We start from the raw sequence: 113,792 nt of genomic DNA, 5'->3' as shown, positions 1-113,792 counted from the left end.
AAGGGTATCGGCGCAGTGCGGGCGGGTTGTATGGGTTCTTGCGGGGGCAGCTTGGGGTGAGGTGAAGCATCGCTGGCTCGCATCTTTCGATCATGTGGTGATTGGAAGGCGCTTGTCATAAAGCCGGGCAATGGCTATCAGGTGCATGTCGTAAGCTTTCCAGCGTCCTTCAGATCGAGCGCCGCCCGGGCGGCGCATCGCGAGCAAGCTCGCTCCTACAGTGGTTTGCAACGTACCTATGTCTGTCAGGCCATGGTTGGCGCCTTGTTTGTACGGCGCGGTATCGAGTCGACCTCAACAGCTTCCCAGCGATTCTTCGCCAGGCGCCAAGGGCTGGCAACCCAACTCTCAAAAGCCATGGCACGTTGCAACCGATGTAGGAGCGAGCTCGTCGGGGCGCCGAACCGTCGCGATGCGCCGCCCGCGCGGCGCTCGATCCCAAGCACGCTGAAAAACTGTCGGCTAGCACCTGGTAGCCGCTACCCGATCTTCGGACTGGCGCCTCATGGCCGTCATGCAGCCATGAGGCCCTGTCTCAGTTCTTCGCCGTTTTAACCCCAGGCTCCAGCTTCACCGTCTCTTCCAGGGTGAACCGCCCCAACGGGTTCTGCAGGAAGTTCTGGATATTGCTGCGTGAGATGTTGATGTACGGGCTGTAGTACAGGTCGATCCAGTGCACGTCCTGTTTCGCCAGTTTCTGCAGTTCCTGATACATCTGCCCACGCTTGACCGGATCAGTCTCGACCCGCGCCGCAGCGACCAGGTCCTTGACCTTCTCGTTCTTGTAGCGGGTCATGTAGTTCTGGTTGGTGTCATCACCCAGTACGAAGGTGCTCTTCTGGTCCGGGTCGAGCACGTCGTTGGTCCAGTACATCACCGACAGGTCGTAGTCGCCGTCCACCAGCATCTGCCAGCTCGCGGTCGGGTCGACCTTCTGCAGGGTGGCGGTGATGCCGACGTCCGCCAGTTGCTTCTGCACCAGCACGGCGATCTGCTCGTCGGCCTCGTTGCCGGCGTTGACCACGTAGTTGACCTTCAGCCCTTCGGCGCCGGCCTTTTTCAGCAGCTCGCGCGCCTTGGCCGGGTCGTACGGGCGTTGCAGGTTGTTGGCGTTGTGGTACAGCGCGCCCTTCGGAATGTAGGAATACGCCACTTCGCCATGGCCGAAGGTCACGGTGCTGACCAGGGCTTTCTTGTCGATCGCCAGGTCGATCGCTTCGCGCACTTCGGTTTTGCCCAGCAGGCCTTTCGAGTGGTTGATCAGCAGGTGATCTTCACGGGTCGACGGGTCGACGTGGATGTTCAGGTTCGGGTCTTTCTGCAACGCGTCGACGCGGGAGAACGGCACGAAGATCGCCGTGTCCAGCTCACCGGCCTGCACCTTGAGCATGCGGGTGTTGTCGTCGGGGATGGAAATCCACTCCACGCCATCCAGGCTGACCTTGTCGGCTTCCCAGTAGTTGGGGTTCTTTTCCAGGATCACCCGGTCGCCACGCAGCCATTCCTTGACCTTGAACGCACCGGAGGTCACCGGGTCCTGGGCGTAGGCTTCCTCGCCGATCTTGTCCATGGCTTTCTTCGACAGGATCGAGACGTTGGCGGTGCCCAGTTGCGCGAGGAACGGCACCGACTTGTTCTTCAGGGTCACGACCAGGGTGCGGTCATCCGGCGTTTCGGCTTTGTCGATGATTTTGTAGGAGTCGGCCCACAGCGAAGCGGGGTTGTCGCGGATGCGCAGCAGTGAGAAGGCGGCATCGCTGGCGGTGAGGGGCGAGCCGTCGGAGAACTTGGCATCGCGGATCTTGAAGGTGTAGGTCAGGCCGTCATCGGAGACCTTCCAGCTTTCCGCCAGCCCCGGGATCAGCTTGGTGCCGCTGTTGTCCACCCGGATCAGCACGTCGTAGACGTTGGCGAAGACCCAACTGTCGCGGTTCTGCGCGCTTCGGATCGGATCGAAGGTGGTGCTTTCCTCACGGCAGCCGATGGTCAATACCCCCGCCGCGTGGGCCAGGCCACTGGTCAGGGCGCTGGCGGCCAGCAATGCTGCGGTGAGTAACTTCAGTGCTCCGGGTTTCATGCTCAAGCTCCTTTTGATGATGAGGTGTATTTCTTCAGTACAACGGCTCCGGGTGGACGCAGGTGTAGCGCCGTGCGCCCAGCGAATGGGTGGGTGGAGAGGTTTCGCGGCATACCGGCAGGGCGTGTCGGCAACGCGGATGGAACGCGCAGCCCGACGGCAGGTGCAGCGGGCTCGGCGGTTCGCCCGGCAGTGGTTGCTCGGGCAGGCGGCGCGCCGGGTCGATATCAGCGATCGACTGCATCAGCGCGGCGGTATACGGGTGACGCGGCGCTTCGAAGACGTCGCGGACCGGACCTTCCTCGACGATGCGCCCGAGGTACATCACCGCCACCCGGTCGCACAGCCGGCGCACCACGGTCAGGTCGTGGGTGATGAACAGCAGCGCGAGGTCCATGCGTTCGCGCAGCTCCAGCAGCAGGTTGATGATCTGGCCCTGGATCGACACGTCCAGCGCGGCGACGCATTCGTCGGCGACGATCAGCCGCGGCTCGATGGCCAGCGCCCGGGCGATACCGACCCGCTGGCACTGGCCGCCACTGAGCGAGCGCGGCTTGCGATCGGCCAGTTCCGGGCGCAGGCCGACCAGATTCAGCAGTTCGGCCACTCGCGCCTCGACCTGCTGCGCCGGCACTTTGCGCTGCACCCGCAGCACTTCGGCGAGAATCTGGCCGATGCTCTGGCGCGGGTTCAGGGCGGTGTACGGGTCCTGGAAAATCATCGCGGTTTCATGGCGCAGGCGTGCGATGTCGGCCTTGCTGCCGTGGGCCATGTCGATGCCGTCGAAGAGAATCTGCCCGCCGGCCGTCTGGTTCAGGTGCAGGATGGCGCGGGCCAGGGTGCTTTTGCCGCAGCCGGACTCGCCGACCAGTCCGAGGGTTTCGCCGGCCCTCAGCTCCAGCGAAGCGCCGTTGACCGCGCTGACCTTGCGCGGGCGCAAGCCGAACAGGCCACTGCCCGCAGCGGGAAACTGCACCTGCAGGTCCTTGACCTGCAACAGCGTGGTCATGACACATCTCCGGCAAACAGCGGCGTGTGGCAGGCGAGGCGGTGGCCGGGCGTGGTTTCCCGCAGCTCCGGCAACTGCTCGCGGCAGGTAGGCGCGGCGTGTGCGCAACGCGGGCCGAAACGACAGCCCTGGGGCATGGCGTCGAGCAAGGGCGGTTGCCCGGGAATGGTGTTCATCAGCCGATGAGTGCTCTGCGCCGCCGGGTGGCAGGCGAGCAGGCCGGCGCTGTACGGATGTTGCGGGTTTGCCAGGAGGTCTTGCTTGCTGCCGAGTTCGCAGAGGCGGCCGGCGTACATCACGGCGATGCTGTCGCAGGTCTGCGCCACCACGCCGAGGTCGTGGCTGATGAGGATGATCGACAAGCCGCGGCTGTCGCGCAGTTCCAGCAGCAGGCGGAGGATCTGCGCCTGCACCGTTACGTCCAGCGCAGTGGTCGGCTCGTCGGCGATCAGCACTTTCGGGTTGCAGCCCAAGGCCACGGCGATCATCGCCCGCTGGCGCATGCCGCCGGAGAATTCGTGCGGGTAGTTATCGACCCGCGACTGCGGATCGGGAATGCCGACCTGGCGCAGCACGTCGATGGCCTGCGCTCGCGCTTCGCTGCGCGAGGCGCCCTGGTGCAGGCGGATGCCTTCGGCGATCTGCTCGCCGATGCGCATCAGCGGGTCGAGGTGGCTGCTGGGGTTCTGGAAAATCATCCCCAACTCGCGCCCGCGCATGCGGCGCATGCCGGCCTCGTCCAGGTGCAGCAGGTTGTTTCCGGCCAGGTGCACGGCCTTGCCTTCGACCCGCAGCTTCGGCGACGGCAGCAGGCGCATCAGGCCGCGGCAGGCCATGGTCTTGCCCGAGCCGCTTTCGCCCACCAGACCAAGAATCTCGCCTTCGCCGAGGCTGAACGACAGCCGATCGACCACCGCGACATCGCGCCCCTCAAGGCGGGCGATCACGCTGAGGTCTTCGACCTGAAGCAGCGGTGTGCTCATGAACGGTCTCCCAGACGTTCGGCGACCCCGTCGGCCAACAGGCTGAAGCCCATGGCCAGGGTCACCACGGCCAGGCCCGGGAAGGTGCAGATCCACCAGGCGCTGGTGATGAAGCTCTGTCCTTCCGCAACCATCGTGCCCCATTCGGCGGTGGGCGGTTGCACGCCGAGGCCGAGGTAGCTGACCGCCGCGCCATTGAGCAGCACCAGCACGGCGTCGGACATGCAGAACACCACCGAGCTGAACAGGGCGTTGGGCATCAGGTGGCCGAACAGGATGCGCCGGTGGCTGAAACCCAGGCTCTTGGCCGCCAGGGCAAAGTCACTTTCCTTGAGCACGAGGATCTGCGAGCGGATCAGTCGCGCGTAGGACACCCAGCCGACCAGCGCCATGGCGATATAAAAGCTGCTCAGCCCCGGGCCGAGAATGGCCATGATCGCCAGCATCAGCACCAGAAAAGGGAAGGCCAGAACGATATCGATCAGGCGCATGCACAGCGCGTCCAGGCGCCCGCCGACATAACCGGAGATGGCGCCGATGCAGGTGCCGAGCAGGAACGGGAAGATCACCCCGATCAACGCCATCTGCAGGTCGATGCGTGCGCCCCAGATCACCCGGGAAAGGATGTCGCGGCCGAAGTTGTCGGTGCCAAAGGGGTACGCCAGGCTCGGCGCGGCAAGGCGCATGTCGCCGTTCTGCAGCAACGGGTCGTAGGGCGCGACCCAGGGCGCGAACAGCGCCAGCAGGATCCAGCCGAGCACGATGGCGAGGCCGAAATACAAGGTCAGGCGGCCATTGCCGAGCTGCCAGCGCAGGCGCCAGCGAGCGGGGACGGCGACGCTCGGGCTGCCGCTCATTGGATCGTCACCCGCGGGTCGATGGCGGTGGTCACCACGTCGGCGATGAAGTTGACCGCCACCGTGGCGCAGGCCAGCACCATCGCCACGCCCTGAACCACCATGTAGTCGCGGGTGAAGATCCCGCGGACCAGCAACTGGCCGATGCCGGGCAGGGAAAACAGGCTTTCGATCACCACCGTGCCGCTGATCAGCCAGCCGATGTTGACCGCCAGCAGGTTGACCGTGGGCACCATGGAATTGGGCAGGACGTGGCGGCGAAACACCGCGTTTTCCGAGAGGCCGCGGGCGCGGGCGGCGGTGACGTGATCAGCCTGCATTTCCAGCAGCATGCTGGCGCGCAGGTTGCGCACCAGCACGGCGGACAGCGCCAAAGCGATGGTCAGGCAGGGCAGCACCAGGTGGTGCAGTTTGTCGTCCCAGGTGCGGCCATAGCCGGACACCGGAAACAGCCCCCAGTGCACGCTGAACAGCAGAATCAGCATCAGCCCCAGCCAGAACGCCGGCAGGCCGAGGCCTGCGGTGGTGAACAGGCGAATCAGGTTGTCGGCCCAGCCGCCCTTGTTGCGTGCGGCGATGGTGGCCAGCGGCACGGCGATGATCAGCGCCAGCAGCACGCTGCCGAACACCAGCATCAGGGTCGGCTCGATGCGCGTGGTGATCAGCTTCAGCGCGTCGATCTTGTACAGCAGGGACTGGCCGAGGTCGCCGTTGAGCAGGTTTTTCAGGAAGTACAGGTATTGCGTCCAGATCGGCTCGTCCAGCGCGTACTGGGCGCGGATCTTCTGGATCGCGTCCGGCGTGCTGCGGGCGCCGAGCAGCGCCCGCGCCGGGTCGCCGGGAATCGAGCGGACCAGCACGAAGGTGATGAGGCTGATACCGAGCAGCACGGGCAGCAGTTGCAACGGACGGGTCAGGACAAACCGGTAGCGCGCCAGATTCATCGATCAGCCCCGGTGACGTTGCAGGAAATCCAGCAACACCGGGAAATAGGCCTGGGGTTCTTCGTAGAACGGCATGTGGCTGCTGTTGGGGAACACGTGCAGCTCGGCCGCGTTGTTGAGGGCGAGTTTCATGCGCAGGGCGCAGGCGGGGGTGAGTTCGTCGTGCTGGCCGGTGGTGATCAGCACCGGCATGCGGAAGTCGGCCATTTCCTTCAGGCGATTCCAGTCCTTGAGGTTGCCGGTATAGAGGAACTCGTTGGGCCCCTGCATGGCGACATACGGCCCCATGTTCCAGTCGCCCAGCGACCGCTGGACCGGCGCCGGCCATTCTTCCAGACGGCAGACATGGCGGTAGTTGAGCAGGGTGATGGCGGCCTGGTACTGGGGATGATCGAGGTTACCGATGGCTTCGTAGCGCTGCATCATCGCCACGGTTTCGCTGCCGAGGGCGTTGCGCAGGCGGTCCAGCTCGCTGGACAGGTGCGGGATGTCGCCGACGGTGTTTTCCAGAATCAGGGATTTCAGCGCCTGCGGGTGATGGATGGCGTATTCGATCGCCAGCCAGCCGCCCCAGGAATGGCCGAGCATGTGCACGCGGCCCAGGCCGAGGCTTTCGCGCACTGTTTCGACTTCGGCGACGTAGCGGGTGATGTCCCACAGGGAAGGATCGTCGGGCCGGTCGGAGGCGCCGGTGCCCAGTTGGTCGAACGCCACGACCCGCAGGCCTTTGTCCTTGAGCCAGGAATGGGCATCGCGAAGATAGTCGCAGGGCAGGCCGGGCCCGCCGTTGAGGCACAGCAGCACCTCTTCGCCTTCGCCATAGCTGTACACCACGAGATTGTGGCCATCGACCGATAGGTTGAACTGCTGGTCCGGTTGCATCTCACGCCACATCGCTACTCTCCTGTTGGCAATGGCTTACAGCTATACCCTGCGCAGGAGAATGCGCCGCCTACAAGCTAGTATTTCTTATAGGTTTCATCTGGCAGTCCCGCGCCGAGCCGTGGCATTCTACTTGCCGGACTTCAAGATGGAAATCCAACAGGGGTATACAAACAGGGAGTGCAAGGAATGCAGGCCAAGCTGGCTGACCTCAATACCCGTCTGTTGTCTGGCAGGAGCCTGGACGAACAGATAGACAGCGTTGCCGACATGGCGACGCAGCTCGGCTTCGATACGCTGGTGTATGACTACAGTGCGGTTCCGCTGGATCATGTCGGCGAACTGATCACCCCCGCCGTCGTGCGCGTACGTCATACACCGAAAGACTGGGAAGACCTCTGGGTTTCAGGCTTCTACCAGATCGATCCGGTCCAGCACCTTGCCCTTTCCGCCATCGCGCCGTTCGTCTGGTCCTATGAGGCGAAGCGAAAGACGGTCCTGCAGCAGCACATCGACCGGCGCCACGCCCCGGTGGCCAGTTACCTGAGAGATGCCCAACTCACCTGCGGCGTTACCGTGCCCATCCACATGCCGCGTGGCGGGCTGGCGACCATGACTGCGCTGCGTTCCGAGGTCCGCGACAGCGACCTGGAGGAAGCGCGCCACAGCCTTGCCGAGTTTGGCCTGATCGCCCATGCCTTTCAGGAGGCGGCGTATCCCTTGCTGGGCAAAGAAGCTGCGGTGCAGACCGTTCGCCTGACCCGGCGTGAGCGTGAATGCCTGCGTTGGGCCGCCGACGGCCTGACCGCCGCGCAGATCGCCGAGCAATTGAACCGCTCACTGGCCACGATTTCCCTGCATTTGACCTCGGCGATGCACAAGCTGGGTGCAAAAAATCGGGTCCAGGCGGTGGCCCGTGCCGTGCATTACCGGCTATTGGAGGGTTAGCTGCCGGAAAAATCCCGAAAACCTAGAGAATTCTCTAGTTATGCGCTGACGCGGCAGCCGCTATGGTGAGTGCCACAATTCGCACGGAGCCGGATGAAATGGAACTCATCAAATCGCGTGAAGGTTTTGCCCCGTTTGGCAGCCACCAGACCTGGTACCGCATTACCGGTGACCTCGAAAACGGTCGCACTCCTTTGGTCATCCTCCACGGCGGGCCAGGCTGCACCTATGACTACGTCGACGCTTACAAGGATGTCGCTGCCGGCGGGTATCCGGTCATCCACTATGACCAATTGGGCAACGGCCATTCGACGCACCTGCCCGATATGCCGCCGTCGTTCTGGACGGTGAGCCTGTTTCTCGAAGAGCTCGACAACCTGCTGGAGCACCTCGGCATCAGCGAGCGCTACGCGCTGCTCGGCCAATCCTGGGGCGGTATGCTCGGCAGTGTTCATGCGGCGAGAAGGCCGGCCGGCCTGCGCTGCCTGATAATCGCCAACTCGCCGGTCGACATGGGCACCTGGATGGAAGAAGCCAATCGCCTGCGTGGAGAATTGCCCGAGGACGTTCAGGCTACCTTGCTCAAGCATGAGGCGACGGGTGATTACCTCGCCGCTGATTACCTGGCGGCGACCCGCTTCTTCTACAACAAGCACGTATGCCGCCTCAGCCCATGGCCGGAAGAGGTCGAGCGCACCTTTGCCCAGGTCGACGCGGATCCGACCGTGTACCACGCGATGACCGGCCCGAATGAGTTCACCATCACCGGCAGCACCAAAGACTGGACCATCGCCAACTACCTGCCTGAGATCAACGCGCCCTGCCTGCTGATTTCGGGTCGCTATGACGAGGCCACGCCACGGGTGATCCAGCCATTCCTCGATCTGATTCCGGGTATCCAGAGTGCAATTTTCGAGAACTCCAGCCACATGCCCCATGTGGAGGAGCGAGTGGCGTGCATGGGCACCGTGGTGAACTTCCTCGACGAGAATCTCTGATCCCGCGTTGACCTGGGGCCGCGCTGCGGCCCTTTACGGGCCTGTGCTTATCGGAAGAGGGTCAGGTGTCCGTGGGAAGAAACTGACAGCGCTTGATGTTTTTTTCACGTTTTTGCCACTATAGTGGCCGCCCTTGTTGGGGAGTAGCCTGCTCCTGACCCCGGTCAGTGAGCGTTCACGTCAACATTCTCGGCAGCAGCCGTGGCGTGAACACCTTTCTGGTTGGCGAGACCAACGATGCATCCATGCCTGAAGTCGGGCGTGTGGTTGTGTCGTTGACTCATAGCCCGACTGGACTGTAACCGTGAATCCCATTTCCCTCTTCTTCCTCGCGCTCGCCATGTCGACCGATGCCTTTGCGGCAGCGATAGGCAAAGGCTCCAGCCTGCATAAACCGCGTTTCACCGAGGCTCTGCGCACCGGTCTGATCTTCGGCGTGATCGAAGCCATTACGCCGATCGTCGGCTGGGGCATCGGCCAGGTTGCCGTCCAGTTCGTCGAGAGCTGGGATCACTGGATTGCTTTCGGCTTGTTGCTGGTACTGGGTCTGCACATGATCTGGAACGGCCTCAAGGACGAAGACGAAGCCGAAGAAAAAACCAGCCAGCATTCCTTCTTCATCCTCGCCGTGACCGCATTCGCCACCAGCATCGATGCGATGGCGGTCGGCGTAGGCCTGGCGTTCGTCAACGTCAACATCCTGGTTGCCGCCGCATGCATCGGCCTGGCCACCTGCGTCATGGTCACCCTCGGTGTGATGCTCGGCCGTGTGCTCGGTTCGGTGGTGGGCAAACGTGCGGAGATTGTTGGCGGTGTCGTATTGATGCTGGTGGGTGCGACGATTCTCTACGAGCACCTGACTGCCGTCTGAAATGGGCCCCAGCAGCCCTTCTCAGCGAAGGGCTGCGCGACCTCCCGGTGCGAGACCGCTGAGCAACAGCCGTGCGGCGTTGCTGACTGCGATGTCGTAGTCCATTGCTTCGCTACGCAGGCCGGGAAGTTGCCAGCCACGGCTGACGCAGGATTGCGCGATGGCCCAGATGGTCAGCAGCGCGTGTTCCGGATCGATGGGCGCCAGCAGGCCGCGATCGACCCACTGGCGAATACCGGCAAGGCTTTGCTGGGTCTGCGCCGTCCAGCGGGCGAAAAACTCACGGGGCAGGCGGCGGGCACCTTCACGCAGTTCAGCCATGAACACTTTCGAAGCGCAGGGCTGGCGCTCGAACAGACGGATCATGCGGATCAGCGTCTGGGTCAGCGCTTCGATCGGCGTCTCATTGTCGTCCAGGGACGGCATGCAGGCGCTCAGGTACGAGGGCGCGATGTCCTCCAGCACTTTGGCGTAGATGTTTTCCTTGGACTTGAAGTAGTAGTGCACGTTGGATTTGGGCAACCCGGCCCGTTGCGCGATGGTCGCAACGGTCGTGGCGGCGTAGCCCTTCTCGGCAAAGGCTTCGCTCGCCGCGTCGAGAATGGTCCGGCACACCGAATCTGGTGCGTCGTCGGTGCGGGGCCGAGGTTTTCTGGCGCCCCGCGGCGTATCGAGGCGGGGGTCGAACGGCATGATGTACATCGCGAATTCCTTGTTGTGCCCAAGTCCGGCGAGAGGCCCGCGTTGGAGTCGGGATTCGGAATATACAAAAATATACAGCGCCGGCGCGAGTACGCTGTATTGAATTCTATATAACGAAGGGCGTACCTTTTGCCGGCGGTGGCCACCGCAGTCTGATCGAGCAGCAGGATCTCCCCGATGCAGCAACGCACATACCCTTACGTCGCCTGGCGACTGACTCGCACATTTCAGGTCGTGAAGGTCGAACTGGTGGCTGGCGGTATCTACGGCAGCGCCTACGACCGCACGGAAACCGGGCACAACTACCCGATCAGCGAGCTCTATCCGTCAAAGGATGAGGCCATCGCCGAAGGCGAACGACGACTGGCGATTCTGGCGGCGGATATTGCCAAGCGGCAGGCGAATTTGGAGCGGCGGCGGCGGGAGTTGTTGGGGCAGGGCGGGGGGAATTAAAAAGCCGGCTTGTGGTTAGCTTTTAATTGATCTATGTTTTTGAAAAAAAATGATTTAGGTGTTCTAAAAAGCGCTCTGGTCCCCCATTTGTTCCCCCACTTTTTTGTGGTTTTTGCACGGCATTTTACCGGCTTTTTTTGTGGTTCAGCCTACGGTTTTTTGTGGGACTGAACTCCGAATAGTGACATCCAACCCGCGGGGGCATCAGTCCTTGCTGTACCCGGCAAGTCGGCTCTCAAAGTATTGCGCGGTCTCCTGATCGGTACAGTACAGGTAGCAGCCTTTCATCCCACGGGTCATCAGTGTTCGATACGTGTTTTTGATGATCAGGTCTGTCTCCTGCTGTGCCAGAGCAGGTTGCTCCTTCATCAACTTTTTCCAGCCACGAATCGATTTGTCGTGTTTGTCTCGCTCAAGCGGCGACGTCATCACCTGCCCGTCACGCACGATCAAATCCGGTCCGATTATCACACCAATATAATCCACTTCCAGCCCTTGGCAGGTGTGGATACAGCCGACCTGCTCAATGGAGTTTTCCGCGATGATCCACAAACTGCCATCCTGATCCAGGTTCCATTGGCGTGCGTAGTCATCGCCGATAACGATGTCAGCGGCCTTGGAGTCTTTCTTGCTGAGCCAAGGCCAGCAGTAACCCGCGACAACGCGAGCCTTGTTTCCGTGGTTTTTCTGCTCAATAGCCGCGTGCATCACCTGGGGGGAGTCGAACACCTTGAACTCATACTCGCTGGTATTGAGGAGCGGGTTGGCTGTCGCGTGAATCCCCAATACGTCATCCAACCACGCCAGGTAACCATCAGAACCACTGCAACGGAACTGGGAAGAAAGTATGTATTCCTCCACGGTTGCGCCTTTGGCTTTGGCAAAGGCGCGGATAGCCTGCTTGCTACCAATGTCGTTCAAGGTCACGCGCTGGTCTTCGTCGATGAAGAAAATCGAGCATTTTGCTGACTCGATCAGCTCCTTGATTTGGTTTTCTCCCAGGTTTCCATAAAGCCCGCTTTTCTCATTGAGCCTGTGGGCTTCGTCAACGATAAGTGCGTCATACGTATTGGACTCGGTTTCGATAAACGCCCCCGATCCGGAAAAGAAATTGGAGAAGTGGCTACGTTTGACAGTACCAACCAATTTGCTCTCGTATACCTTGCGTGGCGCAGCATTTTTCGAGACGTATTTGCTCAACAGCTTCAAGGCGGTGAGTCTTACCAGTAAGTTGATTGCCAATACGGTTTTTCCGGTTCCCGGACCGCCCTCGATGATTAGCACCTTTGGCACTTCGATAGAGGCCTCACTTGCCGCTGCGAGCGCCGACTCGAAGATTGCCTTTTGATCATCAATCAATACGAACTCAGGCTTGCCTTTCATTAGTCCGCTCAGCGCATCAGCCAGCGCTTTGGACGGGCGAATCTTCCCGTTGGCGAGTTCGTAAAGCACCTCCTTGTTATCGCCATGAATGATGTGCTTCTTGAGGAAACTTCGCAGCTTTGCAAGCTCTTCGGGGCCTTTGAGGAACAAGGGGGCTTTGCTGGTATAGGCTTCGTAGTGTGCTGAGTTGATGATGCCGTCGCTGACATAGTTATGGAGGTAGGCACAGGGGCGTACTTCTATGCTTTTGTCGTAGACGGCTTCGTTGAAGCCCTCCAGCAGCGCGGCATACGACCAGACTTGGTAGGACGGATGAATGGTCTCAACAAGGCCACCACCCAGCGCCGTTTCGACAATAGCGTCCTTGGTGGTTGCGCTTGCCTTGCTCCATTGCTTCAGCTCGATCAGTACCGCGTTTTTGGCCTGATTCTCATCGCGACCTGTCAGCAAAAAGTCGATTCGTTTCGATGATTGTGGGATGTGCAACTCGATGGCCAGGCCGGCATCGTTGGGCAGGCCGTCGTCTCGAAGTACCTTGGCCATATAAGTCAGTGAACCCTGCCAGGATCTGATCTCCGATGCGCCTACCTTCTTACCGGTGGCTTCTTTGAAGTGCCTGAGGATCACATCTTCAATATCGTCGTTATCGCTGTCTTTGAGGAATTGCTGTTTGGTCGCAGCGTAAACGATCACGAGTGGTCCTTAGAGCCCAATGGGTCAGAGTTGGTCGTACTTTTTGCTGGTGCTTTTAGCTTTGTCGACAGGGTATTTCTGCCCATTCAGGGCGAGTTTGCTTGTCACCGCTTCGTTGAGATCGACGCCCAGCACACTTGCCAAGCGGACCAAGTACATGAGCACGTCAGCCAGTTCGTCCTTCACGGCTTGAGCGGTTTCGGGACGCTTGGCTGCACCCGTTGAATCGGCCTCGCTCATCCATTGGAAAATTTCGCAGAGTTCGCCTACCTCACCTGTGAGTGCCATGAGGAGGTTCTTGGGTGAGTGAAACTGCTGCCAGTCGCGATCATCCGCAAAGCGTTGCAGCGATGTTTCAAGATTTTTCACGTCGACCAACTGCTCGGGTGTTCCATCTACCTTGCTCACAGACTCGCCTCTTGGTGCCAGCAGTTAAGGTGGCCGAACAGCTGGTTCAGAAATCCAGATCGAGATTGTAAGAGCTTTCCTTTTTTGTGGCAGATTTTTCGCTGATTTTCCTCGACTCGTTCGTTTGCTACGAGGATTTTGCTTGAAATGACTAACGGCGACAGGCCGCAATCGACCGGTGCGGTTGGTAAGACCCGAGCAGTCTGGCTCTCGCCACAGTGAGTTTGAAGAGCGCCCGTGTTCAACACTGCTAAGTGAAATTTGAGCCAGTTTTTCTCTACGTCAAGATCAAGTGAAAATTTAAAATTCAGACGGGTATTTTTTTGCCGCCGAAACTATCAACGACTGTTTTCAAAAGAGCTCACGCCACTCAGAGCAGAGCACGAATAAGATGCGCAGTTTACAAGTGGCCGCTCTCATCGAGGGTGGCATTATGCTATCCTTGGCATGCTTAGAAAATTAATTTCATAAAAGCAGAAATCTGCCTTTGTAAAATATAAGTTTTAACGTACAGGGAGGTATATGTGAGCATTAAAATTTGTGGCTTTCCACTGAATGCGGAATTGTGGAGCGAATTGAGGGAATGTCAAAAGCGAAGTGTAGAGACAGCTCTCACCTATATTAAGAGACCGGTGGAGACGCTAGGCTCAAAATCTTGCCTAATCAGCTTGCCAACCGGAGCCGGAAAGTCTGGTGTAATAGCTGTAGTGGCACATACATCACCGCAACCTAGAGTATTGGTTTTATGTCATCGCAGAGCTGTATGCGACCAGTTGATAAAAGAAATTAGTGGGGGTTTTTTTGAGGCGCTAGTTCCGGGTTATGAAGGGGCTAAGAAAGAGGTTTACGAAGATGTCAATGATACAAGCGCTCCTGGAGTTTACGTATCAACTTTTCAAAAGCTCGTAAGTTTTACGCCCGAGCAGCTTGCCAGGATTAAGAAAGAAATTGACTTGATTATAGTGGATGAAGGTCACTCCGAACCCTCTCCAATCTGGAAAGGTCTAGTTCGTGACGCTGGAGCACATAAGATTGTAATTACAGCTACTCCGTATCGGAATGATTTGTTCCAGTTTGACGTTGATGATAGCTCCAGTTACATCTATACATTTGAAGAGGCGCTGGAACAAAAAATATTGATGGAGCCCGTCTTCTGCTTGGCAGAAGGTGACGAGTTAATTAAAAGCATAACGATGTTCTTACAAGACTATCCTAGCGCGAAATGTATAGTGAAGTGTAAAGAATTCGGAGATATCGAATACTATTATGAACTTTTGAATGAAAAGTTCTCCATTCTAGCGGTGCATGAGCAGTATGTTCGCGACCCAAGGCAGAATGTAAAGGTTGATGTGCCTGCAAATCTTCGCGACTCTGAATATCAAGTAATAATACATCAGCGTAAACTCGATGAAGGGGTTGATATTCCTCAGGCAAAGCTGCTGATTCTCACCTATGCAGTAAATTCAGGACGTGAACTAGTACAAACAGTTGGGCGAATCGTAAGGCTTTATCAGGATATTAATCCGATAGTGATTGAATGTAATGTAAACGCTAACGAAAGGATGTGGGGTAACTATAGGTACTTTGATAAGTCACTAAGCACACCCGCAGCGGCACGTAAATTTATATCATCTTTAGATGTAAATAAGCTGATCGAGATATATCTTAATTCGTTTCCTGATGCTAGTTATTACGGTAATAGGTTTCTAAAAAAATTTGATATAAATTCTTTCAATCCTGAAAGCTCATTGATAATACCAACCGCATCTATCTGCTTTCTTAATACTCTCGATAATTTTGATATTCAAGCTGCGACCGATCTTCTGTACTGGCGAAGCAACCAAGCGGGGGAGTTAGCTAAGCACTTTGAGGTTGCAGGTGGTATAAATATAGTTGTTTCAATAGCCTTTAATAGATCTAGGTTTTTAAAAGATGAGTTTTTCTTTGAGCCGTCATTAGAGGTTACTCTCCTGAAGAAACTTCAACCAAACGTCGTTGCTATCTATGACAGTAGAGGACGCAGATTTAACTATGATGCGGAAATGTGCATAGGAAGCCCCATCGGACAAGATAAACTATTAAATGTAATGGCTCTAGGGGCTTCGGCCGTAACTAAGGAAGCAAGTAGTAGGTCAGTTGGAACGACCACTAAACGGCCAGAAAGTGTTTCGATGAAAGGCCGCAATCTTGAAAATATAGCTGATCTTCAGCGGAATTCCTCCTATCGTGTCGCGACTTTGAAGTGTGACAATCTTGATCATTTAGGCGCAAAACAGAGCAGCTACTATATAGGTATCGATTCTGGAAGAATATCCGATCAAAAAGATGGTCAATATATGTTGGATGAGCTAGATCAATGGCTGCAAAATATGGAAGCGACCATTTCTGTCGATAAGATTATAAGTAGTAATCTCTTGCATTCATTTGCGAAGCCTATTCCCGTTGATCTTAACCTGAAAATTGAAAGTGTAATATTTGATTTTAGCGATTTGCCTCAGCCCGTACAAATCCTCATTGATGGGCACAAAGCTGCTATAGATAATAGTTTTGTGTACCTAGAGAATAGCGGTGGAGTGATTTTAGATCCAAATTCTCCAAAGCTAAAAATAAATATTTCACTTTGTGATCAAAGTCCATTCGTGATCTTTGAATCAGAAAGCAATTTTTTGTGCGATGTATACGGAGACGGCGAGCAATATGTAGACCTTTTCCCATTTCTCTTTGAGCACTTACATAAAATTCTTCTAGAGGATGGGGTTAGTTATTCCCAAGGGAAGTTCTACGAGCTAAAACTTCCAGTTGAAGGTGATTTTCGAATTGCGAGCTCAAGTCTTGAAAATATAGTCATTGGGTTGCCGGAGTTACTCAGTCCATTGCTTGATGAGAAAGGTTATGTGGAGCTCAATAAGGATGAGAAAAAAGTTATTCAAGTAGTCAATGAAGAGTTTAATGAGGGTTCTTTGTTTCATTTGCTTGATAAGCTAAAATACAATTCACAACCCAATCCAACTCGATCCCAGCTTGGCCCTTTTCATAAGTATATTCCGGATGTCGATCTTGTTTTTTGTACGGATATGGATACCGAGCCAGCAGATTTTATACTTTCATCGGTAAGTAAACTTATTTACGTTCACGTTAAGTGCGGCAGCGCCAAAGTAAAGCCTCACTCCTCAGCCGGTGCATTAGCAGAGGTGGGAGGGCAGGCTATCAAGAACATTGAAATGCTGATAACTCGTAACAAAAACCTCAAAGCTGCTAACTGGAATATTTTGGCATCAAGTTGGCCGACGCGAAATGCTCCACAACAAATGACGGAACGGATCAGGCTTCTACGTGGTGTGCGCTTTTCAGCTCCTAATCAAGAAGCTCGTGAGCGAGCAGTTGAGCAGGCTTGGGAAATTGTGGCTCAACGGCGCAGATCAAGTCGTGTGCAAAAAGAAGTTTGGATAGTTTCCGCAAATAGCTTTTCGGCTACCCATTTTGAGAACCAGTTGAATAAAGGTCACAATGGTAGTCAGGAATCGCTCCAAGCCTATCAGCTAATCCAGAGTTGGATATCCACAGCAAATAGTAATGATGTTGATTTAAAGGTTTTTGTTTCTGTATAGTTATTTGCGAAAAGCGATATTGAGTTAATTAAGTGTTGTGGGTGTTTTAGAGCCTGATCAGTGGGTGAGAGAGTTACGCAGTAAGAGGGACTTCAGTGAGTGTTTTTTTGCTGATGAAAATTTTCTTAGAAAATAAAGTTTTAAACTTGTCTTTGGAGTCAGAAATGTCATATCCCGCAAAAGTTTACAGAGTGTTGATTGGTTCTCCATCCGATGTTGCTGAAGAGCGTAAAGCCATTCCATTGGCACTAAATGAGTGGAATGTTAAAAACTCATTTGATAAGAAAACAGTGTTTTTACCTACCAAGTGGGAGACGGATACTGTCCCAATTATGGGAGGGCGTCCTCAGGAGCTTATAAATAAACAAATAGTCATAGGGTCAGATATCCTTATCGCGATATTTGGCTTAAGGCTAGGTAGCCCGACTGGAGAGGCCAAGAGTGGTACGGTCGAAGAAATTCAGACTTTTATGCAAATGGGCAAACCTGTCATTGTTTATTTTTCAAACAAGCCTATGACTCCGAATGAATACAAAAAAAATGCAAAGCAGTTCGAGGAGCTTTGCGAGTTCAAAGAGGAGTGTATGAGAAACGGACTGATTGGTGATTATGCATCCGTTGATGAACTTAATGCGAAAATTAAAGATCACTTGTCTCTCATTATTGGGCAATTTGAGGAGAGCGATATTCCACCGCCGCGTACTAATGCAGGTTCAAATGTTGTCGAGCTACCTAAGGTAACACCGACTTCGGTCGGCGATTTCACCGTTGCTCCAGTAATTATCGATTACAGTGAAAAAGCAATTTTGGTAAAAGGAAATACAACCTCTTATAAGGACAAGTTTGTCGAGCTTGGTGGTAAATGGAATGGTTCGTTAAAGGGCTGGATATTTCCAAAGAAGCGAATAGATAGTGTCAAGGCTGTCCTTGGGATGACTAAATAATTTTTAGTGTAATGTTAAGTATTTGTGCTGTGGCGGTGTGACCAGTCAGCTGCTCGTAACGCTCGCAGGCGTAGGCCGCCCACAGTTCATGAAAGCCCTTCAGTCCTTGGTCATGCAGTATTCCTCGGGCGGGGAGCACGGTCTGTTGCAGGACCGCAGCGTAGCTTTCGTCTCGGCCCAGCAAGTAGCGGCCGGCGGTCGGCGACGCATTACGAACAAACATCAGTGCCCCTTCACCTCTTCATTTGCCACGACCCATCGCGGCGCTGAAGCCCCTGAGCGGCCGCCTTTGGTGCCGTCTTGTATGTTGATGATGCCTAAGTGTTCGGCTTCGCGTAGTAATCGTGGCAGGTCAGCCAGGATCGCTACGCGCAGGCGAATTCTGGTTGCTCGGGTCAACAGGACAATCGCGGTCACCCAGTCGTTTGTTGTTTGACAAGTCCCTCCACCACTCGCCGCACCAGTTGGCGGTCTTGGCCATCCAGCGCGCGGGTGCGCACCGTCGAGTGCTGCAGTCCTAACGCCTGCCTCGGACTAGCGATCCTGACGTACTGATCATCACGCAGCACAGCAAGGGTGCGGTTGACGCTGCTCAGGCGTTCTGCGCAGAGGCGATGGCCAGCTCACCTTGTTCAATTTGTTGGCGCAGATGTCCGGCGTAGTCCAACAAGGTCTGCTGATCAATTTGTCGCGCATCGTTAAACCCTGCTCCATCCTCCGACCGACACCAGCGCACAAACGCCTGCTGGCGATCACTGTGCGCTTTGACCGTGCCGTAATGGCCGCCGCCAAACATGTCCCGCAACGCTTGTGGTGGGAATAACCAAGTTGCCTGCCGTAGCCAAAGTTCCGCCCATCCCGTTTACCTACCAGTGCCATGATCGAACTGCACTCGAAACCAAACCCTTGAAGCTTTCCTCACGTCATCCCGCCCAGAATGTTGAGTGTTATCAGGGATCAAGGCCCCTGCGGCCTGTGAGGGTTGTCCACTAACGCGGGACTGACGGCTCTTTACGACCGGGAGCTTGGGCATCTCATGATCTGGCCTCCTGAGCACTTCCGAGGAAGTGGGCGGCTGAAGGCTGCATTGGCTGACGAGACCAACGCCGCGAGATCCTGAGTCGGGTGAAGGCAATGAAGCATTGACCGGGGCATGCCCGACTGTCAGTCAGGTGCAGTCCATCCCGTGGGCTGCGGCACCATCATCTGCATCGCTGTTGCTGGTGACTTCGGTGTTTGTCACGCCGATTGTCACGAGGGGGAATGTCGCAAAGCCTTGTACGAGTTGGGCTGCAGCAGCGGTACGAGCGCCCGTCTCTTTCCGGAAGAAAGAGACGGGCGCAGGTTGGCGCATGAAATGGTCAAGCGGATAGGTTGCTGCAGGGCAGCTATGAAAGGGGATGAGTTGCCGCAGTGGGCACACTGATAAAAGTCGGCATCCATCACATCGCTGTGAGCGTGCGAGCCGCCGGACGCTAATCGCACTTTGGGAGAACCACCACGGTGTGGCGTAGCCTTAAAGGTTCTGGCTACCTGGGTTGCTGTCAACGACAGCACTTTGCCAGATCTTTTCTACGCCTGTGGATAATTCGGGTCAAGGCTCGAATTTTCGGGAGTTCTGCGGCGGTGGATGAAATTATCCACCGGTGGAAATCAGTGATTTTCCACAGACAGTTGCGTGGGCTTTAGATTTTTTAAGTGAGGTCCCTTTAAGCAGGGAGGCTACGCATCCCTGCTTAAAGGGACCTGGCTTTTTAAAGTCGATAACCATAGATCTCGTGGTCCTACACCGATGTTGATTTCGCCGCAGTTGCGGGATTGTCTCCTTGATAGATGCGCCCCAAAGTCCGATGCATTCAGCGGTCGCAGCCTCATCATTCCCCCGATGTATCGCGTAGGGCCTCATCCGCGTGTTCAGGTGTGGATGTAGCGTAGATGGCCCACGCGTGCATCAGCTCCCGTCGCTTATCAAAAAAGTCTGATCGAGAGTATGCGCTTTCGGTTTCCCCGCGCTCGTCGTGGGCCAGCGCGAGCTCGCAGATATCTCTCGGGAAATGAGTCTTTTCACCTGCCCAATCTCGAAAGGTTGAGCGGAAACCATGACGAGTGATGTGCTCATAACCCAGTGCATGTAGCAGATTGCGAATTCCATTAGCGTGCATCACGCCGCTTCGGCCGTGGCCAGGGAAAACGTAGGGACTTCTCGCGTTGATTTTCGGAAGGCCCTTCAGAAGTGAGACCACCTCTGGGGCCAAGGGGATCGCGAACGCTTGCCGGGTTTTCATGCGCTCATCAGGCAAGGACCATCGACCCGACTTCAAGTCAAACTCATCCCAGCGTGCGAATCGGACCATATGCGAGCGAGCGCCGGTTAGAATCAGTAACTGGGCCGCGACAGACACGTGGTTGGAGTCCTTGCGTAAGGCTTCCATGAGCTTCGGCAGGTCCTGCCATTTCAGCGCTGGATGATGCTGGCGTTTGCGAGCTTTCTTCTTCTCTTGCCGGCTGAGCAGGTTTTCCAGATGGCCGCGCCAACGAGCAGGATTCTCTCCGGTTCTGAGACCTCGGGCTCCGGCGGCGTCTAGGATTTGTTCGATTTGCCCACGTACTTCGTCGGCCGTCCGCGTTTTGGTTGACCATAGTGGCTGCAGGGCCTTGATCAGATGTTTGGTCTCGATCTGGTCAGCTGACAGCTTCCCTATTGTAGGGAAGGCATAGAGCTCTAGTTTCCGCAGCCAGCCCTTACGCCATTTCTCCGACCAGCTCGAACCATGGACATCTCGATAGTCGGTGGCCAATTTCTCAAAGGTAATCAGCTGCGCCTGTTCTCGGCGTTCAGCTTCCCGTTGAGCGGCTTGTTCAGCCTGTCGTTTTGCGAGTGGGTCAGTGCCTTTGAAGATCTGGGCTTTGTTTTCATAAGCGGCCGCGCGGGCCATTTTTAAATCGAGCTGGGGGTAGCCACCCAATCCCATCTCCCGTCGTTTGCCGTGTAGCTGAAACCGCAGCACCCAGTTTTTTCGCCCTGTAGCTTTGACGATAAGGCGCAGCCCTTCACCGTCTTCGTAGGTGCCTGGCTCGGTCACGTTTTCGACATACTTTGCGGTCAGCTTGCCCATCTTTTCGGCCCTCTGGTCCCCCACTTGATCCCCCACTTGGCTGTGGAAGACGATGGATGAAAACGGAAGTCACGGGAATAAAAGTAGGCTTAAACCCTTGATCTAGCAAGGCTCTCGCGATTTTCAGTAGATGAGGGTGGCTTTCAAAAAGACATTAAAAAGCCGGCTTGTGGCCGGCTTCTCGGGGACAGTCTTGGCTGACTTTTGGTAAGCCGCAACCGCCTTCAAATCGTTGGTCGACACGAGGTGTCGATAGGCGAGGGCTGTGTGAGGCCTCGCCCGCCCATGGCATGCAAGCGGCAGCCAGGGTGGAGGTGGGCCGTAGCATACTGGGAATGGGTCGCAATGCCCAGCAGAAAATGCACGCTTTTGTGCTTCAGTCCGGCCTTTCGCTGCGGTATTGGGCCCACCAGAACACCCAGCCAAGAATCTCCAGTTGCTGGCTGCGGGCCTGGCTGACGCTGTAGCTTTCGCAGGGAAACCCTTCGCTGTCGTGGCTGTGCAAGCGCAGGGCGCCGTTGGTGCGTTTGCTCAGACCATGGATACGCAAGCGTCCGTTGTGCAGGACCGCGTACAACTCCCCTTCAACCACTCGGGTCAGGCTGCAGTCGATGGCCAGCGGGGCGCCAAAGGGGATCAGCGGCATCATGTTGTAGTCCGGCATGCTCAGGCATAGCGCTTGGGCCGGGTCTACGCCAAGACGGTCGAGGGCCTGGCGCGGCAGGCGCAGGTAGCGGCCATCGATGGGTTCAAGCTGACGGTTGCGCAGGTTGTGAAAGGGCAAGCGCGCATCGCTGTCGCCATGGGTGGTGAGCGCACTGTGGTCCGGCGCCTCGTTTCTGGGCTGAGTACGAGGGCGGTGTATTCGCGGTAATGGGCTGATGTGCTTGGGGCCTTCGCCCGTGCGCAGCCATTTGCTGCGTACACACAGCAGTTCGGCGATTTCATCGAGCCGAGCCTGGGGCACACCGCGATGGAACCAGTTGTTCACGTGTTGAGGGGTCACCTTGCGCTGGGCTGCGAAGTCCGAAGCGCTCAGGTTGCACTCGTTCAGCAGTGCCTTCAGTCGATCACCGGATGTATTCATGGGGACTGATTCTAGAGCGCAGGGACAAGGCTTCCTATAAACATTGGGTTGAGATATTTCGGCATGTTGATGGTCGGAATTACAGTAATTGCCTATGTCTACGTAGGAATTGTCGCTAGCTCTCCGCGGCTCACTTTCCACACACCCATGAAAAAGCCCCGCAAGTGCGGGGCTTTTTCGTCAAGCGAGGTGCTTAGCCTTTGTAGGCGGCAACTGCTTTGGTGATCTCGGCGCGGGCAGCGTCAGCGTTGCCCCAGCCATCGATCTTGACCCACTTGCCTTTCTCCAGATCTTTGTAGTTCTCGAAGAAGTGCTTGATCTGTTCCAGCAGCAGGGCTGGCAGGTCGGTGTATTCCTTGATGTCGACGTACAGCTGCGACAGCTTGTCGTGCGGTACGGCGATGACTTTGGCGTCGCCGCCGCCGTCGTCGGTCATGTTCAGGATGCCGACCGGACGGGCGCGGATAACCGAACCTGGAGCAACCGGGTAAGGGGTCACGACCAGCACGTCCAGGGGATCACCGTCATCGGCCAGGGTGTTCGGGATGAAACCGTAGTTGGCCGGGTAGAACATCGGGGTGGCCATGAAACGGTCAACGAACAGGCAGTCGCTGTCCTTGTCGATCTCGTATTTGATCGGCGCGTGGTTGGCCGGGATCTCGATGGCGACGTAGATGTCGTTCGGCAGGTCTTTGCCAGCTGGAATCTTGCTGTAGCTCATTGGGCGTTGCCCCCGTGTTTGACCAAAAATTGGCCGCGATTATAGGCACATTCGGAAACGCTTGCCATGCCCGCCCCGATGCTTGACCGATTCACTCCACCGCATCTTTGTACTGCGGGTGGCTGAGCTGGAGTTGCTGAAGGCGCGCCAGGGGATCCTGGCGATAAAAGCCGCGAAGTTGCGCATAAACCGCAGGGTACGCCTGCATCAGCAGATCGGGAGCGCTGAAGAAGTATTCGCTGGTCACGGCGAAGAATTCGGCGGGGTTTTCCGCCGCGTAGGGGTCGATGGCGGTCTCGGCTTCGGGGTTGCGGTCGAGCTGGCGGTTGAGGTCGTCATAGGCGTGTTGCATGGCCTCAGCCCAGTCGCTGACGCGCATGTCGCCGTGCAGCGGCGGCAGGCCGTTGGCGTCGCCGTTGAGCATGTCCAGCTTGTGCGACAGCTCGTGGATGACCAGGTTGTAGCCTTCCCACACGCCGCTGGCCTGCACGCCGGGCCAGGCCATGATCACCGGCCCTTGCTGCCAGGCCTCGCCGCTGTGTTCGGCGTCCCATTCATGCTCGATGCCACTGCTGTCGCGGTGACGCTGGGGGCTGAGGAAGTCATCCGGGTAAAGAATGATTTCGTGAAAGCCCTGGTACCAGTTCAGCGGTCCCAGGTGCAGCAACGGCAACTGTGCCTGAGCGGCGAGGAACAGCCGCTCGCCGTCGTTCAGCTCGACGCCCGGCAGCGTGGTGAGGTGCTTGTCCCGCAGAAACAGGATGCAGGCCTCGCGCAGCCACTGGTCTTCCTCGTCGTTCAGGCCGTCGAGAATCGGCAGGCGCTCGCGCACCTGCTGCCACAGTTGTGGATCAATCGGGTGCCGGGCCAGGGTCCGGCGGCGACGCCAGTCGCTCAGGCTCCACATGTCGGCGGATCAGTGCGCCTTGGCCGGACCGCGGTTCATGCGGCCGCGGACCACTCCGATGATCACTGGCACCAGCGACAGCAGAATGATGGCGACGATCATCAGCGACAGGTTCTGCTTGATGAATGGCACGTTGCCGAAGAAATAGCCGAGGGTCACCAGGCCGCCTACCCAGAGGATGGTGCCGGCGACACTGAAGCCGAAGAAGCGTGGATAAGGCATTTTCGCCAGGCCGGCGACGAACGGTGCGAAAGTCCGCAGGATCGGCAGGAAGCGTGCGAGGGTCACGGTCTTGCCACCGTGGCGCTCATAGAAGTCGTGGGTTTGCTGCAGGTAGTCGCGGCGGAAGATTTTCGAGTTCGGGTTGCTGAACAAGCGTTCCCCGGCTGTTCGCCCGATCACATAGTTGGTGCTGTCGCCGAGGATGGCCGCGATCATCAGCAGGCCGCCAAGCAGTACAGGGTCCATGGCGCCGCCTGCAGCTACGGCGCCGGCGATGAACAGCAGGGAGTCGCCCGGCAGGAACGGCATCACCACCAGGCCGGTTTCGCAGAAGATCACCAGGAAGAGGATGGCGTAGATCCATGGACCATAGTTGTTGACCAGCAAATCGAGGTAAGCGTCGAGATGCAGAATGAGGTCCAGCGGGTTGAAATCCATGTACGACACCTGTGTTCAATACGTTGGCTGGCAGTGCGAGGAGCGCAAAGTTACCCCACAAGGAGGGGTAATAATTCACACAATACGAAGGGCGCCATTATACGGCGACGAGAGATTTCTGCTTACGCAGTTTGTAGCTGAATGTGCTAAGCGGCAAACCACCGTGGGAGTTGGCCGGGCGGCGCTCCCACAGTGGTCGTGTTGTCGTCAGTTGAGCGGCAAAACGTAGTTCTTGAACTCGCTGTCCTCGCGAAAACCGATGGACTCGTAGGTCTGCATCGCCACTTTGTTGTCGCTGCTGGTGGATACCCGCATGCGCACGGCGTTGGTTTCCTTGGCCATGCGTTTGGCTTCGCGCATGAGGTGGTCAGCCACCAGCATGCGCCGGGAGTCTTCGGCGACGTAGATGTCGTTGAGGATCCACACGCGTTTCAGCGACAGCGAGGAAAAACTCGGATAGAGCTGGCAGAAGCCCATCAGCTTGCTGTCGTCATCATCCGGCAGCGCCAGGTAGATGATCGATTCGCCGCGTTCCAGGCGTTTTTCCAGGAAAGCGCGGGACGAGTCCGGGTAGGGCAGTTGCCCATAGAACTCGCGGTACTTCACGAACAGCGGGGCAAGCAGGTCCAGGTGCTCAAGGGTTGCTTGGATGATTCGCATAAGCAGGCCTCGTGTTTCGAAGGGAATGGCGGCGAATCTCGGGCAGCCGTCGCCCCAGATGCTGCCTAAAGCGGAAAAAAATCGCAATCGTCGAAAAAGCGGCCGCCATTCAGGGTTTTCCAAGCAGGAAGTTTCCGTTTTGTTGCACGTCCGTTTCCGAGTCAAGGGTCTGGACCTGCGCTTCGTCCTTGAGGTTCACCCCGGAAAGCTGTCTGCGACAGGCTTCGCGCATCAGGTAGACCAGACGGTGCGCGGCCATGCCGTAACTCAGGCCTTCCAGGCGAACGTTGGAGATGCAGTTGCGGTAGGCATCGGTCAGCCCGACTTTCGGGTTGTAGGTGAAATACAGCCCCAGGCTGTCCGGCGAGCTGAGACCGGGGCGTTCGCCAATCAGGATCACGGTCATGCGCGCCCCCAGCAGTTCACCGATTTCATCGGCGACGGCGACCCGGCCCTGTTCCACCAGCAGCACTGGCGCGGTGGACCAGCCATCGGCGGCGGTCTGTTCTTCAAGGCGATTGAGAAACGGCAGGGTGTGGCGGTGCACGGCCAATGCCGACAGGCCGTCGGCGACGATAATGGCCAGGTCCACGCCGCCAGGATTGCCCAAGGCATGCTCGCGCAACACCTGTGCAGAGTCTTCATGCAGGCGCCGACCGAGGTCCGGGCGCTGCAGGTAGTGATGGCGGTCGTTGGCGGCGCTGCGCAGCAGCAGGCTGTCGCGGCCACGGGCCTGCAGTTGCTCGCGCAGGCCGACATGGTCGAAGGGCAGGTGCACGGCGTCGCGGGCCTGGGCGTGGGCGAACTGGAAGTCCAGTTGCGCCTGGGTCGGCAGGCTGGTGCCGGAACGGCCGAGGGCAATACGCGCCGGTGTCAGGCGGCGCAGTTCCAGCCAGGGGTTGTCGGTGGGCGTCGGTTGCTTGTCCATGAGGTCGCTCGCTTATCCCAGTTGCGCCAGGGCCTGACGGAAGGCCGGTGGCAGGTTGTCGCCGAAGCGCACGCGGCCGTCGGCCTGGGTGAAGATGCCCATGCGCGCCAGCCAGGCCTCGAACTCCGGCGCCGGCTTCAGGCCCAGGGTCTGGCGAGCGTAGAGGGCGTCGTGGAAGGAGGTGGTCTGGTAGTTGAGCATGATGTCGTCGGAGCCGGGGATGCCCATGATGAAGTTGATCCCGGCGACGCCGAGCAGGGTCAGGAGCATGTCCATGTCGTCCTGGTCGGCTTCGGCGTGGTTGGTGTAGCAGATGTCGCAGCCCATGGGCACGCCCAGCAACTTGCCGCAGAAGTGGTCTTCGAGGCCGGCGCGGATGATCTGCTTGCCGTTGTACAGGTACTCGGGACCGATGAAGCCGACCACGGTGTTGACCAGAAATGGCTTGAAGTGCCGGGCCACGGCGTAGGCGCGGGTTTCGCAGGTCTGCTGGTCGACGCCGAAGTGGGCGTTGGCCGACAGCGCGCTGCCTTGCCCGGTCTCGAAATACATCAGGTTCTGCCCGAGGGTGCCGCGGTTCAGGCTCAGGCCGGCCTCGTAGCCTTCCTTCAGCACATTGAGGTTGATGCCGAAACTGGCGTTGGCCGCCTCGGTGCCGGCGATGGACTGGAACACCAGGTCCAGCGGCACGCCTCGGTTGATCGCCTCGATGGAGGTGGTGACGTGGGTCAGCACGCAGGCCTGGGTGGGGATGTCGTAGCGCTGGATGATCGCGTCGAGCATTTCCAGTAGCGCACAGATCGAGGCGATGCTGTCGGTGGCCGGGTTGATGCCGATCATGGCGTCGCCGTTGCCGTAGAGCAGGCCGTCGAGAATGCTTGCGGCGATGCCCGCCGGTTCGTCGGTGGGGTGGTTGGGCTGCAGTCGGGTCGAAAGTCGGCCGCGCAGGCCCATGGTGCCGCGAAAGCGCGTGACCACGCGGATCTTCTGTGCCACCAGCACCAGGTCCTGCACCCGCATGATTTTCGATACCGCCGCCGCCATCTCCGGCGTCAGACCCGGTGCCAGGGCGCGTAGGCTGTTTTCGTCGGCCTGATCGCCGAGCAGCCAGTCGCGCAGGCCACCGACGGTCAGGTGGCTGACCGCCGCGAAGGCCTGTTTGTCATGGGTGTCGATGATCAGCCGGGTGACTTCGTCCTCCTCGTAAGGAATCAGCGCTTCATTGAGGAAATGACTGAGGGGAATATCGGCCAGGGCCATTTGCGCGGCGACCCGTTCGCCGTCGTTGCTGGCGGCGACCCCAGCGAGGAAATCGCCGGAACGGGCCGGGCTGGCTTTGGCCATGACCTCTTTGAGGCTGTCGAAACGGTAGGTCTGGTTGCCTGCCGTGTGTACGAAACTTGCCATTCGGAATCTCCAGAGCGCCGCCGGGCCGGCCGGCGGCGCGGTGAGGCGGTCAGTGCAAGGCTTCTTCGGCCTTCTGGATTGCGGCGAACTCTTCTTCCGGCGTGCCGGCCACCAGGTGATGGCGGCTGTACAGGGCGAAGTACGCAATCAAGATGCCATAGATGATCGCGGCACCGATCACCACCCGCGGATCCACCAGAAAGCCCGCCACCACGGCCAGGCAGGCCAGCACCAGAGCCACGCCGGAGGTGAAGATGCCGCCCGGTGTGCGATACGGACGCTCCATTTTGGGGCGACGAATACGCAGGGTGATGTGCGCCGCCATCATCAACACATAGGACAGCGTAGCGCCGAACACTGCCACCAGGATCAGCAGGTCACCCTGGCCGGTCAGCGACAGGCCAAAGCCGATGATGCCGGGGATGATCAGCGCCAGTACCGGGGCTTTGCTCTTGTTGGTCTGCGACAGCACGCGCGGCAGGTAGCCGGCGCGTGAGAGCGCAAAGATCTGCCGCGAATAGGCGTAGATGATCGAGAAAAAGCTGGCGATCAGGCCAGCCAGGCCCACCAGGTTGACGAAGCTGCCCATCCAGGTGGAGCCGCCGTAGGCCTTGGCCAGGGCTTCGACCAGCGGGTTGCCGGAGCTTTTCAGCGCTTCGGCGCCAGCAGCGCCCGGGCCGATGATCAGGATCAGCAGGGCGAAGGCGAGCAGCACCAACATGGCGCCGATCAGGCCGCGCGGCAGGTCGCGACGGGGGTTCTTGGTTTCCTCGGCCGCCAGCGGCACGCCTTCGACGGCGAGGAAGAACCAGATCGCGTAGGGAATTGCCGCCCACACCCCGACGTAGCCGAAGGGCAGGAACTCGCTGGCGCCGACCGCCTGGGTCGGGAGAATGTCGAACAGGTTCTTCGTCTCGAAGTGCGGCACCATCGCGATCAGGAACACCGCCAGGGCAATGGCCGCCACCGCAGTGATGACGAACATCAGCTTCAGCGCTTCACCGACTCCGAAGATGTGGATGCCGATGAAGATGATGTAGAACACCAGATAGATGATCCAGCCGCCGATGCCGAACAGCGACTGGCAGTAGGCGCCGATGAACACGGCGATCGCCGCCGGGGCGATGGCGTATTCGATGAGGATCGCGGTGCCGGTGAGAAATCCGCCCCAGGGGCCGAAGGCACTGCGGGCGAAGCCATAGCCACCGCCGGCGGTGGGGATCATCGAGGACAGCTCGGCCAGCGAGAAGCACATGCACAGGTACATCGTGGCCATCAGCAGCGTGGCGAGGAACATCCCGCCCCAGCCGCCTTGGGCCAGGCCGAAGTTCCAGCCGGCGTAGTCGCCGGAAATCACGTAGGCCACACCGAGGCCGACCAGCAGGACCCAGCCGGCGGCGCCTTTTTTCAGTTCACGTTGTTGGAAATAGTCGGAGCCGACCTTTTCGAAGTCGACGGAAGAACCTGCCGGTGTCCCGGCGGAGTGATCGCTTGGCATGAAGTCACCTGTTGTTTTTTTTGAGTGGTGAATGCGGTGCATGAAGCGGGCCAGAGGGGTTGCTCTGGTTTTTGGGGCTGCTTTGCAGCCCATCGCGAGCGAGCTCGCTCCTACGGGGACGGCGCGTTTTTTCTGTAGGAGCGAGCTTGCTCGCGATGGCAGGTTTAGAAGAAGCCCAATGGATTGATGTCGTAGCTCACCAGCAGGTTTTTGGTCTGCTGATAGTGATCGAGCATCATCTTGTGGGTTTCACGGCCAACGCCGGACTTCTTGTAGCCACCGAACGCGGCATGCGCCGGATACAGGTGGTAGCAGTTGGTCCACACGCGGCCGGCCTTGATCCCGCGGCCCATGCGGTAGGCGCGGTTGATGTCGCGGGTCCAGACGCCGGCACCCAGGCCGAACTCGGTGTCGTTGGCGATCGCCAGGGCTTCGGCTTCGTCCTTGAAGGTGGTGACGCTGACCACCGGGCCGAAGATTTCTTCCTGGAACACGCGCATGCGGTTGTTGCCCTTGAGCAGGGTCGGCTGGATGTAATAGCCGGTCGACAGGTCGCCTTCGAGTTTTTCCACCTTGCCGCCGGTGAGCAGTTCGGCACCTTCCTGCTCGGCGATTTCCAGGTACGACAGGATCTTGTCGAACTGCTGCTGCGAGGCCTGGGCGCCGACCATGGTGTCGGTGTCCAGCGGGTCGCCGCGTTTGATCTTCTTCACCTTCTCCATCACCACTTCCATGAACTTCGGATAGATGGATTCCTGCACCAGTGCGCGGGATGGGCAGGTGCAGACTTCGCCCTGGTTGAAGAACGCCAGCACCAGGCCCTCGGCAGCTTTCTCGATGAAGGACGGTTCGGCCTGCATGATGTCTTCGAAGTAGATATTCGGCGACTTGCCGCCCAGCTCGACGGTGGACGGAATGATGTTTTCGGCGGCGCATTTCATGATGTGCGAGCCGACTGGGGTCGAGCCGGTGAAGGCGATCTTGGCGATACGCTTGCTGGTGGCCAGCGCTTCACCAGCTTCGCGGCCGTAGCCTTGCACCACGTTGAGCACGCCTGGCGGCAGCAGGTCAGCGATCAGTTCCACCAGCACGGTGATGCCCAGCGGCGTCTGCTCGGCCGGTTTGAGTACCACGCAGTTGCCGGCGGCCAGCGCCGGGGCGAGTTTCCAGGCGGCCATCAGGATCGGGAAGTTCCACGGGATGATCTGTCCGACCACGCCCAGCGGCTCGTGGATGTGATAGGCCACGGTGCCTTCGTTGATCTCTGCGGCGCCGCCTTCCTGGGCGCGGATGCAGCCAGCGAAGTAGCGGAAGTGATCGACCGCCAGCGGGATGTCGGCATTCAGGGTTTCACGGACGGCCTTGCCGTTGTCCCAGGTTTCGGTGATGGCCAGGACTTCGAGGTTCTGCTCGATGCGGTCGGCGATTTTCAGCAGGACGTTGGAGCGGTCCTGGACCGAGGTGCGGCCCCACGCGTCGGCGGCGGCGTGGGCGGCGTCCAGGGCTTTATCGATGTCTTCGGCAGTGGAGCGGGGGAATTCGGCGATGGGTTGGCCATTCACCGGCGAGGTGTTGGTGAAGTACTCGCCTTTGACCGGAGCCACGAACTCGCCATTGATGAAGTTACCGTAGCGGCTCTTGAACGAAACCTTTGCGCCTTCGGTACCTGGATGTGCGTAACGCATGGTGTCTCTCCTGGCTTATGTGTTTTGTTGGGGAGGATTCCAAGCGTAGAGCAAAGGTCGGGCCAGTGCCCGGAGGCCACGTCGGATCAATGACTTGTCGCAGTTTTGCCGAGGGTTTCGGCGCAGGCTGCGACACCTTCGGTACAGCCTGGGTGACACTTTGTACCGCTGGCGGTACAGCCGGCGACCCGGTGGTCAAGGCGCCATTGCAAAGCACCAGTGCGAGGAGGATGCTGGGTTTCTCTCACCCGCGGAGAACAATAAAAGTGCAGGGCAATCATCTGAGCCGGCACGCCCGGCAAGTGCTTACGGTGACCCAAGGCAAAGGCGGTTTGCAGGGACCGGGCAGCGATCCTTCGATCGCCCGCTCCTGGCTGCGCTGCCTGGAGGATTACCACCTCGATCCGGCCCTCGCCATGGCCCCCACCGTGCTCGAACACGAGCGGGTCATGGAAAGCCGTGATCGCCTGCATCAAGTGCTGCGCATCGCCGACAGCGAGATGAACAGCCTGCACCAGCAGCTTTCCGGCGCCGGCCATGCGGTCCTGCTGACGGATGCCCGCGGGGTGATCCTCAATTGCGTGACCGCACCCACCGAGCGGCGCATTTTCGAGCGCGCCGGGCTGTGGCTGGGGGCCGACTGGAGCGAGGCCCGCGAAGGCACCAATGGCATCGGCACCTGCCTGGTGGAACGCCAGGCGCTGACGATCCATCAGGAAGAACATTTTCGCGGGCGCCACACCGGCCTGACCTGCTCGGCGAGCCCGGTCTTCGACCCGCACGGTGAGCTGCTGGCGGTGCTGGACGTGTCCTCGGCGCGGGCGGAGGTCTCGCGGCAGAGCCAGTTCCACACCATGGCCCTGGTCAATCTCTCGGCGAAGATGATCGAGAGCTGTTATTTCCTGCGCTGTTTCGAAAACCACTGGTTGCTGCGCTTTCACCTGCAGGCTGAATCCGTTGGGCTGTTCAGCGAAGGGCTGCTGGCCTTCGACGGCGAAGGGCGGATCCAGGCGGTCAACCAGAGCGGGCTGAACCTGTTGGGCAATGTCCGTGGCGGCCTGCTGGGCAAGCCGGTGGAGATGTTCTTCGACTGCCGCCTCGACGAGTTGCTGGGTCGCGCCACCGCGATGGCCAGCACCAGTTGGCCGCTGCGTACCCGTGATGGACGGTTGCTGTTCGCCAGCCTGCGCGGACAGGTCCGGGCGCTGGCCCAGCCGATTGCGCCGGTGCGCGTGCCGGCACCGAGCAAACCTGCGGATATCTGTTTGCTCGACCCGGCCCTGCAGAACGATTTTCGTCGGGCGCTGCGGGTATTCGAGCGTGATGTGCCGTTGCTGCTCAACGGCGAGACCGGCTCCGGCAAGGAGGCGTTCGCCAAGGCCGTGCACCAGGCCAGTCAGCGCGCGGGCAAGGCGTTTGTCGCGCTCAACTGTGCGTCGATTCCGGAAAGCCTGATCGAAAGCGAGTTGTTCGGTTATCGCGGCGGCAGCTTTACCGGTGCGCGCAAGGAAGGCATGCGCGGCAAGCTGCAGCAGGCCGATGGCGGCACGTTGCTGCTGGACGAGATCGGCGACATGCCGCTGGCCTTGCAGACCCGCCTGCTGCGGGTGCTCGAAGAGCGCCAGGTGGTGCCCATCGGTGGCGAGCCGCAGGCGGTGGACGTGCGCATCATCAGCGCCACGCACCGCGATCTGCTGAGCCGGGTCGAAGATGGCAGTTTCCGCGAAGACCTTTATTACCGCCTCAACGGCCTGGAAATCGCCCTGCCGGCGTTGCGCGAGCGCAGCGACAAGGGCCAGTTGCTCGACTTCATCCTCGCCGAGGAAGCCGGGCGACAAACCGTGCAACTGGACCCGGCCGCGCGCCGTCTGCTGCTGGATTTCTCCTGGCCGGGCAACGTGCGCCAATTGCGCAACGTGCTGCGGACTCTGGTGGCGCTCTGCGAAGACGGGCGTATCGGCGTGCTCGATCTGCCGCCGCTGGTGCGCAACGCCGCGCCATTGAAAGCCGTGGTCAACGCGCCTGTGGATAACCCCCGGGCGCCGCTGGACGACGCCGAGCGCCAGGCTTTGCTGGCGGCACTGGAGCAGAAGCGCTGGCACATGACCCAGGTGGCGGCGCAGCTCGGGGTCAGTCGTAACACGTTGTATCGGAAACTGCGCAAACACGGTCTTTCCCGGGGTGCCTGAGCGAAACACAGGGTGAGATTTTTCCAACCCTAAGCTACCCTGCCAGCACGTTTTCCGAGGTTGACCATGCACATTCATATTCTTGGTATCTGTGGCACTTTCATGGGCTCGCTGGCGGTTCTGGCCAAGGAGCTCGGCCACCGCGTCACCGGTTCCGACGCCAACGTCTATCCGCCCATGAGTACCCAGCTCGAAGCCCAGGGCATCGAACTGACCCAGGGCTATGACGCCGCGCAACTGGATCCCGCGCCTGACCTGGTGGTGATCGGCAACGCGCTGTCGCGGGGTAACCCGGCGGTGGAATATGTGCTGAACAAGGGCCTGCCTTATGTGTCCGGCCCGCAGTGGCTGGCCGACCATGTCCTGCAGGGGCGCTGGGTCCTGGCGGTCGCCGGCACCCACGGCAAGACCACCACCAGCAGCATGCTGGCCTGGGTGCTGGAACATGCCGGCATGAGCCCGGGCTTCCTGATCGGCGGTGTGCCGCAGAACTTCTCGGTGTCGGCACGCCTGGGCGGCACGCCGTTCTTCGTGGTCGAGGCGGATGAATACGACAGCGCCTTCTTCGACAAGCGTTCGAAATTCGTTCACTACCGCCCGCGCACCGCGATCCTCAACAACCTTGAGTTCGATCACGCGGATATCTTCCCTGATCTCGCGGCAATCGAGCGGCAGTTCCACCATTTGGTGCGCACCATTCCGAGCGAAGGCCTGATCGTCCACCCCACCACCGAGCCCGCGTTGAAGCGGGTGATCGAGACGGGCTGCTGGACCCCGGTGCAGACCACCGGCGTTGGCGGCCAATGGCAGGTGCGCCTGCTCAGCGATGACGGTTCGCGCTTCGAAGTGAGCTTCGACGGCGACGTGCAAGGCGTGGTGGAGTGGGAACTGACCGGGCAGCACAACGTTGCCAACGCCCTGGCGACCCTGGCTGCGGCCCGCCACGTTGGCGTCGTCCCGGCCATGGGCATCGCTGCGCTGAGCGCGTTCAAGAGCGTCAAGCGGCGGATGGAGAAGGTCGCCGAGGTCAACGGCGTCACCATCTACGACGACTTCGCCCACCACCCGACCGCCATCGCCACCACCCTCGACGGCCTGCGCAAGCGTGTTGGCGATGCACCGGTGATCGCGGTGATCGAACCACGCTCCAACTCGATGAAACTCGGTGCCCACCGTGATGGCCTGCCGGAAAGCGTGCGCGATGCCGACCAGGTGATCTGGTACGCCCCGCCGAACCTCGGCTGGGACCTGGCGGCGACCGCCGCTCAGTGCGCGGTGCCGGCCATTGTCGCCGACAGCCTCGAGGCCATCATCGAACGGGTCAAAAGCCAGGCCCGCGCCGGCACCCAGGTGGTGATCATGAGCAACGGCGGCTTCGGCGGCCTGCACGGCAAACTGGCCGAGGCACTGCGGTGAACGGGCCGGAACGCATCACCCTGGCGATGACTGGCGCCTCTGGGGCGCAATATGGCCTGCGCCTGCTGGACTGCCTGGTGCGCGAAGATCGCGAGGTGCACTTCCTGATTTCCAAGGCGGCGCAGTTGGTGATGTCCACCGAAACCGACGTGGTGCTGCCGCCCAAGCCCCAGGCGATGCAGGCGTTCCTGACCGAATACACCGGCGCTGCGGCCGGGCAGATTCGCGTCTATGGCAAGGAAGACTGGATGTCGCCCGTGGCTTCCGGCTCCGGCGCACCGGCGGCGATGGTGGTGGTGCCGTGTTCCACCGGCACCCTGTCGGCGATCGCCACCGGAGCCTGCAACAACCTGATCGAGCGCGCGGCGGACGTTACCCTGAAAGAGCGCCGCCAGTTGATCCTGGTGCCGCGAGAGGCGCCGTTTTCCACCATCCATCTGGAAAACATGCTCAAGCTGTCGCAGATGGGCGCGGTGATCCTGCCGGCGGCACCGGGGTTCTACCACCAGCCGCAAACCATCGATGACCTGGTGGACTTCGTTGTGGCGCGAATTCTCAATCTGCTGAACATTCCCCAGGACATGCTGCCGCGTTGGGGCGAGCATCATTTCGGCGGGGAAGAGTGAAGGGCCTGCTGGCGGGATTGCTGATGGCACTGACCCTCAGTGGCTGCGCCACGGTTCGCACGCTGGATGCTGCAAAACCGGGCGCGCCGGTGGTGTATTCCGGGACGCGACTGGACCTGTATGCGTTGCAGGGTGGTTGTTGCGCCGAGGACCGCTTTGGCGCTGAGGCGCCGAAGTACCCGGGGCTGGATCTGCCGGGGAGTATGGTGCTGGATACGCTGTTCTTGCCGTTGTCGGTGCTGACGGTCCTCGGGGTTGGGTTCCAGGCCAGCGGCGGGTTGTAGCACTTGTGGGAGTGAGCAAGCTCGCTCCCACATTCCTAACCTTATTTCCCCAGCTTCCTCAGCTCATCGGATTCCACCACCCGAATCCCGTCCTGTTCCTCCAGCGCCAGCCGCCACAGCGCCCGCGCCAGCTGGCAAGCCTCGATACCGTGATACTTGCCTGGAATCAGCTTCGACAGCGTGCCGGCAACCTGTTCGGCCAGGCGCGGTTCGATGCGCTCGCCCAGCAGCAGCGACGGTCGGGCGATGGTCAGCTGTGGCCAATCCTGGGCCTTCAGCGCTTCTTCCATCTCGCCTTTGACCCGGTTGTAGAACACCGACGATTTCGCGTCGGCGCCGATCGCGCTGACCACCAGCAAGTGCCGCGCGCCCATTTCCCGGGCACGTTTGCTGAAGGCCACGACCATGTCCAGGTCGACGGCGCGGAACGCCGTTTCCGACCCGGCCTGCTTGATGGTGGTGCCCAGGCAGCAGAACGCGATATCGACACGACCACTCAATTGCGGGAGAAAAACCGCCGGGTCCCCGACCGGGTTTTCAAGATGCGGATGCTCGGCCAGTGGCCGGCGAGTTGGAGCAAGCACGCGGCTGATGGTCGGCTCGTTGAGGAGGCGATCGAGCAGGTGTTCACCGGTAAGGCCGGTAGCCCCGGCAAGCAGGATGTGCTGCGGCGTCAAGTACATGATGTTTCTCCCTTGATACAGTCAGCTTAGTGGCTGGCCGTACTTTTTTCCTCGACCGCAGTGGCACTTTGCAGCGCTTTTCGCGCTTGTTGCTGACGCAGTTTTTGCCAATGTGCCAGGACGCCTTTGGGCGCCCATATCTGCGGTTCGGACGCTTCGAAGCCTTCGGCTTGTTCCCGTTGGTCCACATGGGCGCGGGCAAGTTCGAATGCTTGTTGCAGATCGTCGGTCTGGTTCAGGGCCTGGGCGAACAGCGCGTCACCGAAGTAGGTGAAGTCCGCCTCTTCGGAACAGCCGAAGGACACCCGATCGGCCCGCGAGGCGGTCATGATCAGGGTCCGATCATCCTTGAGCGGTTCGATGTAGCCACCTGAATAGCAGGCGGAGATGACAATGATCTTGTCGCGTTCCTTGAGCGGCGCGAGGGCGGCGGCCAGTTCGTCGGCGGGGAGGTCGGCCAGTTGCAGCCGTGGCTGGTCGAGCACCAGTTCATGCTCGTGGCTGCCGTGGGTGGTGAGGTAGACGAATACCAGGTCTTCCGGGCCGCTGCGCTCGGCCAGGCGCTTGGCGGCGCGGGTGAGGGTCTCGCGGGTGGCCATGGGCCGGTCGGCGAGGTGGTCGCGGTGATTGACCAGGCTGACCTGGCCAACGGCGCCGAAACGGGTCTTGAGCATCTCGCTGACGTAGTCGGCTTCGCGCAGGAACACGCTCTGGTTACCGTCGCCCGCGAGGGTCAGGCTGTAAAGTTCGATATCGCCGGTGGAGGGCGGTATTTGCCCCAGGGCCTGTTCCAGCAGACTGCCCTGGTTGAGCAAGGCTTGTTCGAGCGGGTCGGGCAACAGCCGGCCCTGCTCGTCGCGCACTCGCAGTCCGTTGATCCAGTGACCGGCCTCGACCCGACCGCCAGGCAGGACCAGGCGCCCGCTGCCCTGATAGCTGTCGTTTTCGAAACCACCGCTGTAGACGCTGCCATCGGCCAGTTGCAGGCGGCCCTTGCCGGAGAAACGCCAGTCGCGGAAGCCGCCTTTGTAATGACTGCCGTCAACGGCGAACAATTCGCCCTTGCCGGTGAGCGCGCCGTCCTTGAACTCGCCGATCCACACGTCGCCGTCGGAATTCTCGTAGCGGCCGCGGCCTTCCAGGCGATTGGCCTTGAACTCGCCGATGTACTGATCGCCCTCGGCGCTGTTGAAGGTGCCGGTGCCTTTGAGCAGGCCATCGACGAAGTGGCCGCTGAACTGATTGCCGCTGGCGTCGCTGCGAACGCCTTCGCCATTGGGCTTGCCCTTGGCGAACTGTCCCTGATACTGGCTGCCATCGGCCAGCACCAACTCGCCGGCGCCGCTGTACTGGTCGTCCTTGAACTGGCCGCGGTAATGCTGGCCGCCTTCGCGCAGGGTGCCTTCGCCGTCGCGCCGGCCGAGTTTGAAGCCGCCGCTGTAGCTGCTGGTCGGGGTGGTGAGCTTGCCTTGGCCGTGGAACAGTCCCTGCTGGAACTGGCCGACATAGACCTCGCCGTTGCTGCCGTGCCATTCGCCCTGGCCATGCCACTGGCCGTTGCTGAAGTGCCCGGCGTACCAACTGCCGTTGGGGTAGTCGACGCGACCTTCGCCCTGCAGCAGGCCGTCCACCACCTCGCCCCGGTAACGACCGCCATCGGGCAGACGGGCGTCGGGCGGCGACAGCGGTTCGCCATCGCCACAGGCGGCGAGCAGCAGAATCAGGGCAAGTGGAACGAGTGGGCGCATGGCAGGGTCCGGGCGTTTGAAGCCCCGAGTATGCCGCAGAACCAGGGTTCTGGTGAAACGGCGGCTAGGCCGTTTCACCAGCGGGCGTCAGACGAACGCGAGGGAAAGGGGCTCGGCGATGTAGGCCGGTTTTTCTTCACCTTCGATTTCCAGGGTCGCGGTGGCCTTGAGCAGCCACTGGCCGGGTTTCTTCTCGGTGACCTCGGTGAGGCTCACCGCGAGGCGGACGTTCGAGTCGACCTTGACCGGCTGGATGAAGCGCACGCTGTCCAGGCCGTAGTTGACGACCATCTTCAGGCCCACGGGCAGGACCAGGATGTCTTCCATCAGCTTGGGAATCAGCGAAAGGGTGAGGAAGCCGTGGGCGATGGTGCTGCCAAATGGCGTTTTTGCCGCCTTCGCCGGGTCCACGTGAATGAACTGGAAGTCGCCGGTGGCCTCGGCGAACAGGTTGATGCGCTCTTGATCGATCTTCAGCCATTCGGAACGTCCGAGTTCCTTTCCAACGTACTGCGGCAGCTCTGCAACGGGTACATAGGGCATTGCGACTCTCCTGACTGTCTTTGAATTTCTTATGACTAAGGCAGATACGAATGCTTAAGATCAGCACGCTCCACTGGCCCGGTCAAGTAGGCATGACCCGGGCGAATGTCGGGGTATAGACCGGTCGTTAGCGTGCTTATAATGGCCGCCAGGTTTGAGGGAGATAGGCAATGTTGTTGCGCGGTTTGACGTGGCTCGTGCTGTTCCAGTTGCTCGGTACAGCGATCAATCACCTGTTTGTACCCATTCTTCCTGGGCCGATCATCGGCCTGGTGTTGCTGCTGATCTTCCTGATGGTGCGGGGCGAAGTCGGCGAGCCGCTGAGTGAGGCGGCTTCCAGTCTGCTGCGCTATCTGCCGCTACTGCTGGTGCCGCCAGCCGTGGGGGTGATGGTCTATGCCGCTGACATCGTCGCCGACTTCTGGGCGATTGCCGGCGCGCTGGTGCTGTCGCTGATTCTGGCCATGGCCTTCTGTGGCGTGCTGATGCAAAAAATGATCGCCCGACAGGCCCGTCGCGAGGATCGCCCATGAGTATCGACTGGCAAGGTGCGGTGCAGGCCGTTATCCACCATCCGCTGTTCGGCATCGGTATCACCCTGGGCGCCTACCAACTGGTGATCGCCGCGTATGAAAAGACCCGCTGGCTGTTTCTCCAGCCGGTGCTGGTTTCGATGCTGGTGGTGATCGGGGTGTTGCTCAGTTGCGGCCTGACCTACGCCGAGTACCGCAAGAGCACTGAAATCATGAACATCCTGCTGGGGCCCGCCACGGTCGCCCTGGCCGTGCCGCTCTATCTGAACCTGCGGCGGATCCGCCAACTGTTCTGGCCGACCTTTACTACGCTGATAGTCGGAGGTGTGTTTGCTACCGCTATCTGCCTGTTGCTGGGCTGGTGGTTCGGTGCCGAGCACATGATCCTGATGACCCTCGCGCCGAAGTCGGTGACCTCGCCGATCGCCATGCTGGTGGCCGAGCAGATCGGTGGTGTCGCTGCGCTGGCTGCGGTATTCGTGCTGATCACCGGCGTGATCGGGGCGATTTTCGGCCCGGCACTGTTGTCGCTGCTGGGTGTGAACAGCCCCGAGGCCCGGGGCATGGCGCTGGGCCTGACGGCGCACGCCGTGGGCACCTCGGTGGCGCTGCAGGAAAGTGAAGAGTGCGGGGCGTTCGCAGCCCTGGCCATGAGCTTGATGGGTGTGGCTACCGCGGTGTTCCTGCCGTTGGCGGTCAGCCTGGTAGCCTGAGGACCTGTAATGACGTTGCCCTTGTTTACCCTCAACACCGTGCTGTTTCCCGGTTGCAACCTGGACTTGCAGATTTTCGAGGCGCGTTACCTGGACATGATCGGCCGCTGCATGAAGCAGGGCGGCGGCTTTGGCGTGGTGTGCATCCTTGAGGGCGAGCAGGTCGGCAAGGCGCCGGAGTCGTTCGCCGGCATCGGCTGCCAGGCACTGATCGAGGATTTCCAGCAGCAGGACAACGGCCTGCTGGGCATTCGCGTCAAGGGCGAACGGCGTTTCATGGTCGATGACTTCGAAGTGCGCAAGGACAACCTGCTGGTGGCTGACGTGCGCTGGCTGGATGAGCAGGACGACCCGCCGCTGGACGACGAGGATGACGACCTGCTGGCGCTGCTCATGGCGTTGGCCGAACACCCGATGGTTTCAGGCCTGGATATGGCCAGCCGGGTCACCGGCAAGCAGGCCCTGGCCAATCAACTGGCCTACCTGCTGCCGTTCGATGACGAGGACAAGCTCAAGCTTCTCGCCATCGACTCTCCTACCCAGCGCCTGGTAGCTATCCAGTCGCTGCTCGACCGCATCCAGGGCGAACTCTTCGCCTGACCCTCAGTACTGATAACGCAGCAGAGCGTGCGGTAGCGCGTGCAGGGCGAAAAACGCCAGCACGCCAACGCACGCCGGCAGAATCAGCCACCAGACCCGCAGCGGCATGGCCGTAAGCGGCTGGCGGTACTGGACCAGTGCCAGACTGATGGCGCAAACGCAGCAGGCGAGCAGACCACCGGCGAGAATGTCGGTGGGCCAGTGCACACCGAGATAGACGCGCGACACCGCGATCGACAGCGCTGGCAGGCAGCCCAGCAGAATCCAGGTCAGGCGCATCCGCGGTGGCTGGCTGCGGCCGGCCAGCACGGCGAGGGTCAGGAAGAAGGCGAACGAAGCGGAACTGTGACCGCTCGGCATGCTGTAGGTGGTCAGCGGATCGGTCAGCACTTCCGGACGGGCGCGGGCGAAGAACCACTTGGTGGCGGAGTTGGCGAGGGCCGTGCCCAGCAGGGTGGTGCAGGCGAAGATCGCCGGGCGCCATTGTCGCGCCAGCAGCAACATCACCACCAGTACGCCGGCGACGATGAACTGGGTGCGGAAGTCGCCGAGGCGGGTGATCAGCACGATGCTGCCGTCCAGGACATGGCTGCGGTGCTCCTGGATCAGCGTCATCAGGCCCTGATCGAACTGGCTCAGGTGCGGGAAGCCAATGAACAGCGCCACCAGCATGACCAGACTGACCGCGGCGATCAGCCGTGTGCCGCGAGGCTGCGCGCGCAGGCTGCTGTTGATGCTCACTCCGATCAACACAGCCAAACCCGCAGCGACCACGCCGGCCTGGGTCCAGAAACCCTCGGGCAATGGCAGGCGCATGGCCGCGCCGGTAGCCCAACCCGGCAGCAGATAGGCCACCGCCCAGCCAGCGCCGGCAATCAGGCTGACAGCGATGAAGCGCGGCAACGGCATGTCGAACATGCCGGCGACCATCGGCAACATCGGTCGCAACGGACCAATGAAGCGGCCCACCAGAAGACTGGCGATGCCATAACGCTGGAAGTAGGTTTCGGCGCTGCCAATCCATTCCGGGTGATGGCGCAGCAGCGGCAAGCGCCGGATGTTCTGGTGGAAGCGTCGCCCTAAGGTGTAGGAGATGGCATCACCCAGCAATCCGCCGAGAAAGCCCAGCAGCAGGGTTTCGCTCAGGGATAGTGCGCCGCTGCCGGCCAGCACGGCGACCGCGAACAACAGGACAGTGCCGGGCACGATGATCCCGGCGATGGCCAGGCATTCGATGCAGGCCACCAGAAAAATCGCGACGCCCAGCCATTGCGGGTTCGCGGTCAGCCAGCCGGTCAGGCTGTCGAGCCATGGGCCCATCGTGTCAGTTTCCTTGTGTCAGTAGAGAGAAGTCGCGGCCTTCGACTTGGCCGCGGCGCAGCGGGTTCCGCGTGCAGTGACGAGCGTATTCGGCGTCGACGAAACGAAGCGGCAGATGTTCGTCGCGGCCCTTGGGGATGCCCAGCCGGCTGGCCTGGATAATGTGTTGCACGATGATTCCACAGTCCTCGACAAACAGTCGTTCTGGATCGAAGCGCTTGGCGTCCCAGGTCGGCACTTTCAGGCCAAGGGCTTTGCACAGCAGGGTTTGCCCGTTGCAGAGCCGCTCGATCGGGCGGACCCCGCCGCTGGCGTCCGGGTTGTTGACCTGCATTTGTGCCAGGGCGTTGCTGTCGGAGACGGCATCGACCCACGGGAAGGCGGATTTGATCAGTACGGCGTTTCCCGGCCCTTGGGCGCTGAAGTTGAGCGAATCGCCGCCGCGCGCGTAGTACATGTAGATATGCCCGCCATCGAGGAACAGCGCCTTGCGTTTCTCGGTATAGCCGAGCGAGGCGTGACTGCCTTTTTCGTCGAGGTAATAGGCCTCGGTCTCGATGATCCGCGCCGACAGCCAGTAGGGGCCGTGGCGATGGCGGATCACTTTGCCCAGCAGGTCCTTGGCGAGGACCTGGGCGTCGCGGTCGAAAAAGGCGTCGGGCAAGGCACGGGGCGGGCAGGGCGCTGGCTGGGACATGGTGGTTTTGGGCAGGGGGACGAAGTGCCGATGATAGCAACTTCTTCCTTTATCGAAGCTGAACGGGAGAGACGCTATCAGCCTGTCTGTGGCGGCTGCGCTCCCCCCTTCGCGAGCAAGCTCGCTCCTACGCGGATTTGAGGAAGGGCCATATTCCTGTGACTCACGTCCTACCATCCGCCTGTCACCGCTGGGCGTATAACCCTGTCGCAGTTATACTCGTCCGATTTTCCCCTCCGCCAAGACACTGAGCCCCATGACTGAGTCCGTTCTTGACTACATGACCCGCCTGGGTCGCGCCGCCCGTGAGGCGTCCCGCGTGATCGGCCGTGCCAGCACCGCGCAGAAGAACCGCGCCCTGCACGCTGCCGCCAACGCGCTGGACGCGGCTCGCACCGAACTGTCCGCTGCCAATGAACTCGATCTGGCCGCCGGCCGGGCCAATGGCCTGGAACCGGCCATGCTCGATCGTCTGGCGCTGACCCCGGCACGCATCGACGGCATGATCGTCGGTCTGCGTCAGGTGGCCACTTTGCCGGACCCGGTCGGGGCGATCCGCGACATGAGCTATCGGCCATCGGGCATTCAGGTCGGCAAGATGCGGGTGCCGCTGGGTGTGATCGGGATCATCTACGAGTCGCGGCCGAACGTGACCATCGACGCCGCCAGTCTGTGCCTGAAGTCGGGTAACGCCACCATCCTGCGCGGCGGTTCCGAGGCGATTCACTCCAACCGCGCCATCGCCGCCTGTATCCAGCGCGGCCTGGCCGAGGCTGGCCTGCCGCCGGCAGTGGTCCAGGTGGTGGAAGTCACCGACCGCGAGGCGGTGGGCGCGCTCATTACCATGCCGGAATTCGTCGACGTCATCGTTCCCCGTGGCGGCAAGGGCCTGATCGAGCGCATCAGCCGCGATGCCCGGGTGCCAGTCATCAAGCACCTCGATGGCATTTGCCACGTTTATGTCGGCGAGCATGCCGAACTGGACAAGGCCCGGCGCATCGCCTTCAACGCCAAGACCTACCGCTACGGCATCTGTGGTGCCATGGAAACCCTGCTGGTGGATGCTACCGTCGCAGCCGAGTTCCTGCCGGAAATGGCCCGCCAGTTCCGGGAAAAAGGCGTCGAACTGCGCGGTTGCGAGCGTACCCGGCAGATCATCGAGGCCGTCGCGGCGACCGAGGAAGACTGGCACACCGAGTACCTGGCGGCGATCCTGTCGATCCGCATCGTCGACGGTGTCGAGGCGGCCATCGAACACATCAATCACTATGGTTCTCACCACACTGACTCCATCGTCACCGAACACCAGGGCCAGGCCCGGCGTTTCGTGGCCGAAGTGGATTCGGCGTCGGTGATGATCAACACCCCGACCTGCTTCGCCGATGGCTTCGAATACGGTCTGGGGGCGGAAATCGGCATTTCCACCGACAAGCTGCACGCTCGCGGCCCGGTCGGGCTGGAAGGCCTGACGTGCGAGAAATACGTGGTCGTCGGTGACGGCCAGTTGCGTGGACAGGAGTCCTGCTGAGTTGAGCAAGGCCCAGGCGGTCCGGCGTATCGGCGTGCTTGGCGGCACCTTTGACCCCGTGCACATCGGCCACCTGCGCAGTGCGCTGGAAGTGGTCGAGCTGATGGGGCTCGACGAGGTGCGCCTGCTGCCCAACGCCCGGCCTCCGCACCGCGATACGCCGCATGTGGTGCCGCAGGACCGTCTGGCGATGGTCAGCTGCGCCGTCGAAGGTGTTGACCGGCTGAGCGTGGATGCCCGTGAGCTGGCCCGCGACAAGCCGTCGTACACCATCGACACCCTGGAGTCGATGCGCGCCGAGTTGGGCGCCGACGACCAGTTGTTCCTGCTGCTGGGCTGGGATGCCTTTTGCGGCCTGCCCGGCTGGCATCGCTGGGAAGAATTGTTGCGACATTGTCACATCCTGGTGCTGCAACGCCCGGATGCCGATGTCGAGCCCCCTGACGAGTTGCGCAACCTGCTGGCTGCGCGCTCGGAGAGCGATCCCACCGCCATGTCCGGCCCGGCGGGGAACATTTCGTTCGTTTGGCAGACACCACTTTCGGTGTCCGCCACGCAAATCCGACAGCTGCTGGCCAGCGGCAAGTCGGTGAGGTTCCTGGTGCCGGACGCAGTACTGGCCTATATCGAAACGCACGGCCTTTACCGTGCGTAGAACTGCAGGCGCCCCGCGGGCGCCTCATTCAATGAGTTGAACGAGTTTTTTATGACCAAGCAGAAAATCACCGGCGAAGAGCTGGTCCAGTTGACCAAATCGGCCCTGGAAGACGTCAAGGCCCAGGATATCCAGGTCATCGACGTGCACGACAAGCACAGCCTGACCGACTACATGATCATCGCCACCGGTACCTCCAATCGCCAGATCAACGCGATGGCAGAAAAGGTTCGCGAGTTCGTCAAGACCAAGGGCGTCATGCCGCTGGGCGAAGAAGGCAAGGGTGACAGCGACTGGGTCCTGCTGGACCTGAACGATGTCATCGTCCACATGATGACCGCCGCCGCGCGCCAGTTCTACGATCTGGAGCGTCTGTGGGCTGGCGCCGAGCAAAGCCGCGCTGCCGATGGCAAGCACCACAGTCCGGAAAACGTCCACGACTATTCCGACAAGCTCAAAGACCGGGAATAAGGAAGCGTCATGCGTCTGCGCCTGATCGCGGTCGGCTCGCGCATGCCCAAGTGGGTCGAGGAAGGCTGGCATGAATATGCCAAGCGCCTGCCGTCCGAGCTGTCCCTGGAACTGGTGGAAATTCCGCTGAACACCCGGGGCAAGAATGCCGACGTCGCTCGCCTGATTCGTCAGGAGGGCGAGGCCATGCTCGCCAAGGTCCAGCCAGGGGAACGGATTGTCACCCTGGAGGTCCATGGCAAGCCCTGGAGCACTGAGCAACTGGCGGTCGAGCTCGACCGCTGGCGGTTGGATTCGCGTACCGTCAACCTGATGGTCGGTGGCCCCGAAGGGCTGGCGCCGGAAGTCTGTGCGCGCAGCGAGCAGCGTTGGTCGCTGTCTCCGCTGACCCTGCCACACCCATTGGTACGGATACTGATTGGCGAACAGATTTATCGCGCCTGGACTGTTTTGTCCGGGCACCCTTACCACAAATAAGCCTGTAAGCCTTTTCAATGTCGCAGCCGATTCGCCTCAAGGATCACGAGAAAGACGCCCGTCTGGTGCGTAGCCGCGTCGTGGTCGGTGCAGTGGCGATCCTTCTGCTGATCTGCGTGCTGATCGCCCGCCTGTATTACCTGCAGGTGATCCAGTACGAGTATCACTCCACGCTGTCGGAGAACAATCGGGTGCATGTGCAGCCGATTCCGCCGACCCGCGGGCTGATCTTCGACCGCAATGGCGTGATCATCGCCGACAACCGTCCCAGCTTCAGCCTGAGCATGACCCGGGAGCGTTCCGGCGACTGGCAGGCAGTCCTCGACGTCATCGTCGAGGTGCTGGAGCTGACCCCGGATGACCGCGCGCTGTTCGAGAAGCGCATGAAACAGGGGCGTCGGCCATTCGAACCGGTGCCGATCCTGTTCGAGCTGACCGAGGAGCAGATCGCTCGGGTTGCGGTGAACCAGTTCCGCCTGCCCGGTGTGGAAGTGGTGGCGCAGTTGGTGCGGCATTACCCACAGGGGGCGCATTTCGCCCATTCGGTCGGCTATGTCGGACGGATCAACGAGAAAGAGGCGAAGGTCCTCGATCCGGTCAACTACAGCGGCACCCACCATATCGGCAAGACCGGCATCGAGCGCTTCTACGAGCCCGAGTTGCACGGCCAGGTGGGTTACGAGGAAGTCGAGACCAACGCCCGCGGCCGAGTGTTGCGGGTGCTCAAGCGGACTGACCCGATTCCCGGCAAGGACATCGTCCTGAGCCTCGACATCAAGCTGCAGGAAGCTGCCGAAGCCGCATTGGGCGGACGTCGTGGCGCCATCGTGGCCCTCGACCCGAAAACCGGCGAAGTGCTGGCGATGGTCAGCCAGCCGAGCTTCGACCCGAACCTGTTCGTCACCGGCATCAGTTTCAAGGCCTACGCCGAGCTGCGTGACTCGATCGACCGGCCGTTGTTCAACCGCGTGCTGCGCGGGCTCTATCCTCCGGGCTCGACCATCAAGCCCGCCGTTGCCGTCGCCGGCCTCGATTCCGGGGTGGTCAACGCCTCGACGCGGGTGTTCGACCCGGGCTACTACCAACTGCCCAATTACGATCACAAATACCGCAACTGGAACCGCACCGGTGACGGCTGGGTCGACCTCGACACGGCAATCATGCGGTCCAACGACACCTACTTCTACGACCTCGCGCACAAGATGGGCATCGACAAGCTGTCCAGCTACATGAACCGCTTCGGCATCGGCCAGAAGGTCGCGCTGGACATGTTCGAGGAATCGCCGGGGCTGATGCCGTCCCGCGAGTGGAAACGCGCCACCCGCCGCCAGGCCTGGTTCCCCGGCGAGACGCTGATTCTCGGGATCGGCCAGGGCTACATGCAGGCCACGCCGCTGCAACTGGCTCAGGCCATTTCGCTGATCGCCAGCAAGGGCAAGTGGATCCGCCCGCACCTGGCCAAGACCATCGAAGGCCAGCCGCCGGTCGATCCGAACCCGATGGAAGACATCGTCCTGCGTGACAAGTCCGACTGGGCCAAGGTCACCCACGGCATGGAACAGGTGATGCACGGCGCCCGCGGCACCGCGCGCAAAGCCGCTGTCGGCGCCCAGTACCGGATTGCCGGCAAGAGTGGTACGGCCCAGGTCGTGGCGATCAAGCAGGGCGAGAAATACGACCGCAACAAGGTCCAGGAACGCCATCGCGACCACGCCCTGTTCGTCGGTTTTGCTCCGGCCGAAGATCCGCGCATCGTCATCTCGGTGATGGTCGAGAACGGCGAGTCCGGCTCGGGTGTCGCCGCGCCGGTGCTGCGTCAGGTGATGGACGCCTGGCTGCTGGACGAACATGGCCGTCTCAAACCCGAATACGCTGACCCCTCCGCCACCGTTGCCCAGGAACCGGCCCCGTGAAGAGTAATTTCGATCGCATGCTCTCCAGCGAGGACGTGATGCGTCGTCGCGCCAGCTTCCTGCAGCGCATCCATGTCGACGGCCCTTTGCTGATCCTGCTGCTGACCCTCGCGGCCGGCAGCCTGTTCGTCCTCTATTCGGCCAGCGGCAAGAACTGGGACCTGCTGCTCAAGCAAGCCTCGTCGTTCGGTATCGGCCTGGTCTCGATGTTCGTCATTGCCCAGCTCGAACCGCGCTTCATGGCGCGCTGGGTGCCGTTGGCCTACGTGTTCGGGGTGATCCTGCTGGTGGTGGTGGACGTCATGGGCCACAACGCCATGGGCGCGACGCGCTGGATCAACATCCCCGGGGTGATTCGTTTCCAGCCGTCGGAATTCATGAAGATCATCATGCCGGCGACCATCGCCTGGTACCTGGCCAAGCGCACGCTGCCGCCGCACCTGAAACACGTAATGATCAGCCTGGTGCTGATCGGCCTGCCGTTCATCCTCATCGTTCGCCAGCCGGACCTCGGCACCGCGCTGTTGATCCTCGCGTCCGGTGCGTTCGTGCTGTTCATGGGCGGGCTGCGCTGGCGCTGGATCATCAGCGTGCTGGCGGCGGCCGTGCCAGTGGCTGTGGCGATGTGGTTCTTCGTCATGCATGACTACCAGAAGCAACGGGTACTGACCTTCCTCGACCCGGAAAGCGACCCGCTGGGCACCGGCTGGAACATCATCCAGTCGAAGGCGGCGATCGGTTCCGGTGGCGTATTCGGCAAAGGTTGGCTGCTGGGCACCCAGTCGCACCTGGACTTCCTCCCGGAAAGCCACACCGACTTCATCATCGCCGTGCTCGGCGAAGAGTTCGGCCTGGTGGGCATTTGCGCGCTGTTGCTGATCTATTTGCTGCTGATCGGCCGCGGGCTGGTGATCACCGCCCAGGCCCAGACCCTGTTTGGCAAGTTGCTGGCCGGCAGCCTGACCATGACCTTCTTCGTGTATGTCTTCGTCAATATCGGCATGGTCAGCGGGTTGCTGCCCGTCGTGGGCGTGCCGCTGCCCTTCATTAGTTATGGTGGAACTTCGCTGGTGACGCTGCTGTCAGCGTTTGGCGTTCTCATGTCGATCCATACCCACCGCAAATGGATCGCGCAGGTTTGAGTAAGGTGAATTTCTTGATGCAAGCAATGCGTGGCTGGATGGCCCGTTGTGTACCTCTGGCGGGCCTTATCGGGCTGTTCGGCGGCGTGCAGCAGGCCAGCGCCGGCGACTACGATGGATCCCCCCAGGTCGCCGAATTCGTCGGCGAGATGACCCGTGACTACGGGTTCGCCGGTGAGCAGTTGATGGGCGTGTTCCGCGATGTCCAGCGCAAGCAGGCGATCCTCGACGCGATTTCCCGTCCCGCAGAGCGGGTCAAACCGTGGAAAGAATACCGGCCGATGTTCCTCACTGACGCGCGCATCGCCCGTGGCGTGGACTTCTGGCGCCAGCACGAGGCCGCTCTGGCCCGCGCCGAGCAGGAATATGGCGTACCGGCCCAGGTGATCGTCTCGATCATCGGCGTCGAGACCTTCTTTGGCCGCAATACCGGCAACTACCGGGTCATCGACGCGCTGTCGACCCTGGCCTTCGATTACCCGCAGCGGGCCCCGTTCTTCCGCAAGGAACTGCGTGAATTCCTGCTGCTGGCTCGCGAAGAGCAGATTGATCCGCTGACCCTCAAGGGCTCCTACGCCGGTGCCATGGGGCTGCCGCAGTTCATGCCGAGCAGCTTCCGCGCCTACGCCGTGGACTTCGACGGCGACGGCCACATCAACATCTGGAACAACCCCGACGACGCCATCGGCAGCGTCGCCAGCTACTTCAAGCGTCACGGTTGGGTTGCCGGCGAACCGGTGGTCAGTCGTGCCATGGTCCGTGGCGAACGTGTCGACGAAGGCCTGAGCCCGGGCATCGAGCCAGTCAAGACGGTGGGGGAGTTGCGGGCATTGGGCTGGTCGAGTCATGATGCGCTGCGCGATGATCTGCCGGTCACCGCTTTCCGGCTTGAAGGCGAAAACGGCCCCGAGTACTGGCTTGGCCTGAAGAACTTCTACGCGATCACGCGCTATAACCGCAGCGTGATGTACGCCATGGCGGTACATCAACTTTCAGACCTGCTGGTTCAGGCAAGGGGCGCCCGGTAATGCGCATACTGTTCTCTGCTACATCGCTGAAACTGCTGGGCTGCGCGGCTCTCGGCCTGGTGCTGGTCAGTTGTTCTTCCAGCCGCCCGACCCAGAGCAGCAGCGGCAATGTGGTACGCGCCAAGCCCGGGCTGGACATCAACCGGGCCCACAAGGACGGCGCGCCGTGGTGGGACGTCGATGTCTCGAAGATCCCGGATGCCACGCCAACCGTGCACACCGGTAACTACAAGGCCAACCCTTACACCGTACTGGGCAAGACCTACTTCCCGATCCCCGACTCGCGCAACTATGTCGCCCAGGGCACCGCGTCCTGGTACGGCACCAAGTTCCACGGGCAGAACACCGCCAACGGCGAGGTCTATGACCTCTATGCCATGACTGCGGCGCACAAGACCCTGCCGCTGCCGGCCTACGTCAAGGTGACCAACCTGGACAACAACCGCAGCGTGATCCTGCGGGTAAACGACCGCGGCCCGTTCTATTCCGACCGGATCATCGACCTGTCCTATGCGGCGGCGAAGAAGCTCGGTTACGCCGAAACCGGCACCGCGCGGGTTCGCGTCGAGGGCATTGATCCTCAGCAATGGTGGGCCCAGAAGGGTCGTCCGGCGCCGTTGGTACTCGACCAGCCGCAAGTGGCCCAGGCCAAGCCGATTGCGGCCAGCACCGGCACCGTCGAACAGTGGACGCCACCGCCACAGCAGCACGCGGCAGCAGTCCTGCCGGTGCAGGTCGCCAGCAACAGCGTGCCGGCCAATGGCGGCACGTTCCTGCAGGTTGGCGCATTCGCCAACCCGGACGCCGCCGAGTTGCTACGCTCCAAGTTGAGCGGCATGGTCAGCGCGCCGGTATTCATCAGTTCCATCGTGCGCAACCAGCAGACCCTGCACCGCGTGCGCCTGGGGCCGATCCGCAGTCAGGGCGAGGTCCAGCAGACGCAGGACAGCGTACGCCTGGCCAACCTGGGACAGGCGAAAGTAGTCACGGCGGACTGACCGGGGGGACTGGTCGGTTTGTCATGTAGCCGGGCCGAACAGCCATGTACAATGGCGGTTTTGCTCGCAGGCGCGGCGGTTTGTCGCAGCGCCTTTTGTAACTTTGCCCTTCAGGGCATGAGCCCATAAGCCATTTCGAGAGACGGATGAACATCACCACCTTTGCCAAACGCCTTTGCCTGCTTGTTCCGCTGATGATCACCCCTGCCGCGTTTGCGGCAGAGCAGATGATGCCGTCGCCGCCGCAACTGGCAGCCAAGTCCTACGTGCTCATGGAAGCCTCCAGCGGCAACATCCTGGTCGAGAACAATGGCGACCAGCGTCTGCCTCCGGCGAGCCTGACCAAGTTGATGACCGCCTACATCGCGACCCTGGATATCCGTCGCGGGCAGATCGGCGAGAGCGACCCGGTAACCGTCAGCGAAAACGCCTGGCGCACCGGTGGTTCGCGGATGTTCATCAAGGTCGGCACCCAGGTCACCGTCAGCGATCTGCTGCACGGGATCATCATCCAGTCGGGTAACGATGCCAGCGTGGCGCTGGCCGAGCACATCGCCGGCAGCGAAGACGCCTTCGCCGACATGATGAACAAGACCGCCGGCGACCTCGGCATGAGCAACAGCCACTTCATGAACCCGACTGGCCTGCCGCACCCGGAGCATTACTCCTCGGCGCACGACATGGCCGTGCTGGCTCGCGCGATCATCCACGAAGACCCGGCTCACTACGCGATCTACTCGCAGAAAGAGTTCTTCTGGAACAACATCAAGCAGCCCAACCGCAACCTGCTGCTGTGGCGTGACAAGACCGTCGATGGCCTGAAGACCGGCCACACCGACGAAGCCGGCTACTGCATGGTGTCGTCCGCCGTTCGTGACGGCATGCGCCTGATCGCCGTGGTATTCGGTACCAACAGCGAACAGTCCCGCGCCGCCGAGACCCAGAAGCTGCTGACCTATGGTTTCCGCTTCTTCGAAACCCAGACCTTCTACCAGAAAGGCACCGAGCTGGCTCAGGCCCAGGTCTGGAAGGGCACCAGCAGCCAGATCAAGGCCGGTCTGGCCGAAGATCTGACCATGACGTTGCCTAAAGGCCAATTGAAGAAACTGGCCGCCAGCATGACCATGAACCCGCAACTGGTTGCACCGATCGCCAAAGGTGACGTGATCGGTAAAGTCGAAGTCAAACTGGATGACAACGTTGTTCACAGCGCCGACCTGATCGCGCTGGACGGCGTCGAGGAAGGTGGTTTCTTCCGCCGGGTGTGGGATAGCATTCGTCTGTTCTTCTACGGGTTGTTCAACTGATATCGTGACCTGCCATGCCCCTGCCACCATGCAGGGGCATTGTTGTTGCCACGGCTTACGAGGCCGGTACTGCCATGACTCAAGCTGACGTCAAAGCGCCAAAAATCGAATTCCCCTGCGCGGATTACCCGATCAAGGTAATTGGCGACACCGTGGTCCACTTCAAGGACACCGTGATCGAAGTTCTCAAGAAATACGCCGAGGTCGATATGACCACGCTTGCTGAGCGCCAGAGCAAGGAAGGCAAATACACCACCGTGCAACTGCACATCATCGCTACCGGTGAAGACCAATTGCACGACATCAACAGTGCCCTGCGTGCCACCGGTATCGTAAAAATGGTGCTTTGATGTCCGCCAGCCTCGGCTTTCGCGACCTCGGCCTGCTGCCTTACGAACCGGTGCTGGAAGCCATGCGCCGGTTCACCGACCAGCGTCAGCCGGGTAGCGGCGACGAAGTCTGGCTGGTCGAGCACCCGTCGGTCTTCACCCAGGGCCAGGCCGGCAAGGCCGAGCACTTGCTGGTACCGGGCGATATCCCGGTGGTTCAGACCGATCGCGGTGGCCAGGTGACCTACCACGGCCCAGGTCAACTGGTGGCCTACCTCCTGCTCGACGTGCGTCGTCTGGGCTTTGGTGTTCGCGATCTGGTGACGCGTATCGAGCGCTGCCTGGTCGAGTTGCTCGCCAGCTACGGTGTCGAGGCTGCGGCCAAGCCCGATGCGCCGGGTGTTTATGTCGATGGCGCGAAGATCGCGTCCCTCGGCCTGCGAATCCGCAATGGCTGCTCTTTCCATGGCCTTGCCTTGAATGTGGACATGGACCTTGCGCCATTCCGCCGAATTAATCCCTGCGGGTATGCCGGGCTGGCAATGACCCAGCTACGCGACCAGGCAGGCCCGATCGAACTCTCCGAGGTCAGGGCAAGGCTGCGCGGACAGCTGGTCAAGCACCTCGATTATGCTGAGCAGACGACCCTTGCGGGCGGAATCGACTGAAAATGACTATTGTGCAAGAACTGGTGCAAAGCACCGTGACCCCGGCCCCTCGGCCGAAGGTTGAAGCCGGTGTGAAACTGCGTGGCGCCGAGAAGGTTGCGCGTATCCCGGTAAAGATCATCCCCACTGACGAACTGCCGAAGAAACCCGACTGGATCCGCGTGCGCATCCCGATTTCTCCGGAGATCGATCGCATCAAGCAACTGCTGCGCAAACACAAGCTGCACAGCGTTTGCGAAGAGGCATCCTGCCCGAACCTGGGCGAGTGCTTCTCCGGCGGTACCGCGACCTTCATGATCATGGGTGACATCTGCACCCGTCGCTGCCCGTTCTGCGACGTCGGCCATGGCCGCCCCAAGGCGCTGGACGCCGACGAGCCGAAGAACCTGGCGGTAGCCATCGCCGACCTGCGCCTGAAGTACGTGGTCATCACCTCGGTGGACCGTGACGACCTGCGTGATGGCGGTGCCCAGCACTTCGCCGATTGCATCCGCGAGATTCGCGCACTGTCCCCGGGTGTCCAACTGGAAACCCTCGTTCCGGACTACCGTGGTCGTATGGATGTGGCCCTGGCGATCACCGCCCAGGAGCCGCCGGATGTGTTCAACCACAACCTGGAAACCGTGCCGCGTCTGTACAAGGCCGCGCGTCCGGGCTCGGACTACCAGTGGTCGCTGACCCTGCTGGAGAAGTTCAAGGAACTGGTGCCGCACGTACCGACCAAGTCTGGCCTGATGCTTGGCCTGGGCGAGACCGATGACGAAGTGATCGAAGTCATGCACCGCATGCGCGAGCACAACATCGACATGCTGACCCTCGGCCAGTACCTGCAACCGTCCCGTAGCCACCTGCCGGTGCAGCGCTTCGTCCACCCGGACACCTTCGCCTGGTTCGCCGAGGAAGGTTACAAGATGGGCTTCAAGAACGTCGCTTCCGGTCCGCTGGTACGTTCCTCGTACCACGCCGACCAGCAGGCGCATGAGGCCAAGATCAAGCTCTGATCCCGGCCTGTAAAAAAGCCCCCGCACCTGAGAAGGTGCGGGGGCTTTTTAGTTTCAAGTTACAAGCCTCAAGCTGCAAGAGGATGGGCGTAGTGCCGCGAGCTGCTTCTGCTTGTCGCTTGCAGCTCGAAACTTGCAGCTCGCGCGTGCGTCAGCGCGCGCGCAGGCTATCCAGCAACTTGTGTGTCGGATACCCGTCCGCCGGCCAGCCCAAGGTCTGTTGGGCATTGCGAATCGCTTTGCGGGTATTGGCGCCGATGATGCCGTCCGCCGTGCCGGCCTCATGCCCGGTGGCATTGAGCCGGTCCTGCAGCTCGATGCGCTCGCTGCGGCTCAACGGCAGATCGTCCTTGGGCCAGGCACCGCGGATGTAACCGGCGCCGTCGAAGCGCTCGTTCAGCAGGCTGACGGCCAAGGCGTAAGACGACGAGTTGTTGTACTTGAGGATCGCGCGGAAGTTGTCGAGCACCAGGAACGCCGGACCACGGTAGCCCGCAGGCAATATCAGGGCGGCGGAGAGTTGCTCGCTGCCGGCCGGAACGCGAGCACCGGCTGGCAGTTTCAGACCCAGGCGCAGCCACTCGGCAACGGTTTTGCGTTGGGTGCCGTCAGCCAGCCAATAGTCGAAGCCCGGTGCCAGCTCGACCTCGAAGCCCCAAGGCTCACCACGTTTCCAGCCTGAGCTTTGCAGGTAGTGGGCGGTTGAGGCAAGGGCGTCGGCGGAACTGTTCCAGATGTCGCGGCGGCCATCACCGTCGAAGTCCACGGCATGGGTGTCGTAGGTGGTGGGGATGAACTGTGTCTGGCCCATGGCGCCGGCCCAGGAGCCGCGCATGGCTTCGGGAGCGATATCGCCGTTCTGCAGGATCTTCAGCGCTGCTAGCAGCTGCGCCTGGGCGAACGCCGGGCGACGGCCTTCATAGGCCAGGGTCGCGAGGGAACGGATCACCGATTTGTTGCCCTGGAACTGGCCGAAATTGCTTTCCATGCCCCAGACGGACACCAGCACATTGCGTTCCACACCGTAGCGTTGTTCGATGCGGCTCAGCAGTTCGCTGTTCTGCGTCAGCAATGCCTTGCCGTTGCGCACCCGTAGCGGCGACAGCGCACCATCAAGGTATTCCCATACCGGGCGGCTGAACTCCGGCTGGCTACGGTCGGCCTTGATCACATCCATGTCCGGGGTGATGCCGGCAAAGGCGCGGTCGAACAGGCTTGGCGATACGCCGGCCTGCAGCGCCTGCTGACGGAAACTGACTTGCCACTCGGCGAACGTTTGCTGCGGCTGGACTTCGATATCGGCGGATGGCGTGGGCTGGACAAGAACCGGGGCCGGCTGGACTGGCGCGATGGGCAGGGCATCGGCGGCGGTCGGGTGCTCGGCGCAGGCAACGAGCAGGATGAGGCTGAAAGCAGCGGTCAGATGGCGGAGTTGCCAGCGACGGGAAAGGCGGAAGGGCATGCACAAATCCAGGTAATACGGGTCAGGTGACGACCATATCATGCCTGTGGATTTCCTGCCTTCATGCGGCCTTAAAGCAAGAAGCCTCCCAATCTCTCGATTGGAAGGCTTCGCGGCGGTAGCTGCCTTTGCCCTTTTCCGGTTGTTCCTGGCGGCTGCGGAACAGGGGTTGGGCAATGATGGATTTGGCCTTGTTCGGCCGGGATTTTGCCGGTTTCTTGCTCATGGAGGAGGTCCTGCCTGGGTGGATTCGGCGCGAACTATAGGGCTGTCACGCGTCGGTCGCAAGGCCGTCGGTCACGATCCTGGCAGTTATTCCGCCGGCAGGCTCAGGCGCTGCCCGGCCATCAGCAGCGAAAGGCGGGTCAGGCTGGTCCATGGCGAGCCTTGGGCCTGGCCCTTGATTTGCGCGTCGATGCGCTGGGCGTCAAACAGCAGTTGGCCCCAGCGCTGCGCTGAATGGCGTTGCAGTGCCTTGCTCATCAGTGGCTTGCGCTTGTCCCAGACCGGCGGACGAGCCTGGCTGAAGGCTTTGTCCAGTGGCACGCCCTGGCTGTACTGCTGGGCCAGACCGGTGAGTACCCGCAGTTCCCGGGCCAGGGCCCAGAGAATCACCGGCGGCTCGACGCCTTCGCCGCGCAGGCCTTCGAGCATGCGCAGCGCGTGGGCGGCTTCGCCATTGAGAATGGCGTCGACCAGGCCAAAGACGTCGAAGCGCGCGCTGTCGGCGACCGCACCCTGTACCGTTTCCACGGTGATGGTGTTGCCGTCGGCGAGCAGCTTGAGCTTTTCGATTTCCTGGGCGGCGGCCAGCAAGTTGCCTTCGACCCGTGCGGCAATCAGTTCCACCGCATCACGCTGCGCCGCCAACCCGGCCTGGGCCAGGCGCTGGTTGATCCATTGCGGCAGTTGCTGGGTGTCGACCGGCCAGATCTGGAGGAACTGTACCTGTGGTCCCTCGACCAGCGCCTTGCCCCACTTGGTTTTCTGCGCACTGCCGTCGAGCTTGGGCAGGCTGATCAGCAGAAGGGTGTCTTCGGCGGGGCGTGAGCAATATTCGATCAGCGCCGCAGCGCCCTTGTCGCCGGGTTTGCCGGAGGGCAGGCGCAGTTCCAGCACGCGTTTCTGAGCGAACAGCGAGAGGCTGGCACCTGCCTGGAGCAGGGTGCCCCAGTCGAAGTTGGCATCGGCGCTGAATACCTGACGCTCATCGAAGCCCTGCTGGCGCGCAGCCAGGCGAATGGCGTCGGCGGCTTCCTGGCACAGCAGCGGATCATCGCCGCTGACCACATAAACCGGGGCGAGTGCGCCTTGCAGGTGCTTGTTGAGCTGGGCGGGAGCAAGTTTCATAAAAGAAGTCGGGGCGCCGAAGCGCCCCGTTCAGCCTCAGCGGGCCGGGATTTCCAGCGGCGATTGCTGGGGTTGGGCTGCCTGGGCGCGGCGGGCCGCTTCCAGTGCCTCGGCTTCTGCCCGGGCGCGTTCGTCGGCCTTGGCTTGCAGCTCGTCGAGCTGGGCCGGGGTCAGCAGTTGCAGGCGCAGCACCATGTTCTGTACCAGGTCGCGACGCATTTCCTTGCGGATCTGGCCGGCTTCCTGGCCGGAGCCAGTGATGTTGTTGCCGTCATGCACGTAGATCTTGCGGACTTCCAGCTTGTCGGCAAGCAACTGCGTGTTGTTCTGGCCCTGGATCTCGTAGGACAGTTCGGTGCTCAGCTCGTATTCCACCGAGCGTGCGGAGCCGGCGTAGCTGGCGGCGCGCTGGTTTTCGATTTCGTTGGTCAGTACCAGTTTGAACGGCGCGCCAGCATGAACGTTGACGCCACTGTTCTTCAGCACGTCGCGCAGTTGAGTGACCGTTTCGCCGTAAGCGTTACGGGCGCTCACATCCAGTTCCTTGATGGCCAGCTCGTTGGTCCCGGTACCACGCAGTTGGAAACCGCAGGCGCTGAGCATTACCGCCAGGCCTATTACCAACAAATTGCGTTTGATCATCTTGTTGCTCCCTTGAAACCTTGTGGGCCTTGTCTGTGCGGGCGCCCGCCGGGGCGCCCGGTCCTGTCAGTTGGCGACGATGTTGACCAGCTTGCCGGGCACCACGATGACCTTGCGGATCGTCAGGCCTTCAGTGAAGCGCAGCACGTTTTCGTTGCTGCGTGCGGCGGCTTCGACGTCCTCGCGGCTGGCGGCGGCAGGCATTTCGATCTGCCCGCGCAGCTTGCCGTTGACCTGGATGACCAGTTGGAGGCTGTCCTGCACCAGGGCGCTTTCGTCCACGGCTGGCCAGCCGGCATTGATCGCCGGGCCGCTATGGCCGAGGCTCTGCCACAGGCCATGGCTGATGTGCGGGGTGATCGGCGCGAGAATCAGGGTCACGGCTTCCAGACCTTCCTGGATCAGCGCGCGGTCCAGCTCGCTGTCTTGCGCGGCCTTTTCCAGCACGTTCATCAGGGTCATCACCTGGGCGATGGCCGTGTTGAATTTGTGGTGCTGGCCGACATCGATGCTGGCCTGGCGAATCGCCGAGTGCGTGGCGCGACGCACGGCTTTCTGCGCGTCGCTCAGGCTGCTCAGGTCGGCCTTGGCCGGCAGTCCCTGGGCGACGTGCGCTTGAGCCAGGCGCCAGACACGGCGCAGGAAGCGGCTGGCACCCTCGACGCCGGAGTCGGACCATTCCAGGCTCATGTCAGGCGGCGAGGCGAACATCATGAACAGGCGGCAGGTGTCGGCGCCGTAGGCATCGATCATCGACTGCGGGTCAACGCCGTTGTTCTTGGACTTGGACATCTTCTCGGTGCCGCCGATTTCCACCGGCAGGCCGTCGGTCTTCAGGCGTGCGGCGATGATCTTGGCTTTGGCATCGCGCTCGAGCTCGACGTCGGCCGGGTTGAACCAGTCCTTGCCGCCATTGCTGGCAACGCGGTAGTAGGTCTCGGCGACCACCATGCCCTGGGTCAGCAGGTTCTTGAACGGCTCGCTGGAACTGACCAGACCTTCGTCGCGCATCAGCTTGTGGAAGAAGCGCGCGTAGAGCAGGTGCAGGATCGCGTGTTCGATGCCGCCGATGTACTGGTCGACCGGCAACCAGTGGTTGGCCGCTTTCGGATCGACCAGGCCACCTTCGTAGTTCGGCGACGCGTAGCGGGCGAAGTACCAGGACGACTCGACGAAGGTGTCCATGGTGTCGGTTTCACGCTTGGCCGCAGTGCCGCATTTCGGGCAGGTGCACTCGTAGAACTCGGGCATGCGCGCCAGTGGCGAACCGGCGCCATCCGGCACCACGTTCTCCGGCAGGGTGACCGGCAACTGGTCTTCCGGCACCGGCACATCGCCGCAGGACGGGCAATGGATGATCGGGATCGGGCAGCCCCAGTAGCGCTGGCGGCTGATGCCCCAGTCGCGCAGGCGGAACTGGGTGCGAGACTTGCCCGACTCCTTGCGGATCAGCGCGGCTTCGATGGCGTCGAAGGCGCCGGCGAAGTCCAGGCCGTCGAATTCGCCGGAGTTGATCAGCTGGCCATGCTCGCCGTAGGCGGCCTGCCATTCGCTGCCGACTTCATCACCGGCACTGGTGCGGACCACAGCCTTGATCGGCAGTTGGTACTTGGTGGCGAATTCGAAGTCGCGTTCGTCGTGAGCCGGTACAGCCATGACCGCGCCGTCGCCGTAGTGCATAAGCACGTAGTTGGCGACCCACACCGGCAGTTTTTCGCCGGTCAGTGGATGGCGGACCAACAACGAGGTGGCCACGCCTTTCTTTTCCTGGGTGGCGATGTCGGCTTCGGCGACGCTACCGCTCTTGCATTCGTCGATGAACGCTTGAAGCTCCGGGTTGCCTTGAGCTGCGAGGGTGGCCAGCGGGTGCTCCGCGGCGACGGCGACGTAGGTCGCGCCCATCAGGGTGTCGGGGCGGGTCGTGAAGACTTTCAGCGCGCCGGCTTCGCCGATGCTCGCCTCGTCATAGGGGAACTGCACTTCCATGCCGCGGGACTTGCCGATCCAGTTGCGCTGCATGGTCTTGACCTGCTCAGGCCAGCCCGGCAGATCGTCGAGGCTTTCCAGCAGTTCGTCGGCGTAGTCGGTGATCTTGAAGTAGTACATCGGGATTTCGCGCTTCTCGATCAGCGCGCCCGAACGCCAGCCACGGCCGTCGATGACTTGCTCGTTGGCCAGTACGGTCTGATCGGCCGGGTCCCAGTTCACGGTACCGTTCTTGCGGTAGATCACGCCTTTTTCGAACAGGCGGGTGAACAGCCACTGCTCCCAGCGGTAGTAGTCCGGCTTGCAGGTGGTGACTTCACGCGACCAGTCGATGGCCAGGCCCAGGCTCTTGAGCTGGGTCTTCATGTAGTCGATGTTTTCGTAGGTCCACTTGGCCGGCGCGACGTTGTTTTTCATCGCGGCGTTTTCTGCCGGCATGCCGAAGGCGTCCCAGCCCATCGGCTGCAGGACGTTCTTGCCGAGCATGCGCTGGTAGCGCGCGATCACGTCGCCGATGGTGTAGTTGCGCACGTGCCCCATGTGTAGCTTGCCGCTCGGGTACGGGAACATCGACAGGCAGTAGTAAGTGTCCTTGCCTGGCTGTTCACTGACTTCAAAAGACTTGTGCTCGTCCCAGTAGGACTGGGCGGCGGCTTCGATTTCGCGGGGCTGATAGTGTTCGTGCATGGCTACTTTGCGCTGAGAAATGGGAGACCTTATCCAGGCCGGTTGAAAACCGTTTGTGCCCGGTAATCCGGTGTCAAGAGTGAACGCCGTAGCATACATGACCCCCAACGGTCGTGGGAAACCCTGATTGCATCGCGGGCCGGCGCCAGGGCCGTTGGTCGCGGCGTCCAGCCGCTTTTGCCGGTGACGCTAAGCTCATGTCTGGGGGAGATGAATTTTATCTTCGATGAGGTGAACGGATGGGAGATTCGCAGCTACAAGCATTGAAGCCGGAGCTTTACGAACGACTGATCGACCGTCTGGGACTGGCCCTGGATGTGGCCCGGACCTCGGTTCGATTACGCGATGAAATGCCCGACGAACTGGAACTGCGTGGTTTGAGCAGCGCCGAGTTCGACGTTATCAAAGCCTATCTCGAGTCCGCGCCGGCACGCGGGCAAAAAGTTTCCGGCGTTGTACCCTCAATGGAAGCGCCCCCTTCGGGTCGGGTCATCTGGCTCAAGGACAAGGCACGTTCCACCGCAGCGCTCAAATCCCGAGCGCTGCAACGCAAATAACGTTCGACCTGTCACGGCGCAGTCTGGAGTGCGCCACCGCAACATTCTTTTCTCCGATACGGCGCCTGGTTAATGTTTCCAGGCGCCGATTTCTCTTACGCTCTGCACGAAATGCATCCGAACTCGGCCAGGCTGCGTTGAAAATAGGCTCGTGCGCGAGCCCGGTCGGAATGCTCATTTACAACCAGTCAACGTCGAGCGCGACCCCGGCCGTTCCTCGCCTATTTTCGCCTTGCCTGGCCTTCGCTCGAATACATTTCGTACAAAGCTTATGCTTCGCGCATTTCAGGGAGATGCCCGATGCCGTTTCGTTTCTTCATCAAACAATGGTTGATGCCGCCGGGCATTTTCTTCGTGCTGCTGATCGCCGGCTGGTGGCTGCGCAGGTCGTGGCCGCGCACGGCGCGTTTGTGTTTCGTCGCGGGATTCGGCGGTCTGCTGGCGATGAGCCTTCCGGTGGTGATGCAGCATGTGGCCAGCCAGATCGAAACGGTGCCGGCGCTGCGCATGGATCAGTGGGCAACGCTGGCCGAGCGTGCTGATGCCATCGTTGTCCTCGGCTCAGGGCGCGAGCGCGGCGACCCGGCCTGGGGCTCGCAAGACCAGCCAACGGGCGTGGCCCTCGAACGCATGCGCTACGCCGCACAACTGGCCAAGGCGTCCGGCCTGCCGGTACTGGCCACGGGCGGTCTGCACTACGGATCGCCGCCCAGCGAAGCACGGCTGATGGCCGATTCGATGCAGCGGGATTTCGGAGTGTCGGTGCGCTGGCTTGAAGAAGAGAGCCGCACCACCTGGGAAAATGCCGAGCTGAGCGCCGCGATGCTGTTGCCGCAAGGGGTCAAGCGGGTCGTGGTAGTGACGCAGGCCTGGCACATGCAGCGGTCGGTCTGGAGTTTCCAGCGGGCTGGCTTTGACGTGGTGCCGGCGCCCGTGGGCTTCATGGGCATTGATCACGGCTACCCGTTCGGCGGTTGGCTGCCGCACAGCAAGGTGATGTGGCAAAGCGGCCAACTGTTCAACGAAGCAGTTGGCCTTGTCGGATACCGACTTTTCTACTGAGGCTCAGACCGTCTTGGCGATCCGGCTGGTCAGCAATGCCCAGCCCAGCAACAGCGTGCAGAGGATCACCAGCGGCCACGAGCGCCATTGCAGGTAAGGCGTCAGTTGCTGCATCGGCACCACTTCGCCGTAGAGGATGGCGCGTTCGAACTGCGGAATCTGCGCGGTGATCCGCCCGAACGGGTCAATCAGGCCGGTAACGCCGTTGTTGGTCGAACGGATCATCCAGCGCCCGGCCTCAAGGGCGCGCATCTGCGCCATCTGCAGGTGCTGCAGCGGGCCGATGGACTTGCCGAACCAGGTGTCATTGCTGATGGTCAGGAGGATATCGCTGCGTGCGGCGAGGCTCGCGGCCAGTTCCGGGTAGACCACTTCGTAGCAGATGAACGGCGCAAGTTGGTAACCCTTGGCCTGCAGCAGCGGCTGGTCGGCCGGGCCGCGGGCGAAGTCGGACATGGGCAGGTCGAAGAACTCGATCACCCCGCGCAGCAGGTCTTGCAGCGGTACATATTCGCCGAAGGGCACCAGCTTCTGTTTCAGGTAGGTGCCGTCACCTTCGCCGATCGCGGTGATGCCGTTGTAGTAGCGCCGCTGGTCGTGCTCGATCTGCCGCACCGGAACCCCGGTGATCAGCGCCGAATGCCGATCTCCGGCGAAGCCGCTCATCATGTCCAGATAGCCTTGCACCGAGTCCTTGAACACCGGCACTGCGGTTTCCGGCCAGACGATCAGGTCGACCGGCTTGCTGGCGAAGCTCATGTCGCGGTACAGCTCCAGTTGACTGCGCAACTGGTTGGGTTCCCATTTCAGGCTTTGTTCGATGTTGCCCTGGATGGCCGCGACCTTCAGGGGATCGCCGGACGGCACGGTCCAGGCATGCCCCTTGAGCCCCAGGCCGATGGCCCACGGGCCGACCAGCAAGGCGATGCCGGCCGCGAGGAAGGCTTTGCGCTGGCGCAGAAGACGCAGGTTGCACAGCAGCGCGGCGGTCAATGCCAGCGTGAAGGACACCAGCCACATGCCGCCCACCGGCGCGAGTCCGGCGAGCGGGCCGTCAAGCTGGCTGTAACCGGCGTAGAGCCAGGGGAAACCGGTCAGGAACCAGCCGCGGAAGGCTTCCTGGCCCAGCCACAGGGCGGCAAAGCCCAGGGCGTCGGCCAGTGGCGCTTCGTTTCGCCGCAGCCAGCGCGCCCAGAGCCAGGCGGGCAGGGCGAAGAACCAGGCGATGGAGGCGAAGAACGCGAGCATCAGCCCGCCGGCCAGCAGCGCCGAGGCGCCACCGTAGGTGTGGATACTGACGTAGATCCACCAGGTGCCGGCGGCGAACAGGCCGAAGCCGTAGCACCAGCCGCGACCCAGCGCCTGGCGCGGGCTCAACTCGCGCAGGCCGAGGTAGAAAAGACCCAGCGACAGCAAGGCCAGCGGCCAGATATCAAAGGGCGCGAGCGCCAGCGGAGTCAGGGCGCCGGCCGCCACGGCCAGCAGGTTACCGGGCCAGCCGGGGCGGGTGATCCAACGCATGGTGGTCCTTAACGGGTGACGGGAGTCAGGCGCAGCAGGTGTATCCGGCGGCTGTCAGCGTTGAGGATACGGAAGCGATACGGCCCGATTTCAGTGGTTTCGTTGCGCTTGGGCAGGTGCCCGAACGCGCTCATGACCAGGCCACCGACGGTGTCGAACTCATCGTCGGAGAACTCGCTGTCGAAGAACTCGTTGAAGTTCTCGATCGGGGTCAGCGCCTTGATCAGGAAGTCGCCACTGGGCAGCGGTTTGATGTAACTGTCTTCCTCGACATCGTGCTCGTCCTCGATATCGCCGACGATCTGCTCCAGCACGTCCTCGATGGTCACCAGACCCGCCACGCCGCCGTATTCGTCAATGACGATGGCCATGTGGTTATGGTTGGCGCGGAACTCGCGCAGCAGGACGTTCAGGCGCTTGGACTCGGGCACAAAGGTGGCCGGGCGCAGCAGGTCCTTGATGTTGAAGCTGTCGCCGTTCTCCTTGAGGATCAGCGGCAACAGGTCCTTGGCGAGCAGGACGCCGAGGACATCGTCGTGGCTTTCGCCAACCACCGGATAGCGCGAGTGCGCGGCGTCGATGATCGCCGGGAGGAACTCGCGGGGCGACTGCGACGATTTGATGCTGATCATCTGCGAGCGCGGCACCATGATGTCGCGCACCTGCAGGTCGGCGACCTGAATGGCGCCTTCGACGATGGTCAGCGCTTCGCTGTCGAGCAGCTTGTTCTGGTGGGCTTCGCGCAGCAGCTCAAGGAGCTCCTGGCGGTTTTTCGGCTCATGGGCAAAAGCCTGGGTCAGTTTGCCCAGCCAGGACTTTTGCCCGTTGCTCGATCGATCTTCGCTCATGGCGGTTACTCGTGATCCTTGCAGATATCAGTGTGAGAGGTGTCGTCTTCGTCGTCGGCATAAGGGTCCGGATGACCCAGTTCTGCTAGCAACGTTCGTTCCAGTGCTTCCATTTCCTCGGCCTCATCGTCGTCGATGTGGTCGTAGCCCAGCAGGTGCAGGCACCCATGGATGACTAGGTGCGCCCAGTGGGCTTCAAGGGACTTTCCTTGCTCGGCGGCTTCGCGCTCGACCACCGCCACGCAGATCACCAGATCGCCCAGCAGCGGGATATCGAGCATGTCGTCGGGGACGTCGGCGGGGAAGGACAGGACGTTGGTGGCGTAGTCCTTGTGCCTGTACGTGTGATTCAGTTCGCGGGCTTCAGCTTCGTCCACCAGACGGATGGTCATTTCCGAGTCGGCAGTGCGCTGGCGCAGGGCCAGTTCGCACCAGCGGCGGAACAGGGCGTCATCGGGGGCGGCCGCTTCGGTCGCCCGTTGCAGGTCCAGTTCAAGCATTGCGCGGTTTGCCTTCATCCTTGGCCTGCTGGTCTTCGAAGCGCTCGTAGGCTTCGACGATGCGTTGCACCAGTGGATGGCGCACCACGTCCTTGGGCTGGAAATGGGTGAAGGTGATGCCCGGCACGCCTTTGAGCACCTCGATGACATGGGCCAGGCCCGACTTGGTGCCACGCGGCAGGTCGACCTGGGTGATGTCACCGGTGATCACGGCGGTGGAGCCGAAGCCGATGCGGGTCAGGAACATCTTCATCTGCTCGACGGTGGTGTTCTGGCTCTCGTCGAGAATGATGAAGCTGTTGTTCAGCGTGCGGCCGCGCATGTAGGCCAGCGGGGCGATTTCGATGACCTGGCGCTCGATGAGCTTGGTCACGTGCTCGAAGCCGAACATTTCATACAGGGCGTCGTACAGCGGTCGCAGGTACGGGTCGATCTTCTGGGCCAGGTCGCCGGGCAGGAAGCCGAGTTTTTCACCCGCCTCTACCGCCGGGCGCACCAGCAGGATGCGTCGCACCTGTTCGCGCTCGAGCGCGTCCACGGCGCAGGCTACCGCGAGGTAGGTCTTGCCGGTACCGGCCGGGCCGATGCCGAAGTTGATGTCGTTGCCGAGGATTTCCTTGACGTAGCGTTGCTGGTTCAGCCCGCGCGGACGGATGGTGCCCTTGCGCGTGCGCAGCGAGACGCTGACTTCGTTGATGGCCGGGTTTTCCAGCGTTTCAACGGTGGATTCCTGGAGGTACAGATGGACCATTTCCGGCGACAGTTCAGTGGCCTTGGTCTCGCGGTAGAGACGGCGCAGCAGTTGCTCGGCGGAAGAGGTGACCTTGGGCTCGCCAATCAATTCGAACTGGTTGCCGCGATTGCGGATTTCGATGGCCAGGCGTTGTTCGATCAGGCGCAGGTGCTCGTCGAACTGGCCGCACAGGTTGGCGAAACGGTGAGCTTCGAAGGGCTCGAGGATGAAACGATGGGGTTCGATGGGTGCGTTCAAGGTTGTTTTAAGCCGCCCTTGGGCAAGAAATATGTGGTGAAGGATAACCCCAGCCGCGAGCCTGCGAAAGCGCTGAAACGATCAATGGGTGGCGGGTTTGTCCACGTCCGGCACCGTGGCCATTCACTGTACCCGCAAGCCGCACAGTGAATGAGGACGCGCGTCGTCGCCATGAATGCCGATGAATTGGCCGATCCGCTTTGGATTGTCGCAGCGCAAGTTGACGATACGGTTATTCTCCGCGCGCAGTTGCGACGAGGCGCGATCCTTGGCCCGCTCGCGAATCGTAAAGTACAGGACCGGTGGCGGACTGTTCCTTGGGCCGTGGTCTCAAGGGCCTGTGCTATAGTTCGCGCCCTCTTTGATTCCGATCTTTCCTGCCGAAAATGACCAAGCGTGAAGCCCCCATCTACAAAGTGATCTTTCTCAATCAGGGTCAGGTATTCGAGATGTATGCCAAGCAGATCTACCAGAGTGATCTGTGGGGTTTTCTTGAAATAGAGGAATTCGTGTTCGGCGAGCGCACCCAGGTGGTGGTCGATCCCAGCGAAGAGAAGCTCAAGGCGCAGTTCGAAGGTGTTACCCGCAGCTTCGTGCCGATGCATTCGATCGTGCGGATCGATGAAGTCGAGCGCCTGGGTACGCCGAAGATCAGTGAGGCCAAGGGCGTCAGCAATGTGATGCCGTTCCCGATGCCTATCTCGGATAAGTAAGCCGGAAAAACAAGCCCGGATCAGGGCAGTGGCGAGAAGGGCGTGCGACCGTCGACGGTCTGCAGCTCCAGCAAATACTTGCGGAAGATCTGTCCGAGCACCTGGGTAGCGACTTCCAGTTCATCACGCTGCATCTGCGCCGCCACCTGGTCGGCCAGGTCCAGCGCATCCTCGGCGCCGTTGACCGCCGCCATCTTCAGCACGATATATGCCTGGACGTTGTTGGCAGGGACGCCCTCGCCGCGGAAGAACATCGTGCCCAGTTGCAGTTGCGCATCGGCATGACCTTGCAGCGAGGCCTGCTCGAAGTAATTCAGAGCCTGATTGAGATCACGCGGAGTGTTCTTGCCATCGTGATAGAACTCACCCAGTTCGTATTGCGCCTGGGCATCACCGGATTGCGCGGACTGCTTGCAGCGAGTCACGGCGTCGGCGAGCTCTTCGGGGGACGTGTTGAGGGTGCAGCGGCCCGTGGTGGGGATCAGCAACGAGTTACCGCCTGCCATGGCCAGCAGGGGCTGAAGTAGCAACAGGCAGCCCAGGACGAGGGCGCGGCCGGCGCGGTTCATGGTGATCGACTTACCTCTGCAAAGCTGCGGCCAAAGTGTGTCTGGTGGCACATTATGGGATAAGCAGCGCCAACCTTACAAAGTCTTTACCAGAATTTCTGTTAATGAGACGGAATTAACGGCCACGAGTTTGGTTAATTCTTAATAAACAGGGGCGAAAGTCTTACAAGCTATTGGCTTCAAGACTTTCGCCCTCGTTATGTTTGCCCGCTGTTTATTTCAGGCTGGCGAAGGCCCGCTCGGCGGCATCGAGGGTGATCTTCAGCTCTGTTTCGCCGTGGGCGATCGAGGTGAAGCCCGCTTCGAACGCGCTTGGCGCCAGGTACACGCCGCCTTCCAGCATCAGGTGGAAGAAGCGCTTGAAGCGATCGGTGTCGCTGCCCATCACATCGTCGAAGGTGACGATATCGTCGGCTCCGGTGAAGTACAGGCCGAACATGCCGCCCGCCTGCGTGGTGACGAACGGTACGCCCGCCGCGTCGGCGCGCTGTTGCAGGCCGTCCAGCAGGCGGCTGGTGAAGGCGCTCAGTTCGTCGTGGAAGCCCGGACGGCTGATCAGCTTCAGGGTGGTCAGACCGGCGGCCATGGCCAGCGGGTTACCGGACAGGGTGCCGGCCTGGTAGACCGGGCCCAGCGGGGCGATCTGTTCCATGATGTGGCGCTTGCCACCGAAGCAGCCGACCGGCATGCCGCCGCCGACGATCTTGCCGAAGGTCGACAGGTCCGGGGTCACGCCGTAGTGCGCCTGGGCGCCGCCGAGGGCGACACGGAAACCGGTCATCACTTCGTCGAAGATCAGCACCACGCCGTGCTGGTCGCACAGGCTGCGCAGGCCTTCGAGGAAACCCGGTGCCGGCGGCACGCAGTTCATGTTGCCGGCTACCGGCTCGACGATGATGCACGCCACGTCCTGGCCGACTTCACCGAGCATCTTGGCCACCGCGTCGATGTCGTTGAACGGCAGGGTCAGGGTGTGTTTGGCGAAGTCCGCCGGCACGCCGGCCGAGCTTGGCACGCCCTGGGTCAGCAGGCCGGAGCCGGCTTTCACCAGCAGGCTGTCGGAGTGACCGTGGTAGCAGCCCTCGAACTTGATGATGCTGTCGCGACCGGTGAAACCACGGGCCAGGCGGATAGCACTCATGGTCGCTTCGGTGCCGGAGCTGACCATGCGCACCATTTCCATCGATGGCACCAGCGAGCAGACCAGATCGGCCATCTCGGTTTCCATCGCGGTCGGTGCGCCGTAGGACAGGCCGTGTTCCAGTTGCTTGCGCACCGAAGCCAGCACGTCCGGGTGGCTGTGGCCGAGGATCATCGGGCCCCACGAGCCGACGTAGTCGACATAACGCTTGTCGTCTTCGTCGGTGACGTAGGCGCCTTCGGCGTGTTTGAAGAACAACGGGGTGCCGCCGACGCTGCGGAAGGCACGGACCGGCGAGTTGACGCCGCCGGGGATGTGTTTCTGGGCGTTGGCGAACAGGATTTCGGAACGGGACATGGTGGTCTCTCGCAAATCAGATACGGGTAAAGAGGGCGTTGAAGGCACGGGCGCGGCGGGTGACTTCCTGCGTGCTGTCGGCACCGAACAGACCGTGGATCACCGCCAGCAGGTCGGCACCGTGCTCGACCAGCGGCGCGGCGTTCTCCAGGGTGATGCCGCCGATGACCGCGATCGGCAGTTTGATCCGTGTGCGGGCCTGTTCCAGCAATTCGACGTTGGCGGCCGGCGCGCCGGGCTTGGTCACCGAATTGAAGAAGCGGCCGAAGGCGACATAGCTGGCGCCTTCGCGGGCGGCCTGTTCGGCCAGGTCGAGCTGGGCGTGGCAGGTGGAACCGATGATTGCCTGGCGCCCGAGCAGGGTCCGCGCCGGCGTCAACGGGCCGTCGGTCTGCCCCAGGTGCACGCCGACGCCCAGGCGCGCGGCCAGCTCGGCGTCGTCGTTGATGATCAACTGGGTCTTGTAGCGCTCACAGAGGTCGCGCAGGGCTTCGGCATCGCGCAACCGTTGCGCCTGGTTGTCGCTCTTGTCGCGGTATTGCAGCAGGGTCACCCCGCCTTCCAGCGCGGCTTCGACATAAGGCAGAAACCGGCCGGCCAGCAACTGGCTGTCGGTGATGGCATACAAACCGCGTAGCTTCATTACAGGCGCCTCACAGCAATTCAGTGTTTCAGGAGCAGAAATCCAGCGGCAGGCGGCGGGGCACGAACTGGCCCTTGCCCAGTTGTTCGGCGTCGCGCAGGGTCCGCCAGGTGTAATCCAGCGCCGAGCGTACTGCACTCGGCAGTTGCTCGCCGAGGGCCAGACGGCCGGCGAGGGCACTGGCCAGGGTGCAGCCGGAGCCGTGGTAGCTGCCGGGCAGGCGCTGGCAGGTCCAGGTGGATTGCTCGCCGTCGCGGCTGTAAAGGCGGTTATGGATTTCGGTTTCTTCGCCGTGGCCGCCGGTGATCAGCAGGTGTTTGACGAACGGCAGGAGTTTTTCCGCGCATTCGTCGGCCGTGCCCTCGGGCAGTTCGGCGAGGATGCGCGCTTCCGGCAGGTTCGGCGTGGCGATGGTCGCCAGCGGCAGCAGGCGTTCGCGGATCGCGTAGCCGACTTCGTCCTTGCCCAGCCGACCGCCGCCGCCGGCGCGCAGCACCGGGTCGCAGACCACCGGCAGGTGCGGATGCGCGCTGAGCAGCTCGACCACGGTCTCGACCATCTCCAGCGAGCCGAGCATGCCGAGCTTGACGGCGGCGACCTCGGAATCGGTCAGGACGATGTTGGCCTGGGCCAGTACCCACTCGCGGTCGAGCACGCGGAAGTCCTGGACATTGACGGTATTCTGCACGGTCAGTGCGGTCACGGCCGGGGCGGCGTGACAGCCTTGCGCGATCAGGGCTTCGATATCTGCCTGCAAGCCGGCGCCGCCACTGGGGTCGTGGCCGGAGAGACAGAGGACAACGGGGCGGGAGCTGTAGATATTCATGGTGCGCGAGCTTACCACCAAACTCTTTTAGCGGGTTTGCTGGCGCGTGCGAGTTTTTTGATCGAGCGGTCAGAAATATTTTGTTTTATGGCTGTATAGGCCGTGCCAGAGCGGCTGGTTTGAAATTCGCCGTGGTTGCTGGCAGCGCCGAGCGGCTATACTTGCGCGCTTCGAAATTGACATCAGGCACTGCCGGATTTCGTCGTCTCAAACGGACAGGAGGCATCACGACGCGACCGTGCAGGCCTTGCTGGGGCTGTATGCGCTATTTGCTGATCGTTCTACTGGGCTGGCTTCCGTTGCTGGCCGATGCCGTGGCGTTCGACGACTCGACCCGAAGCCTGCCCCTGGGCCACGTCATGCAGGTGTTCGAAGACCACGACGGCAGTGCCTCCATCGCCCAGGTCAGTGCGCCATCCTTTGTCACCCACTTCCAGCCGCACCAGGCTGATGTGCTCAACGCCGGTTATTCCACGTCCGCGTTCTGGCTGAAAATCGACCTCCACTACAACGCCATGCCCCAGGCCGCGCCGCGCGCCTGGCTGCTCGAACTCGCCTACCCGCCGCTGGATCACCTTGAGCTGTATCTGCCGGACGCAGGCGGCGTCTATCGCCTGGCCCAGCGCACCGGCGATGCGCTGCCGTATGCCAGTCGGCAGATCGCCCAAAGCAACTTCCTGTTCGAATTGCCCGTGCAGCCGAATCAGTCGCTGACCGTCTATCTGCGCCTGCACAGCGAAGGCTCGGTGCAGGCGCCGCTGACGCTCTGGTCCAGCCAGGCCTATGTGGAAGCCCTGCCGGCGAAAATCTATGTGCTTGGGCTGATCTACGGCGTGCTGCTGGGGATGCTGGTCTACAACCTGTTCATCTACGTCAGCGTGCGCGACACCAGTTACCTCTGGTACATCCTTTATATCGCCTCGTTCGGCCTCTACCAGTTGTCCGTCAATGGCGCGGCCGTGGCCTATTTCTGGCCGGACAGCCCGTGGTGGGCGAATGCCGCGACGCCGCTGTTCATCGGTGCTGCCGGCCTGTTCGGTTGTCAGTTCGCCCGCAGTTTCCTGCAGATGTCCCGCCACAGCCGGGCCTTCGACCGTCTGCTGCTGGGGCTGGTGATCTGTTCGGCGCTGGTGATGCTGATGTCGCTGGCGTCCAGCTACGGCCTCGCTTTGCGCCTGGCCACCGCGCTGGCGCTGGCCTTCACCCTGTGCATCTTTGCCGCCGGCGTGTTCGCCTGGCGGCGGGGCATGCGGGTAGCGCGCTACTTCATCATCGCCTGGTCGGCGTTTCTGCTCGGTGGTCTGGTCAACACGCTGATGGTGCTGGGCTACCTGCCCAACGTCTTCCTCACCATGTACGCGAGCCAGATTGGCGCGGCGCTGGAGGTCGGCCTGCTGTCGCTAGCCCTGGCCGACCGGATCAACGGCATGCGCGATGAACAGGCGCGAACCCTGCGCGAAGCCGGCCATGCGCTGGAGCAAATGAACCAGCAACTGGCCCACAGCAACCGCCTCAAGGACCAATTCCTCGCCACAGTGACCCACGAACTGCGCACTCCGATGAACGGCGTGATCGGCTCGCTGGAACTGATGCAGACGCTGCCGCTGGAAGCCGAGCTGGGCCACTACCAGCACACCGCCAGTGTTGCTGCGCAGAACATGATGCGCATGGTCGATGACATCCTTGTCCTCACTGAATTGCAGGCCGGCCGGCTGGCCGCTCGCAACGAGCCGTTCAGCCTGCGTGGCCTGTTGCATGAGCTGGGTGGGCGGTTCCACCCGAGCGCCCTGGACAAGGGCTTGCTGTTGAACCTGGACGTGGCGGAAGAACTCCCGGACCGGATCGTCGGCGACCGGCACAAGCTGGCTCTGTGCCTTGGTCACCTGCTCGACAACGCCCTCAAATTCACCCACCGCGGTGGTGTCAGCCTGCAGGTGCGAGGTGTCAGGGCGCAGGGGCCGTCGCTGCATTTGAGTTTCGTAGTGCGCGACAGCGGAATCGGCTTCGCCGCGCTGGACGACACCCTGCTGTACCAGCGCTTCTTCCAGGTCGATGGTTCGATGAGCCGTGAATACGGCGGCCTCGGCATTGGCCTGGCGATCTGCCGGAAGCTGGCCGCACTGATCGACGCGCGCTTGCAGCACAGCTCGGTACCGGGCGAAGGCAGCCGCTTCGAACTTGGTGTAGCGGTGACCCTGGCAACGGCGCCGGGCGATGCCCAGGGGCAGGTGTCATATCGCGGCTAGTGTGGCGGTTATGTCACTTTGACCCGGGCTCGGGGCGTGATTCACTGGATTTATCAGACACGCCTCATACGATCAGGAGCCCCGCATGAACCTGCATCAGTACGCTGAAACCCACGAAGTCACCAACCAGCCGCCGTCCCTCGATGGCGCCAACCTCTACCGCCTCGACCTGCCCTTGCAGGAGTGGAGTCGCAGGTTCGGGGCCGGTTGGGCCGAGTCGCGGATCGATGCCTACGGTGCCCTTGCCGGCGGTCCATTGATGGAGGCGGGTTTTCTCGCCAACCAGAACAAACCGCAGTTCGTCAGCCACGACCGCTACGGTCATCGGATCGATCTGGTGGAGTTTCATCCGGCCTATCACCAGTTGATGCGCACGGCCGTCGAGCACGGCCTGCCGTCATTGCCCTGGACCGATCCGCGGGAAGGCGCCCATGTTGCCCGCGCCGCCATGACCTACCTGCACAGCCAGGCCGAAGCCGGCAGTGGCTGCCCGCTGACCATGACCTTCGCCGCAGTGCCGGCGCTGAAATTGCAGCCGGAACTGGCGCAATACTGGCTGCCCAAGGTGCTGGCCACCGAGTACGACCCGCGCAATGTCGGCGACCGGCACAAATCCGGGGTCACCCTTGGCATGGCGATGACCGAGAAACAGGGCGGCACCGACGTGCGGGCCAACACCACCCGGGCGTACCCGGTGGGTTCGCCGGGGCCGGGCCAGGCCTACGAACTGGTCGGTCACAAGTGGTTCTGTTCGGCGCCGATGTGCGACGCCTTCCTCACCCTGGCGCAGACCGAAAAGGGCCTGAGCTGTTTCCTGTTGCCGCGCCATCGGCCCGACGACCGGCGCAACGAGTTCTACGTGCAACGCCTGAAGAACAAGCTCGGCAACTGGTCCAACGCGTCCAGCGAAGTGGAGTTCCGCGGCGCTCTGGCATGGATGATCGGCGAAGAAGGCCGCGGCGTGCCGACCATCATCGAGATGGTGGCGATGACCCGCTTCGATTGCATGGTCGGCTCCAGCGCGTTGATGCGTCAGGCCCTGACCCAGGCGGCCCACCACTGCGCCCACCGTCAGGTCAGCGGCCGGCTGTTGGCGGAACAGCCGCTGATGCAGAACGTGCTGGCAGACCTGGCGCTGGAAAGCGAAGCGGCGCTGGCCCTGAGCCTGCGCATGGGCCACGCCCTTGACCATCTCGACGATCCGCACCAGGCCCGCTTCGCCCGGCTGGTGACGGCGGTGGGCAAGTATTGGATCTGCAAACGCGCCCCGGCCATGATCAACGAGGCCGCCGAGTGCATGGGCGGCGCCGGTTATGTCGAAGACAGCATTCTTCCGCGGCTGTACCGCGAAGCGCCGGTGAACTCCACCTGGGAGGGCTCGGGCAACGTTCAGTGCCTGGATGTGCTGCGGGCGTTATCCAAGGAGCCGGGCGTGCTCGACAGCCTGTTCGCCGAACTCGGCGATGGCCACGGTGACCCGCGCCTGGCCGCGCATATCGGCAACCTCAAGGCGGCGTTCGCCGACACTGGCGATATCCAGTACCGCGCCCGGCAACTGGTCGAAGAGATCGCCGTCGGCCTGCAGGCCAAGCTGCTGCTGGAGGCGGGCAACGCCACGGTGAGCGACGCCTTTATGGCCAGCCGCCTCAGCGGCGGCGGTCGGGTCTATGGCACCTTGCCGCGTGGCGTGGATGTCGCCGCGCTGGTGCAACGGTCCACGCCGGCCTGGCCGCTCTGAACGGGCGTGCCTTTGGCCGCGGATGTAGGCAAGATGGAAACCTGCATGTCAGACAGGAAGTAACCAGTGAGCCGTTTTGATGAAGCCTTCGTTGTCGTAGAAACCGCCGAGCAAGCCGTCGATCGTCTGGCGGCCCTGCACGAAAACGCGACTACCGCCCTGAGCCAGGCGCTCAAGCGCTACCTGAAGGACCGCACCGAGCCGGATGCGGACGAGCGTGCGCTGTTCCGCTATCCCGAACTGCGCCTGACCTATCACTACAACGGTGAAGTTGCCGCCACCACCCGGGCCTACGCCAAGGTCCAGCTGCCGGGCACCTACAGCGTCACCGTCACCCATCCTGCGGCGTTCCGCGGCTACCTGCTGGAACAACTGCGCCCGCTGATGCAGGACTTCACCGTGACGGTCGAAGTGGGCGTCAGCGAACAGAACATTCCTTACCCCTATGTCGTCGAGCAGGGCGATGAACTGGCGGGCACCGGCATTACTGCTGCGGCGCTGGCGCGGGTGTTCCCGAGCACCGACCTGTCCGCCGCCACCGACGGCATCGCCGACGGCCTGTACGACTGGGGCAGCGCCGAGACCCTGCCGCTGGCGCTGTTCGACGCCGCGCGGGTGGACTTCTCGCTGCGCCGCCTGGTGCATTACACCGGCAGCGACTGGCGTCATGTGCAGCCGTGGATCCTGCTGACCAACTACCACCGCTATGTCGACCAGTTCATCAGCCATGGCCTTGAGCAACTGCGCGACGACCCGCGTTTCGTGCGCATGGTCCTGCCGGGCAACGTCATCATCGAAAAGGCCATGGACAACGGCGAGGCCCAGGCGCTGGTGGCCGGCGTGGTCTGGCACCGTTACCAAATGCCGGCGTATCACCTGATCGCCGCCGATGGCGATGGTGTCACCCTGGTCAACATTGGCGTCGGCCCGTCCAACGCCAAGAACATCACCGACCACCTGGCGGTGCTGCGTCCGCACTGCTGGTTGATGATCGGCCACTGCGGCGGCCTGCGGCAGTCGCAGACCATCGGCGACTATGTGCTGGCCCACGCCTACATGCGGCGCGACGGCATTCTCGACCGCGTGGTGCCGCCGAACATCCCGATCCCGGCCCTGGCCGAAGTGCAGATGGCCTTGCAGGAAGCGGCGGCGCAAGTGACTGGCGAGCGTGGCGACGAGCTGAAGAAACGCCTGCGCACCGGCACCGTGCTGACCTACGACGACCGCAACTGGGAACTGCGCTGGGCCCAGGAGCGACCGTTGATCAACCTGTCGCGCGCTGTGGCGGTGGACATGGAAAGCGGTACCATCGCGGCCCAGGGTTATCGCCTGCGGGTGCCTTACGGCACGTTGCTGTGCGTCTCGGACAAGCCGCTGCACAGCGAGATCAAGCTGCCGGGTGCGGCCAACGCCTTCTACAACCGTGCCGTCAGCCAGCACCTGAAGATCGGCATCGCCGCCCTCGACCTGCTGCGCACCGAACTGAACTCGCTGCACTCGCGTAAACTGCGCAGTTTTGACGAGCCGCCGTTCCGCTGAGGCCCCATGCCGTTACCACCACGCTCCACGCCGCGCCGCCCCGCGGCAAAACCCGCCGGTCCGCGACGCCCGCCCAAGGCGCCGCCGGCCGAGCCGCGGTTGCTGCTGTTCAACAAACCCTTCGACGTGCTAACCCAGTTCAGCGACGGCGAGGGGCGGGCGACCCTCAAGGATTTCATCGCGGTGCCCGGCGTCTATCCCGCCGGCCGCCTCGACCGCGACAGTGAAGGCCTGCTGCTGCTGACCAACGACGGTCAGTTGCAGGCGCGCATCGCCGACCCGAAGCACAAGCTGCCGAAAACCTATTGGGTGCAGGTGGAAGGCGAACCGAACGAAGAGCAGATCCAGCGCCTGCGCGACGGCGTCGAATTGAACGACGGCATGACCCTGCCGGCCCAGGCCCGGCAACTGCAAGAGCCGGAACTCTGGCCACGCAATCCGCCGGTGCGGTTTCGCAAGAGCGTGCCGACCAGTTGGCTGGAGTTGATCATCAAGGAGGGGCGTAACCGCCAGGTGCGACGAATGACCGCGGCGGTGGGGCTGCCGACCCTGCGTCTGGTGCGGGTCAGGATCGGCGACTGGACTGTGGACGGGCTTGAGCCGGGCCAGTGGAAGGAAGTGCCTGCGAAGCGCTGAGGCTTATTGATGAAGCTCGATCCAGGTGATCACCACGCTCTTGATGACGAAGGCGAGGACACCCAGGCCGAGCGCGAAGAAGAGGATGAACGTGCCGAGTTTGCCGGCCTTGGACTTCTTTGCCAGGTCCCAGACGATGAAGCCCATGAAACCAATCAGGATGGTGACGAGGATGGTCATCATCCACTCTTCGAACAACACAGGATCCATCGATTTTCTCCGGCGGCGTGAGGCGCGCAAGTATACGCCTCACCCTCGGGACTGACTAACGCAGGTGCGTCAGCGGCAGCTCCGTACTGGCCAACACTTGATTCAGGACAAAGCTTGAGCGAACGCTAGTCACGCCCTCGATGCGGGTCAGGTGACCGAGCAGCAGTTTCTGGTAATGATCCATGTCCGGCACCACCACCTTGAGCTGGTAGTCGGCGTCCATCCCGGTGACCAGGCTGCATTCCAGCACCTGGGGCAGGTTGCGGATCGCCGCTTCGAAGGTTTCGAAACGCTCGGGTGTGTGTCGGTCCATGCCGATCAGCACGTAGGCGGTCAGGCTCAGGCCGAGCTTCTTGCGGTCCAGCAGCGCCACCTGGCGGGAGATGAAGCCGTCGTCTTCCAGTTGCTTGACCCGTCGCGAGCAGGGCGAGGGCGACAGCCCGATGCGCTCGGCCAGTTCCTGGTTGGAGATGCGCGCGTCGCGCTGCAATTCGGCGAGAATGCTCAGGTCATAGCGGTCCAGCTTGCTCATCGATCAGGCCTTTTCTGTTTGAATTGCTGACAATTATTAATATTTAGTAAAAAATTGCGCAAGTGGTGTTTTTTTTCGCAATCTTCGCAATCCTCTGTCACCTCTATTTTCCTATGATTGTTTCCAGAATCACTGCCCGGACACACGTCCACGGCGACTGACTCAATCAGGACAGTCGCGGCCAGCAATCCCACAGGGTTGTGCTTGGCCCCCGGGCTACACACGGTCCACAAGACAGGTGTGAGGTGAGCCGGCGTCACAAGCGCCGAGCCAGGACAAAATTCTCAAAGGGCGACCCAACGGTCGCCCTTTTTTAATGTCCGAGATTTCATCTGGCGACCGGAACTGCGCCTGCTAGAGTGGCGCTGTGATCATTTCCTACGATGAAAGAGGAACAGCATGACCTTGCGTATCTGGCCGTTGGTGGGTGTCGGCGTGCTCTGCCTGAGCCTGGGCGTCCATGCCGATGACGAGCGGGATCACTGCGGACCTTCGGAATCCCGCGGTGGCGAGCAGCGCCAACAGGGATCGCCGCTGGGCCAGCGGCCGGACGAAGTGCGACAGACCCAGCAGCCGCGGCAGGGCCATTACCAGGACATCCCCCGGCGCAACGATGGCAACCCGAACTGGCAGGGCAACCAGGGCGGCCAACGCCCACCGCAGCCGAACTGGTCGGGCCGTCCCGACGGGCATGGCAATGGCTGGGGACCGGGACCGCAATACCGGCCGGGGCACACCATCGATCGTTTCCCTGATCGTTTCTCGCGGGTGCCGTATCGCGGCCAGGACTACTTCTTCTCTGGCGGCTACTGGTATCGCCCGCATGGCGGCGGTTATGTGGTGGTGACTCCGCCTTACGGCGTGCGAGTGACTTACCTGCCGGATTACGCCCGCGAGATGTGGATCGGCGGGGCGCTGTTCTTCCTGGTGGCGGACACCTATTACCAGTATCAGAACGACAGTCGCGAGTACGTGGTGGTCAATCCGCCGCAGGTTCAGCAGCCGGTGCCGGTGCAGGGCAGCGGGTATGACGTGGTTGCTTACCCGATGCAGGGCCAGCCGCCGCAGCAGGTCGAACAGGACCGTTATCAATGCCATCGCTGGGCGGTGGAGCAGAGTGGTTTCGACCCGGCCTACGCCAACCAGGCGCCACCGGTGCAGGTGGCGGACACCTATCGGCGGGCGATGGGGGCTTGCATGGCGGGGCGGGGGTATAGCGTCAACTGATCTTGTGGCCTCATCGCCGGCAAGCCGGCTCCCACAGAGTATTGTATGCACCGCGAACCCTGTGGGAGCTGGCTTGTCGGGGCGCCGAACCGCAGCGATGGGGCCCTAAAAATCACCCCTAAACGGGATCCGCATGCACCAACACCTCAGCCCGCGGATACTCCCGTGTGATCGCCGCTGCCGCGTCCTCGCACAACCCGTGCGCCTGGGTCAGCGGCAGCGCCCCAGGCAGTTCCAGATGCACTTGCACGAACCAGCGACTCCCCGAAACCCGCGTGCGCAGGTCATGCGCACCGACTACGCCCGGCACCGCACACACCAGACCGAGCATCCGCTCGCTGACATCCGCCGGTAACTCCTCATCCATCAGCGTGGCAAAGCTTTCGCGAGCAATGGTCAGTGCGCTCCAGAGGATGTAGACCGCAATCCCCAAACCGAAAAATGCATCCAGTTGCGGCCAGCCAAACGCTGCCAGCAACAGGGCGACGAGGATGCTGCCGTTGAGCAGCAGGTCGGAGCGGTAGTGCAGCGAATCAGCCCGCACGGCTGTGGAGCCGGTGATGCGGATCACCCGCGCTTGCACCATCAGCAGCGCCACGGTGAGCACCAGCGACAACACCATCACCGCCACGCCCAGCCCGGCATTGCCCAGCGGCTGCGGGTTCTGCAACCGCTCCACGGCCTGAAACGCGATCAGCACCGCACTGACACTGATGAACAGCGCCTGCGCCATGCCCGCCAGCGCTTCGGCCTTGCCGTGCCCGTAACGGTGATCTTCATCGGCGGGGCGCAGCGCGTAATGCACTGCGATCAGATTGAGAAAGGACGCGGCGCCGTCGAGCAGCGAGTCGGTCAGGCCGGCCAGCAGGCTGACCGAGCCACTGAGCCACCAGGCGATCGCCTTGCTGACGATCAGGATGCACGCCACCGCCAGCGAAGCGCGGGTGGCGAGGCGCAGCAGGCGAGCGTGCTCGGCGGAGGTGGTGGTCATGTCAGGCGGCAGGAACCAGGCCGTACATCGCCAGTTGTTCGGTGCTGCCCTTGTGCTGGATCAGGCGTGGATCGTTCAGCGGCAGACGTTGGCCCAGTTCGCTTTCGATAATGGCTTGCAGACGGGTGTTGTCCACTTTGCCGTCAGCGCCAATGGCTTCGTTGAGCTTCTCTGGCGAGATTTGCGCGGTGCTGCCGCCCGGCAGGTAGATCGCGCCGCTGGCGAAGTCGATGCCGAAGGCGATCAGGCCTGGGATCACATAGAAAAGGATGCCGACCGCGTCGAGAGCGACGATCACCGGGTCGATCTTGCCTTCGATCTGGCCGCGACGGTCGGGGTAGAACAGGGTGCCGCAGGCCGTGAGCTGAGTCAGCAAGGCCGCGATCAGGGCGCCACCAGTGACACGGGAAGAAATACGCATTGAGAGTCTCCGCAATGAAAGCCGCAACGATACCGGCAAAAGGCCGGCTTCAGGGGATAAGACCATGATAGGGCAGGCTGGGTTCGCCGTTATACTCGCCCCATTGTTTGAGGGCTACCATGATTTCCTTACCGATTGATGCCGTTCTGCCAGCGCTGCGCGAAGCCTTGGCGCAACGCCACGAAGCCGTGCTCGAAGCACCGCCTGGCGCCGGCAAGACCACCCGCGTACCGCTGGCGCTGCTGAACGAGCCGTGGCTGGCCGGGCAGACCATCCTGATGCTCGAACCACGGCGCCTGGCCGCCCGCGCCGCCGCCGAGCGGCTGGCCAGCGAACTGGGCGAAAAGGTGGGCGAGACGGTCGGTTATCGCATCCGTCTGGACAGCAAGGTCGGCCCGCGCACGCGTATCGAAGTGGTCACCGAGGGCATCCTCACCCGCCGTCTGCAGGACGATCCGGCGCTGGATGGCGTCGGCCTGCTGATCTTCGACGAGTACCACGAACGCAGCCTCGACGCCGACCTCGCCCTGGCCCTGAGCCTCAATGGCCGCGAACTGCTGCGTGATGATTCGCCGCTGAAAATCCTGCTGATGTCCGCGACGCTGGAGGGCGAACGCCTGTCGGCGCTGCTGGACGATGCCCCGGTGATCAGCAGCGAAGGCCGCATGTTCCCGGTGCAAATGCGCTGGAGCCGGCCGTTCCAGCCCGGCGAGTACATCGAGCCACGGGTGGTGGACACGGTGCTGCAGGCGCTGGACGACGAAAGCGGCAGCCTGCTGGTGTTCCTCCCGGGTCAGGCCGAGATTCGCCGCGTGCATCAGTCCTTGCAGGACGCACTGGATGGCCGCGCCGGCGTGCTGCTGTGCCCGCTGCATGGTGAACTCGACCTGTCCGCCCAACGCGCCGCCATTGAGCCGGCCCCGGCGGGCACGCGAAAGGTAGTGCTGGCGACCAATATCGCCGAGACCAGCCTGACCATCGACGGCGTGCGGGTGGTGGTGGATGCCGGGTTGGCGCGAGTGCCACGTTTCGACCCCGGCAGTGGCATGACCCGCCTCGATACTCAGCGTATTTCCCGTGCCAGCGCGACCCAGCGTGCGGGTCGCGCCGGGCGTCTGGAACCAGGCGTGTGTTACCGGCTCTGGTCCGAGGCCCAGCACGAGCAACTGGCGGCCTACGGCACTGCGGAAATCATCCAGGCCGACCTCTCCGGGCTGGCCCTGCAACTCAGCCGCTGGGGCGTGATCCCGACGCAATTGCGCTGGCTCGATGTGCCGCCCGCCGCCGCGTACGCCCAGGCCCAGGATCTGCTCTTGCGCCTCGGTGCGCTGACCGCCGAACGCCTCGGCCTCACCGCGCACGGCCAGGCGATGGCCGAACTGCCGGCCCATCCGCGTATCGCCCACCTGCTGCTGCGCGGCCAGGACCTGGGGCTGACCGTGATGGCCTGTGATGTCGCCGCCTTGCTCGGCGAGCGCGATATTCTTCGCGGTGCTGGCGCCGATCTGCATAGCCGCTTGAGTCTGCTCAGCGGCGAAACCCGCGCCAACCGTGGCGGCCAGGGCGGCGTGCAGCGGGCGCGGCAGTTGTCGCGGCAATACCGCGGTTTTCTGCGCAACAAGCCCGGCGCCGCCGTCGCCGACCCGGATCACCCGCGTTGGCTCGGCGCACTGCTGGCGCTGGCCTATCCGGACCGGGTGGCCCAGCAGCGCCGCGCGGGCGGCGCCGAGTACCGGCTGGCCAATGGTCGCGCCGCGCAGTTTGGCGAGGCCGATGCCTTGATGAAAGAGCCCTGGCTGGTGGTCGCCGACCTCGGCAGTCGTCAGGGCCAGCGCGAAGAGCGCATCTACCTGGCCGCCGAGCTTGATCCGGCACTGTTCGATGACGTGCTCGCCGAGCAGGTCAGCGTGGTCGAGCAACTGGAGTGGGATGAAAAGGAAAATGTCCTGCGCGCCGAGCGCCAGCGCAAGCTCGGCGAACTGGTGCTCAGCCGCGAGCCGCTGACCGGCCTGGACGCCGACGCCCGTGCCCGCGCCTTGCTCGACCTGGTGCGCCGCAAGGGCCTGGCGCTGCTGTCGTGGACCCCGGAACTGCGTCAGTGGCAGGCGCGGGTGGCGCTGCTGCGCCAGCTCGACCTTGCCGCTGGCGGGCAAAGCGAATGGCCGGATCTGAGCGATGAAGCCTTGCTGGCGACCCTTCCGGAATGGCTGCAGCCGTACCTGGGCAAAGTCACCCGCCTGAGCCATTTCGCCCAGCTCGACCTCTCCTCGATCCTGCGCAATCTGCTGCCGTGGCCGCTGCCGCAGCGCCTGGACGAATGGGCGCCGGTGCACATCAACGTGCCATCGGGCTCGAACATCCGCATCGACTACAGCGAGCACCCGCCGGTGCTGGCGGTCCGCATGCAGGAACTGTTCGGCCTGGCCGACACGCCGCGTATCGCCCAGGGCCGGCAGAAGGTCTTACTGCACCTGCTCTCACCGGCACGACGGCCGGTGCAGGTTACCCAGGACCTGGCGAACTTCTGGCGCAGCACCTACGCCGAAGTGAAGAAGGATTTGAAGGGACGCTATCCGAAGCACTACTGGCCGGATGACCCGCTGGTGGCCGAAGCGACGGCGCGGGCGAAGCCGCGGGGGACCTGAGTGCACCGCTAAGCGCACTCAGGTTTGGGAGGGCTCTCAGCCAGCCTCGGAGAAGTCCGCAACCTGCACATTCCGCCGGAAGCCGCTGGTCAGCACCAGCAGGTAGACCACGCCGACGCCGAACCAGGCCAGGCCGATGCTCAGGGTCAGGGCGGACAGGCTGGTCCATAGCCACAGTGTCAGGGCCAGGCCGATCAGCGGCACCACGCCGTGCAGCAGCAGGTTTTTCGGCTGGCCTTTGGCGAACAGGTGGGTGCGCAGCACGGCCATGTTCACCGCCGAGAAGGCCACCAGTGCGCCGAAGCTGATCAGCGATGCCAGCGTTCCCAGGTCGATGACCAGCGCCACCAGCGAAATCAGCGACACCAGCAGGGTTGCGTTGACCGGGGTGCCGAAGCGCGCCGACAGGGTGCCGAAGCAGCGCTCGGACAGCAGCTTGTCGCGGCCCATGCTGTAGATGATCCGCGAGACGGCCGCTTGCGAGGCCAGTGCCGAACCCAGGCTGCCGGCCACGAAGGCCGCAGTGAAGAAGTTGGCGAGGAATTGGCCGCCGACCGTGAACATCACTTCATTGGCGGCAGTGTCGGCGTTTTCGAAGTGGCTGCCCGGGATCGCCAACTGACTCAGGTAGGCCAGCACGGTGAACAGCACGCCCGCCGCCAGGGTGGTCAGCATGATCGCGCGCGGCACGGTGCGGCGGGCGTCACGGGTTTCCTCGGCGAGGGTGGACACGGCGTCGAAGCCCAGGAACGACAGGCACAGGATCGCGGCGCCAGCCATCAGCGGGTTGAAGCCGGGCTTGCTGCCGTCGCCCAGCAGCGGCGAGAGGTAATCGACAGGTCCGGCATTGCCCAGTGAGTTACAGGACAGGGCCACGAACACCACGATGAAAATCACCTGCGCGCCGACGATCAGGTTGCTCGCCTTGGCGACCGAGCGGATCCCGAGGACGTTGAGCACGGTTACCAGAGCGATGGACACCAGGACGAAAACCCAGGCCGGAATGGCGGGGAAGGCGATGTTCAGGAACAGCCCGATCAACAGGTAGTTGATCATCGGGATGAACAGGTAATCGAGCAGCAGCGACCAGCCGGCGAGGAAGCCGACATTCGAGCCGAAAGCGATATTGGTGTAGGAGTAAGCCGAACCCGCTACGGGAAAGCGACGAACCATGATGCCGTAGGACGCGGCGGTGAAGAGCATGGCGGCGAGGGTCACCAGATAGGCGCCTGCGGTTCTGCCACCGGTGGTTTCGGTCACGATGCCGTAGGTGGTGAATATGGTCAGGGGCACCATATAGACCAGTCCGAAGAATACGAGCGCCGGCAGTCCCAGGACACGACGAAGTTGTTCTTCGCCACGGGCTGCCATGTTGTGGTTGTTAGTGGTCATCTGAGTCCCGTTATATTTTTTATACGGTTGCACGCGAGAAGCCTGGGGGTGGCGATACCTGCCGGTGATGAGTCCGTGTCAGCGGCCTAGGCTAGCAGCCGGGGGAGGGTGCGATAAGCGAAACAACATTGCAGTTGCGCAATGGGCGATTGCTGAAATGCCCTGTTTGTTGTGCGTGGCGCAACCTGGACTGATATCTCGCCGCCCGGCGTGACACCTCGCCTCCCTTCCTCCATTTCCCAGTTTCCCAGCCATCTCGCCAACGCCTTGACAATTGTCATCGGCGTTTAGCCCTCCCAACGATAAGAATAACGATTCTCATTTGAGGGTTATCGCCACCCGGCGACTTGACCCTTCGCAGTGCTCTGGGGGAGGGATGAAATGCTGTTCAAGCCAACGAAACTGGCGTTGTTGATATCGGGCTTTTCTGCGCTGAGCCCGCTCATGCTGGCGGCCAGTCCGTTGAGCGACGAGGTTGCCGCCACCGAAGTGGTGAAGACTGAAAAGAAAGAGCAAGGGCTGCAATTGCCTCACAGCACGGTGAATGCCGTCGCCGACAAGGACGCCGACGGCCGTGACAAGGTCTATCAAGACAATGTCACCAACCTGTACATCGGCCGCGAAGAGCTGGAGCGCTTCCAGACGACCAATCCGGGCGACGTGTTCAAGGGCATGAACGGCGTCTACAGCATGGACTCGCGCAACGGCAGTGCGATCACGCCCAACATTCGCGGCCTGTCCGGTGAAGGCCGGGTACCATTGACCGTCGATGGCACCGAACAGTCCACCAACGTCTGGTTGCAGGTCTACGGCGCCGGCAACCGCAACTACGTCGATCCCGCGATGTTCCGCAGCATCTCGGTGGAGAAGGGGCCCTCGCTGAGCCGTGATGTGAGGAGCGGTGTCGGCGGTTCGGTGAACGTACGCACGATCGAGGCGGCGGACATCATCCCCGAAGGCGACAGCTTCGGTATCGAGTTCACGACCGAGTCTTCCGGCAACAGCATCAAGCCGCAGGTGGATGCCAATAGCTATTTCGGCCAGGACTATCGCAGCATCCCCGGCGCGACCCTGGGGGCGGACAACAACGTCAACATCCCGCAGCCGGTCCCGCGCACCAAGGGCCACAACGACCAGTTCAACTTCGATGATCACGCCGAGATGTTCGCCATCGCGGCGCGCAACGACGTCACTGATCTGTTGCTGTCCTACAGCCAGCGGGAAAAAGGCAACTACTTCGCCGGCAACCACGGTGCTGGCGAGTACAGCCGCAACGACGCCTACGCTCGCGACACCTCGGCCTATTACCCGAACCTCACCAGGCTCTACCACCCCGGCAACGAAGTGCTCAGCACCTCCAGCAACAGTGAAACGACGCTGGTGAAAAACAACTGGTACCTGCCCAACGATCACAAGCTGGGCTGGAGCTTCATGCGCTCGGACCTGGAGTTCGCTGAAACCAGCCCGGGCCAGGCCGTCGCCATGCTGGGCATCGCCGAGGAGTTGGCGAAGCAGGGGCGCTACGACCAGCTCGTCGCGGAGTTCCCGCGTTCGGAATTGCGCCTCGACACCTACAAGCTCAGTCATGAGTGGAAGCCCGAGGGCTCGCCCTGGATCGACCTGCAAAGCAGCCTGTGGATGACCAAGACCGATGGCGTGCGTCACCAGACCGGCGGCGGCGCCTACTACATCAACGACAGCTCGGCGCTGAAGGCCTACAACACCCTCAAGGGCGACTGGGATGCCTGTCGCGGACCGAACTGGGCATCGGGCCTGCCCAGCGGCGCAATGGGCTTCACCTGTTTCACCAACCCGGCGCTGAACCCCAACATGGGCGGCACCGCGCCGGTTCAGCCAGACCACGACGGGCGCATCTTCGCCGGCAGTTCGCAGTGGACCAACCATGACCGGACCGGCTTCGATATCAGCAACCTGATGCTGCTGTCCGACACCTTGCGCCTGACCGTGGGCGGCGCCTTCCAGCACGAGAAGCTCGACGAGCGTGTGGCGGACGTGAACCTCACCGGTGGCATCGGTGTGGGCGGCGCGAACTTCCACTACTCGACTGCCAACTACGGGCCGCGCTCGGGTGATCGAGATGAATATTCGGGCATGTTCAACTTCGAGTGGCAGCCGATGCCCTGGCTGACCCTGACTGCCGGTACCCGCTATCACCGCTACTCGGCCTACGACGAGGGCCTGGCCCAGCGTCGGCGGCAGAAGGTCGCCAGCGCCGAGGCGGTCAAGCGCAAGGTGGGTGTCGAACTGCAATACGGCGAGTTGATGAGCGACCGCGAAGAGAGCACCTACCAGCAGTTGTTCTCCTCCTCGGTGGAGGCTGCGGGCCGCTTGACCCCGGAGGATTTCCTGGCGATGCACAATGGCATCACCACCCCCAACCTGGCCGCGTCCACTGCCGCCCAGGACGCGCTGAACCAATGGCGCAACGGTCGGGACATGTTCCGTGATGGCGCGACAGGTGCCTATTACTGGAAGCAGACCGTGGTGGTGCCGGTGGTCGACGGCAAGGTGCAGTCTTCACAAAGTCCGTTAGCTGACGATCCGATCAATTCGGGCGCCACGGTGACCAACCCACAAGGGTTGACTGGCGAAATCGCCGTCAAGCAACGGGATACCGGCAGCACAGGCTTGCAAGGCAAGGCGATTTACGCGGACATCGCGGCGGATCAGGCCTGGGCCGAGCCCGAGAAGCAGTCCGGCGAAGCCTGGTCGCCAGTGTTCTCCGCCACCGCGCGGGTGACCGAGCATGGCACGGTGTTCCTGCGGTACGCCCAGACCACCCGTTTCCCCAGCATCTTCGAGATTGCGTCCACCTCGGTGGGCATGGATGGCGTCGGTGCGCTTAGTGTCGACGGCGCCAGCAAGCCCGAGCGCAGCACCAACTGGGAAGTCGGCTACGGCCATGACCTCACCCAGTTCTTCCCTGGCCTGCAGATGGCCGATGCGCGCCTGAGTTACTTCAACACCGAGATCAAGGATTTCATCGAGCGCGATTCGAGCCTGGCGATCATCCAGTTCGACCGCAAGGAAACCAGTGGCATCGAGTTCCAGTCGCGCTTCGACAGCGGCCGTTACTACGGCAGTCTGGGCGCCACTTACCGCCTCGACCAGAAGCTCTGCGACAAGGATTACGCCTACGGTCTGGACGTCTATCACAACCGCATGCCCGAGTGCATGACCGGCGGCTTCGCCGACACCCTCACGGCCACCAGCCTGCAACCCAAGTACTCGATCAACGCCGAACTGGGCACTCGCCTGTTCAACGACCGGGTCGAGCTGGGCTGGCGCGGCGTCTACCACGCCAAGGCCGAGAACGATGACCTCGACGACCTGCTGAGCAGCTCCTACGGCAAGGACATCTGGCAGCAGAACAGCATGTCGCAGATGTACTGGCATTCGGTGCTGCTGCACGACGTCTATGCCCGCGTCGAGGTCCAGGAAAACCTCGATGTGAGCCTGGGCCTCACCAACCTGACCGACCGCTATTACATGGACCCCATGTCGAAAATTCCGGTGCCGGGGCCGGGACGCACCCTGACCGCAGGGCTGCGTCTGCGCTTCTGACGCTGTTTCGGGTTTCACCGGTTCCGCCTGGAGCCGGTCATTTCGCTGTACCCACCTTGAAGGAGTAAGGCTATGCAAAAGCACGCACTGGCAATCGCCATCATCATGACCCTGTCCGCCACTGGCGCCATGGCTGCCACCGTGGCGGGCGGCTCGTCCGCACCGGCCAAGGTCGCCCCAGGCCAGTCGAACCTGTTCGGCAGCAACAACGCCGGTCTGTCGTTCGCTGGCTCCTCGACCGTGATCGACATCGCCGGAGGGCCGGTTGCCCAGTCCAACAACGCCATTGCCCGTGGCGCTGAATCCAACGGCAAGACTTACCTCAAGGGCCAGGACGTCAACTTCCTCGCCGGCATCGTGCTGGGAGATACCAAGGTCGCGCAGGTCTGGAAGAACAACGTCAGCTACAACGGCGACACCACCACCATCAACAGCGTGCGCCAGATGATCGTGCCGCCGCTGCCGTTCATGCCTGATTTCGGCGGACTGGTGATCGGCAAGGTGGAAGGTTCGGCGGTGTACTTCGGCGAGTGGGCACCCAAGGGCGCCAACTATGCCGCGCTGGCCAGCACCGACCTGAACATGAGCAGCGCCGACCGCACCGTCTGGTTCAGCGGCGAGAACCCCACCACCAGCATGCCTACGCTGGTCAACGCCCAGTACAACGTGGTCGGCATCAATCAGCACAACCCGGAAGCTCCCAATGTCTACACCGGCGTGCTGACTGCCAACTACGTCGCCAATGGCAGCAACAACCAACTGTCCGGCAGCCTCGCCCGTGCCGGGTCGACCGCGCTGGACTTCACCGGCACGCAGATCCAGAGCACGGGGTCGTTCTCCAAAGGCACGGTCATCAGCGGCCAGTTCTATAACAACGCCAATGCCCTGGCGGGTATCCACACCGGCGGTGTGGGCGCGCAGGACGACGTCGCCTTTGGCGGCGCACGGCAGTAACGCTCAAGGGGCCGGTTCGCCGGCCCCCTCCCTTTTCTGCGTCTTCTGCCCGGATGTTTCCCATGTTCTTGCGTTTTCCAGCCATCGGGTTGCTGCTGGCGTGCTGCGTATCAGCCGTCGCCCAAGCCGATGACGATGACACCCGCTTCCTGCAGGACCAGACCCGCCGCGCTACCGAACAGAAAGCCCAGGCCGAGCAAGAGCTCGCGCCGACGCCAGGGACGTTGCTGTATGAGGGGCAGGTCTATCAGGTTCAGGACCAGGCGCTGGAGCCCGCCATTTATATAGCGATCAACAGCAACCAGTGGACCCGGTTGCCCGAATTCATTGCCCGCTACCGCGCGTTGCCCGGTCATCGACCGGCACTGGTGGCGATGGCCGAGAGCCTGCTGGCGCGCTTTCAGGGCGATTACCCGCGCGCCCTGCAACGGATGCAGGCGGCCCGTGAAGCCGAGCCGGACGATGTGCGCATTCGCCTGGAACTGGCCCGGTTGTGGTTCGAAGACAATCAGGACAGCAATGCCCGCGAAGGCTTCGATCACTTGCTCGGCGCGGGCCTGCCGCCTCACGCGCTGGCGCTCGTAGAACAATACCGCCAGGCGCTCGACAGCCGCGCCGACTGGCACGGCAGCGGGGCGCTGGGCTGGGGCTACAACGACAACATCAACCAGGCCAATGGCTATCGGCGCTGCGAAAGCTACCTCGCCATGCTCGGTGTTTGCCTGTTCGAACGGGTGATGCCCGAGGCGATGGGGTCGCAGATGGTCAACTACGAAGTGTCGCTGCAGCAGCGCATCAACCTGTCCGGCAACCATAACCTGCAACTGCGCCCGCTCAGCTACGGCAACTACTTCTCCCGCACCGACGACACCTCGAGTGCTTCGATCCGCGACTACAGCAACAACCTCTCGCTGCTGCAGGCCGGCTACCAATACCTCAATGCCCGCGACAGCCTGTCGGTCACGCCCTACCTGGAGCATTACTACCGCAACCGCCACAGCGACTACCTGGCCCACGGTCTGCAACTGGAATGGCGCCGGGCACTGGACCAGCGCTGGCAACTTGGCACCAACCTCGATGCCAAGCGCTACCACTACAGCAGCCAGGGCCTGCGCACCGGCGCCAATTACGAGCAGTACCAGTGGGGCGTGTTCGCCTCCTTCATGGCCACGCCCGCCACCAGCCTCTACGGCGGCGTCAACCTCAGCCGCAAGCGCTATGAAGTGGATGCGGCCAGCAGTCGCGACTGGTCGGCAAGGGTGGGGATGTATCACCTGTTCGACGGCGAGCCGGGCCTTTACCTGAACGCGCTGGGCATTTACCGCGACAGCCGCAACGAGGCCTATGACGGCTTTCTCGGCGCCCGCCGCGAGGACCGGCAGCAGGTCTATATCCTCAGTGCCGGCGCCAGTGGCTGGAAACTCGCAGGGCTCACGCCCGAGCTACGGGTACGCCACAGCATCAACGAGAGCAACCTGGAATGGGCCTTCGGTTATCACCAAACGGAAGTGAGCCTGATGCTACGCAAGGATTTCTGAGGGCCGCCTGCAAGCCGAGTGATATTTCCCACGCCCCGACAAGATGAATTGATGTAGGATGCCGCCTTTGATAATGCTTCTTATTAGCGAGCAGGCATGCACGAGCGACTCCATGGACGGTATTGGCAATGATCGCCGCAGCCATGAGGCTGCCGGCGTGTGTCGCTCTTTGCACGGCGTGAATAAGCCATGAAGGCGCCAGCGCTTCTCCAGATGCTTGCCCGCTCCCCGGTGTTTTCGAAAGTGGGGCGGGACCGGTTGGATTCCCTGCTCGAAGACGTATCGCTGATACGCCTGGACAGTGGCCAGCACCTGTTCCGCCTGGGCGACAAGGCGGCGTATTTCTTTCTTGTGCAGTCGGGGAATGTCGAGCTGTACCGACCCAGCTACACCGGCGAACACAAGATTTTCCGCAGCATGGAAGCGGGCGACCTGCTGGCCGAGACGGCCATGTTCGTCGAGCCGTGCCGGTATCCGTTGTCGGCGCGGGCCAGTGTCGAATCCTCGCTGTATCGCCTGCCCCGGGCGCGTCTGCTGGACTTGTGCCGCACGTCGCCGGACTTTGCCATGGCCATGCTCGAAGGCATGGCGGTGCGCATCTCGCAGTCCCTCAACCGTATCGACCTGCTGACCATCGGCAACGCCGCCCAGCGCCTGGTGGCCTACCTGATGGACTTGTACCTTCAGCAGCGCAGCGCCTGGCTGACCTTGCCGGCCAGCCATAGCGTGCTGGCGAGGCAACTGAACATCACACCGGAAACCTTCTCGCGGCAACTGAGCGCGTTTCGTCGTGCCGGCTTCATTGGCGGACGCAATGCCGAACTGGTGTTGCTGGATGTGGACGGGTTATGCCAGTCGGTGGAGCTGCCGCCGCTCAACGCCGCGTTCGATCAGGCCGAGCCGATGGATCATCTCGGCAGCAGCCTGTTCGATTGTTGCAACTACGCCAAACGTACCCTGGGCAAGTAACTCACGCCGATGATCTTCTGCCGCCGGCGCCTCACGGTTGCTCGGTACGCGGCGGCGCGCAGCCTTCCTGGCCGTCCTCGCGCGGGCCGCTGAGGACGCGCCAGGAGCAACTCAGGTACACCGTGAAACAGGCGGCCCAGAGTATTCCCGACAGATTGAGCAAAAGCGCCGTCGCCGCGCCCGCCAGCGGCAAGCCTGATACCGCGCGCAGCAGGGTGGCGGCCAGCAGCAGCGCAGCGCACAGCGGCACCCACGCGCGGCGGTCGAGCCACAGCCCGGCATGAATGCGGCTGACCATCGCCATGACTACCAGCGTGGTCAGTGACAGCGCGCCACCGGTCAGCACATGGCGTCCCACCGATGCCCCGAAGGGCGCGCCCAGCCATGCCGCGCCCATCACGCCATAGCCTAGGGCGATCAGCCAATAACCGGCGTAGAGCATCAGCGCCCAGCGATTGAGCAGCGGACGGCCGACATGCCAGTCGTTGAGCAGGTTGAGCATGGCCGCCGCCGCGGCGAGCGCGGTCCAGCCGGTGACCGGATCGGCGCCGAGGGCGAATTCGCTGGCGCTGCACACGGCGATGCAGAACGTCGCCAGATGACGCCGCGGCGGACGGGCAAGATAGCGGTTGGTGGGGGCAGGAGCACCGGGCCGGCCCTCTTCGATACGGCCATTGACCACGCTCATGGAGATGCGGCTGGTGGCGACCACGATCAGCACCATCAGTGCTCCGGTCGCGGCCCGCAGCCAGGCCACCGGGTCGAGGCTACTGAAGGGCGTGCTGAAAAATCCGAGCTGCAACAGCGCCAGTGCGCCGATTACCCAGGCGAAGCTCAGGTGCTGGCGCGTGGGGTCACGCCACAGTCTTGGCCCGAGCTGCATCAGCAGCACCGTCCAGAATGCCAGGTTGCACAAGGCGGCCGGCCACAGGGCCAGCGGCTCGGGCAGCCATGCGGCGAGGGGATAAGCCAGCCGTGCCAGCACCCACAACAAGACCAGCCTCGCCAGGGGCCGGCCTTTGATTTCGCCGCTGTCGGTGAACTCGGGAACGGCGGTCAAGGCGAAGCCGGCGATGGCGGCAGCGGTGAACCCGAACAGCAATTCGTGGGCATGCCAGAGCACCAGGCCGCCCGGCGGTTGCCAATTGCCGCCGGCGCCGTTCATAAGCAGCAGCCACAACAGCATCAGGCCGCTGGCGCTGGCGGCGCAGAGCACGAAGAAAGGACGGAAACCGCAGATCATCAGCGGTGCCAGGCGTGTTTGCAGGCTCATATCTGGCATCCCGTGTGGCGTCCGTGACCCTGCCCATGAACGGCGGGCGCTATGTCCAGCTCACCCTTGTCCAGACCAAATGCGATGCGTACTTCGCGGGTGTCCATCAACTCGGCGGTGCTGCGGTGAATCCAGGCTTCGCTGCGCTGTGCTTGCGGCAGGTCCAGGGCGAACTCATGCACCACCCGGCCCGGCGCGGGAATCATCAGCAGAATGCGGTCGGCGAGGCGCACCGCTTCCATCAAGTCGTGAGTGATCATCAGCACCGTGCTGCCACGTTGCAGCACCTGTTCACGCAGGAGTTTGTACAGCTCCAGCTTCAGGCCGATATCGAGGGCCGAGAAGGGTTCGTCCAGTAGCAGCAGATCAGGCGACAGCGCCAGCGCCCGGCCGAGCGACACCCGGCTCTGCATGCCGCCGGAAAGCTCATGGGGATACTTGTCCATGTCCGCGTCGCCAAGGCCCAGGCGCAGGGCAATGGCACCTGCCTGCTGGCGGCGGGCCTTGCGCGGCACGCCCAGGCCCTTGAGGCCGAGGGCGATGTTGTCCCGGGCGTTCAGCCAAGGCATCAACGCAGGGTGCTGGAAGACAGAGCCGATGCCGCGGAAGTCGCACTGCATGACGATTTCCGTGGGCGTGATGAGTCCTGCCACCACCTGCAAGAGCGTGCTCTTGCCGCAGCCCGACGGTCCGACCAGCGCCAGGCATTCGCCGGTGTAGAGGTCGAAGCCGACATCCCACAGTACCTCGGTGGCGCCGTAACGGTGGGTCAGGTGGCGGATGTGCAATGCGTTCATGAGTTCGGCTCCACCCGCCAGCGTTCGACGTGACGCTTGAGTGGCTCCAGCAGGAGGTATTCGGTTGCCAGCAGCACCGCCAGCACGGTGACGACCCATGCCAGCGAGGTCGCGGTATCCAGTTGCGCGCGGGACACCGCGAGGGCTGCGCCGACACCGTCAATCGTACTCAGCAATTCGGCCATCACCACCACCTTCCACGAGGTGCCGAGTGCGGTGATCCAGGCTGGCAGCAGGTAGGACATGACATGGGGAAAATACAGATCGGTCAGCATCACGTGCCACGGCAAACGGTAGGCGCGGGCGACCTTGTGCAACTGGTTGTCGAGGGTTCGCCCGCCTTGCATGGCGCCGGCGAACACAATCGGAAAACAGGCGATGAACACGGTGAATACCGGCGTCGCGTCGCTCATGCCGAACCAGAGCATGGCCAGCACCAGCCAGGCGATTGGTGGCATGCCCAGCAGCAGCGTGACCAACGGCCGGGCGAGCATGGCGGTGGTCATCGAGCGGCCTGCCAGCAACCCGAAGGCACTGCCCGCAAACAGAGCGATACCCAGGCCGTAGAAGGTGCGACGACTGGAAACGGTGAGTGCCGGCAGAATCTCGCCGGACCCGTACATCCGCCCCAGTTGCTCCAGGGTGGCTTGCGGGCCCGGCAGCACGAGCGGCCCGTAGAGCCGACCGGCAAACTCCCAGGCGGCGCAGAACAGCAGCAGGCTGGCGAGCGCGCCCCAGCCGCTCCACAAGTAGGTCAGGGTGGCTCGCAACAGGGCCAGCGCGGTGGTCAGGAGGCTCTTCATCTACGGCGCGGCGGCCGCTCCCCCATAGAACCCTGCGTCGGGCAGCTTGCCGCCAAGGGTAGCGGGCTGGCGCTCCAGCAGTAGTTGGAAAAAGGCTTCCAGTTCGTCTTTCGCCTGGGCGGCGCTGGCGAGGTAGCGAGGCTGGGCCTGCAGTGAGTCGGCAATCGCCTCGGGGGTCAGCAATGTGATTCGCCTGGCGACCATCGCACCGCAGTCAGCGGCGTTGTCGAAGCACCAGGAGGCGGATTGCTCGTACGCCTGTTCAATGCGCGCCAGCAGCGCCGGGTCTTGCCGCGCATTGCCGAGTGCGGCCAGGCCGGCTTGCGGGATGCGCGCAGGTCCTGCGGTCAACTCGCCCCACTGCGCCTGCAGATCGACGCTGCGGAACATCTCCGGCGCCACCAGCGAGACGGGAAAAGAGCGGGTCTTGCGTAGCACCATCGACACCGCGGGCTCTGCGAGCAACGCGTGGTCGACACGACGCATCACCAGCAACTGCACCGCGTCCATGGGCGTTGCGGTGTAGCGCAGGCGGAAGTCCTTGTGCGGGTCGAGCCCCTGTCGCTCGGCGAGAAAGCTGAAAACGATGTCCGGCATGTCCGCGCGAAACGGCAGGGCGATTTCCTTGCCCTTGAAGTCGGCCAGCGTCTTCAGGCCCGGCTCGCGGGACACCATCCACAGCGCGCCCCAGGTGGCGACGTTGAGCAGGGTGATCGGCACCTCGCGGTTGTACAGGTTGGCGGCGACATTGGTGGGCGCGGCGATGAAGTCGATCTGGCCCTGCATGACCAATGCACGCAACTGATCGGGATTGGTCCAGGGGACAAACTCGACGTGACGGGCAACATCGCCGAGCGCGCCGCTTTCGATCATGTGGATCAGCGGGTACGACACAGACGCCGGAGGCCCGGCCAAGACCAGGCGTTCGCGCTCGGTGGCCTGGGTGATGGGCAGCACCAGCACGGCAAGCAGCGGAATCAGCCGCCAGAAAAAATCGAGGGCGTTGGACATTACCGGACGTTGTTCCGAAAGCGGGGCATGAAAGCTCCAGATTGGGGTATTCGTCGGCGAGTGTAGGCCTCAGGGGGCGTGATCGAGCATGATAATTGTCAACGCGAAACGGTTTTTGACGTGGGGTTCTTCTCGCGGGAAACCCTCACTTACTGAAGCCCAACGCCGCCGAAATCTCTTCGCTCGCCGTCAGCAGCGCTTGTAGAAACGCCTCTTGCGCGGCGGGCGACGATGTCGCGTTGGAGAGACCGCGATGCGGGGCGGGGACGTGGTAGTTGGTGGGTTCGATGGCGGTCATTCTGGTGGTCTTGTGGGGGCCTCATCGCTGCATGGGTATCTACACATCTCATAACTGTATGAAGCCTATGAGGCGCCAGTCAGGAGACCGGGTAGCGGCGACTATTCGCTAGCCGACAATTTTTCAGCGCTCTCAAGATCGAGCGCCGCCCGCGCGGCGCATCGCGAGCAAGCTCGCTCCTACATCGGTTGCAACGTACCTATGCCTATCAGGCCATAGTTGAACGCCTTGTTTGTACGACGCGGTATTGAGTCGACTTCAACAGCCTCCCAGCGATTCATCGCCAAACGCCAAGGGCGGGCAACACCTCTCCGTCAGGCCATGGCGCGTTGCAACCGATGTAGGAGCGAGCTTGCTCGCGATGCGCCGCGCGGGCGGCGCTCGGTCTTGAGAGCGCTAGAAAACTTCTGGCATGCGCCTGGTGGGCATTACTCGGTCTTTTGACAAACGCCTTCCAGCCACCACATAACCGAAAGATGTGTAGATACCCACGCATCGATAGGACCATCAAAGCCAACAAATCAGCCGAGCAAGTTATCGATACTCACCGGCAACCCACCAAACTCGCCCATCGCATCCAGCAGCGCATCCTGGAAATACGCCAACGAAGCCCGATCAAAAAGAATGTGAAACCGCGCCAACTCCGCATTCCCGGCATTGATCACAATGGCATTGAGCCGCGCCACCGAAGTCTGCGCCACGCTGCCCACAGGGAAGGCTTCGCTGCGCAGGTCGACGCCGCACAGCTTGGCCATCACGTCGGCCACATGCTGCCCGGACAACTGCACCCATGCGTGGCTGTCCTGGCGCGGCAGCAGATAATTGCGCTGCTCGCTGAACTGCCAGCCAGCTTCTTCGGCGGCAATGCGGTCGCCGCGATCCACCAGGCTGCCCAGCAGCAGATACTCGGTCTGCGACAGCCGCGCCACCAGCGTGCCGTCGGCGAGAAACACGGCCTGGTTGGGCGCCGGCGGCAGTTCGTAGCCGCGCTGTTGCAGCCAGGCGGCGGCATCGGCGCCGCGAAAGCCCACTCGCGGCAGGTCGGTCAGGTCGATGAGCGCGCAGCGCTCGATAGGGTTGAGGCTGGTCATGGCTCAGAGCTCCTGGCGCTGGTTGGCGGGGTCGTAGAATGGCAGTTTCACCACGGTGGCCTGGACCACTTCGCCGCCTTCGACGCGGATCGGAATCCGCATGCCCGGTTCGGCCTGGTCGGCGCCGGCGTAGGCCAGGCCAATGATCTGGCCGAGCGTCGCGGAGTACTCGCAGGAGGTGACGTTGCCGCTGATGTCCGGACCGCTGAGCACCAGATGACCTTCCAGCGGCTGGCTGCTGCCCTTGGGCAGGCTGAAGCCCACCAGTTTGCGCTTGAGCGGCTGGCGTTCGAGGATCTCGATCGAACGCTTGCCGACGAAGAATGGCTTCTTGCGGCCGATCGCCCACTGCATGTCGATCTCGCCGGGGTGGGTCATGCCGTCGGTGTCCTGGCTGATGATCACGTGGCCTTTTTCCAGGCGCAGCAAGCGCTGGCTTTCCACACCGAACGGACGAATGCCGAACGCGGCGCCCGCTTCCATCAGCGCGTCCCAGAGCTTGCCGCCATGGCGTGCCGGCACATGGATTTCGTAGCCCAGTTCACCGACGAAACCGACGCGCATCAGCCGCGCCGCAATCCCCGCCACGCTACCGGTGCGCACCGCGAGATAAGGGAAGCCTTCGGCGGACAGATCGACATCGGTGCAGACTTTCTCCAGCACCTTGCGCGACAGCGGCCCCGCCACGTTCACTGCGGCGAGGGCGGCGGTGACGTTGGTGATGTCCACGTCCAGGCGCCATTGCGCATTCCACTTGAGCATCTGCTGGTAGATGCGGTCGACGCCGCTGGTGGTGGCGGTGACGTAGAAGTGATTCTCGGCCATACGCGCGATAACGCCGTCGTCGATTACCACGCCATGCTCGTTGGTCATCAGGCCGTAGCGGGTGCGGCCGACCGGCTGTTTCTTGAAGGGCATGGTGTACATGCGCTCCAGCAACTCGGCGGCATCCGCGCCGCGCACGTCGAGGCCGCCGAGGGTCGAGACGTCGATCAGGCCGACCTTCTCGCGCACCTGGCGAACTTCGTCCTGCATGCAGCGCTCGCGTTCGCCGGCTTGCCCGTAATAAGCCGGGCGCTGCCAGATGCCGGCGGGCATCAGCTTGGCGCCGGCGGCGACATGGCGGCTGTGCATGGCGGTCTGCCGATACGGGTCGAACGCGCGACCAGCGACGTGGGCGAGTTTTTCCGCTTCGAACGGCGGACGGGCGGTGGTCACCCCGGTTTCGCTGATGCTGCGTTTGGTTGCCTGGGCCACCAGCCGTGCGGTGGGCAGCGCCGAGTGACGGCCCTGGGACGGGCCCATGCCGACCGTGGAGAAGCGCTTGACCAGTTGCACGTCGCGGTAGCCGCTGCGAGTGGCGTTGACGATATCGCGCACTTGCAGGTCTTCGTCGAAATCGACGAAATCCTTGCCCTTGGGATGGGCGAAGATCGGCCAGTCGAAATTGACCCGCGCCTCACCGGCGAAGGTGACGTCACCGATGCCCGGCGCCAGTCCCAGCGCCTGCACGGCGGCGGCGGCAACCCGGCTGCCGTCCAGCAGCACGTTGTCCAGTTGATGGCGACCGTTCACTGAGCCTGCGACGGTCAGGCCGTCCGGCAGGCCGCTGATGGCGAACTCGGCGCGTTGTTCGTCGTAGGCCAGTTTGCCGCCGGCCTGGCACAGCAACTGATAGACCGGCATGTAGCCGGCGGACATGCACAGCAGGTCGCAGTCCAGCGTCAGGCCCTGTTCGGCCACTTGGCCTTGGGCGGTGATGCGGCGGATGTCGACGCCGCTGACGTGGCGCATGCCTTTATCGTGCAGCGCTTCGTATACGGTACTGCCGACATGCACGGGGATGCCCTGTTTCTCCAGAGCGACTTTCAGCGCCCCGTCGGCGGGCTGCTGGCGCATATCCACCAGCGCCGCGACCTTCACGCCCTGTTCGGCGAGGTCGAGGGCGGCGAGGTAGCCGTCGTCGTTGCCGGCCAGTACTACAGCGCAGTTGCCCGGTTTCACCGCGTACAGCTTCATCAACCGTTGCGCGGCGCTGGCGAGCATCACGCCCGGCAGATCGTTGTTACGGAACACCACCGGCTGGTCGAAGGAGCCGGCGGCGACGATGCACTGCTTCGCCCGCACTTTGTACATGCGCCGGCCCTGGATCACCGGCAGGTAGTTGTCGGTGAACCAGGCGTTGCAGGTGGCCTGGGCCAGCACCTGGATGTTGGCGTGGCCTTGCACCGCGTCCACCAGTTCGCGGCGCAGGGTGTGTGCACGCTGGCCTTCGGCGTCGAAGCGGGCGTAGGTCAGCGAGCCGCCGAGCAGCGCCTGCTGTTCCACCAGCAGCACCCGCGCGCCGGCGTTGGCGGCGGTGAGGGCGGCGCTGAGGCCGGCGGGGCCGGCGCCGATGATGGCGACATCAACAAACAGGTACGCCTTGTCGTAGTACTGCGGCTTGAAGTTCAGGTCGAGCACGCCGAGACCGGCTTTCTTGCGGATCAGCGGCTCCCAGACTTTCCACATCCCCTTGGGTTTGTAGAACGAGCGGTAGTAGAAACCCACGGGCATGAAGCGTGAGAACTTGCCGAGCCAGGCGTCCTTGTCGCTGTCCAGCGAGCCGTTGAAGTTCTGCCCGGTGACGGTCATGCCGGCGTCGATGGCGTGCGCATCGGCCAGCACGTTCGGTTCGTCCGGCAGTTGCACCAGGGTATTGGCGTCTTGTCCGGCCATGGTCAGCGGGCCGCGCGGGCGGTGGTATTTGAACGAGCGCGAGAGCAGCCAGCGGCCATTGGCGACCAAGGCGCTGGCGATGCTGTCACCGGCGAAGCCCTGGTAATCGGTACCGTCGAAACTGAAACGCAGCGGCTGCTGGCGGTCGATCAGCAGGCCCATCGGAGCGGGGAGGCGGTTCATCCGGCGATCTCCTCGGTGCGCGGGGCGAAGTCGACCCGCTGGGTGAAGATTTCCTTCGCGTCGAAGGTGCGAATGATCTGGTCGGTGACGGTGTGGCGCTCGGCGAGGAACCAGTAGCTGGAGGCGTTGTGCAGCCACCACTCGCGGACGACGCCGGCGAGGTTGTCGCTGTTGAACACGTAGTCGGCCCACTCGGTGTCACTGCAGGTGGCCGGGTCGGGCATCGCCTTGAACTCGCCACCGTAGGTGAACTCGCTGATGTTTCTCGGCCCGTTGAGCGGGCAGTGCATGATTTTCATGACGTTCCCCTTTAGTGGCTGGCCGCGGTGGCGCCCATTTCGTTGACCTGCTGGAAGGTGCTGAAGCGCTCCAGGGCGAACGGCTTGATCAGCTCCGGCACGCGGCCGCCGCTGGCCACCAGTTCGGCCATGGTCTTGCCGCAGATCGGCGTCGCCTTGAAGCCCCAGGTGCCCCAGCCGGCATCGAGGTAATAGTTCTGCACCGGCGACAGGCCCATGATCGGGCTGTAGTCCGGGGTCATGTCGGTGATCCCGGCCCACTGCCGCATCAACTTGGCGTTGGCCATGAACGGGAACATCTCGATGGCGTGGGCCAGCAGGCTTTCCTTGAGGTCCAGGGTCGAGCGGGTGTTGTACAGCGGGTACGGATCGGAGCCGCCGCCGAAGACGATCTCGCCACGGCTGGTCTGTTGCACGTAGCAGTGCAGGGCGGACGAACTCACCAGCGGGTCGAGGAACGGCTTGAACGGCTGGGTGACCATGGCCTGCAACGGGTAGGTGTGGATCGGCGCGCGAATCCCGGCCTTCTGCAGCATCAGCGAGCTGGCGCCGGCGATGGCTTGCACGGCGCAGCCGCACTTCACGGTGCCGCGGTTGGTCTTCACTGCGGTGATGCGGCCGTGCTCGATGACCAGGTCCTGCACTTCGGTGAGCTGGTGGATTTCCACCCCGCGCTTGGCCGCCTGCTTGGCGTAGCCCCAGGCCACGGCGTCGTGGCGCGCGGTAGCGCCGTCGATGTGCCAGAGCCCGGCGATGACCGGCAGGTGGCCGGGGTCGAGGTTGAGGGTCGGCACCAGTTCGCGGATCTGCTGGCGGTCGAGCATCTCGGTGCGGCCACCGAAGTGCTTGTTCACTTCGGCGCGCTGGCGGAAGGCGCGTACCGTGGCGTCGGTGTGGGCCAGGGTGAGCTGGCCGCGCTCGGAATACATGATGTTGAAGTCGAACTCGTTGGAGAGCTCCTGGAACATCTTCACCGACTCAATGTAGAAGCGCACGCCTTCGCTGGTCAGGTAGTTGGAGCGGATCACCGCGGTGTTGCGTGCGGTATTGCCGCCGCCGAGGTAGGACTTTTCCAGCACCGCGACATTGGTGATGCCGTGGTACTTCGCCAGGTAATAGGCGATCGCCAGACCATGGCCGCCAGCACCGATGATGACCACGTCGTAGGAGGCTTTCAGCTCGGTCGGTGGCGGCAGATCGACTTCTGCCGGGTACTCGGAGCTCAGGCCGTATTTCAGGAGATTGAAGGGCATGCGGCCTCCGGATGCTCAGCGAAAGTGACCGACGTCAGCTGTTGCAGGCGGGCGGCGGTCAGGGTGTTTTTCATCAGGAAGGCGATGGTCATCGGGCCGACGCCACCGGGCACGGGAGTGATGGCCGAGACCGTGGACAGGGCGCTGTCGAAATCGACATCGCCCACCAGCCGCGAGCGCTCGTTTTCGGTGATGCGGTTGATGCCCACATCGATCACCACTGCGCCGGGCTTGAGCCAGTCGGCGTCCACCAGGCGCGGGCGGCCGACGGCGGCGACGACGATGTCGGCCTGGCGGCAAAGCTCTTTGAGGTTGGCGCTGCGCGAGTGGACCACGGTCACCGTGCAGTGCGCCTTGAGCAGCAGCGCGGCCATCGGCTTGCCGACGATATTGGAGCGACCGATTACCACCGCATGCTGGCCGGCAAGGTCGCCGCAGGTGTCCTGCAGCAAGCGCATGCAGCCAGCGGGGGTGCAGGGCGTGAGCACGTCGCGGCCCTGGCTGAGGCCGCCGACGTTCTCGGCGTGAAAACCGTCGACGTCCTTCAGCGGGTCGATGGCCTGCAGCACGCGGGTTTCATCGATATGCCCCGGCAGCGGCAACTGCACGAGGATGCCGTGCACGTCGCGGTCGGCATTCAACTGCGCAATCAGCGCCAGCAGCGCGGACTCAGCGGTGTCCGCCGGCAGCTTGTGTTCCAGCGAACGAATGCCGCATTCCTCGGCGCGTAGCACCTTGTTGCGCACATAGACCTGACTGGCCGGATCCTGGCCGACCAGCACCACCGCCAGCGCGGGGGCGATACCTTCGGCGTTCAGCGCCTGCACCTGGCTTTTCACCTCGGCGAGGACGCGGGCGGCGGCGGCTTTGCCGTCGATGATTTTGGGGGATATGTGCGTGTTCACCGGAAGATCACCGTGCGGTCGTCGTTGAGGAAGACCCGGTGCTCCAGGTGGTATTTCACCGCCTTGGACAGGGCCACGGTTTCGGTATCACGGCCTACGTTGACCAGGTCGTCGGACAGGTAGCTGTGGTCCACGCGCTGCACTTCCTGCTCGATGATCGGGCCTTCGTCGAGGTCGGACGTCACGTAGTGCGCGGTGGCGCCGATCAGCTTCACGCCGCGGGCGTAGGCCTGGTGGTACGGCTTGGCGCCCTTGAAGCCGGGCAGGAACGAGTGGTGGATGTTGATGGCGCGGCCGGCAAGCTGTTTGCACAGGTCATCGGAGAGGATCTGCATGTAGCGGGCGAGCACCACCAGTTCGGTGCCGGTTTCTTCGACGATCTGCAGCAGCGCCGCTTCCTGTTGCGACTTGGTGTCCCGGGTCACTGGCAGGTAGATGAAGCGGATGCCCTCGCGTTCGGCCATGGGGCGCAGGTCGAGGTGGTTGGAGACGATGGCGGTGATCTGCATGTCCATCTCGCCCTTGTGGTGGCGGTAGAGCAGGTCGGCGAGGCAGTGGTCGTATTTGCTGACCATCAGCAGCACGCGCATCGGTTGTGAACTGCCGTGCAGGCTCCACTGCATGTCGAGGCGCTGGGCCACCGGGTCGAAACCTTGCTCGACCTCGTCGATGTCGCCTTCGTAGTGATCGTTGAAACGGAACACCGCACGCATGAAGAAACGTCCGCTGGTCTCGTCGTCGAACTGCGACATTTCGCTGATGTAGCAGCCTTTTTCCGCCAGGTAAGTGGTGACCGCCGCGACGATGCCGGACGTGGCCGGACAACTGATCTTGAGGATGTAGTGGCTGGTGGCGTGTTGCATTTCAGGTCCTCGGGTGGAGTGGCGGCAGCTCTCGCAAGGCGGAAATTTCAGCGGTGAAGCGACGTTTTATCGGTGAAGATTATTTATTGGTGGGAATAAAATATTCCTTTTGCGCTTTTATAGGCGAAAGGAAGGTGCAGGTCTAGCCTGTGGGGAAAATTTTTATCTTGGGAGGAAACTTACTGGCTGGGGATCAGGTTGTTCTGTAGGGCCTCATCGCTGGCAAGCCAGCTCCCACAAGGTCTGTGGGAGCTGGCTTGCCAGCGATGAGGCCTTCAACACCACCACAAGACCTCAGTCGTTGCCGTAGTTCATCACCGACAACAACCGAATCGGCACCTGCACCAGCTTCTCCGGCCCATGCGGCACATCACCATCGAAGGTCAGGCTGTCGCCGGCCTGCATGTGATAGAGCTGGTTGCCATGCCGGTACACCAGCTCACCTTCCAGCAGGTGCAGGAACTCGGTGCCGGGGTGGGCGAAGGTGGGGAACTCTTCGCTGGCGTCATCCATGCTCACCATGTACGCCTCGAAATTCTTCTTCGGCCCACGGGTGTGGTTGAGCAGGTGATAGGTGTGGCCTTTCTCGGTGCCGCGGCGCACCACTTCCATGCCTTCGCCGGCCTTGACCAGGATGGCGTTGCCGTCCGGCTGGTCATATTGGCTGAACAACTTCGACATCGGCATGCCCAGCACGTCGCACAGGCGGCTGAGGATATCCAGGCTGGTGGACACCTGAGCGTTCTCGATCTTGCTCAGCATGCCCTGGCTGATCCCGGCGATGCGCGCCACATCGGCCAGTTTCAACTCCTGGGCCTGGCGCTCGCGGCGGATCTGCATGCCCAGGTACTGCTCCAGGCGAAGGCGAGGCGGGGTCTCGGTATTCACGGTCGGTCAATCCTGCTTGTTTTCGGTTCAGGAAACTTAAATTCGCACTGAGAAAGTGCAAAAAACAATCCGGCGCCTGGTTCGGGCGCCGGGACTTTCCTCGGGTGAAAGAGAGTTTCCCATATAAACAGCAGACCGGTGCAACGCCGGGGCCATTTCTTCCGGTCGCTGAAAAACTGGCAAGCGCATTGCATTCCTGTAGGGAAACTAACTTTCCTGATTGGAATTCACATGATCACAGCCAGCTTCCCACCGCGGGTTTCGCTTCTTCGGGCACAGGTGCTGGCGCGTTCCGTCCTTGTTCGCCTGCCTTCTATCGAACGCCTTGCCCTTTTCCAGGAGTGAAGAATCATGTTGCCAGTTGAAACGCAGCGCATCATCGAACAGCACGGCATCAAGTACGTGCTGGCCCAGTTCGTCGATATCCATGGCGCCGCGAAGACCAAATCCGTCCCGGTCAACGGGCTCAAGGCGGTGGCCGAGGACGGTGCCGGGTTCGCCGGTTTCGCGATCTGCGGCATGGGCATGGAACCCCACGGCCCGGACTTCATGGCCCGGGGTGATCTGTCCACGCTGGTGCCGGTGCCGTGGCAGCCGGGCTACGGTCGGATCGTCTGCATCGGTCACGTCAATGGCCAGCCCTGGCCCTACGACACTCGCTACGTGCTGCAACAGCAGGTGCAGCGCCTGGCCGACAAGGGCTGGACCCTCAACACCGGCCTGGAACCGGAATTCAGCCTGTTCCGCCGTGACGCGGGCGGCAAGCTGCAACTGGTGGACGTCTCCGACAACCTCGACAAGCCTTGCTACGACTACAAGGGCCTGTCGCGTTCCCGTGAATTCCTCGAACGTCTGACCGAAGCGCTGCAGCCGGTGGGCTTCGAGATCTATCAGATCGACCACGAAGACGCCAACGGCCAGTTCGAGATCAATTACACCTACAGCGACGCCATGGAGTCGGCGGACCGCTTCACCTTCTTCCGCATGGCCGCCGGCGAGATCGCCAACGACATGGGCATGATCTGCTCGTTCATGCCCAAGCCCGACCCGAAGCGCGCCGGCAACGGCATGCACTTCCACCTGTCGATCGCCAGCGCGACCAACAAGAACCTGTTCCACGACCCGAGCGATCCGAGTGGCATGGGCCTGTCGAAAATGGCCTATCACTTCGCCGCCGGCCTGCTGGCCCACGGTCCGGCGCTGTGCGCCTTCGCCGCGCCGACGGTGAACTCCTACAAGCGCCTGGTCGTCGGCCGCTCGCTGTCTGGCTCGACCTGGGCCCCGGCGTTCATCGCCTTCGGCTCCAACAACCGTTCGGCGATGGTTCGCGTGCCGTATGGCCGCCTCGAATTCCGCCTGCCGGATGCCGGCTGCAACCCGTACCTGGTGACCGCCGCGATCATCGCCGCCGGCCTCGACGGCATCGAGCGTCAGTTGGAACCGGACTTCGTGTGCAACGAGAACCTCTACAACCTCAGCCTCGAAGAAATCGCCGCCCGCGGCATCAAGACCCTGCCGCAATCGCTCAAGGAAGCCACCGACGCTCTGGCCGCCAACCCGCTGTTCCGCGAGGTGCTGGGCCCGGAGATCGTCGACGAATTCATCCGCCAGAAGCGCATGGAATGGGTGGAGTACAGCCGCCACGTCTCTGACTGGGAGATCCAGCGTTACACCGAATTCTTTTGAAGCTGCAAGTTTCAAGCTGCGAGCTGCAAGAAAGGGCAGTTTGCGGCGCACACCTTATTCCCGTTCTACACGGACAACTTGCAGCTTGCCGCTTGTCGCTTGCTGCCGAACAAAGTGAGGCGCTTATGTGCGGAATCGTAGGTCTTTACCTGAAGAAGCCCGAGCTTGAAGGCCAGCTCGGCAAACTGTTCGAACCCATGCTCGAAGCCATGACCGACCGCGGCCCGGACAGTGCCGGCTTCGCCATCTACGGTGATGAAGTCGCCGACGGCTGGGTGAAGCTGACCCTCCAGGCCACTGATCTCGGCTACGACTGGAAACACCTGATGGGCGAGCTGGAAGGCCGCCTCGGCTGCTCGCTGGACTGGTTCCAGAACGCCAGCGCCGCTGTGCTCAAGGCCCACAGCGCAGAGGAGCCGGTACGCGCGGCCCTCGCTGAGCTGGCCCCGGACGTGCGCATCATGAGCGCCGGCCAGAGCATCGAAATCCTCAAGGGCATGGGCCTGCCGCGGGAAATCTCCGAGCGCTTCGGCCTCAAAGGGATGAAAGGCAGCCACATCATCGGCCACACCCGCATGGCTACCGAAAGCGCCGTGACCATGGAAGGCAGCCACCCGTTCTCCACCGGCGCCGACCTGTGTCTGGTGCACAACGGCTCGCTGTCCAATCATTTCCGCCTGCGCCAGGAACTCAAGCGCGAAGGCATCACCTTCGAAACCGACAACGACACCGAAGTGGCCGCCGGCTACCTGACCTGGCGCCTGCGTCAGGGCGACAGCCTGAAAGAGGCGCTGGATAAATCCCTGGAAGACCTGGACGGCTTCTTCACCTTCGCCATCGGCACCCGCAACGGCTTTGCCGTGATCCGCGACCCGATCGCCTGCAAGCCGGCGATCCTCGCCGAGACCGAGGATTACGTCGCCATGGCCTCCGAATACCAGGCGCTGGCCAGCCTGCCGGGCATCGACAAGGCGAAAGTCTGGGAGCCCGAACCCGCCACCATGTACATCTGGGAACGTGCCTGAGGAGCCCCGCACATGAAAACCATCGACCTTTCCAGCGCCACGGTGCGTGAACTGAACCAGACCCTGCACGGCGACGTGCAAGACCGCGAGTGGCTGGTCAGCCACCCGGACGGCAAGCACAACCTGGCGGTGGGCCTGAATCAGGCCGTGAGCATCGATATCCAGGGCCACGCCGGTTATTACTGCGCCGGCATGAACCAGAAAGCCTGCATCACCGTGCATGGCAACGTCGGTGTCGGCGTTGCGGAGAACATGATGTCCGGCTCGGTACGGGTCAAAGGCAGCGCCTCCCAGGCCGCCGGCGCCACCGCCCATGGCGGGCTGCTGGTGATCGAGGGCGATGCCGGCGCACGCTGCGGGATTTCCATGAAGGGTGTCGACATCGTGGTCGGCGGCAGCATCGGCCACATGAGCTGCTTCATGGCCCAGGCCGGGCGCCTGGTGGTGTGCGGTGATGCCGGCGACGCGCTTGGCGATTCGCTTTACGAGACGCGCATCTACGTAAAGGGCACGGTCAAGTCGCTGGGCTCGGACTGCATCGAGAAAGAGATGCGCGCCGAGCACCTGAGCGAACTGGCAGAACTGCTCAACCGCGCCGGCTTCGCCGAAGACCCGGCCAGCTTCAAGCGCTACGGCTCGGCGCGTGAGCTGTACAACTTCAAAGTCGATAACGCATCCGCCTACTGATCCGCGGCAAGGAGTATTCCCATGAGCGAAAAAAACACCCCTGTGCTGCGCGAGTCCGCGACCTTCGACCGCCTGACCATCCAGGAAATCCAGCGCGCCGCCGAGACCGGCATCTATGACATCCGCGGTGGCGGCACCAAGCGCAAGCTGCCGCACTTCGACGACCTGCTGCTGCTCGGCGCCTCGGTGTCGCGTTATCCGCTGGAAGGCTACCGCGAGAAATGCGGCACCGACGTCGTGCTCGGCACCCGCTTCGCGAAGAAACCGATCCACCTGAAAATCCCGGTGACCATCGCCGGCATGAGCTTCGGCGCGCTGTCGGCCAATGCCAAGGAAGCCCTGGGTCGTGGCGCCACCATCGCCGGCACCAGCACCACCACCGGTGACGGCGGCATGACCCCGGAAGAGCGCGGCCAGTCGCAGCACCTGGTTTATCAATATTTGCCGTCGCGCTATGGCATGAACCCGGATGACCTGCGCAAGGCCGACGCCATCGAAATCGTTCTTGGCCAGGGCGCCAAGCCGGGCGGCGGCGGCATGCTGCTGGGGATGAAAGTCACCGAGCGTGTGGCCGGCATGCGTACCTTGCCGATCGGCGTCGATCAGCGCAGCGCCTGCCGTCATCCGGACTGGACCGGCCCGGACGACCTGGCGATCAAGATCGCCGAACTGCGGGAAATCACCGACTGGGAAAAACCGATCTACGTGAAGATCGGCGCCAGCCGCCCGTACTACGACGTCAAGCTGGCGGTGAAGGCCGGTGCTGATGTGATCGTCCTCGACGGCATGCAAGGCGGCACCGCAGCGACTCAGGAAGTGTTTATCGAACACGTCGGCATTCCGATTCTTCCGGCCATTCCGCAGGCGGTCCAGGCGCTGCAGGAGATGGGCATGCACCGCAAGGTTCAGTTGATCGTCTCCGGCGGTATCCGCAATGGCGCCGACGTGGCCAAGGCCATGGCCCTGGGCGCGGATGCGGTGGCGATTGGCACTGCGGCGCTGGTGGCGCTGGGCGACAACCATCCGCGGCTGGATGAAGAACTGAAGAAAATCGGTTCGGCGGCGGGTTACTACGACGACTGGCAGAACGGCCGCGACCCGGCAGGCATCACCACCCAGGACCCGGAACTGTCCAAGCGTCTTGATCCGGTGGAGGCGGGGCGTCGTTTGGCGAATTACCTGCGGGTGCTGGTGCTGGAGGCGCAGACCATGGCGCGGGCGTGCGGCAAGTCGCACCTGCACAACCTTGATCCCGAGGATCTGGTGGCGCTGACGGTGGAAGCGGCGGCGATGGCGCGGGTGCCGTTGGCGGGGACCAACTGGGTGCCGGGGCAGCAGCAATATTGAGGCTGGTTTAGGTCCGCAGGTCGCGACGGTTCGACGCTATCGCGCCGAACCGTTGCGAAGGATCACTGCTCCGGCGGCATCGGCAACAACAGCCGCGCCGTCACCGGTAAATGATCGGAGATCTCCAACGTGTCCTGCTGCAACACCTGCGCACTCACCCGCCGCAGTTTCGGGCTGTGGAGCAGGTAATCCAGCGTCCGGTCCGGCCCGTCCAGTTGCGGGTCATTGGGGAAGTGGGTCAGCCATGCCGAACGCTCGGCGCCGGTGGCTTCGGCATTGCCGGGGATCATCGGGTATTTGTCCCACAGCACATGCAGTTCACTGTCCGCCGAATAGAACTGGCGCTGTTCCGGCTTCAATCGCCGGTACTGCCCCAGCGGCAGCAGATTGAAATCCCCACCGATCAACCATGGCGTGCCCTGGCGTTCGAACTGGTCGAGCAATCGCTCCAGTTCGGCGATCTGGCGCGCCTGCACATCGCTACCCGGTTCATGCGGCGCCAGTTGGGTGTTGAGCACCGCCAACTGACCGCCCTCGCGCAGCGGCAGGTAACTCACCAGCACCGCCTGTTGCGGCTGGAGCAAACGGCTGAGGAGGTTGTCGGACGCCAGCGGCAGCTGGATCCGCTGCGCCTGCTGGATCGGGTAGCGGCTGAGGGTGGCGAGGGTGCGGCCCACGCTGCCGGCGATATGCCAGTCGGGGACGAATTCGGCTTTCCACTGGTACGCCTGGACGGCGCAGGGGTAGAGGTCGGCGAGGCGTTCGCGCAACAGCGCCAACTGGTCCTGGTAGTCGCTGGCCTTGGCGTTGTTGTCCAGCTCCTGGAGCAGGACGATGTCCGGCTGCTCGGCGCGGATCACCCGCGCCACTTCATCGAGGTTGACGGCCAGGTCCTGTTCGGTAGGACGGCGGTCGCTGCCCTTGGCCTCGTCATACCAGAACACATAGCGCTTGCCCGCCAGGTACTGCACGTTCCAGCTCATCACCTTGAGCTGCTGACCCGGCGCCAGCGGCTTGGCCGGAGCGGTGCAAGCCACCGGCAGCGCTTCTTCCGGCTCCGGTCGCCAACTCGCCTGCCAGGCCAGCAGCCATAGCAGGACGGCAATCAACAGCAGTATCAGCAGGGTGTTGCGCAGTAGTCGGGTCATCGGGCTCGGCAAGGTCGGGAGTGACGATTGAGCATAGCCCCGGGGCTCAGGAACGCGCCGGGGTGGACTCGCTTATCAGCATGAACAGACGGAACAGCACCACCGTGCTGAACAGTTGCACGAAGCTGTTGACCACATTCACCAACAGCTCCAGCACCGGGCTGACCTGCTCGGGCAGCAGCGCCAGGGTGAGGCCGTTGAACAGCCACAGCGGCGCCATGACCCCGAGCATGCACACCAGAATCCGCCAGAAGTGGCCGTTGACCATCTGGAAGCTCTCGCGCATGGCGGCGATCGGCGCGCGGCCTTGCAACACCAGCAGGTACTCGGCGAACACCAGGTTGGTCATCACCCAGATGCCGGGCAGGATGAACAGCGAGATGCCCGCCATGATCAGCAGCGAGCTGAGCAGCACCAGCAGGGCGAAAGACGGCCACAACTGCAGGGCGCGGGCCAGCAGGTTGCGCTTGAGCGGCTCGTGGCCGTCACTGCGGGCGTCGAGGTAAAGGATCAGGGCGCCGCTGTACAGCGGGTAGAACAGCAACCCCACCAACAGGCCGTAGGCCGGCGAGGCGTCATCGCCCAACTGGCCGTAGAGCAGTTGAGTGCACAGCGCCTCGATGATCACCAGCGGCAGGCACAGGCCGGCGATGCTGATCAGGTGGCGGCGGAAGAAATACAGCGAGTCACGCAAAACACTGAGCGGATTCATGGGTCGTTTTCGAAGTCCAAAGCAAGCGGCCACTTTAGCGCAGGGGCCGAATCTGAACAAAGTTTCATGCCGGTGTCGCATTGAATTGGCGATGCTTGTCTTCATGTTCACTGCAACCGTACTAGAGAGGTCGCGTCATGAATCACGAAGAACAAACCCTGATCGATGGTCTGTTCGCCAGGCTGCGTCAGGCCGAGGCCGAAGGCGCACCGCGGGATGCCCAGGCACAGGCCCATATCGCGGGCCTTGTTCAGCAATACGCCGCCGCGCCGTACTACATGGCTCAGGCGATCCTGGTCCAGGAGGCCGCGATCAAGCGCCTCGACGAGCAGAACCGGCAATTGCAGACCGAATTGGCCCAGGCAAAGGCCCAGGCCGCCGCCGCGAGTGCGCCGGCGCAGCAGAGCAGTGGTGGTTTCCTGTCGAGCATCTTCGGTTCCGGTGTCCGTCCGGCGCCGAGCCAGCCGGCGGCTGCGCCGGCTCCATCGAGTGGTGGCGGCTGGCGTGATGGGCCGGGCAGCGGTGGCGGTGCGGCTGCGCAATCCAACTGGGGCGCGCCACCTGCGCCAGCGCCCCAGACGGCTCCGGCCCGCAGTGGTGCCAGCAGCTTCCTCGGCGGCGCGTTGCAGACTGCGGCCGGCGTTGCCGGAGGCGTGATGCTGGCGCAAGGCATCAGCAGCCTGTTCCACCACAATTCGCAGCCGGAAGAGATTGTCGAAGTCATCAAGGAAGAGCCGGCGCCGACCAGTGATCACGGCGGCTGGAATGATGACAACCAGCGCTATACCGCCGATAACGGCAACGACGCGGGCTTCACCGACACCGGTTACAACGACGACGGTGGCGGCTTCTTCTCTGACGACGATTACGTCTGATCGCGAGCAAGCTCGCTCCTACGAGGTACCCGTAGGAGCGAGCTTGCTCGCGATTGCCCTCCAAGGGCGGCATACTGGGCGCCTTTGTTGGCTCAAACCCGGTGTGAAAGGAGGTGGAAGTGAAGAAAATCGCGCTGTTCGTCGATGTCCAGAACCTCTACTACACCGTCCGCCAGGCCTATGGTTGTCATTTCAACTACGCCGCCTTCTGGGCCGACGTCAGCCGTGATGGCGAGATCGTCGAGGCCTTCGCCTACGCCATCGACCGTGGCGACAGCAAGCAGCAGCAATTCCAGCAGATCCTTCGCAACCTCGGTTTCACCGTCAAGCTCAAACCTTATATCCAGCGCAGCGATGGCTCGGCCAAGGGCGACTGGGACGTGGGCATCACCCTGGATGTGGTGGACGCCGCCGCCCGGGTCGATCAGGTGGTGTTGGCGTCCGGCGACGGCGATTTCGACCTGCTGCTGGAGCGCATCATTCAGCGCCATGGCGTCGAGGCCGTGGCCTACGGCGTGCCGGGATTGACCGCGAATTCGCTGATCCGCGCCGCCACTCGCTATGTGCCCATCGACGGCGCGCTTTTGCTCAAGCATTGAGGTTTTTTCGTGGAACGTATCGCTGTCATCGACTTTGAAACCACCGGCATCACCCCCGGTGCGAGCTGCCGCGCCACCGAGGTGGCGGTGGTCATGCTGGAGCAGGGGCGCATCGTCGAGCGCTACCAGAGCCTGATGAATGCCGGCGTGCCGGTGCCGGCCTTCGTTGCCTCGCTGACCGGGATCAACACGGCGATGCTGCGCAGCGCCCCGCCGGTCAATCAGGTGATGAACGAAGTCGCCGAATTCGTCGGCGACACGCCGCTGCTGGCGCACAACGCCGCTTTCGACCAGAAGTTCTGGGACTACGAACTGAGCCGCATCGGTCGTAGCCGCAACCAGTCGTTCGCCTGTTCGCTGTTGTTGTCGCGGCGCCTGCTGCCCGCAGCGCCGAACCACAAGCTCGGCACCCTGACCCGCTGGGCCGGTCTGCCGGACACCGGCACCGCGCACCGGGCCATGGCCGACGCCGAGATGGCCGCCAACCTGCTGCAACATCTGGTCGGCGAGCTACGCCAGACCCACGGTGTGCAGGAGCTGTCTCACTCATTCCTGTGCCGCCTGCAGAAAGTCCCCGCCGCGAAAATCCGCGACGCCTTGAGTAAATACCGCTAAGCCTTTTTCTCCAGTTGCCCCAGCGGCACCCGCCGCTCGACGGCGCTGGAGAGGATGATCGAGGTCTTGCTGAAACCGAACTGCGCCACGCGGTTGATCAGCTCTTCCAGCTCCGGCATCGAGCCCACCGCCGCCTGCATGATCACGCAGGGATCGCCGGTGACCCGGTGGCATTCGGTGAGTTGGGGAATCTGCGTCAGCGCTTCATACGCCTGCTGATTGCCGTGGCTGGCCAGGCGCAGTTCGATCACGCACTGGATCGGCAGGCCGATCTTGCTCATGTCGACCTTGGCCTGATAACCGGTAATCACCCCGCTGGCTTCCAGCTTCGCCACACGCTCGGCCACCGCCGGTGCCGAGAGATTGACCGTGCGCGCCAGTTGGGCGAAAGAGGCGCGGCCGTTTTCCAGAAGGGCGGCGAGAAGCATGCGATCGTACTTGTCCATGGGGTTTGCAAAGGGCCTTGTGGAAACAAAGGGAAACACCTGAAAGATCCGTTTTTTCGAAAGTCCTGGTGCTCGATAAGCGTTTTTTGAAACTTAATTTTGCCGTTGAAGCTTTCTAAACTAACGCCACAACAACTCAAATTCGAGCCCCCCATGCCTGCCTCCCGTCGTTTTCCCTGGTTATTGATCGGTGCGTTCCTTGCCCTCTATCTGGTCTGGGGGTCCACCTACCTGGCCATTCGCATCGGTGTCGAGTCGTGGCCGCCGATGCTGATGGCGGGTGTGCGCTTCGTGGTTGCGGGGGCGCTGCTCTACGGTTTCCTGCGCTGGCGCGGGGTGCCGGCGCCGACCTGGCAACAGTGGAAGGCGGCGGGGATGATCGGTGTGCTTTTGCTCAGTTGCGGCAACGGCGGGGTGACGGTGGCCGAGCACGCGGGCGTCGCTTCCGGCGTCGCGGCGCTGGCGGTGGCCACGGTGCCGCTGTTCACCTTGCTGTTCGGACTGTTCTTCGGGCACCGCAATACCCGTCTGGAATGGGCCGGGATCTTTCTCGGGCTGCTCGGCATTGGCTTGCTCAACCTCGGTTCGAACCTGCAGGCCAGTCCGCTGGGTGCGGCGCTGATCCTGTTCGCGGCGGCGTCCTGGGCGTTCGGCTCGGTGTGGAGCAAGAGCCTGCCGCTGCCCCAAGGTCCGATGGCCAGTGCCGCAGAAATGCTGGTGGGCGGCGTGGCCTTGCTGGCGGCGAGCGCGTTCAGCGGTGAACGCATGACCCAGATGCCCACCGCCGCCGGCTGGGGCGCGCTGGCCTATCTGGTGGTGTTCGGCTCGATCCTGGCCTTCAGCGCCTACATGTACCTGCTCAAGCACGTGCGCCCGGCGGCGGCCACCAGCTACGCCTACGTCAACCCGGCGGTGGCGGTGCTGCTGGGCATCGCCTTTGCCGGCGAGCAGATCGGCGCCGAGGAATGCCTGGCGATGGCGGTGATCATCGGCGCGGTGGTGCTGATCGGCATTCCGCAGTGGCGCAGGGCACCGGTGGTGACGGCGCCGGCCCCCGAAGTGTTGAAGGGCGAGATGTCCGGAACTCGGTGATCCGCGGCCGAACAGGGTAAACTTCGCGCCATTGCACGAATCCCCTGACGGTATTTCCATGACATTCGCCAAACTCGGCCTGATCGAACCGCTGCTGCGCGCCCTCGAAGGCCTGAACTACAACACCCCGACACCGGTTCAGGCCGAGGCCATCCCCGCCGTGCTGGCCGGTCGCGACCTGATGGCCGCGGCCCAGACCGGCACCGGCAAGACCGCCGGTTTTGCCCTGCCGCTGCTGCAGCGCCTGACGATGGAAGGCGCCCAGGTCGCCAGCAACTCGGTCCGCGCCCTGGTGCTGGTGCCAACCCGCGAACTGGCCGAGCAGGTTCACGCCAACATCAGCGAATACGCCGAGCACCTGCCGCTGCGCACCTACGCGGTATACGGCGGCGTCAGCATCAACCCGCAGATGATGAAACTGCGCAAGGGCATCGACTTGCTGGTGGCGACACCCGGCCGCCTGCTCGACCTGTTCCGCCAGAACGCGGTGAAGTTCAACCAGCTCCAGGCGCTGGTGCTGGACGAAGCCGACCGCATGCTTGATCTCGGTTTTGCCGAAGAGCTGCGTTCGATCTACGCCGCGCTGCCGGCCAAGCGCCAGACCCTGCTGTTCTCCGCGACCTTTTCCGACGAAATCCGCCTGATGGCCGGGCAGATGCTCAACGACCCGCTGAGCATCGAAGTCAGCCCGCGCAACGTCGCCGCGAGCACGGTGAAGCAGTGGATCGTGCCTGTGGATAAAAAGCGCAAGACCGAGCTGTTCTGCCACCTGCTACGCAAGCAGCGCTGGAGCCAGGTGCTGGTGTTCGCCAAGACCCGTAATGGTGTGGATCAACTGGTCGAGCGTCTGGTCGGCCTGGGCATCAATGCCGACGGCATCCACGGTGATCGACCGCAGGCAACCCGCCAGCGCGCGCTGGACAGTTTCAAGGCGCGGGAAACCCAGATTCTGGTCGCCACCGACGTCGCGGCGCGGGGCCTGGATATCGATGACCTGCCGCTGGTGGTGAACTTCGATTTGCCGATCGTGGCCGAGGATTACATCCACCGCATTGGTCGCACTGGCCGCAAGGGCAATACCGGCGAAGCGCTTTCTCTGGTCTGCGCTGATGAAGTGCAACTGCTTTCGGCAATCGAAACCCTGACCCGCAAGACCTTGCCGCGTCATATGGAGCCGGATTTCGAGCCGGATCACCGGGTACCGGAGACCGATGCCAGTGGGCAGATCCTGAAAAAGCCGAAGAAACCGAAGAAGCCCAAGCAGAGCGGCGCGAAAGGCAGCCTCGGGCGCTGGACCGACAGCGGCGATGCGCCGGTGCCGGCGAAGACGGTGCGCAAGGTGCCGGCGTTCAATACCGGGCCCAAGAAGCGTAAGCCTTAGTTCGTTCAGGCCTCATCGCGT

Annotated in this window: 105 protein-coding genes, 2 pseudogenes and 1 riboswitch (1 of these 108 cut by a window edge); of the genes and pseudogenes, 48 read left to right on the top strand and 59 right to left on the bottom strand. The window is 62.3% G+C overall.

Going from position 1 to position 113,792, the window contains the following annotated elements; genetic code table 11:
- Window positions 1–65 carry the 3' portion of an SGNH/GDSL hydrolase family protein gene (locus DM374_RS06250; protein ID WP_110969079.1) on the top strand. The gene continues 1,120 nt to the left of window position 1, outside the view, so the window shows 65 of its 1,185 coding nt (coding positions 1,121–1,185); its start codon lies beyond the left edge, outside the window; it ends in the stop codon at window positions 63–65.
- A gap of 470 nt (window positions 66–535) precedes the next feature.
- Here DM374_RS06250 and DM374_RS06245 read toward each other — a convergent pair whose 3' ends face one another.
- The 6 genes from DM374_RS06245 to DM374_RS06220 are packed head-to-tail and all read right to left on the bottom strand — an operon-like array spanning window position 536 to window position 6,764.
- Entirely contained in the window at window positions 536–2,077 is a 1,542-nt protein-coding gene (locus DM374_RS06245; protein ID WP_110969078.1) for an ABC transporter substrate-binding protein, read from the bottom strand.
- A gap of 34 nt (window positions 2,078–2,111) precedes the next feature.
- On the bottom strand, window positions 2,112–3,086 hold the full coding sequence (locus DM374_RS06240; RefSeq protein WP_110969077.1) for an ABC transporter ATP-binding protein: 975 nt from the start codon (window positions 3,084–3,086) through the stop codon (window positions 2,112–2,114).
- Window positions 3,083–4,069 (bottom strand): ABC transporter ATP-binding protein, encoded by a 987-nt coding sequence (locus DM374_RS06235; RefSeq protein ID WP_110969076.1) that lies wholly within the window; start codon window positions 4,067–4,069, stop codon window positions 3,083–3,085. The genes DM374_RS06240 and DM374_RS06235 overlap by 4 nt, the downstream gene beginning before the upstream one ends.
- Entirely contained in the window at window positions 4,066–4,926 is an 861-nt protein-coding gene (locus tag DM374_RS06230; RefSeq protein ID WP_110969075.1) for an ABC transporter permease, read from the bottom strand. The genes DM374_RS06235 and DM374_RS06230 overlap by 4 nt, the downstream gene beginning before the upstream one ends.
- Window positions 4,923–5,870 (bottom strand): ABC transporter permease, encoded by a 948-nt coding sequence (locus DM374_RS06225; protein ID WP_110969074.1) that lies wholly within the window; start codon window positions 5,868–5,870, stop codon window positions 4,923–4,925. The genes DM374_RS06230 and DM374_RS06225 overlap by 4 nt, the downstream gene beginning before the upstream one ends.
- 3 nt (window positions 5,871–5,873) lie before the next feature.
- The gene (locus DM374_RS06220; protein WP_110969073.1) at window positions 5,874–6,764 is read right to left on the bottom strand and encodes a proline iminopeptidase-family hydrolase; all 891 of its coding nucleotides are present in this window, start codon (window positions 6,762–6,764) and stop codon (window positions 5,874–5,876) included.
- A gap of 177 nt (window positions 6,765–6,941) precedes the next feature.
- Between DM374_RS06220 and DM374_RS06215 the strand changes: the two genes are divergently transcribed.
- From DM374_RS06215 to mntP, 3 genes are all read left to right on the top strand, one after another.
- A complete protein-coding gene (locus tag DM374_RS06215) occupies window positions 6,942–7,700 on the top strand; it encodes a LuxR family transcriptional regulator (RefSeq protein WP_110969072.1) in 759 nt (252 codons plus the stop codon).
- A gap of 98 nt (window positions 7,701–7,798) precedes the next feature.
- Complete coding sequence (locus tag DM374_RS06210; RefSeq protein WP_110969071.1) at window positions 7,799–8,698, top strand: proline iminopeptidase-family hydrolase; 900 nt, start codon at window positions 7,799–7,801, stop codon at window positions 8,696–8,698.
- A 131-nt stretch (window positions 8,699–8,829) separates the two neighbouring features.
- Window positions 8,830–8,998, top strand: a riboswitch (yybP-ykoY riboswitch).
- A gap of 4 nt (window positions 8,999–9,002) precedes the next feature.
- On the top strand, window positions 9,003–9,569 hold the full coding sequence (mntP, locus tag DM374_RS06205; protein ID WP_110969070.1) for a manganese efflux pump MntP: 567 nt from the start codon (window positions 9,003–9,005) through the stop codon (window positions 9,567–9,569).
- Between the two features lie 21 nt (window positions 9,570–9,590).
- On the opposite strand, the gene DM374_RS06200 is transcribed toward mntP, so the two are convergent.
- Entirely contained in the window at window positions 9,591–10,271 is a 681-nt protein-coding gene (locus DM374_RS06200) for a TetR family transcriptional regulator C-terminal domain-containing protein (RefSeq protein ID WP_110969069.1), read from the bottom strand.
- 177 nt (window positions 10,272–10,448) lie between these two features.
- On the opposite strand from DM374_RS06200, the gene DM374_RS06195 reads away from it, so the two are divergent.
- The gene (locus tag DM374_RS06195; RefSeq protein ID WP_110969068.1) at window positions 10,449–10,724 is read left to right on the top strand and encodes a hypothetical protein; all 276 of its coding nucleotides are present in this window, start codon (window positions 10,449–10,451) and stop codon (window positions 10,722–10,724) included.
- A 204-nt stretch (window positions 10,725–10,928) separates the two neighbouring features.
- Here DM374_RS06195 and DM374_RS06190 read toward each other — a convergent pair whose 3' ends face one another.
- Both DM374_RS06190 and DM374_RS06185 read right to left on the bottom strand, forming a co-directional pair.
- The gene (locus DM374_RS06190) at window positions 10,929–12,800 is read right to left on the bottom strand and encodes a DUF2075 domain-containing protein (protein WP_110969067.1); all 1,872 of its coding nucleotides are present in this window, start codon (window positions 12,798–12,800) and stop codon (window positions 10,929–10,931) included.
- A 24-nt stretch (window positions 12,801–12,824) separates the two neighbouring features.
- Window positions 12,825–13,208, bottom strand: a complete 384-nt coding sequence (locus tag DM374_RS06185; protein WP_110969066.1) for a nucleotide pyrophosphohydrolase — start codon at window positions 13,206–13,208, stop codon at window positions 12,825–12,827.
- Window positions 13,209–13,732: 524 nt separating this feature from the next.
- On the opposite strand from DM374_RS06185, the gene DM374_RS06180 reads away from it, so the two are divergent.
- Both DM374_RS06180 and DM374_RS06175 read left to right on the top strand, forming a co-directional pair.
- Window positions 13,733–16,816, top strand: coding sequence for a DEAD/DEAH box helicase (locus DM374_RS06180; RefSeq protein ID WP_225422452.1), 3,084 nt, complete (start codon window positions 13,733–13,735; stop codon window positions 16,814–16,816).
- A 95-nt stretch (window positions 16,817–16,911) separates the two neighbouring features.
- Window positions 16,912–17,760: a hypothetical protein gene (locus DM374_RS06175; RefSeq protein WP_157969671.1), complete on the top strand. Its 849-nt coding sequence runs from the start codon at window positions 16,912–16,914 to the stop codon at window positions 17,758–17,760.
- Between the two features lie 31 nt (window positions 17,761–17,791).
- On the opposite strand, the pseudogene DM374_RS33660 reads toward DM374_RS06175, so the two are convergent.
- The 11 genes and pseudogenes from DM374_RS33660 to exaC form a co-directional block, all read right to left on the bottom strand.
- Window positions 17,792–18,639: pseudogene (locus DM374_RS33660) on the bottom strand (integrase domain-containing protein); the annotation flags it as partial.
- A 995-nt stretch (window positions 18,640–19,634) separates the two neighbouring features.
- Window positions 19,635–20,876, bottom strand: a complete 1,242-nt coding sequence (locus DM374_RS06155) for a tyrosine-type recombinase/integrase (protein ID WP_110969120.1) — start codon at window positions 20,874–20,876, stop codon at window positions 19,635–19,637.
- Between the two features lie 376 nt (window positions 20,877–21,252).
- Window positions 21,253–21,963, bottom strand: a complete 711-nt coding sequence (locus DM374_RS06150) for a LexA family transcriptional regulator (RefSeq protein ID WP_110969063.1) — start codon at window positions 21,961–21,963, stop codon at window positions 21,253–21,255.
- A gap of 193 nt (window positions 21,964–22,156) precedes the next feature.
- On the bottom strand, window positions 22,157–22,684 hold the full coding sequence (gene ppa / locus DM374_RS06145; RefSeq protein WP_095159347.1) for an inorganic diphosphatase: 528 nt from the start codon (window positions 22,682–22,684) through the stop codon (window positions 22,157–22,159).
- Window positions 22,685–22,775: 91 nt separating this feature from the next.
- Window positions 22,776–23,591 carry a M90 family metallopeptidase gene (locus tag DM374_RS06140; RefSeq protein WP_110969062.1) on the bottom strand — a complete coding sequence of 272 codons (816 nt, stop codon included), beginning with the start codon at window positions 23,589–23,591 and terminating at the stop codon, window positions 22,776–22,778.
- Window positions 23,592–23,600: 9 nt separating this feature from the next.
- Window positions 23,601–24,251, bottom strand: a complete 651-nt coding sequence (locus DM374_RS06135) for a DedA family protein (protein WP_110969061.1) — start codon at window positions 24,249–24,251, stop codon at window positions 23,601–23,603.
- 207 nt (window positions 24,252–24,458) lie between these two features.
- On the bottom strand, window positions 24,459–24,911 hold the full coding sequence (locus DM374_RS06130; RefSeq protein ID WP_110969060.1) for a GNAT family N-acetyltransferase: 453 nt from the start codon (window positions 24,909–24,911) through the stop codon (window positions 24,459–24,461).
- Window positions 24,912–25,020: 109 nt separating this feature from the next.
- Entirely contained in the window at window positions 25,021–25,839 is an 819-nt protein-coding gene (gene eutC / locus DM374_RS06125; protein ID WP_110969059.1) for an ethanolamine ammonia-lyase subunit EutC, read from the bottom strand.
- Between the two features lie 12 nt (window positions 25,840–25,851).
- A complete protein-coding gene (locus DM374_RS06120; RefSeq protein ID WP_095159342.1) occupies window positions 25,852–27,246 on the bottom strand; it encodes an ethanolamine ammonia-lyase subunit EutB in 1,395 nt (464 codons plus the stop codon).
- Window positions 27,247–27,295: 49 nt separating this feature from the next.
- Complete coding sequence (gene eat / locus DM374_RS06115; RefSeq protein ID WP_110969058.1) at window positions 27,296–28,744, bottom strand: ethanolamine permease; 1,449 nt, start codon at window positions 28,742–28,744, stop codon at window positions 27,296–27,298.
- A 164-nt stretch (window positions 28,745–28,908) separates the two neighbouring features.
- Window positions 28,909–30,429, bottom strand: a complete 1,521-nt coding sequence (gene exaC, locus DM374_RS06110) for an acetaldehyde dehydrogenase ExaC (RefSeq protein ID WP_095159340.1) — start codon at window positions 30,427–30,429, stop codon at window positions 28,909–28,911.
- A gap of 266 nt (window positions 30,430–30,695) precedes the next feature.
- Between exaC and DM374_RS06105 the strand changes: the two genes are divergently transcribed.
- The 4 genes from DM374_RS06105 to DM374_RS06090 all read left to right on the top strand — a co-directional run bounded on the left by DM374_RS06105 (window position 30,696) and on the right by DM374_RS06090 (window position 34,944).
- Window positions 30,696–32,618 carry a sigma-54-dependent Fis family transcriptional regulator gene (locus DM374_RS06105; RefSeq protein WP_110969057.1) on the top strand — a complete coding sequence of 641 codons (1,923 nt, stop codon included), beginning with the start codon at window positions 30,696–30,698 and terminating at the stop codon, window positions 32,616–32,618.
- Between the two features lie 66 nt (window positions 32,619–32,684).
- Window positions 32,685–34,034 carry a UDP-N-acetylmuramate:L-alanyl-gamma-D-glutamyl-meso-diaminopimelate ligase gene (mpl, locus tag DM374_RS06100; protein ID WP_110969056.1) on the top strand — a complete coding sequence of 450 codons (1,350 nt, stop codon included), beginning with the start codon at window positions 32,685–32,687 and terminating at the stop codon, window positions 34,032–34,034.
- Entirely contained in the window at window positions 34,031–34,660 is a 630-nt protein-coding gene (gene ubiX / locus DM374_RS06095) for a flavin prenyltransferase UbiX (protein ID WP_110969055.1), read from the top strand. Before mpl ends, ubiX begins: the two co-directional genes overlap by 4 nt.
- 23 nt (window positions 34,661–34,683) lie before the next feature.
- Window positions 34,684–34,944, top strand: a complete 261-nt coding sequence (locus DM374_RS06090) for a YceK/YidQ family lipoprotein (protein WP_095159396.1) — start codon at window positions 34,684–34,686, stop codon at window positions 34,942–34,944.
- Between the two features lie 41 nt (window positions 34,945–34,985).
- On the opposite strand, the gene DM374_RS06085 is transcribed toward DM374_RS06090, so the two are convergent.
- The 3 genes from DM374_RS06085 to DM374_RS06075 all read right to left on the bottom strand — a co-directional run bounded on the left by DM374_RS06085 (window position 34,986) and on the right by DM374_RS06075 (window position 37,918).
- Window positions 34,986–35,627 carry an oxidoreductase gene (locus tag DM374_RS06085; RefSeq protein WP_110969054.1) on the bottom strand — a complete coding sequence of 214 codons (642 nt, stop codon included), beginning with the start codon at window positions 35,625–35,627 and terminating at the stop codon, window positions 34,986–34,988.
- A gap of 26 nt (window positions 35,628–35,653) precedes the next feature.
- Entirely contained in the window at window positions 35,654–37,375 is a 1,722-nt protein-coding gene (locus tag DM374_RS06080; RefSeq protein ID WP_110969053.1) for a C13 family peptidase, read from the bottom strand.
- A gap of 87 nt (window positions 37,376–37,462) precedes the next feature.
- Window positions 37,463–37,918 carry a MaoC family dehydratase gene (locus tag DM374_RS06075; protein WP_110969052.1) on the bottom strand — a complete coding sequence of 152 codons (456 nt, stop codon included), beginning with the start codon at window positions 37,916–37,918 and terminating at the stop codon, window positions 37,463–37,465.
- Between the two features lie 170 nt (window positions 37,919–38,088).
- On the opposite strand from DM374_RS06075, the gene DM374_RS06070 reads away from it, so the two are divergent.
- The 3 genes from DM374_RS06070 to DM374_RS06060 are packed head-to-tail and all read left to right on the top strand — an operon-like array spanning window position 38,089 to window position 39,764.
- Complete coding sequence (locus DM374_RS06070; RefSeq protein WP_110969051.1) at window positions 38,089–38,451, top strand: CidA/LrgA family protein; 363 nt, start codon at window positions 38,089–38,091, stop codon at window positions 38,449–38,451.
- Complete coding sequence (locus tag DM374_RS06065; RefSeq protein WP_110969050.1) at window positions 38,448–39,164, top strand: LrgB family protein; 717 nt, start codon at window positions 38,448–38,450, stop codon at window positions 39,162–39,164. Before DM374_RS06070 ends, DM374_RS06065 begins: the two co-directional genes overlap by 4 nt.
- A gap of 9 nt (window positions 39,165–39,173) precedes the next feature.
- Window positions 39,174–39,764 (top strand): LON peptidase substrate-binding domain-containing protein, encoded by a 591-nt coding sequence (locus DM374_RS06060; RefSeq protein ID WP_095159331.1) that lies wholly within the window; start codon window positions 39,174–39,176, stop codon window positions 39,762–39,764.
- Window positions 39,765–39,767: 3 nt separating this feature from the next.
- On the opposite strand, the gene DM374_RS06055 is transcribed toward DM374_RS06060, so the two are convergent.
- Both DM374_RS06055 and DM374_RS06050 read right to left on the bottom strand, forming a co-directional pair.
- The gene (locus tag DM374_RS06055; protein ID WP_110969049.1) at window positions 39,768–41,084 is read right to left on the bottom strand and encodes a bifunctional DedA family/phosphatase PAP2 family protein; all 1,317 of its coding nucleotides are present in this window, start codon (window positions 41,082–41,084) and stop codon (window positions 39,768–39,770) included.
- 4 nt (window positions 41,085–41,088) lie between these two features.
- Entirely contained in the window at window positions 41,089–41,781 is a 693-nt protein-coding gene (locus DM374_RS06050) for a DNA-3-methyladenine glycosylase (RefSeq protein ID WP_095159329.1), read from the bottom strand.
- Between the two features lie 256 nt (window positions 41,782–42,037).
- Between DM374_RS06050 and DM374_RS06045 the strand changes: the two genes are divergently transcribed.
- From DM374_RS06045 to lipA, 12 genes are all read left to right on the top strand, one after another.
- The gene (locus DM374_RS06045; protein WP_110969048.1) at window positions 42,038–43,309 is read left to right on the top strand and encodes a glutamate-5-semialdehyde dehydrogenase; all 1,272 of its coding nucleotides are present in this window, start codon (window positions 42,038–42,040) and stop codon (window positions 43,307–43,309) included.
- Window position 43,310: 1 nt separating this feature from the next.
- A complete protein-coding gene (gene nadD / locus DM374_RS06040) occupies window positions 43,311–43,964 on the top strand; it encodes a nicotinate-nucleotide adenylyltransferase (protein WP_095159327.1) in 654 nt (217 codons plus the stop codon).
- 51 nt (window positions 43,965–44,015) lie between these two features.
- A complete protein-coding gene (gene rsfS / locus DM374_RS06035; RefSeq protein ID WP_095159326.1) occupies window positions 44,016–44,435 on the top strand; it encodes a ribosome silencing factor in 420 nt (139 codons plus the stop codon).
- 9 nt (window positions 44,436–44,444) lie between these two features.
- On the top strand, window positions 44,445–44,912 hold the full coding sequence (gene rlmH, locus DM374_RS06030; RefSeq protein ID WP_009397919.1) for a 23S rRNA (pseudouridine(1915)-N(3))-methyltransferase RlmH: 468 nt from the start codon (window positions 44,445–44,447) through the stop codon (window positions 44,910–44,912).
- Window positions 44,913–44,929: 17 nt separating this feature from the next.
- Entirely contained in the window at window positions 44,930–46,825 is a 1,896-nt protein-coding gene (gene mrdA, locus DM374_RS06025) for a penicillin-binding protein 2 (protein ID WP_095159325.1), read from the top strand.
- Window positions 46,826–46,863: 38 nt separating this feature from the next.
- On the top strand, window positions 46,864–47,967 hold the full coding sequence (gene rodA / locus DM374_RS06020) for a rod shape-determining protein RodA (protein ID WP_177431519.1): 1,104 nt from the start codon (window positions 46,864–46,866) through the stop codon (window positions 47,965–47,967).
- Between the two features lie 17 nt (window positions 47,968–47,984).
- Window positions 47,985–48,995 carry a lytic murein transglycosylase B gene (gene mltB / locus DM374_RS06015; RefSeq protein ID WP_110969046.1) on the top strand — a complete coding sequence of 337 codons (1,011 nt, stop codon included), beginning with the start codon at window positions 47,985–47,987 and terminating at the stop codon, window positions 48,993–48,995.
- The gene (locus DM374_RS06010; RefSeq protein ID WP_095159323.1) at window positions 48,995–49,993 is read left to right on the top strand and encodes a septal ring lytic transglycosylase RlpA family protein; all 999 of its coding nucleotides are present in this window, start codon (window positions 48,995–48,997) and stop codon (window positions 49,991–49,993) included. Before mltB ends, DM374_RS06010 begins: the two co-directional genes overlap by 1 nt.
- Before the next feature lie 146 nt (window positions 49,994–50,139).
- Complete coding sequence (locus tag DM374_RS06005; RefSeq protein ID WP_110969045.1) at window positions 50,140–51,300, top strand: D-alanyl-D-alanine carboxypeptidase family protein; 1,161 nt, start codon at window positions 50,140–50,142, stop codon at window positions 51,298–51,300.
- A 74-nt stretch (window positions 51,301–51,374) separates the two neighbouring features.
- Complete coding sequence (locus DM374_RS06000) at window positions 51,375–51,650, top strand: DUF493 domain-containing protein (RefSeq protein WP_110969044.1); 276 nt, start codon at window positions 51,375–51,377, stop codon at window positions 51,648–51,650.
- The gene (gene lipB, locus DM374_RS05995; protein WP_110969043.1) at window positions 51,650–52,297 is read left to right on the top strand and encodes a lipoyl(octanoyl) transferase LipB; all 648 of its coding nucleotides are present in this window, start codon (window positions 51,650–51,652) and stop codon (window positions 52,295–52,297) included. The genes DM374_RS06000 and lipB overlap by 1 nt, the downstream gene beginning before the upstream one ends.
- A 2-nt stretch (window positions 52,298–52,299) precedes the next feature.
- Window positions 52,300–53,298, top strand: a complete 999-nt coding sequence (gene lipA / locus DM374_RS05990) for a lipoyl synthase (protein ID WP_095159319.1) — start codon at window positions 52,300–52,302, stop codon at window positions 53,296–53,298.
- A 151-nt stretch (window positions 53,299–53,449) separates the two neighbouring features.
- Here the strand turns inward: lipA and DM374_RS05985 are convergent, their stop codons facing one another.
- The 5 genes from DM374_RS05985 to leuS form a co-directional block, all read right to left on the bottom strand.
- Window positions 53,450–54,760, bottom strand: coding sequence for a lytic murein transglycosylase (locus DM374_RS05985; RefSeq protein WP_110969042.1), 1,311 nt, complete (start codon window positions 54,758–54,760; stop codon window positions 53,450–53,452).
- Between the two features lie 61 nt (window positions 54,761–54,821).
- The gene (gene arfA / locus DM374_RS05980) at window positions 54,822–54,986 is read right to left on the bottom strand and encodes an alternative ribosome rescue factor ArfA (RefSeq protein ID WP_110969041.1); all 165 of its coding nucleotides are present in this window, start codon (window positions 54,984–54,986) and stop codon (window positions 54,822–54,824) included.
- Window positions 54,987–55,072: 86 nt separating this feature from the next.
- Entirely contained in the window at window positions 55,073–56,110 is a 1,038-nt protein-coding gene (holA, locus tag DM374_RS05975; protein ID WP_110969040.1) for a DNA polymerase III subunit delta, read from the bottom strand.
- A gap of 36 nt (window positions 56,111–56,146) precedes the next feature.
- Entirely contained in the window at window positions 56,147–56,752 is a 606-nt protein-coding gene (locus tag DM374_RS05970) for an LPS-assembly lipoprotein LptE (RefSeq protein WP_110969039.1), read from the bottom strand.
- 66 nt (window positions 56,753–56,818) lie between these two features.
- Window positions 56,819–59,425, bottom strand: coding sequence for a leucine--tRNA ligase (gene leuS, locus DM374_RS05965; RefSeq protein WP_110969038.1), 2,607 nt, complete (start codon window positions 59,423–59,425; stop codon window positions 56,819–56,821).
- A gap of 239 nt (window positions 59,426–59,664) precedes the next feature.
- On the opposite strand from leuS, the gene DM374_RS05960 reads away from it, so the two are divergent.
- Window positions 59,665–59,982, top strand: a complete 318-nt coding sequence (locus tag DM374_RS05960) for a hypothetical protein (protein WP_110969037.1) — start codon at window positions 59,665–59,667, stop codon at window positions 59,980–59,982.
- Window positions 59,983–60,282: 300 nt separating this feature from the next.
- Window positions 60,283–61,044 carry a YdcF family protein gene (locus DM374_RS05955; RefSeq protein ID WP_110969036.1) on the top strand — a complete coding sequence of 254 codons (762 nt, stop codon included), beginning with the start codon at window positions 60,283–60,285 and terminating at the stop codon, window positions 61,042–61,044.
- A gap of 3 nt (window positions 61,045–61,047) precedes the next feature.
- Here DM374_RS05955 and lnt read toward each other — a convergent pair whose 3' ends face one another.
- From lnt to DM374_RS33655, 5 genes and pseudogenes are all read right to left on the bottom strand, one after another.
- Complete coding sequence (gene lnt / locus DM374_RS05950) at window positions 61,048–62,565, bottom strand: apolipoprotein N-acyltransferase (protein WP_110969035.1); 1,518 nt, start codon at window positions 62,563–62,565, stop codon at window positions 61,048–61,050.
- A gap of 8 nt (window positions 62,566–62,573) precedes the next feature.
- Complete coding sequence (locus tag DM374_RS05945; RefSeq protein ID WP_095159310.1) at window positions 62,574–63,413, bottom strand: HlyC/CorC family transporter; 840 nt, start codon at window positions 63,411–63,413, stop codon at window positions 62,574–62,576.
- A gap of 5 nt (window positions 63,414–63,418) precedes the next feature.
- The gene (gene ybeY, locus DM374_RS05940) at window positions 63,419–63,913 is read right to left on the bottom strand and encodes an rRNA maturation RNase YbeY (RefSeq protein WP_110969034.1); all 495 of its coding nucleotides are present in this window, start codon (window positions 63,911–63,913) and stop codon (window positions 63,419–63,421) included.
- Window positions 63,906–64,904, bottom strand: a complete 999-nt coding sequence (locus DM374_RS05935; protein WP_110969033.1) for a PhoH family protein — start codon at window positions 64,902–64,904, stop codon at window positions 63,906–63,908. The genes ybeY and DM374_RS05935 overlap by 8 nt, the downstream gene beginning before the upstream one ends.
- A 123-nt stretch (window positions 64,905–65,027) precedes the next feature.
- A pseudogene (locus DM374_RS33655) lies at window positions 65,028–65,174 on the bottom strand (tRNA (N6-isopentenyl adenosine(37)-C2)-methylthiotransferase MiaB); the annotation flags it as partial.
- 116 nt (window positions 65,175–65,290) lie between these two features.
- On the opposite strand from DM374_RS33655, the gene DM374_RS05930 reads away from it, so the two are divergent.
- Window positions 65,291–65,617: a DUF1820 family protein gene (locus DM374_RS05930; protein ID WP_095159307.1), complete on the top strand. Its 327-nt coding sequence runs from the start codon at window positions 65,291–65,293 to the stop codon at window positions 65,615–65,617.
- Window positions 65,618–65,637: 20 nt separating this feature from the next.
- Here the strand turns inward: DM374_RS05930 and DM374_RS05925 are convergent, their stop codons facing one another.
- From DM374_RS05925 to DM374_RS05910, 4 genes are all read right to left on the bottom strand, one after another.
- Window positions 65,638–66,186, bottom strand: coding sequence for a tetratricopeptide repeat protein (locus DM374_RS05925; protein ID WP_095159306.1), 549 nt, complete (start codon window positions 66,184–66,186; stop codon window positions 65,638–65,640).
- A gap of 214 nt (window positions 66,187–66,400) precedes the next feature.
- Entirely contained in the window at window positions 66,401–67,684 is a 1,284-nt protein-coding gene (gene hemL / locus DM374_RS05920; RefSeq protein WP_110969032.1) for a glutamate-1-semialdehyde 2,1-aminomutase, read from the bottom strand.
- Window positions 67,685–67,700: 16 nt separating this feature from the next.
- Window positions 67,701–68,327 (bottom strand): thiamine phosphate synthase, encoded by a 627-nt coding sequence (gene thiE, locus DM374_RS05915; protein ID WP_110969031.1) that lies wholly within the window; start codon window positions 68,325–68,327, stop codon window positions 67,701–67,703.
- 28 nt (window positions 68,328–68,355) lie between these two features.
- Window positions 68,356–69,153, bottom strand: coding sequence for a hydroxymethylpyrimidine/phosphomethylpyrimidine kinase (locus tag DM374_RS05910; protein WP_110969030.1), 798 nt, complete (start codon window positions 69,151–69,153; stop codon window positions 68,356–68,358).
- Window positions 69,154–69,413: 260 nt separating this feature from the next.
- Between DM374_RS05910 and DM374_RS05905 the strand changes: the two genes are divergently transcribed.
- The 4 genes from DM374_RS05905 to DM374_RS05890 all read left to right on the top strand — a co-directional run bounded on the left by DM374_RS05905 (window position 69,414) and on the right by DM374_RS05890 (window position 75,312).
- Window positions 69,414–71,399, top strand: coding sequence for a sensor histidine kinase (locus tag DM374_RS05905; protein WP_110969029.1), 1,986 nt, complete (start codon window positions 69,414–69,416; stop codon window positions 71,397–71,399).
- Window positions 71,400–71,484: 85 nt separating this feature from the next.
- Window positions 71,485–73,137, top strand: coding sequence for an acyl-CoA dehydrogenase family protein (locus tag DM374_RS05900; protein ID WP_110969028.1), 1,653 nt, complete (start codon window positions 71,485–71,487; stop codon window positions 73,135–73,137).
- 66 nt (window positions 73,138–73,203) lie between these two features.
- Entirely contained in the window at window positions 73,204–74,676 is a 1,473-nt protein-coding gene (amn, locus tag DM374_RS05895; protein ID WP_110969027.1) for an AMP nucleosidase, read from the top strand.
- Window positions 74,677–74,682: 6 nt separating this feature from the next.
- On the top strand, window positions 74,683–75,312 hold the full coding sequence (locus DM374_RS05890) for a pseudouridine synthase (RefSeq protein WP_110969026.1): 630 nt from the start codon (window positions 74,683–74,685) through the stop codon (window positions 75,310–75,312).
- A gap of 3 nt (window positions 75,313–75,315) precedes the next feature.
- Here DM374_RS05890 and DM374_RS05885 read toward each other — a convergent pair whose 3' ends face one another.
- The gene (locus tag DM374_RS05885; RefSeq protein ID WP_095159298.1) at window positions 75,316–75,522 is read right to left on the bottom strand and encodes a DUF2788 domain-containing protein; all 207 of its coding nucleotides are present in this window, start codon (window positions 75,520–75,522) and stop codon (window positions 75,316–75,318) included.
- Window positions 75,523–75,577: 55 nt separating this feature from the next.
- The gene (locus tag DM374_RS05880) at window positions 75,578–76,054 is read right to left on the bottom strand and encodes an Lrp/AsnC family transcriptional regulator (protein WP_009394930.1); all 477 of its coding nucleotides are present in this window, start codon (window positions 76,052–76,054) and stop codon (window positions 75,578–75,580) included.
- 399 nt (window positions 76,055–76,453) lie between these two features.
- Here DM374_RS05880 and DM374_RS05875 point away from each other — a divergent pair, with 399 nt between their 5' ends.
- A complete protein-coding gene (locus DM374_RS05875) occupies window positions 76,454–77,281 on the top strand; it encodes a DUF6515 family protein (protein WP_110969025.1) in 828 nt (275 codons plus the stop codon).
- A 118-nt stretch (window positions 77,282–77,399) separates the two neighbouring features.
- On the opposite strand, the gene DM374_RS05870 is transcribed toward DM374_RS05875, so the two are convergent.
- Both DM374_RS05870 and DM374_RS05865 read right to left on the bottom strand, forming a co-directional pair.
- Window positions 77,400–78,272, bottom strand: a complete 873-nt coding sequence (locus DM374_RS05870) for a cation diffusion facilitator family transporter (RefSeq protein ID WP_110969024.1) — start codon at window positions 78,270–78,272, stop codon at window positions 77,400–77,402.
- 1 nt (window position 78,273) lies between these two features.
- Window positions 78,274–78,693 (bottom strand): polyribonucleotide nucleotidyltransferase, encoded by a 420-nt coding sequence (locus DM374_RS05865; protein WP_110969023.1) that lies wholly within the window; start codon window positions 78,691–78,693, stop codon window positions 78,274–78,276.
- A 119-nt stretch (window positions 78,694–78,812) separates the two neighbouring features.
- Here DM374_RS05865 and hrpB point away from each other — a divergent pair, with 119 nt between their 5' ends.
- Entirely contained in the window at window positions 78,813–81,338 is a 2,526-nt protein-coding gene (gene hrpB, locus DM374_RS05860) for an ATP-dependent helicase HrpB (RefSeq protein ID WP_110969022.1), read from the top strand.
- Between the two features lie 36 nt (window positions 81,339–81,374).
- On the opposite strand, the gene DM374_RS05855 is transcribed toward hrpB, so the two are convergent.
- A complete protein-coding gene (locus DM374_RS05855) occupies window positions 81,375–82,730 on the bottom strand; it encodes an APC family permease (protein ID WP_225422451.1) in 1,356 nt (451 codons plus the stop codon).
- 381 nt (window positions 82,731–83,111) lie between these two features.
- Between DM374_RS05855 and DM374_RS05850 the strand changes: the two genes are divergently transcribed.
- From DM374_RS05850 to DM374_RS05835, 4 genes are all read left to right on the top strand, one after another.
- Window positions 83,112–86,315, top strand: coding sequence for a TonB-dependent receptor domain-containing protein (locus tag DM374_RS05850; protein ID WP_110969021.1), 3,204 nt, complete (start codon window positions 83,112–83,114; stop codon window positions 86,313–86,315).
- Between the two features lie 72 nt (window positions 86,316–86,387).
- A complete protein-coding gene (locus DM374_RS05845) occupies window positions 86,388–87,269 on the top strand; it encodes a Slam-dependent surface lipoprotein (RefSeq protein WP_225422450.1) in 882 nt (293 codons plus the stop codon).
- A 62-nt stretch (window positions 87,270–87,331) separates the two neighbouring features.
- A complete protein-coding gene (locus DM374_RS05840) occupies window positions 87,332–88,807 on the top strand; it encodes a porin family protein (protein WP_177431516.1) in 1,476 nt (491 codons plus the stop codon).
- Between the two features lie 258 nt (window positions 88,808–89,065).
- Window positions 89,066–89,776: a Crp/Fnr family transcriptional regulator gene (locus DM374_RS05835; RefSeq protein WP_177431515.1), complete on the top strand. Its 711-nt coding sequence runs from the start codon at window positions 89,066–89,068 to the stop codon at window positions 89,774–89,776.
- Window positions 89,777–89,807: 31 nt separating this feature from the next.
- On the opposite strand, the gene DM374_RS05830 is transcribed toward DM374_RS05835, so the two are convergent.
- The 12 genes from DM374_RS05830 to DM374_RS05780 all read right to left on the bottom strand — a co-directional run bounded on the left by DM374_RS05830 (window position 89,808) and on the right by DM374_RS05780 (window position 102,158).
- Complete coding sequence (locus DM374_RS05830) at window positions 89,808–91,049, bottom strand: NnrS family protein (RefSeq protein WP_157969670.1); 1,242 nt, start codon at window positions 91,047–91,049, stop codon at window positions 89,808–89,810.
- Entirely contained in the window at window positions 91,046–91,846 is an 801-nt protein-coding gene (locus DM374_RS05825; protein ID WP_110969017.1) for an ABC transporter ATP-binding protein, read from the bottom strand. Before DM374_RS05825 ends, DM374_RS05830 begins: the two co-directional genes overlap by 4 nt.
- Window positions 91,843–92,625, bottom strand: a complete 783-nt coding sequence (locus DM374_RS05820) for an ABC transporter permease (RefSeq protein ID WP_318531807.1) — start codon at window positions 92,623–92,625, stop codon at window positions 91,843–91,845. Before DM374_RS05820 ends, DM374_RS05825 begins: the two co-directional genes overlap by 4 nt.
- Window positions 92,626–92,649: 24 nt before the next feature.
- Window positions 92,650–93,660: an ABC transporter substrate-binding protein gene (locus DM374_RS05815; protein ID WP_110969015.1), complete on the bottom strand. Its 1,011-nt coding sequence runs from the start codon at window positions 93,658–93,660 to the stop codon at window positions 92,650–92,652.
- Between the two features lie 145 nt (window positions 93,661–93,805).
- Window positions 93,806–93,958, bottom strand: coding sequence for a hypothetical protein (locus DM374_RS33110; protein ID WP_157969669.1), 153 nt, complete (start codon window positions 93,956–93,958; stop codon window positions 93,806–93,808).
- Window positions 93,959–94,479: 521 nt separating this feature from the next.
- Complete coding sequence (locus tag DM374_RS05810) at window positions 94,480–95,049, bottom strand: sarcosine oxidase subunit gamma (protein WP_110969014.1); 570 nt, start codon at window positions 95,047–95,049, stop codon at window positions 94,480–94,482.
- A gap of 3 nt (window positions 95,050–95,052) precedes the next feature.
- Window positions 95,053–97,950, bottom strand: coding sequence for a 2Fe-2S iron-sulfur cluster-binding protein (locus DM374_RS05805; protein WP_110969013.1), 2,898 nt, complete (start codon window positions 97,948–97,950; stop codon window positions 95,053–95,055).
- Window positions 97,947–98,249, bottom strand: coding sequence for a sarcosine oxidase subunit delta (locus DM374_RS05800; RefSeq protein WP_110969012.1), 303 nt, complete (start codon window positions 98,247–98,249; stop codon window positions 97,947–97,949). Before DM374_RS05800 ends, DM374_RS05805 begins: the two co-directional genes overlap by 4 nt.
- A gap of 11 nt (window positions 98,250–98,260) precedes the next feature.
- Window positions 98,261–99,502, bottom strand: a complete 1,242-nt coding sequence (locus tag DM374_RS05795) for an FAD-dependent oxidoreductase (protein ID WP_110969011.1) — start codon at window positions 99,500–99,502, stop codon at window positions 98,261–98,263.
- Entirely contained in the window at window positions 99,484–100,395 is a 912-nt protein-coding gene (folD, locus tag DM374_RS05790) for a bifunctional methylenetetrahydrofolate dehydrogenase/methenyltetrahydrofolate cyclohydrolase FolD (protein ID WP_110969117.1), read from the bottom strand. Before folD ends, DM374_RS05795 begins: the two co-directional genes overlap by 19 nt.
- Before the next feature lie 8 nt (window positions 100,396–100,403).
- Window positions 100,404–101,270, bottom strand: coding sequence for a formyltetrahydrofolate deformylase (gene purU, locus DM374_RS05785; RefSeq protein WP_110969010.1), 867 nt, complete (start codon window positions 101,268–101,270; stop codon window positions 100,404–100,406).
- A 294-nt stretch (window positions 101,271–101,564) separates the two neighbouring features.
- On the bottom strand, window positions 101,565–102,158 hold the full coding sequence (locus DM374_RS05780; protein ID WP_110969009.1) for a helix-turn-helix domain-containing protein: 594 nt from the start codon (window positions 102,156–102,158) through the stop codon (window positions 101,565–101,567).
- Between the two features lie 351 nt (window positions 102,159–102,509).
- Here DM374_RS05780 and glnT point away from each other — a divergent pair, with 351 nt between their 5' ends.
- From glnT to DM374_RS05760, 4 genes are all read left to right on the top strand, one after another.
- A complete protein-coding gene (glnT, locus tag DM374_RS05775; protein ID WP_110969008.1) occupies window positions 102,510–103,844 on the top strand; it encodes a type III glutamate--ammonia ligase in 1,335 nt (444 codons plus the stop codon).
- A gap of 125 nt (window positions 103,845–103,969) precedes the next feature.
- Window positions 103,970–104,869, top strand: coding sequence for a class II glutamine amidotransferase (locus DM374_RS05770; RefSeq protein ID WP_095159284.1), 900 nt, complete (start codon window positions 103,970–103,972; stop codon window positions 104,867–104,869).
- Window positions 104,870–104,881: 12 nt separating this feature from the next.
- On the top strand, window positions 104,882–105,556 hold the full coding sequence (locus DM374_RS05765) for a GltB/FmdC/FwdC-like GXGXG domain-containing protein (protein ID WP_110969007.1): 675 nt from the start codon (window positions 104,882–104,884) through the stop codon (window positions 105,554–105,556).
- A 21-nt stretch (window positions 105,557–105,577) separates the two neighbouring features.
- Complete coding sequence (locus DM374_RS05760; RefSeq protein WP_110969006.1) at window positions 105,578–106,903, top strand: FMN-binding glutamate synthase family protein; 1,326 nt, start codon at window positions 105,578–105,580, stop codon at window positions 106,901–106,903.
- A 62-nt stretch (window positions 106,904–106,965) separates the two neighbouring features.
- Here DM374_RS05760 and DM374_RS05755 read toward each other — a convergent pair whose 3' ends face one another.
- Both DM374_RS05755 and DM374_RS05750 read right to left on the bottom strand, forming a co-directional pair.
- Entirely contained in the window at window positions 106,966–108,051 is a 1,086-nt protein-coding gene (locus DM374_RS05755) for an endonuclease/exonuclease/phosphatase family protein (RefSeq protein WP_110969005.1), read from the bottom strand.
- Between the two features lie 46 nt (window positions 108,052–108,097).
- Window positions 108,098–108,763: a hypothetical protein gene (locus tag DM374_RS05750; protein ID WP_110969004.1), complete on the bottom strand. Its 666-nt coding sequence runs from the start codon at window positions 108,761–108,763 to the stop codon at window positions 108,098–108,100.
- Window positions 108,764–108,900: 137 nt separating this feature from the next.
- On the opposite strand from DM374_RS05750, the gene DM374_RS05745 reads away from it, so the two are divergent.
- The 3 genes from DM374_RS05745 (at window position 108,901) to DM374_RS05735 (ending at window position 110,852) form a co-directional block, all read left to right on the top strand.
- Entirely contained in the window at window positions 108,901–109,638 is a 738-nt protein-coding gene (locus DM374_RS05745) for a DUF2076 domain-containing protein (protein ID WP_110969003.1), read from the top strand.
- 119 nt (window positions 109,639–109,757) lie between these two features.
- Complete coding sequence (locus DM374_RS05740; protein ID WP_095159278.1) at window positions 109,758–110,237, top strand: LabA-like NYN domain-containing protein; 480 nt, start codon at window positions 109,758–109,760, stop codon at window positions 110,235–110,237.
- Window positions 110,238–110,246: 9 nt separating this feature from the next.
- The gene (locus DM374_RS05735; RefSeq protein WP_110969002.1) at window positions 110,247–110,852 is read left to right on the top strand and encodes a 3'-5' exonuclease; all 606 of its coding nucleotides are present in this window, start codon (window positions 110,247–110,249) and stop codon (window positions 110,850–110,852) included.
- On the opposite strand, the gene DM374_RS05730 is transcribed toward DM374_RS05735, so the two are convergent.
- Window positions 110,849–111,298: an Lrp/AsnC family transcriptional regulator gene (locus DM374_RS05730; RefSeq protein WP_095159276.1), complete on the bottom strand. Its 450-nt coding sequence runs from the start codon at window positions 111,296–111,298 to the stop codon at window positions 110,849–110,851. The two genes, DM374_RS05735 and DM374_RS05730, sit on opposite strands and share 4 nt — an antisense overlap.
- A 153-nt stretch (window positions 111,299–111,451) precedes the next feature.
- Here DM374_RS05730 and yedA point away from each other — a divergent pair, with 153 nt between their 5' ends.
- Entirely contained in the window at window positions 111,452–112,390 is a 939-nt protein-coding gene (gene yedA, locus DM374_RS05725) for a drug/metabolite exporter YedA (protein WP_110969001.1), read from the top strand.
- Between the two features lie 58 nt (window positions 112,391–112,448).
- Window positions 112,449–113,771: a DEAD/DEAH box helicase gene (locus tag DM374_RS05720; protein WP_110969000.1), complete on the top strand. Its 1,323-nt coding sequence runs from the start codon at window positions 112,449–112,451 to the stop codon at window positions 113,769–113,771.
- Window positions 113,772–113,792: the final 21 nt, after the last annotated feature.

The sequence above is a fragment of the Pseudomonas huaxiensis genome (genome assembly GCF_003231275.1).
Lineage (GTDB): Bacteria > Pseudomonadota > Gammaproteobacteria > Pseudomonadales > Pseudomonadaceae > Aquipseudomonas > Aquipseudomonas huaxiensis.
This window is presented reverse-complemented; position numbering and strand designations above follow the sequence as displayed.

Bases quoted from the DNA above. Each gene is read 5' to 3' on its own strand.
- DM374_RS06245 (WP_110969078.1), bottom strand. From the start codon at position 2,077: ATGAAACCCGGAGCACTGAAGTTACTCACCGCAGCATTGCTGGCCGCC.
- DM374_RS06240 (WP_110969077.1), bottom strand. From the start codon at position 3,086: ATGACCACGCTGTTGCAGGTCAAGGACCTGCAGGTGCAGTTTCCCGCT.
- DM374_RS06235 (WP_110969076.1), bottom strand. From the start codon at position 4,069: ATGAGCACACCGCTGCTTCAGGTCGAAGACCTCAGCGTGATCGCCCGC.
- DM374_RS06230 (WP_110969075.1), bottom strand. From the start codon at position 4,926: ATGAGCGGCAGCCCGAGCGTCGCCGTCCCCGCTCGCTGGCGCCTGCGC.
- DM374_RS06225 (WP_110969074.1), bottom strand. From the start codon at position 5,870: ATGAATCTGGCGCGCTACCGGTTTGTCCTGACCCGTCCGTTGCAACTG.
- DM374_RS06220 (WP_110969073.1), bottom strand. From the start codon at position 6,764: ATGTGGCGTGAGATGCAACCGGACCAGCAGTTCAACCTATCGGTCGAT.
- DM374_RS06215 (WP_110969072.1), top strand. From the start codon at position 6,942: ATGCAGGCCAAGCTGGCTGACCTCAATACCCGTCTGTTGTCTGGCAGG.
- DM374_RS06210 (WP_110969071.1), top strand. From the start codon at position 7,799: ATGGAACTCATCAAATCGCGTGAAGGTTTTGCCCCGTTTGGCAGCCAC.
- DM374_RS06200 (WP_110969069.1), bottom strand. From the start codon at position 10,271: ATGTACATCATGCCGTTCGACCCCCGCCTCGATACGCCGCGGGGCGCC.
- DM374_RS06195 (WP_110969068.1), top strand. From the start codon at position 10,449: ATGCAGCAACGCACATACCCTTACGTCGCCTGGCGACTGACTCGCACA.
- DM374_RS06155 (WP_110969120.1), bottom strand. From the start codon at position 20,876: ATGGGCAAGCTGACCGCAAAGTATGTCGAAAACGTGACCGAGCCAGGC.
- DM374_RS06150 (WP_110969063.1), bottom strand. From the start codon at position 21,963: ATGAATACATCCGGTGATCGACTGAAGGCACTGCTGAACGAGTGCAAC.
- ppa (WP_095159347.1), bottom strand. From the start codon at position 22,684: ATGAGCTACAGCAAGATTCCAGCTGGCAAAGACCTGCCGAACGACATC.
- DM374_RS06140 (WP_110969062.1), bottom strand. From the start codon at position 23,591: ATGTGGAGCCTGAGCGACTGGCGTCGCCGCCGGACCCTGGCCCGGCAC.
- DM374_RS06135 (WP_110969061.1), bottom strand. From the start codon at position 24,251: ATGGATTTCAACCCGCTGGACCTCATTCTGCATCTCGACGCTTACCTC.
- DM374_RS06130 (WP_110969060.1), bottom strand. From the start codon at position 24,911: ATGCGAATCATCCAAGCAACCCTTGAGCACCTGGACCTGCTTGCCCCG.
- eutC (WP_110969059.1), bottom strand. From the start codon at position 25,839: ATGGACAAGCAACCGACGCCCACCGACAACCCCTGGCTGGAACTGCGC.
- DM374_RS06120 (WP_095159342.1), bottom strand. From the start codon at position 27,246: ATGGCAAGTTTCGTACACACGGCAGGCAACCAGACCTACCGTTTCGAC.
- eat (WP_110969058.1), bottom strand. From the start codon at position 28,744: ATGCCAAGCGATCACTCCGCCGGGACACCGGCAGGTTCTTCCGTCGAC.
- exaC (WP_095159340.1), bottom strand. From the start codon at position 30,429: ATGCGTTACGCACATCCAGGTACCGAAGGCGCAAAGGTTTCGTTCAAG.
- mpl (WP_110969056.1), top strand. From the start codon at position 32,685: ATGCACATTCATATTCTTGGTATCTGTGGCACTTTCATGGGCTCGCTG.
- DM374_RS06090 (WP_095159396.1), top strand. From the start codon at position 34,684: ATGGCACTGACCCTCAGTGGCTGCGCCACGGTTCGCACGCTGGATGCT.
- DM374_RS06085 (WP_110969054.1), bottom strand. From the start codon at position 35,627: ATGTACTTGACGCCGCAGCACATCCTGCTTGCCGGGGCTACCGGCCTT.
- DM374_RS06080 (WP_110969053.1), bottom strand. From the start codon at position 37,375: ATGCGCCCACTCGTTCCACTTGCCCTGATTCTGCTGCTCGCCGCCTGT.
- DM374_RS06075 (WP_110969052.1), bottom strand. From the start codon at position 37,918: ATGCCCTATGTACCCGTTGCAGAGCTGCCGCAGTACGTTGGAAAGGAA.
- DM374_RS06070 (WP_110969051.1), top strand. From the start codon at position 38,089: ATGTTGTTGCGCGGTTTGACGTGGCTCGTGCTGTTCCAGTTGCTCGGT.
- DM374_RS06065 (WP_110969050.1), top strand. From the start codon at position 38,448: ATGAGTATCGACTGGCAAGGTGCGGTGCAGGCCGTTATCCACCATCCG.
- DM374_RS06060 (WP_095159331.1), top strand. From the start codon at position 39,174: ATGACGTTGCCCTTGTTTACCCTCAACACCGTGCTGTTTCCCGGTTGC.
- DM374_RS06055 (WP_110969049.1), bottom strand. From the start codon at position 41,084: ATGGGCCCATGGCTCGACAGCCTGACCGGCTGGCTGACCGCGAACCCG.
- DM374_RS06050 (WP_095159329.1), bottom strand. From the start codon at position 41,781: ATGTCCCAGCCAGCGCCCTGCCCGCCCCGTGCCTTGCCCGACGCCTTT.
- DM374_RS06045 (WP_110969048.1), top strand. From the start codon at position 42,038: ATGACTGAGTCCGTTCTTGACTACATGACCCGCCTGGGTCGCGCCGCC.
- rsfS (WP_095159326.1), top strand. From the start codon at position 44,016: ATGACCAAGCAGAAAATCACCGGCGAAGAGCTGGTCCAGTTGACCAAA.
- rlmH (WP_009397919.1), top strand. From the start codon at position 44,445: ATGCGTCTGCGCCTGATCGCGGTCGGCTCGCGCATGCCCAAGTGGGTC.
- mrdA (WP_095159325.1), top strand. From the start codon at position 44,930: ATGTCGCAGCCGATTCGCCTCAAGGATCACGAGAAAGACGCCCGTCTG.
- rodA (WP_177431519.1), top strand. From the start codon at position 46,864: ATGCGTCGTCGCGCCAGCTTCCTGCAGCGCATCCATGTCGACGGCCCT.
- mltB (WP_110969046.1), top strand. From the start codon at position 47,985: ATGCAAGCAATGCGTGGCTGGATGGCCCGTTGTGTACCTCTGGCGGGC.
- DM374_RS06010 (WP_095159323.1), top strand. From the start codon at position 48,995: ATGCGCATACTGTTCTCTGCTACATCGCTGAAACTGCTGGGCTGCGCG.
- DM374_RS06005 (WP_110969045.1), top strand. From the start codon at position 50,140: ATGAACATCACCACCTTTGCCAAACGCCTTTGCCTGCTTGTTCCGCTG.
- DM374_RS06000 (WP_110969044.1), top strand. From the start codon at position 51,375: ATGACTCAAGCTGACGTCAAAGCGCCAAAAATCGAATTCCCCTGCGCG.
- lipB (WP_110969043.1), top strand. From the start codon at position 51,650: ATGTCCGCCAGCCTCGGCTTTCGCGACCTCGGCCTGCTGCCTTACGAA.
- lipA (WP_095159319.1), top strand. From the start codon at position 52,300: ATGACTATTGTGCAAGAACTGGTGCAAAGCACCGTGACCCCGGCCCCT.
- DM374_RS05985 (WP_110969042.1), bottom strand. From the start codon at position 54,760: ATGCCCTTCCGCCTTTCCCGTCGCTGGCAACTCCGCCATCTGACCGCT.
- arfA (WP_110969041.1), bottom strand. From the start codon at position 54,986: ATGAGCAAGAAACCGGCAAAATCCCGGCCGAACAAGGCCAAATCCATC.
- holA (WP_110969040.1), bottom strand. From the start codon at position 56,110: ATGAAACTTGCTCCCGCCCAGCTCAACAAGCACCTGCAAGGCGCACTC.
- DM374_RS05970 (WP_110969039.1), bottom strand. From the start codon at position 56,752: ATGATCAAACGCAATTTGTTGGTAATAGGCCTGGCGGTAATGCTCAGC.
- leuS (WP_110969038.1), bottom strand. From the start codon at position 59,425: ATGCACGAACACTATCAGCCCCGCGAAATCGAAGCCGCCGCCCAGTCC.
- DM374_RS05960 (WP_110969037.1), top strand. From the start codon at position 59,665: ATGGGAGATTCGCAGCTACAAGCATTGAAGCCGGAGCTTTACGAACGA.
- DM374_RS05955 (WP_110969036.1), top strand. From the start codon at position 60,283: ATGCCGTTTCGTTTCTTCATCAAACAATGGTTGATGCCGCCGGGCATT.
- lnt (WP_110969035.1), bottom strand. From the start codon at position 62,565: ATGCGTTGGATCACCCGCCCCGGCTGGCCCGGTAACCTGCTGGCCGTG.
- DM374_RS05945 (WP_095159310.1), bottom strand. From the start codon at position 63,413: ATGAGCGAAGATCGATCGAGCAACGGGCAAAAGTCCTGGCTGGGCAAA.
- ybeY (WP_110969034.1), bottom strand. From the start codon at position 63,913: ATGCTTGAACTGGACCTGCAACGGGCGACCGAAGCGGCCGCCCCCGAT.
- DM374_RS05930 (WP_095159307.1), top strand. From the start codon at position 65,291: ATGACCAAGCGTGAAGCCCCCATCTACAAAGTGATCTTTCTCAATCAG.
- DM374_RS05925 (WP_095159306.1), bottom strand. From the start codon at position 66,186: ATGAACCGCGCCGGCCGCGCCCTCGTCCTGGGCTGCCTGTTGCTACTT.
- hemL (WP_110969032.1), bottom strand. From the start codon at position 67,684: ATGTCCCGTTCCGAAATCCTGTTCGCCAACGCCCAGAAACACATCCCC.
- thiE (WP_110969031.1), bottom strand. From the start codon at position 68,327: ATGAAGCTACGCGGTTTGTATGCCATCACCGACAGCCAGTTGCTGGCC.
- DM374_RS05910 (WP_110969030.1), bottom strand. From the start codon at position 69,153: ATGAATATCTACAGCTCCCGCCCCGTTGTCCTCTGTCTCTCCGGCCAC.
- DM374_RS05905 (WP_110969029.1), top strand. From the start codon at position 69,414: ATGCGCTATTTGCTGATCGTTCTACTGGGCTGGCTTCCGTTGCTGGCC.
- DM374_RS05900 (WP_110969028.1), top strand. From the start codon at position 71,485: ATGAACCTGCATCAGTACGCTGAAACCCACGAAGTCACCAACCAGCCG.
- DM374_RS05890 (WP_110969026.1), top strand. From the start codon at position 74,683: ATGCCGTTACCACCACGCTCCACGCCGCGCCGCCCCGCGGCAAAACCC.
- DM374_RS05885 (WP_095159298.1), bottom strand. From the start codon at position 75,522: ATGGATCCTGTGTTGTTCGAAGAGTGGATGATGACCATCCTCGTCACC.
- DM374_RS05880 (WP_009394930.1), bottom strand. From the start codon at position 76,054: ATGAGCAAGCTGGACCGCTATGACCTGAGCATTCTCGCCGAATTGCAG.
- DM374_RS05875 (WP_110969025.1), top strand. From the start codon at position 76,454: ATGACCTTGCGTATCTGGCCGTTGGTGGGTGTCGGCGTGCTCTGCCTG.
- DM374_RS05870 (WP_110969024.1), bottom strand. From the start codon at position 78,272: ATGACCACCACCTCCGCCGAGCACGCTCGCCTGCTGCGCCTCGCCACC.
- DM374_RS05865 (WP_110969023.1), bottom strand. From the start codon at position 78,693: ATGCGTATTTCTTCCCGTGTCACTGGTGGCGCCCTGATCGCGGCCTTG.
- hrpB (WP_110969022.1), top strand. From the start codon at position 78,813: ATGATTTCCTTACCGATTGATGCCGTTCTGCCAGCGCTGCGCGAAGCC.
- DM374_RS05855 (WP_225422451.1), bottom strand. From the start codon at position 82,730: ATGACCACTAACAACCACAACATGGCAGCCCGTGGCGAAGAACAACTT.
- DM374_RS05850 (WP_110969021.1), top strand. From the start codon at position 83,112: ATGCTGTTCAAGCCAACGAAACTGGCGTTGTTGATATCGGGCTTTTCT.
- DM374_RS05845 (WP_225422450.1), top strand. From the start codon at position 86,388: ATGCAAAAGCACGCACTGGCAATCGCCATCATCATGACCCTGTCCGCC.
- DM374_RS05840 (WP_177431516.1), top strand. From the start codon at position 87,332: ATGTTCTTGCGTTTTCCAGCCATCGGGTTGCTGCTGGCGTGCTGCGTA.
- DM374_RS05830 (WP_157969670.1), bottom strand. From the start codon at position 91,049: ATGAGCCTGCAAACACGCCTGGCACCGCTGATGATCTGCGGTTTCCGT.
- DM374_RS05825 (WP_110969017.1), bottom strand. From the start codon at position 91,846: ATGAACGCATTGCACATCCGCCACCTGACCCACCGTTACGGCGCCACC.
- DM374_RS05815 (WP_110969015.1), bottom strand. From the start codon at position 93,660: ATGTCCAACGCCCTCGATTTTTTCTGGCGGCTGATTCCGCTGCTTGCC.
- DM374_RS33110 (WP_157969669.1), bottom strand. From the start codon at position 93,958: ATGACCGCCATCGAACCCACCAACTACCACGTCCCCGCCCCGCATCGC.
- DM374_RS05810 (WP_110969014.1), bottom strand. From the start codon at position 95,049: ATGACCAGCCTCAACCCTATCGAGCGCTGCGCGCTCATCGACCTGACC.
- DM374_RS05805 (WP_110969013.1), bottom strand. From the start codon at position 97,950: ATGAACCGCCTCCCCGCTCCGATGGGCCTGCTGATCGACCGCCAGCAG.
- DM374_RS05800 (WP_110969012.1), bottom strand. From the start codon at position 98,249: ATGAAAATCATGCACTGCCCGCTCAACGGGCCGAGAAACATCAGCGAG.
- DM374_RS05795 (WP_110969011.1), bottom strand. From the start codon at position 99,502: ATGCCCTTCAATCTCCTGAAATACGGCCTGAGCTCCGAGTACCCGGCA.
- purU (WP_110969010.1), bottom strand. From the start codon at position 101,270: ATGCAACACGCCACCAGCCACTACATCCTCAAGATCAGTTGTCCGGCC.
- glnT (WP_110969008.1), top strand. From the start codon at position 102,510: ATGTTGCCAGTTGAAACGCAGCGCATCATCGAACAGCACGGCATCAAG.
- DM374_RS05770 (WP_095159284.1), top strand. From the start codon at position 103,970: ATGTGCGGAATCGTAGGTCTTTACCTGAAGAAGCCCGAGCTTGAAGGC.
- DM374_RS05765 (WP_110969007.1), top strand. From the start codon at position 104,882: ATGAAAACCATCGACCTTTCCAGCGCCACGGTGCGTGAACTGAACCAG.
- DM374_RS05760 (WP_110969006.1), top strand. From the start codon at position 105,578: ATGAGCGAAAAAAACACCCCTGTGCTGCGCGAGTCCGCGACCTTCGAC.
- DM374_RS05755 (WP_110969005.1), bottom strand. From the start codon at position 108,051: ATGACCCGACTACTGCGCAACACCCTGCTGATACTGCTGTTGATTGCC.
- DM374_RS05750 (WP_110969004.1), bottom strand. From the start codon at position 108,763: ATGAATCCGCTCAGTGTTTTGCGTGACTCGCTGTATTTCTTCCGCCGC.
- DM374_RS05745 (WP_110969003.1), top strand. From the start codon at position 108,901: ATGAATCACGAAGAACAAACCCTGATCGATGGTCTGTTCGCCAGGCTG.
- DM374_RS05730 (WP_095159276.1), bottom strand. From the start codon at position 111,298: ATGGACAAGTACGATCGCATGCTTCTCGCCGCCCTTCTGGAAAACGGC.
- yedA (WP_110969001.1), top strand. From the start codon at position 111,452: ATGCCTGCCTCCCGTCGTTTTCCCTGGTTATTGATCGGTGCGTTCCTT.
- DM374_RS05720 (WP_110969000.1), top strand. From the start codon at position 112,449: ATGACATTCGCCAAACTCGGCCTGATCGAACCGCTGCTGCGCGCCCTC.